Origin of the sequence: Burkholderia sp. LMU1-1-1.1, assembly GCF_040675865.1 — a bacterium.
Taxonomy (GTDB): Bacteria; Pseudomonadota; Gammaproteobacteria; order Burkholderiales; family Burkholderiaceae_D; genus Rugamonas.
This window is the reverse complement of the sequence record NZ_JBEGHG010000078.1, coordinates 226,222-339,804: the sequence shown is the minus strand read 5'-3', so window position 1 is coordinate 339,804 and position 113,583 is coordinate 226,222. Positions and strand designations below refer to the sequence as shown.

Below are 113,583 nucleotides of genomic sequence, written 5' to 3'. Positions count from 1 at the left end.
CTCGGTGTGGCCTTTCTGACGACCGAAGCCTTTGACTTCGGTCACGGTGATACCTTGCACGTTGATCGCCGACAGGGCCTCGCGGACCTCGTCGAGCTTGAACGGCTTGATAATGGCGGTAATCATTTTCATGCTAAGCCTCGCTTAGAAGGTTTTGGAAATGGTAAGCACGGCGCCGGTTTTGCCGAGGTTCTTGCCGCGACCGACATAGGCGTCCGTATCGGTGGAGATCGCGGCCACGGCCACCGTTACGACGCCGAAATCTTTGGTGACGCCGATTTTGTAGTCGTTGTAGCTGAAGGCGGAGTTGTTCTTGACGGTCTGGCGGCCCAGGTGCAGGTTCAGGATGTAGCCGTCATAGATTTCGGAGTTGAGCTGGGCATCGACGTAGCCACTGTCCTTGCTGTCGGCGGTGCCGAACAGATTGGTGGTCGAGCGGGAGTACTTGACGGAGAACGGGCCGACGCCGATTTGGGCGTACAGTTCGAAGGTGTTGGCGCTGGTGGCCAGTTTGTTCGACGGATAGTAGTAATACAGGCCGCCGACGTCGTAGGTGACGCTAGGGGCGATCTCGCCGCGCTTGCCGCCGTAGACATCGATTTCCACATCGGCGTCGCCGCCACCGTCCTTGACCCACTTGATGGTGGACGCCCAGGTGCCGACATACAGGCCGGTCGGATTGTTGACGTAATCCACGCCGCCTTGCAGCGCCGGATTGAGACGGGTTTGCGAGATGCCGCGATAACGGTAGTCGCTGACCACACCAACGTTGTAGCTGATTTGGTTGTCCGGTGCCGGTTCGGCAGCGGCCGGAGCCGCAGGCGCGGGTTGCGCGTCCTGGGCCTGCGCCGAGGCGCTCATGGTGGCGAATGCGAAGGTCAATGCTGCGATCAGAGTCAGGTTCGTGCTTTTCATAATTTTGTCCTTGTAGTTATCGAACTTAGTCACAGATAGAGAGTACGGTTACGGGTAAAATCCTTATGAGGCAAAGCAGTGAGCGGCATTCATTGACTTCTTTAGCAGAATGCGTGCCAGCTAATGTTGCTCGCTGGATAGCTGCCGTAGCATCCGCGACAACGGACGTACTCTGACGAAAGTGATAATTTGAAAGCGTCGAACGCGACAGTCTTTGGTTTTGCACCACGATGACGCATGAATGCACTTTTATAGTGCATACACAACCCCACCAGATCAAGGAATATTATGGATATGAACACTTTTTTTAACGACTTGCAAAACAAGATCAGCCAAGCCGTTCAAAACTCACCAGCAAAGGACATTGAGAAGAACGTCAAGTCCATGATGACGCAGGGCTTCTCCAAACTGGACCTGGTGACGCGCGAGGAATTTGATGTTCAAACGCAAGTTTTAGCGAAAACCCGCGCGAAACTGGAGACGCTCGAAACGCGTCTGGCGGAACTGGAAGCGAAGGCGGCGGCGCCTAAGAGCGATATCATCATTTAAGATGACCACCGACGCCGCCAAGTAAGCCATTAGCCCCGATGACGGGGCGAGGCGGCGAATGACAATGCCGGGTTACGAAGCCTGCGCAGTAGGACTGGCTCGCCATCCCGTCGGCGTTTCCCAGGCGTCCCGCCCCATCGCGCGCGGCGCCGCGTTCCGGCGGTTCAGAACTTCACGTCAAGTTTGACGCTGAAGTAGCGGAACACATCGCGCGGCGGCACCCAGCTGTCGACCGTGATCAAGGGCGACGTGGCCGTCGGCCCGGCGCGGTAAGTCGGCCCGCTGGCGTTAGCGTTCGGAATGTAGAAGCGATCGAACAAATTATTGATACGGAAGCTGAGTTTGTACCGATCGCTCGGCGCCCGTACGCCAAAACCGAGATCGGCAATGGTGTAGCCGGCGTTGATCGCGCGCGGATCATTGTTGATGTTGTTACTGTACTCGCTCTGGTATCGCACATTACCGTCGACGAAACCGCCCCACGTCATGCCCGGAAGCTTGAAGTCCGCGTTGGCGCCGATATTGACCTTTAGCTTGGAAGTACCCGGGAACACACCGCCGCTCAGATCCTGGATGCCGGTGGTCGAGCCGGGCTTGATCGGGAAGCAGGCGCTGTTGCGGCCGGGGATAGATCCGTTCGCTCCCGGTCCGCCCGGGGTGACGGCGACGTTGGTCGCATCGTTGTAGCAGGGGCCGTTCTTCCAGTCCTCGATGGTCGGACGGGTGTAGGCCAGCGAGGCGTTCACGGTAAAGCCTGGACGTACCAGCATATGGGTGTCGAGTTCAATGCCACGGGTCTGGATCAGCGGAATCGAATTGAGCTGCGTGTAGATGGTCGGGTCGTCAGGCAGCACGAACGACACATTCTGCTGGTAGCCGCGGAACCGGGTCCTGAACACGGTGGCCGCGACCGACATGCGATTGTCGAACAGGTTGGCCTTCGCTCCGAGCTCGATGGTGCGGCTCTTTTCCGGAGCGACCGGGAACGCGGCCGACGCCGTCAGGCCGCTGGTGACATCGTAGGCGCGGCCCTTGTGGCCGGTGGCCGTCATCACATAGGCCATGAGGTCGGGCGTGATCTGCTTCTGGATACTGAGCTTGCCCGTGGTCGCGTAATCCTTGTTGCCGGTGCTGGCGAACTGGTCCACGCCAACCGGGCCGGGAACGAAGGTCGAGCGGTCCAGCTGGTCCGTGTAGAAGCTTCGGCTGTAGTGGAAGCCCGATTCCTCCATGTTGCGCCGTGCGCCCGCGACCAGCGTCCAGGTCGGCACAAATTCCCATGTCGCCTGGCCGAACGCGGCCTTGTTGACGTTGTAAATATCGGTATAGTAATTGGTCGGGCTTGACGGTGAGTTGGCCGCGCAGTTGCTCGGCGCCACGCAGAAGCCCCGGATGAAATGGCGGTCGATCTCGTTGCGCGCCCACCACAAGCCGGCCACGTAGCGCACCGTGCCACTGTCGGGCGACACCAGGCGCAGTTCCTGCGTTTTGGAACGGATGTCGTAGGTGCCGAACTGGTTGTTGCCTACAGTAAGGCCGGGGACGCCTGGGCGCGCCAGGGTCGGCACGTCGACGAAGTCCTGGTCGCGCGAGTCGTTGGCCTTGTACTTGCTGTACGAGGAGATCGACATCAATTGGGCGTCGTTGGGCAGCGTGTAGGCCAGCTTCAGGCCCAGACCGTTGGTCTTGGACGCGATGCCGGTCGGGAAGTCGCGCCGCACGTTGCGGTTATTGCGGTCGGTCGGATCGATGCCGGCCATCGTGGTCGTGGCGGGCAGCAACGGATTGCCGTTCAAGTAGGCGGTCGATATGTCGGCCGGCGTGCGCACCTGGTTGCCGGCCGTGCCCGTTGTCCGGTAAAAGCCGTTGACGGCGGTGACGCCGCGCGTGTTCTGCTGCTTGTTATAGCTCGGCATCAGGTCGACGTCGAGCGAACTGGTCGGACGCCAACTGAACTTGGCCATCAGGGTCGTGCCGCCCGAGCCGTTGACATCGTCGCCGGTCGTCAGGTTGGTGAAATTGCCCGGCATGCGGCTGCGGTTGGCGGCCACGCGCACGCCAAAGGTATCCGAGACCATGCCGCCGGCCGACAGACCCAGGCGCCATTCGCCGTCATTGGTGTACAGGGAGCTGCCACGATAGACCATCGGTCCACTGATGGGCTTGGTGACGATGTTGATCGCGCCGGCGACGGCGGATTTGCCGAACAGCGTGCTTTGCGGTCCCTTCAGCACTTCGATGCGGGCCACGTCCGCCAAGTCGCGGAAGGCCTGGAATTGCGTGGCGATCGGAATGTCGTCGATGATGACCGAAACGTCCGATTCGACGCCGATGCCCACCGAGACGGTGCCGATGCCGCGCATAAAGATGGCGTTGTTGGCCGCCGTCGTGCCCGAGGCCATCGTCAGCGAAGGCGTCAGTGCCACCACGTCCTCGATTTCGCGAATGTTGGTGCGGGCGATCTCCGCCTCGGTCAGCACCGAGATGGCCATCGGCACCGACTCCAGTTTTTCCACACGCTTGTTGGCGGTGACGACCACGGTCTCGAGCCGGGTGCCGTCGTTCGGCCCTTCCTGGGCGATGGCGCCGTTCGCCATGCCCAGCACCGCCGCGCCGACCAGCGCCGCCAGTGGTTTCATGCGGATGCGGCCGTGTTGATTTTCGCTATAGTTATTCAATGCCACGATTGTCTCCCCTCTTATAATCACACACCAAAAACCTGCGGCCCGTTAAGGCGATTTCGTCGGACGGGCATGCCCCTTGAAGCGCAGCAGCGCTTCAAGAAAGTAGTAGTCGCCATAGTTGAGCGGGACGTCGATTTCCTTGCCGGCGGGCTTGTGGCCGGTGGCATGCTTGAGCAGGAAACCGCCGTTCTCGCCCGGCGCCGCCAGGTAGGCCGGCGACGACAGGCTGCGCAGCTGCTGTTCGGCCAGCGCGAGATAGCGTTGCGCCAGCGGCGGCTCGACGAAACCGGAGAGTTCCAGCAAGGCCGACGCCATGATGGCGGCCGCCGACGAGTCGCGCGGCGCGTGCGGAATCGCCGGATCGTCGAAGTCCCAGTACGGCACCTTGTCGGCCGGCAGGTGCGGATGGTTCATCATGAACGAGGCGATTTTGCTGGCCTGGGCCAGATACTCGGGCTTGCGGGTCTCGCGGTACATCATCGTGTAGCCGTACAGGCCCCAGGCCTGCCCGCGCGCCCAGGCCGAGCCGTCGGCGTTGCCCTGCTGCGTGACGCGCGCACGGACTTTGCCGTTGGCCGGATCGTAGTCGACCAGATGGTAGCTCGAGCCGTCGGGCCGGAAATGCTCGCGCAACGTGGTATCCGCATGGGCGACCGCGACGTCGCGGTAGTAGTTGTCGCCCGAGGCGCGCGCAGCCCACATCAACAGCTCCAGGTTCATCATGTTGTCGACGATGACGGGAAACTTCCAGTCCTGATCGGGACGCAGGTTCCAGGACTGGATGCTGCCGACCGTCGGGTTGAACCTCGTCACCAGCGTCGTGGCGCCGGCCAGCAGCGCGTCCCGGTACCCAGTCCCGCCAGCGCCGCCCTCGCCCAGCCGCAGACCGTTGCCATACCCGCAGTTCAGGATGAAGCCGACGTCATGCTGGGATTTGTCGAATTTGGCGGAGGCGGTGGCGGCCGTGTAGCGCGCCGCCGCCGCGCGCCATTTGGCGTCGCCGGTCGCCTCGGCCAGATACCACAAAGCGCCGGGGAAAAAGCCGCTGGTCCAGTCGCGCGTGGGGATCATTTTGACTTCGCCGTTCTCCACCGTGCGCGGGAAGCCGGGCTTGCCGGCGATCTTGTCAAGCATGGCGCCGTACTGACGCGCCGCCACCGCGATGTCGCGCGCGATGAGGTCATCCATCGTTTCGGCCGCGCGCAGCGGACTCGCGGCCATTGAAATACCCAGCCCGAGGCCGAGCAGCCATCGTTTGATTTTCATTCAGTCTCCGTATCGGCGCGTGGCCGCGACAATCGGTCAAGCGCCGATTTCAGAGCAAATATACACGCAAAAACTGCTTAGTAAAACGTTTTTCTTCGTGATTGAAAAAGTCCCTGCCTTTAGGGATAAGCTGTGGTTTTTTAGTGCCGGGGCGGCGCAAATACACGGAAAACATCGCCGTGGGGCGCCAGCAGAAAAATCGATTACCCCTGCGGCAGAGCGCTGCCGTAACGGGCTCAGCCGCCGTGCGGGGTCCGCCGCATGATGGACGAGCGGAGGATGAGCTGCGGCTCGAGAAGGGTCAGGTCGATGCTGGCGTCGTCGCCTATGGTGGAAAGCAAGGTGTTCATGCCCACCACGCCCATCTCCTCGCTGCGCAGGTCGACCGTGGTCAGCGCTGGCGACGCGTAGCGGCCGAACTGGATATTGTCGAAGCCCGCGACGGAAATATCCTCCGGCACCTGGAAGCCGAGCGCTTGGGTGGCCTTCATGAAACCGAGCGCCATCAGATCGTTGTAGCAGACGATAGCGTCCGGCCGCTGCTCGCCCAACATGATGGCCGAACTCCGGCGTTCGCCCTCGGGCGCGGTGGGGGCGGCGCCGCTGAACACCTGCAATGGCAGGCCGTGTTTTTCCAGGCAGCCGCGCACACCGGCCATGCGGTCCTGGTCGCGGTGCGACTTCGGGAATCCCAGGTAGGCGATGCGCTTGTGCCCCATCGTCACCAGGTGCTGCGCGATCATGTAGCCGCCTCGCCGGTCGTCGCTGGTGACGGTGGGCAGCGTCATGCGGGACAGGCGGCCAAAGAATACCAGCGGCTTGTCGAGCCGGGCCATCCAGTCCATGTCCTCCTCGGCCAGCCGCGAGTACACCAGCAAGCCATCGACCCGGCGGCTCAGCGACTCCAGCAACATGCGCTCGCGGCCGGGGTTCTCGTCGATGTCGACCAGCAGCATGGTGTAGCCATGTTCGGCGGCCACCCGGTTGGCGCCCTTGACGATGCTGGTGAAATGGGGGTTGCTCACATCCAGCACCGACAGGCCGATGGTGTTGGTGCGCCCGGTGATCATCGATTGCGCCAGCGGATTGGAGCGGTAGCCGAGTTCCTCGATCACCGCCTTGATGGTGGCCTCGACCGCCGGCGAAAACCGCTGCGCCTGGTTCACATACTTCGAGACGGTGGTCGTCGACACGCCGGCGGCGTTGGCGACATCGCGGATAGTGGGTACCTTGATTTTCATTATGTGTGGCGGGAACGGCTGTCCGGAAAGCGCAGATGATCGCACAGTTTATCGCCGCCCCGGCCCGGCCATTTTCCTTTTCAAGAAGCTGTTGACGTCCAAAACGATTAATATATACTCAGGTTAAACGTTTTACAAGCACCTCCTCCAACCGCCCCACTCCTTGGACGACATCATGAACGACAGCGCCACCGAAAAACCCTTTGATCGACTATTGCTGACCGGCGCCGCCGGCGGGCTAGGCCAGGTTTTACGGGACAGGATCAAACCATGGGCACGCATCGTGCGCCTGAGCGACCGCGCCGACTTGGGCGAGGCGGCCGAGGGCGAGGAGATCGTCCGTTGCGATCTCGCCGACAAGCCGGCGGTCCTGGCGCTGGCCGAGGGGGTCGACGCGGTGCTGCATTTCGGCGGCATTTCGGTCGAGGACCGCTTCGAGCCCATCATGCAAGCGAACATCCTCGGCCTGTACAACCTGTACGAGGCGGTGCACAAGGCCGGCGTCAAGCGGGTGGTCTACGCCAGCTCAAACCACGTCACCGGCTTCTACCGCAACACCGAAATCGTCGACGCCGACATGCCACCGCGCCCGGACGGCTTCTACGGCCTGAGCAAGTGCTTCGGCGAATCGCTGTCGCGTTACTACTACGACCGACTTGGGATCGAAACCGTTTGCCTGCGCATCGGTTCGTCGTTCGCGCAACCGAAGAACGCCCGCATGATGACCACCTATCTCAGCTACGATGACCTGGTGGAACTACTGCGCTGCGCGCTGTTCACCCCGCGCGTCGGGCACACCATCGTCTTCGGCACATCCAGCAACGATACCAGTTGGTGGGACAACCGCAAGGCCAGCCACCTCGGCTTCCGCCCGAAGGACAGTTCGCGCCGGTTCAAGCACCTTTTTCCGGATACGGCCCAGCGCCCCGGCGACGATCCGGCCACCATCTTCCAGGGTGGCCCGTTTGTGACGGCAGGTCCGTTGTACTGACGGCGCCAGACACCGATATCAACCATCAGAGAACACGAACGGAGACAGACGTATGCGCAGCGCGATAAAACCAACACCGGAGCCGACGCCAAAATCGATCAACGCCCGCCTGCTCGCCGCCGCGCTGGCCGGCGCGCTTTCGGTGAACGCCGACGCCGCCGACAAGCCGCCACCGCCGCCATCGTCGAGCTACCAGCCGCCGCTGGCGGCCGTCCCGATGAACCAGATCATCCAGCGACGGTTGTACCCGCAACTGGAGTATCTGTTCGACAAAATGGTGGCCGAGAAGGACCACTTCACCCTCGACGGCGTCGCGGCGCTGAAAAGCAACGACAAATTCTTGCAGGGCAAAATCGCCGTCGGCCTGGCCCATGTGGTGCTGAACATGCGCACGGACGACCCCCGCCTGCCCGAGCGCCTGCGCCAGTTCCGCGCCATCGCCGACATGACGATCGGCATGGACAACCAGACCTGGGGCATCCACTACTACCTGACCGCCCTGTACCAACTCAAGCAGGCCGGCTTGCTGGAACGGGCGGTCTCTCCGGCCACGCTGGCGGCGCTGCGCGCCAAGCTCGACTGGCGCCACTTCGTGACCCAGCCCGACTTCCAGCTGATACGCCTGCCCACCAATTACTACGGCGTGGCCTTTAGCGTGGCCCGCCTGCGCATGCTGCTAGGCTGGGAGGATGACAGCGCCGGCAAGATCCTCCTCGACAAGATGCTCGAGCATTACAACACTTACTCGGGCAAGTTCGGCTTTTCCGACGAGACCGCCGGCGAAGGCCGTTTCGACCGCTACAGCATCCTGCTGATCGCCGAAATCTGCGAGCGCTTCATCGAGACCGGCCTGACGGTGACGCCGGAACTCAAGGCGCTGCTGCGCAAGGCGGCCGATGTGGCCCTAAACATCGCCAACACATCGGGCGACGGCTTCACCTTCGGCCGCAGCCTGGGTCCCTATGGCGAGACGGCGGCGCTGGAGATCCTGTCGGTGTCGGCCTACCTCGGCGTGCTCACGCCCGAGGAAAAAAAGTACGCCTACGCCTACTCGAACCGCATCGTCGCCAGGTACGTGGACTTCTGGTACAACCCGGCGATGCGCTCGGTCGACATGTGGGGCCAGGGCCGGCGCACGGACGCCTACCGCGCCAAGCACCGCATCCTCGGCGAGAACTTTTCGCTGGCACACCAGTTGATCTTCACCACCGCGTTCTGGAACAAGGCCGGGATGGAGGGCGCCGAACCCAGCGCCGATTTGCAGGCATGGCTGGACCGGACCCGGCCCCGCTCCAGCCTGGTGCGCTTCGCGCAGGGCCAGTACGACCGCGCGCTCGCCATTTACCGCGACCGGCGCCACATCTTCAGTCTGCTGATGGTCAACGGCGGCGGCGGCCAGTACGACAACAGCCCCTACTATCCGTTGCCGTTCGCCACCGGCATCGTCGCCGGCACGCCGGACAGTGGCGCCGAGCATCCGCAACTGCTACCCAAGTTCAGGCTGGCCGACGGCACCGAGCTGATTGGCACCAGCTACATCAAGGATATCCGCGCCACCAGCGAAGGCGACCAGGCCAGCGTCAGCTACCGGCAGGACGAACTGGCCAGGCTCGGCGGCAAAGCGCCGACGCCCGACGGCCGCATCCGGCTCGAAACCACGTACACGATGACGCCTGGCGTCATCGTGCGCACCGACACTTACACGCCGACGGCCCCGATCGAGGTTACGCGCGCCAGCCTGGAGTTCGCCTCGTTCTCCGACGGCGCCACGGCGCTAGGCAAAAAGGTCAGCTTTGCGCAAGGCGACGCCACCTCATTCGAAGTCGAAGGGCTAGACGCCTGCACGGTCGCGCCGACCAACGGCGCCGAACCGTTCCGCTCGCCGGCCGGCGCGATGCGTTCGCACGTGAGCTGCGCGACCACCAACTTCACCTTCGCCAGGCCACTGACGATCCGGTGGACTTTGAAGTACCGTTAGCCGGACGACGCACCGACACGGGTCACAGCGATGCCTGCCAGACCGCATTGCCCTATCTGAACGTGACGCCTTCGACGAACTTGCCGATGTCGAGCACGTTCGCCTCGGCGCCCTTGATCTTGCGGCCGCCGACCGTCACGTTGTCGATCATGATGTTCTTGACCTTGCGCGTCTCGTCGTAGCCGTAGATCGCCGACGCGCTGGGCGAGCCGTTGCCTGAAAAATGGATGTTGCGCAACGTGATATTCTCGATGCCCCGTCCCGGGCTGGTATTGTATTTCGGCGTGAAGGCGATGTGCAGGTTGAACAGCTTTCCCTCCTCGATGCGCTCCACCCGGATATCTTCAAACAGCACATCCCGCACCAGATTGTCGTCGGCCGCCATGATGCCGATCGCGCCCTCGTACTCGGGGTCGTCTTCGTCGTGGTCCAAGATGTCGATGTTGCTGAAGCGGATGCGTTCCAGCACCTCCGGCTCCGGATGCGCCGGCGACGGTGTGTTGCCGTGGATGCCGATCATGACCGCGTGCGCGATGTCGGCCCACAAGGTCGAGTCCTTGACGACGATGTCGCGCGTGTTGCCCCAGATATCCCAGCGGTGGTTATATAAGGTGATGCAATCGTCGGACGTGCGGATGAAGCTGTCGGTCACCGTCACGCGCTCGCAGGCGAAGTGCCCCAGCCCGTCCGACCACTTGCCGCCGCCAATGGTGCGGATGTTGCGCTCCTCGATATCCTGCGATGTGATGCAGCGCATCGTCCCGTGGACCTGGTTGAAGAAGATCGGTCCGTCGATCACCACGTTCTTGGAATCCTTGATCGTCAGCATATCGACGCTGTCGAACAGGCCGTCGCTGATGACCTTGACGTTTTGCACGCCGTTGATGATCAGCGGGCGCTTCAACATGGCCGAGCCGTCGATGTACACAGTGGTGTTGGAGCGCAGATTGAATTCGCCGTCGTGCACGCCGGGGCCGAAATACACCACCGGCTGGGTGAAGTCCGGCGTCTCGCCCTTGCCGATCGCCTCGTTGGGCTTGCGGGCTGGCGGCTTGGGCATGTCCTTGCGGATCGCGTGCGTGAACAGATGCAGGTTGTGCAGTCGGTCGTCGTCGAATTCGATGCTGAGGTTGGCGGGGCGGTTCAGCGTGAAGAAGGCGGTCTGGCCTTTGATGACGGGTTTGATGCCCTTCGCATCCGGACGGATCGCTACGCTTGAAAAGCGGCCATTGTTCTTTTGTACCGCTACTTCGACCGGGCCGTCGAAGTTAAAGTAGACCATCGAGGCTGTGCTTTGCGTATCGAGGTCGACTTTGACTTTGTATTCATACAGGTCCTGCCAGACGCCGCCAGGGGTGCGCACGCGGACCGTGAAGTCGTCGCTGTGGTGCGAGTACCTGATCTGCTCCGGGAATGGGAATACCTGCACCTGCGCCGAGGACGAGGCGCACCACAGCAAGGCTGCCGCCGTTAGAATCTTTTTGAACACGCTGGTCTCCTGATTTTATTTTTCATGTTATCGATAACTTTATTACTCCCATGGTATCACGCAGGGCGGATTAGCGCAGCGTAATCGGCCATGTATGCGTCGCGGGGACTCATGCATGGCCGATTACGGCGTTCCGCCTAATCCGCCCTACGTGGAACACGGGTCTCACCTGTGACACGGAAATAATCGACGTCGACGTACGATGGCGTCGTCGATTTTTTGCCCTCTTTCGCGCGACGCGTGCTGACCAGGCCAACCTGCGCGCCCACCCACCTTCCCACGGTCGCCTGGAACGGCTGGCCCGCCGGCGTATACTCCTTACCGTCCAGGCTATACGAAAACTTCACCATCGCCCCGTCGCCAACTTCCGCGCGCAAATACACCGGCTCGCGGCCCACGGTGCGCAACGGTTCGATCTGCTCCTTGCACGTCAACGCCGGCTCTTCGCAGGTGGACAGCACCAGCCGCGTCACGCCATCGCTCTGGCGCAAGCCCAGCCACGCATACCGGATCCCCAGCACCAGCAGCCCTGCCCGTTGAAGATCGGACCCGCGCGCCTCGATCTTGGTATCGACCGTGAAGACAGGCGCCGGAAACTTCTGCGTCAGCACCGACGGCACTTCGCGCGCGCTGCCCTCCTCCGGCGCGGCCTGGGCCGGCAGACGCAGGAAACCCGGGCGCGCCTTCAGCGAATACCAGTCGGCAGCATTCGGCCCCGGATTGGCATTCCACTGCCACTGCAGGCCAAGCGCCCCGCCCCCAAATTCATCCCCCGTCGGCGGCACGAGAATGCCGCGATCCTTGCCGGCCGGCTTGGCATAGGTCAGCACCGGCTCGCCGACACCGGTGTTGTCCTTGTCCACACCGATCACCGGCCAGCCATCGCGCCACTGCATCGGCTGCAAATGGACAACCCGCCCGTACGCTCCCTTGTCCTGGAAATGAAAGAACCAGTCGCGCCGGTCCACGCCATCCACCCACGCGCCCTGGTGCGGCCCGTTGATCGTGGACGTCCCCTGCGCCATGACGATCCTGTCCTCGTACGGCCCCTCGATATTGCGGGACCTGAACACCGACTGCCAGCCGTGCTCGACACCTCCGGCCGGCGCGAAGATGTAATAGTAGCCGTCCTTCTTGTACAGCTTCGGACCTTCAACCGTGTGATAGCCCGGCAACTTGTCGCCATTGATAATGTCCCTGACACGCTCGTCAAGCAGCTTGCGAGCGTCCGCGTCCATGCTGCGCAAGGTCAGGATGTTGTTGATGCCGGAGCGGCTCTTGGCCCAGCCGTGCACCAGCCAGGCCTTGCCGTCGTCGTCCCACAGCGGCGCCGGATCGATGATGCCTTTGCCCGCCAACAGCAGATGCGGCACGCTCCACGGACCGGCGAAGTTTTTCGCCGTCATCACATAGACGCCGAAATCCGGGTCCGGATAGAAAATCCAGAATTTGCCGGCGTGGTGGCGCAGCGCCGGGGCCCAGACGCCCTTGCCCGGCTGCGGCTTGGCGAACACCTCCGCCGGCACCAGCTTCGGCAGCGCGTGGCCGACCAGCTCCCAGTTGACCATGTCGGACGATTGCAGCAACGGCAGCCCGGGCGCGTTGCTGAAGCTGGAGGACGTCATATAAAACATCTGCCCGACCCGGATCGCGTCCGGATCGGAATAGTCCGCGTGCAGGATCGGATTCTGATACTGGCCATTGCCCAGGTCGGCGACCCACGGTTGGCTGGACGGCGGCTGCGCGGCGGCCGAGGCGGCGCACAGCGCAAAAAACAGGGCGACAGCGGTTTTCAACGGGACCACTCCTAGCGAATCACTCTTCAAGTTGATCAGGCCGGATCTCAAAAAACCACGATCCCCGGCATCCTGTGCGTTGCTTTTGAAACGAGTATGCCATTATACTTGTTATCGATAACAAATATCAGTAGAATTCATTTTCAGGAGACTTCGATGTACGAAAAAATATTTCATGCCACTCATCCGGACATGATGACGCAAGTTAGTAATGAACAGCTACGCGAGCGCTATTTAATCAGCAACCTGTTCGTCAGCGACCGGATCAAGCTCAACTACTGCCATCACGAGCGTTTCGTGATCGGCGGCGCCGCGCCTGTCGCCGGGGCGATCAAGCTGCCGACGCACACGGAGCCGGTCTCCGCGCTCGGCCAGCCCTTCCTGTCGCGCCGCGAGCTGGGCGTGATCAACGTCGCCGACGGCGCGGGCCGGATCACCGTCGACGGCCAGGTGTTCGACATGGCGCCGCTCGACGGCCTGTACATCCCGATGGGCAGCAACGATGTCGGCTTCGAATCGGTCGACCCGGCCAATCCGGCGCGCTTCTACCTGGCCTCGACGCCGGCCCACGCCCGCCACGAACTGACCAAGATCACCCACGCGCAGGCCGTTCCGCTGGAGCGCGGCAGCGCCGAGACGTCGAACGCCCGCACCATTTACCAGTACGTGATTCCCGGCGTGTGCAAGTCGGCGCAGCTGCTGCTCGGCCTGACGATACTGAAGACGGGCAGCGTCTGGAACACGATGCCGCCGCACCTGCACGACCGCCGCTCCGAAGTCTATTTCTACTTCAACCTCGACGAACAGCAGCGCATCTTCCACTTCATGGGAGAGCCGGATTCGGCGCGCCACATCATCGTCGCCAATGAAGAGGCGGTCGTGTCGCCGCCGTGGTCGATCCACATGGGTTCGGGCACGGCCAATTATGCCTTCATCTGGGCAATGGGCGGCGAAAACCTCGACTACACCGACATGAACGTGCTCGATATCTGTCAGCTGAAATAAGGAGCATCGATGTCCGAACTGTTTAACCTGGCTGGCCGCACGGCGCTCGTCACCGGCGCCAATACCGGATTGGGCCGGGCGATCGCGATCGCGCTGGCGGGCGCCGGAGCCGATATCGTCGCCGCCGGCCGCAGCTCCGCCGACGACACCGCCGCGCAAGTCCAGGCGCTGGGCCGCCGCTGTCTGTTCGTGCGGGCCGATTTCGGCTCCACCGAACCGGTGCAACGCGTGGTCGACGCGGCGATCGCCTTCAACGGGCAGCTGGATATCCTGGTCAACAACGCCGGCACCATCCACCGCGCCGACAGCCTCGACGTCACCGAGGAAAACTGGGACGCCGTCATGAACACCAATCTGCGCTCCGTCTTCTTCCTGTCGCAGGCGGTGGCCAGGCACATGGCGGCCCGCCATGAGGGCAAGATCATCAACGTCGCCTCGCTGCTGTCCTTCCAGGGCGGCATCCGCGTGCCGGCCTACGCCGCCAGCAAGAGCGCGCTGGCCGGTCTGACGCGCGCGCTGGCCAACGAATGGGCGGCCAAGGGCATCAACGTCAACGCGTTGGCGCCTGGCTACTTCGACACCAACAACACCACCGCGCTGCGCGAGGATGCCCAGCGTTCCGAGGCGATACTGGCACGCATCCCGGCAGGACGCTGGGGCAAGCCGGACGACCTGGCCGGCGCGGCGGTGTTCCTCGCCAGCCGCGCCAGCGACTACGTGCACGGCATCACCCTGCCGGTGGACGGAGGATGGCTCGCGCGATGAACGATACGAACCGCATGACTGAACGGGCTGAAAAGGAAACGCGCCGCGCATGGCAGCTGGCGTGGGACTTCGGCAGCGCCGAGGTGCAGGCCTTGGGCGGCATGCTCGGTCCGGTGAGCTTGCGGCTCGACGACGAGCGGGAACTCGACATCATGCACGTGGCGCCATGGGCCAGCACCACCGGCGCGTCCGCCCTGCCCGGCCTGCTGCGGCGCATGCGTGGCGAATGGCCGTGCGTGCCGTTCGGCCGCACCGACGATCCCGGCGCCCTGCCGGCCGGCTGGCGGCGCATCGTTGGCAATGACGAGGCCAGCGGCGATGACTGGATGCATGGCTACGCCGCCAACCACCACTGGCGCTGCATTGAGGCCACGCCGCACCGCGTGCACCTGGTGATCGACTACCCGGAAAGCAGCGCCATCGCCCGCGTCGAACGGGTGATCGAGGTCGATCCGCGCGCCGCCGCGCTCGATATCAGCCTGGGCATCTGGTCGCGCCGCCCGTCGCGCATGCCGGTCGGCCTGCATCCGACCTTCCGCATTCCGTCCACACCTGGACGGGTGAAGGTGGCGCTCGGCGAGCACGCCGGCATCCACAGCTATCCGACCGCCGCGCCCGGCGCCGTGTCGCGCCTGGTGCCCGACGCGCGCTCCGCTTCGCTGTCGGCCATGGCCGGTGTCGACGGCGCGCTCGATCTGGCGCAATTGCCGCTGACGATGCCGACCGAGGAGCTGATGCAGGTGAGTACCTTGGCGGGCACCGGCGACGCGCCGCCGTTCGCGCTGCACTACCTCGATTACGACGCCTGCGTCGGCATGTGGTGGGACACCACGCAACTGCCGGACCTGATGCTGTGGATCAGCAATGGCGGCCGCATCAATTACCCATGGATGAGCCGGCACCTGGCGATCGGCGCCGAACCGGTCAACAGCCTGTTCGACCTGGGCCGAGTCGCCCGCGCGCCGGCCGGCCATCCGCTGGAAGACAGGCTCGGCGTCGCGCTGCGGCCGGAAGAACCGTGGCACACGCGCTACCGCATCGCCGCCTGGCCCAACGCCACGCCCCCCACCCGCTAAGGAGAACCGGACCATGCATCCCGACTTTCGCTCGCGCGACATGCTGCTGTCGCACATCGCGCACACCATGCGGTTCTACCACCCGCGCTGCATCGACCCGAGCGGTGGATTCTTCCACTTCTTCCTCGACGACGGCACCGTCTACGACCACCACACGCGGCACCTGGTCAGCAGCACGCGTTTCGTCTTCAACTACGCCAAAGCCTACCGCCAGTTCCGCGACCCGGCCTATCTGGAAGCGCTGCACCATGGCGTCGCCTTCCTGCGCAACGCGCACCGCAACGCGCGCACCGGCGGCTACGCGTGGCAGCTGTCGTGGCGCGACGGCAAGAAGCAGGTCATCGACGGCGATAACCATTGCTACGGCCTGGCGTTCGTGCTGCTGGCCTATTCGCAGGCGCTGGCGGCCGGCATCACGGAGGCGCGCGTCCATATGAAGGAGACGTTCGATCTGATGGAGAAGCGTTTCTGGCAGCCCGAACACGGGCTGTACGCCGACCAGGCCAGTGCCGACTGGCGCGTGCTCGATCCGTATCGCGGGCAGAACGCCAACATGCACACCTGCGAGGCGTTGATCGCCGCCTTCGAGGCGTCGGGCGAGACGCATTACCTGCAGCGCGCCGTCACCCTGGCGCGCAACATCACGATGCGCCAGGCCGGACTGGCCGGCGGCATGATTTGGGAACACTACCAGGCCGACTGGTCGGTGGACTGGCACTACAACCGCCACGACAAGAGCAACATCTTCCGTCCGTGGGGCTACCAGCCGGGGCATCTGACCGAATGGGCCAAGCTGCTGTTGCAGCTGGAGCGGCATCCCGTCGCGCTCGACGGCGAGACCGAGTGGATGGCGCCGCGTGCCACGCAATTGTTCGACATCGCGCTGGGCAAGGCGTGGGATGGCGAGCACGGGGGGATATTCTACGGCTTCGGCCCGGCGGACGAGATTTGCGACGGCGATAAGTATTTCTGGGTGCAGGCCGAGAGTTTCGCGGCGGCGGCCATGCTGGCCGAGCGGACCGGCGATCCGAGGTATTGGGATTGGTACGAAAGGATCTGGGCCTATAGCTGGGAGCATTTCGTCGACCACGAGCACGGCGCGTGGTACCGGGTGCTGAGTCCATCGAACGCCAAGCTCAGTAATCAGAAGAGTCCGGCCGGCAAGGTGGATTATCACACGATGGGCGCGTGCTATGAGGTGCTCAATCTGATCGCAAGCGAGCCGTGACGGTCTACAATCGATCCATAAGACAACTATAAACGAGACAAGAATGAATATACTGGCCCACATAAGCCACGCGTTACCACGGATACACGTAGGGCGGATTAGGCGGAACGCCGTAATCGGCCATCTACGAGCCGTCGGCGGCGCATGCATTGGCGGATTACGCTGCGCTAATCCGCCCTACGTGTCTCCGCACATGATCATGATTCTGCTGCTTGCGGTTGCCGCGCAAAGCCACGCCGCGGAGCAACAGCATCTGGCCACCGTCCAGTCGCCCGATAAGAACCTGCAATACATCTTCTATCAAACCACGGCGGCCACCGGCGAACGGCAGTTGTACTATCGCGTCAACTACAAACACAAGCCGGTCATCCTCGATTCCCTGCTGGACCTGCAACTGGATAACCACCTGTCCGAAAGCTCGATGGCGCTGAAAATCGATCGCCACAAAAAGTGGTTCGACAACCTGGCCGTCACCGGCAACACCACCACCAGCCACAACGCCACTTGGAAACCACTGCACGGCGAACAAGCCGAAATCCCGGACAATTACAACCAGTTGACCGTGAACATGGTCAAGGACGACAACCCGGACTACACCATGAAGCTGGAAGTGCGCGCCTACAACGAAGGCGTCGCCTTCCGCTACGTGTTCCCGGAAAATCCAAAAGGCAGCTACTACCGCGTCACGCAGGAAAACACCGAGTTCACCCTGCCGGTGGAAACCAAAGCCTGGTTCGCCGGCTGGGCGCAGGCGCCCTACAAGAAACTGGAACTGGCCAACTGGCCCGATGAAGCCGAACGCCCACTGACGCTTGAACTGCTGGGCGGCATCCACGTCGCCCTGCTCGAAGCGCAAATGGTCGACTACTCGCGCACCAAGTTCAAGCTGAGCAAGACCAAGCCGAACACCATCGTCACCGCGATGCACGACCCGGCCGACCTGATCTCGCCGTTCGCCACGCCCTGGCGCGGCATCATGATCGCCGAATCGGCCGGCGCGCTGGCCGACAACAACCATTTCATCCTCAACCTCAATCCGCCGCCGAAGATCGCCAAACCTGACTGGATCAAGCCCGGCAAGATCATGCGCGTGATGACGCAGACCACCGCCGCCGCCAAGGCCAACATCGATTTCGCCGTCAAGCACAAGCTGCAATACGTGCTGTTCGACTGGAAATGGTACGGCCCCGCCTTCTCCTTCGATTCCGACGCGACCAAGGTGGCGATTCCGGACTTCGACCTGCACGCGATCATCCAGTACGGCAAGGACCGGGGCGTCGGCATCTGGCTCTACGTCAACCAGCAAGCGTTGCTGACGCAGTCCGATACGCTGTTCAAGACCTACAAGGACTGGGGCGTCAAAGGCGTGAAGTTCGGCTTCGTCCAGGTCGGTTCGCACCGCTGGTCTACCTGGATCAACAAGGCCATCCAGCAGGCCGCGGACGCGCAGATCATGGTCAACATCCACGACGACTGGCGCCCGACCGGCGAGCAGCGCACCTGGCCCAACCTGCTGACCTCCGAAGGCGTGCGCGGCAACGAAGAGATGCCCGACGCGACGCATAACACCGTGCTGCCGTTCACCCGCTACCTGGCCGGCGCGGCCGACTACACGATCTGCTACTTCGATCCGCGCATCAAGACGACGCACGCGCATCAACTGGCGCTGGCGGCGATCTACTACAGCCCCTTGCAGACCTTGTACTGGTACGACCGGCCGGAGAAGGAGCACAACGAACCGGAGCTGGAGTTCTGGGACAGGATTCCGGTGAGCTGGGACCAAAGCAAGGTCGTCTCGGGCAAGCCGGGGGAATCCGTCACCGTCGCGCGCCGCAGCGGCGCCGACTGGTTCATCGGCGCCATCACCAACAACGACGCGCGCACCGTCAGCATCCCGCTGAGCTTCCTGGAAAAGGGCAAGAAGTATCAGGCCACCCTGTATGCCGACGACGCGGCCGCGCCAACGGCCACCCGCGTCGGCATCGAGCGGCGCGCGGTCGACGCCTCCAGCGTCATCGAAGCCAAGCTGTCGGCCTCGGGTGGCGTGGCCATCCGGATCACTCCGGCCCAGCCATAACAGGAACCAGCCATGACCCCAACCCAATCGCATTTCCGGTTCCTGAGCGTCTTCGTCTTCGTGTACTTCTTCGCGCAGGCGATGAGCATTTCGCTGCTGACCCTGTGGCTGCGCAACACGCTGCACCTGTCCGGCACCGAGGCCGGCGTGGTGTTCGCCGCCAACTTCATCGCCGCGATGTGCTCGCAACCGATCTACGGCTTCATCTCCGACAAGGTCGGCATGCGCAAGCACATCCTGTGGACCGTCAGCGCGCTGTGCACCATGTGCGGGCTGTTCTTCATGTTCGTCTACGCGCCGCTGCTCAAGGCCAACCTGCTGCTGGGCGCCGCCATCGGTGGTCTGTACCTGGGCGTGACCTTCATCGCCGGCAGCTACGCGATCGAATCGTATGTCGACCGCATCGGCCGCCGCTACGGCTTCGAGTACAGCCGTGTGCGTCTGTGCGGCTCGCTCGGCTTCGCCAGCGCGGCGATGATGACCGGCCACCTGTTCAACATCAATCCCGGCATCAACTTCTTCATCGCCTCCGGCGCCGGGCTGCTGATGATCGTCATGCTGCTGGTATGGCGCACCGAGACCGACACCGGCACCGTCACCGAGGCCAACAAGGTCAAGCTGGGCGACGCGCTCGGCCTGCTGCGCGATCCCAAGTTCTGGCGCTTCATGGTGTTCATCCTGGGTGTGACGAATCTGTATCTGGTGTTCGACCAGCAATTCCCCAGCTATTTCGCCTCGCTGTTCCCGACGCCGCAGATGGGCGCGGCCATGTTCGGCTACCTGAACTCGGCGCAGATCTTCATCGAGGCCGGCGGGCTGTTCCTGTCGCCGATACTGGTCAAGCGCATCGGCGCCAAGAACGGGCTGATGCTGGCCGGCGCCATCATGATGCTGCGCATCGGCGGCTCCAGCTTCGCGGTCGGGCCGGTGTCGATCTCGGTGCTCAAGATGCTGCACTCGGTCGAGCTGCCGATACTGGTCGTGTCGGTGTTCCGCTACATCGCCCACCACTTCGACACGCGGCTGGCCTCCACCCTGTACATGGTCGGCGTCAGCTTCGGCCACTCGCTGGGGCTGGCGATCCTGTCGCCGATGGTCGGCAAGAGCTACGACCTGATCGGCTTCCCCGCGACCTATCTGGTGCTGGCGGGACTGGGGCTGGTCTTCCTGGTGCTGTCGGCCTTCGCGCTGGAGCCTACGCCCGCCGAAACGCCGCGCAGCAGCGCCAGCAAGCCCGATGCCGACGCCGCCGAACCGCTGCAAAAAACCCTGTGATCATCAAGGAAACCCCATGTCCGCATCCCTGAACGCCGCCGTCATCGAACCGTTGAAAGGCGCCACGCCGCCCGACCAGCAAAACCGGCAAATGCTGACGCGCGCGCTCGACCAGGCGCTGGCGTCGATCGACCGCAACCTGGACCACTTCGGCGACGACTTCCCGGCGCCATCGAGCACGGCCGGCGTCTACCCGGCCATCGGCAATATCGAATGGACCAACGGCTTCTGGACCGGCATGCTGTGGCTGGCCTACGAAGCGACCGGCGCCCAGCGCTACCGCGACGCCGCCGAGCGCCACGTGCTCGGCTTCCACCGGCGGCAGGCGGAAAAGATCAACGTCAACCACCACGACCTGGGGTTCCTGTACAGTCTGTCATGCGTGGCCGCGCACAAGCTCACCGGCAGCGCCATCGCGGCCGAAGCGGCCATCGGCGCGGCCCATCTGCTGCTGGAGCGCTACCAGCCGCGCGCCGGCATCATCCAGGCCTGGGGCGACTTGAACGATCCCGAGCAAAGCGGCCGCATGATCATCGACTGCAACCTGAACCTGCCCCTGCTGTACTGGGCCAGCGAGCACAGCGGCGACCTGCGCTTCCGACAGGCCGCCGACCGGCATATCGAAGCGGCGGCACGCCACATCGTGCGGCCGGACGGCTCGACCTTCCACACCTTCTTCTTCGACACCGCGACCGGCTTGCCGCGCCACGGCAAAACGCACCAGGGCCACGCCGACGACTCGTGCTGGGCGCGCGGGCAGGCCTGGGGCATCTCCGGCTTCCCGCTGGTGTTCCGCCATAACGGCGACACGCGTCTGCTCGACTTGTCCAAGGTGCTTGCCAACTACTATCTGAACCGCCTGCCGGAAGACGGCATCTGCTACTGGGATCTGATCTTCACCTCGGGCGGCGAGGAGCGCGACAGCTCGGCCGCCGCCATCGCCGCCTGCGGCCTGCTGGAGCTGGCCAAAAACCTGCCGCTGCTCGACCCATTGCGCGCCGACTACGAGGCCGCCGCGCTGCGCACCGTGCGGCAGCTGTCCGAGCACTACGCCGACACGGACGGCGTAGCCGGCGGCGGGCTGCTGCGACATGCCGTCTATCACAAGCCGCACCGCATCGGCATCGACGAGAGCTGCATCTGGGGCGATTACTTCTATTTCGAATCCCTGGTGCGGCTGAGCCGCACGTGGGAACCCTACTGGTAACGAGGAAACGACCGCATGACACTGACACACAAACTGCTCGCCATCGACGAGGGCCGCCAGCGTATTTCGCTGATCGACACCACCCGCCCGGGCGCGCAATGGTCGCGCGATCTGGCCGACTTCCCGCTGGCGCGCGACATGCAGCGCCTTGACGACGACCGCGTGCTGATCGGCTTCGAGCGTGGCTTCTTCGAGCTGCGGATCAGCACCGGCGAGGTATTGTCGTCCTGCGACCGGTGGAGCGATGTTACTTCCGCGTGCCGGCTGGACGATGGCGCGACCCTGGTGACTGGCTATAACCTGGATGGCACCGGCGGCATCAACGTCCTGACGCTGGACCGCGATTTGAATCTGACGCACACGGCCCGCCGCGACGGCGACTACGTCCGGTTGATGCGGCGTACGGCCGGGGGCGGCTACCTGCTGTGCATGAACGATCACATCCTGGAGACCGACAGCGCGCTCAACGCCGTGCGCGAGTTGCGGGCGCCGGGCTTCTTTCATGCGTGGAAGGCGGAGCAATGCGCGGACGGCACGACCTTGGTCTCGGCCGGCTATGGCGGCTTCATGGCGCGCTTCGACGCGCAAGGCCAGTTGCTTGCAACGTTTGGTGGCGAAGCCGACGTGCCGCCGGAAGTCGCGCCATTTTTCTACGCCACCTTCCAGCAGTTGGACGATGGGCGGCTCATCGTCGCCAACTGGCAAGGCCACGGTCCCGACAACGGCGGCAAAGGACGGCAATTGCTTGAATTTGACGGCGCGGGCCGCCTGCTCGGCAGTTGGTCCGATGCGGAAAACATCTCGTCGCTGCAGGGAATTTTGATAGTGGGGCCTGGGACGTCGGCAAAATTCTGAATTACGCAAAACCCCAAGGTTTTTTGGTTTGGGGGTTATTTCCAGTTATTCCACGCCGTGAGCACGGCGTTCGGATATTGCGGTCGTCCACGGCTGCCGTTATACCGGCCCAGCGCGAGGTAGAGGTTGCCGCCCTCCATGTCGATGTACATCCGCAAAATCGCGCAGCCGTAGCGTAAATTGGTCTGCATGTTGAACAGCGCGCTGCGGTCGCGGTCGCCGATCACATTGGTCCAGAACGGCATCACCTGCATATACCCGCGCGCGCCCACCAGCGATACCGCGTACTTGCGATAAGCAGACTCCACCTGGATCAGCCCGAGCACCATGCCCGGCTCCAGCCCGGCGCGGCGCGATTCGTACCACACGGTGGCAAGAAACTCATGGCGGGTTTGCTCGTCGGGCAGTTTGCGCTTGAGGCGCGCCGACATCTGTGCCAGCCAGCCGTCGTAACGCAGCCGCTCGGCGTCGTTGCGGAACGTGATGCGCGGGGGCGTCGCATCCTTGATGCTATTGGCGAGGGCGACGCGGACCGAATCGGCCAGCGCCTCCTCCTTCTGATTGCCGGCGTGCGCGGCCGGCGCCATCGTTACCGACAGCGCCAGCAACACGCCGGCTAGACCGCTTCTGTTCACTGCGACATTTTGCCCTGGATGAAGCCGATCACATCGGCCACCGGCACAGCGGTCGCCTCGGTGTCGCGGCGGCCCTGGTATTCCAGGTTGCCTTCCTTCAGGCCACGGTCGCCGATCACCACGCGGTGCGGCACGCCGATCAGCTCCCAGTCGGCGAACATGCCGCCCGGACGCAGGCCACGGTCGTCGAGGATGACGTCGATGCCGGCCGCCTGCGCGTCCGCGTACAGCTTCTCGGCCGCTTCCTTGACCGCTTCGCTGCGGTCCATGCCCATCGGGCACAGCACCAGTTCGAACGGCGCCAGCGACGTCGGCCAGATGATGCCCTTGTCGTCGAAGTTCTGCTCGATCGCCGCGCCCAGGATGCGGGTGATGCCGATGCCGTAGCAACCCATCTGCAGCGGCGCCGGTTTGCCGTTCTCGTCGAGGAAGGTGGCCTTCATCGCTTCCGAGTACGCGGTGCCCAGCTGGAACACGTGGCCCACTTCGATGCCACGCTCGATCGCCAGCACGCCCTTGCCGTCCGGCGAGGCGTCGCCTTCGACGACGTTGCGCAGGTCGGCCACGATGGCCGGCTCGGCCGCGTCGCGGCCCCAGTTGGCGCCGGTGTAGTGGAAGCCGGCGTCGTTGGCGCCACAAACGAAGTCGGCCATGTTGGCGACGGTGCGGTCGGCCACCACGGTGACCGGAGCCTTGGTGCCGATCGGACCCAGGTAGCCCGGCACGCAGCCGTAAACTTCCAGGATTTCCGCCTCGGTCGAGAAGCGGTGACCGGCCAGGCCGGCCACTTTGCCCATCTTGACTTCGTTGAGCTCATGGTCGCCGCGCAGCAGCAGCATGAAATACTGTTTAGCTACTTTGCCGTCTTTTTCGGTCTCGACGGTCAGCGCCAGGGTCTTGACGGTCTGCGCCAGCGGCAGCTTGAGCTGCTCGGCGACCAGCTCGCACTTGGTGGCGTCCGGCGTGGCGACCTTGGTCAGCGCCTGGGCGGCGGCCGGACGGGTGGCGTTCAGCGGCAAGGCTTCGGCCGCTTCCATGTTGGCCGCATAGTCGGAGGTCGGGCAATAGACAACGGCGTCCTCGCCGGTGCTGGCGATGACGTGAAATTCATGCGAACCGGTGCCGCCGATGGCGCCGTTGTCGGCCGCCACCGCGCGGAACTTCAGGCCGAAGCGGTTGAAGATGCGCACATAGGCGTCATACATGATCTTGTACGAGGCTTGCATGCCGGCCAGGTCGCGGTCGAACGAGTAGGAGTCCTTCATCGTGAACTCGCGGCCGCGCATCAGGCCGAAGCGCGGACGGCGCTCGTCGCGGAACTTGGTCTGAATGTGGTAAAAATTCAACGGAAGTTGACGGTACGATTTAATTTCCGAACGAACAACATCAGTGATGACTTCCTCGGCGGTCGGCTGGAAGGCGAATTCGCGGCCGTGGCGATCCTTGATGCGCAGCAACTCGGCGCCCATCTTGTCCCAACGGCCGGTCTCCTGCCACAGCTCGGCCGGCTGGATCAGCGGCATCAGCAGCTCAATGGCGGCGGACTTGTTCATCTCTTCGCGTACGATGGCTTCGACCTTGCGGATGACGCGCAGGCCCATCGGCATGTACGTGTAGATGCCCGAACCCAGGCGCTTGATCATGCCGGCGCGCATCATTAACTGGTGACTGACGATCTCGGCGTCGGAAGGCGCTTCTTTAAGCGTGGAAATAAAAAAACGTGAGGCGCGCATACGGTGAATTCTTTTTAAAAAGAGAGAGTTATAATCAACCTAATTTTAAAGGATTAGCTGGCTGATGCGTCCATACTTTATACAAATGCGTTCAATAGATGGCCCTTCGACCGTTTTCGTACCCCGAAAACCCAGCCGAAGAGTCTTTTTATGGGCAAAAATATAAGCAGGGAGCACAGTCGCAGAAAGTTTGAGGTGCAATATGCTCGATCGGGAGGGGTTTCGGCCCAACGTCGGCATCATCCTGCTCAACGCGCAGAACGAGGTGTGGTGGGGCAAGCGGGTGCGCGAGCACTCGTGGCAGTTTCCGCAAGGCGGCATCAAATATGGAGAAACGCCTGAGCAGGCGATGTACCGGGAGTTGGAGGAAGAGATCGGCCTGCGGGCCGAGCACGTAAAAATCGTCGGCCGCACCCGCGACTGGCTGCGCTATGAGGTGCCGGATCATTTCATCAAGCGGGAGATCCGCGGCCATTACCGTGGCCAAAAGCAGATTTGGTTCCTGCTGCGCATGTGCGCGCGCGACAACGACGTCAACCTGCGCCTGACGGACCATCCGGAATTCGACGCCTGGCGCTGGCACGAGTACTGGGTGCCGCTCGACGTGGTGATCGAATTCAAGCGCGACGTCTACCAGCGCGCGCTGCAGGAGCTGTCGCGCTTCCTGACGTGGCCGGCCAACGGCCACGATCGACGCCAGCACGGCTCGCGCTACCTGCGCCAGCCCCACGCGCCGCGTCCGAACCCGGAACCACCGGGATCGCCCTGCGCACCGGCCGAGGCCACGACGACGGCCACCGCAGCCGTCGCGTCGGGGCCGGCCGAGCCGGTCAAAAGCGACAGCTGAGCGGTTAGCAAGACGGCAACAACCCAGGCGGGACAGGCACACTGTCCCGCTTTTTTTTCGCCGGAGGTACAATGGCGGCATGTTCAATCCATCATCCGACGACGTCCGCCGCTTCTTCTGCGAGGCCTACCGCAAGCAGCGGGCCAACGAAATCCTCACCCCGCTCGAAGCGATGGCGGCCGACTGGGCGCGCCACCACCCCGAATACCACGACGTGCTGGCCGACGTCGACACGGCGCTGTCGCGCGACTACTCGGTGGAGGGCGCGCAAGCCAATCCGTTTTTACATTTGTCGATGCACCTGTCGATCGACGAACAGATCTCGATCGACCAGCCGCGGGGCATCCGCGACGCCGCCACCGCCCTCACGCTAAAATTTGACTCCGCACACGAAGCGCAGCACGAGATCATGGAATGCCTGGGCGAGATGATCTGGAACGCCCAGCGCACCGGCACGCCGCCGGACGGCGACGCCTACATCGAAGCCATCAAGCGCCGCATCAAATAACAAAAACCCGGATGAAAAAAAGCCACGCGGTTGCGTGGCTTTTGTCTTTGCGGCGGTCTGCCTTATTTGGCGGCGGTCTCTGCCGGGGCGGCGGCAACGGCCGGCTCTTCCAAGGTGAACGCCTTCAGGCCCAGGATGTCGCTGCTGTAGTGGCGGATCTTGTTCGCCAGTACCGGATCGCTGTTCAGCTTGTGACCGTAGGACGGCACCATGGCCTTCATTTTCGCGTCCCATTCCGGCGTGGCCAGCTTGGCCTTGAACGCGGTTTGCAGCACTTTGATCATGATCGGCGGCGCGGTCGAGGCGCCAGGCGAGGCGCCCAGCAAGGCGACGATGCTGCCGTCGGCCGAACCGACCACTTCGGTGCCGAACTGCAGCAGGCCGCCTTTTTCAGGGTCGTCCTTGACGATCTGCACGCGCTGGCCGGCGTTTTGCAGCGTCCAGTCTTCCAGCTTGGCGGTCGGCAGGTATTCTTTCAGCGCGGCCAGACGGTCTTCAGGCGAATTCATCACTTGGCCGATCAGATACTTGGTCAGCGGGATGTTGTCATAGCCGGCTTGCAGCATCGGGCGGACGTTGCCGCTGTCGATCGAGGCCGGCAGGTCGATCCACGAACCGTTTTTCAGGAACTTGGTCGAGAACGTGGCGAACGGGCCGAACAGCAGCGCTTTCTTGCCGTCGATGATGCGGGTGTCCAGGTGCGGCACCGACATCGGCGGCGAGCCGACCGAGGCCTTGCCGTACACCTTGGCCGCGTGCTGGTCGATCAACGCCTGGTTGGTGGTGACCAGCCATTGGCCGCCGACCGGTACGCCGCCGTAGCCCTTGGCTTCAGGAATGCCCGATTTTTCCAGCAGTGGCAGCGAACCGCCGCCGGCGCCGATGAAGACGAACTTGGCGCGCACGGTCTTGACCGTGTCGTCGGCCAGGTTCTTGACGGTGACGTTCCAGTTGCCGTCGGTGCCGCGCTTGATGTCTTCGACCTGGTGGCGCAGGTTCAAGGTGGTGCCGTGGGTGTCGGTGAGGTGCTTGACCAGCGCGCGCGTGAGGTTGCCGAAATTAACGTCGGTGCCGATTTCCATGCGGGTGGCGGCCACTTTCTGGCCCTTGTCGCGACCGGTCATGATCAGCGGCGCCCATTGCTGGATGACGGCCGGATCTTCCGAGTACAGCATGCCTTTGAACAGGTTTTCCTTCTGCAACGCGGCGTAGCGCTTGCGCAGGAAGTTGATGTTGTCGTCGCCCCAGACAAAGGCCATGTGCGGCACATTGTTGATGAAGGTTTGCGGCGCGCCGATGTACTTGTTCTTGACCTGGTAGGCCCAGAATTGCTTGGAAATCTCGAACTGTTCGTTGATTTCGACCGCTTTCTTGGTCTCGATGTGGCCGTCGGCCGCTTCCGGCGTGTAATTCAGCTCGGCGAACGCGGAGTGGCCGGTGCCGGCGTTGTTCATGGCGTCGGAGCTCTCGGCGGCGACCGAATCCATGCGCTCGTAGATGGCCATGGTCAGGCTCGGGTCCATTTCCTTGAGCATGGTGCCCAAGGTGGCGCTCATGGTGCCGGCGCCGATCAGCAGCACGTCGACCGGTTTATCGGCCGAGGGCGCCGGCGATTTGCTACATGCCGCCAGGATCAGGCACGACATTAAAATTACAAGTGACTTACGCATACGTAACTCCATTCATAGGTACCGACTGTATTCGGGACTGGCGTGCCGGCCATCCCGCACGCCGAGGGCGCCGGGAAGTGGCATTCGAAGGTGGCTGGTCGGCCGTGGCGGTGACTGCGCGCGGACGAAGAGGGTGACGGCTGCCGATGCTTGCGCAATGCTTATTGGCGGCGAAAACCGACTATAGAATTGCGCGAGTGTCCATAGATATTATCAAGAAAGAGGATTTTAGCAGCGCAAGGTTGGCGCCAGATGAGGGATAACACTTAAGGAAAGCGGAAGAAACTACGTAGACGGATTCAAAAAAATCGGGAAAAAGATGCAAAAAAGCCACGCAATGCGTGGCTTTTCGGGGCTGGACGGGGGCGTCGCCGTGGCTCGGCTACTCAGCGGTGCACCACCAGGCTGCCCGGCAGGCTGTGGAAATACGCCGCCAGGTCCTTGATTTCCTGGTTGGTCAGCGGCTTGACCTGGCCGGTCATGATGGCATTGTTGCGTCCGTTGGCGCCATCGCCGCGCTTATAGCCGGTCAACGCGTGTTCCAGGTAGTCCTTGTGCTGGCCGGCCAGCTTCGGATAGCTGGGGTCGATCGGGGAGTTGTAATCCTTGCCATGGCAGGTGAAGCAGCTGTATTTGTCGGCCACGGCCTTGCCGGCGGCGACATTGCCGCCAGCAACGGCGGAGAACGACAGGACGGAGCAGAACAGTGCGGCGATCAGTTTTTTCATAGTGGCGGTCCTCATTTCGCTGCGGTACGTGTCTGCTGCGAGTAAAACGCGGCGACATCGGCGATATCCTGGTCCGACAGGCTGGCCGCGATGCCCTTCATGGATGGGTGCTTGCGATCGCCCTTTTTATAGGCCTGCAGCGCGTTTTCAATATACTTGGCCGACTGGCCGCCGATCATCGGCACCTGAAACACTTCCGGGAAAGTGGCTTTGTAGCCAGGAATTCCATGACAACCGATACACATTTCAACCTTTGCCTTGGCGTTCTGGGCGTTGCCCACGATTTCCGCCGCGGCGGCGACCTGGACGGTCTGGGCGAGGCCTGCGAGCACGAGAAGTGCGGTGATTTTTTTCATGGTGTTTGCAAGGTAAGTAATCGGATACTACCGCGGATGCAAAACTTGACTTTTGCACTATTAGCCTGCGATTCTAACTCAAGAAATTTTTCTAAGCTACACAGAATCATTGCCGGAACAACACAGTGCCGGGGCCGGCTATCGGGGTGATACCGGCCCACAACATCGGCCATTCTCCCCTATACTCGACAAATCCCTTTTTCACCGAGACATAACGCATGCAAGCCACCCCACGCTTTGAGGGTTCCGACCAGTACGTCGCGACCAATGACCTGAAACTGGCCGTGAATGCGGCCCTGACGCTGCAACGCCCGCTGCTGATCAAGGGCGAGCCGGGCACCGGCAAGACCATGCTGGCCGAGGAGGTGGCGGCCGCGCTGAACATGCCGCTGATGCAGTGGCACATCAAGTCCACCACCAAGGCGCAACAAGGCTTGTACGAATACGACGCGGTGTCGCGTTTGCGCGACTCCCAGCTCGGCGACGAGCGCGTGCGCGACATCCAGAACTACATCGTCAAGGGCGTGCTGTGGCAGGCCTTCACGGCGCCGGAGCCGGTGGTGCTGCTGATCGACGAAATCGACAAGGCCGACATCGAGTTCCCCAACGACCTGCTGCGCGAGCTCGATCGCATGGAGTTCTACGTCTACGAGACGCGCGAAATGGTGCGCGCGGTGCACCGGCCGCTGGTGATCATCACCTCCAACAACGAGAAGGAGCTGCCGGACGCCTTCCTGCGCCGCTGCTTCTTCCACTATATTAAATTCCCCGACCGCGACACGATGGAGCAAATCGTCGCCGTGCACTACCCGCATTTGAAGAAGGATCTGCTGGCGCAGGCGCTGCAAAGCTTCTACGAGGTGCGCGACGTGCCGGGCCTGAAGAAAAAGCCGTCGACGTCGGAATTCCTCGACTGGCTCAAGCTCCTGATGGCCGAGGACATCCCCGCCGAGGCGCTGCGCAGCCAGGACGCCAAGGCCATCGTGCCGCCGCTGCACGGCGCGCTGCTCAAGAACGAGCAGGACGTGCACCTGTTCGAGCGCCTGGTGTTCATGTCGAGGACCAACCGCTGATGAAAGCCCCCACCCCTCTCACACTGGAATTGAACGGCGTGCGGCTCGAGCCGCTCGGGCCTCAGCACGCCGAAGGCCTGCTGGCCGCCGCGCGGGACGGCGAACTGTGGACCCTGCGCGTCACCTCCGTGCCGGCGCCGAACGAAGTGGACGCCTACATCGACAAGGCGCTGGAGATGCGCCCCACCCGGCTGGCGTTCGCCGTCGTCGACGCGGCCAGCGGCGCCGTCATCGGCTCGACCAGCTACCACGACATCCTCCCGGAGGTCGGCCGTATCGAGATCGGCTACACCTGGTACGCCAAGAGCCGCCAGCGCAGCCATGTCAACTCCACCTGCAAGCTGCTGCTGATGACGCACGCGTTCGAGAAACTGGGCGCGGCGCTGGTCGGACTGCGCACCGATAACTTCAACCACGCCTCGCAGGCGGCCATCGAGCGCCTGGGCGCGCGCAAGGACGGCGTGCTGCGCCACCACGCGCTGCGCCGCGACGGCACCGTGCGCGACACGGTCATGTATAGCATCACCGCCGGCGAGTGGCCGGAGATCAAGGCGCAGCTGCGCTACCGGCTGGAACGGCACGGGAAGGCCTGAAATGCTGATCGATTTCTTCTTCACCCTCAAGGACGCCAAGATCCCGGTCACGATCAAGGAGTTCCTGACCCTGCTCGAAGCGATGCAAAAGAACGTCATCGACGCCTCGCTCGACGACTTCTATTACCTGTCGCGCCTCACCTTGGTGAAGGACGAGGCGCACTTCGACAAATTCGACCGCGCCTTCGGCATGTACTTCAAGGGCGTCAACGACGTCTTCGAGACCAACAGCGCGATTCCTCTCGACTGGCTGCTGCAACGCATGAAGCGTGAGCTCAGCGACGAGCAAAGGGCCGAACTGGAGAAATTCGGCTACGACAAGCTGATGGACCGCCTGCAGGAACTGCTCAAGGAGCAGAAGGAACGCCACGAGGGCGGCAGCAAATGGATAGGCACGGGCGGCACCTCGCCCTTCGGCAATGGCGGCACCAATCCGGAGGGTGTGCGCATCGGCGGCAAGGGCGGCAACCGCACGGCGGTCAAGGTGTGGGAGGCGCGCGCCTACAAGGACTACGACGGCGACAAGGAGATCGGCACGCGCAACATCAAGGTCGCGCTGCGGCGGCTGCGCAAGTTCGCGCGCCAGGGCGCCGAGGAGGAGTTGGCGCTCGACGCCACCATCCGCGCCACGGCCAGCAACGCCGGCTACCTGGATATCAAGATGCAGCCAGAGCGCAAGAACAATATCAAGGTGTTGATGCTGTTCGACGTCGGCGGGACGATGGACGACCATATCGAGCGCACCGAGGAGCTGTTCTCGGCGTCGAAGACGGAGTTCAAGAACATGGAGTTCTTCTACTTCCACAACTGCGTGTATGACTATATGTGGAAGAACAACCGGCGCAGGCATTCGGAGCGGTTTCCGACGTGGGACATCCTGCGCAAGTACCCGGCGGATACCAAGGTGATTTTCGTCGGCGATGCGACCATGAGTCCCTATGAGGTGCTGCAGCCGGGGGGATCGGTGGAGTATAACAATGCGGAAGCGGGCAGCGAGTGGCTGGCGCGCTTCACGAATGCGTTTCCGAAATTCGTCTGGCTCAATCCGGAGCCGGAGGGGATCTGGCAGTACCGGCAATCGGTGAGCATCATCCGCCAGTTGATGAACAACCGGATGTTCCCACTGACGATGGATGGGCTGGAGCGAGCCATGCGGACGCTGAGCAAGTGAACACGATGGCCAAAATCCTCTAAATCGTCTAAATGTATAAATCTTCTAAAACACGTAGGGCGGATTAGGCGGAACGCCGTAATCCGCCATGTACGCGCCGCCGACGGAGCCTGGCGGATTACGCGCTGCGCGCTAATCCGCCCTACGTGTTTCAGAAATACTCGCCAGCCGCTTGCCGCCGGCGGCCGTCAACGTCAGCTCCCGCGAATCCCGTTCGCGGCGCAGCCATCCTTGCGCTATCCACGCCTCCAGCATCGCCACCGCCAACGGACCGGCGAAATGATCGCGCCGCTCCGACCAGTCGACGCAGCCGTACAACTGCCGCCGTCCCGCCCGCGCTTCCAGCGCCTCCGCCGGCACGCCCATTTGCGCCAACCCGTCGCGCCCCGCCGCCGTCAACGCATAATCGCGACCGCCCTCCTCCACGACCCAGCCCCGCGCCAGCATCGCCTCGCACAACCGTACACCAAGCTCCCCCGCCAAATGCCCATAACAGCTGCGCGCATGACGCAACCCGCGCATCGCCGCGCCCCGCCAGCGCGTGGTCTCCGGCAGCGCGCCGTCGGCCACCCGCAGCAGCGCCTCCAACGCGTGCGCGACATCGGCATCGGCCAACATGAAATACCGGTGCCGCCCCTGCGCGCGCACCTGCGCCAGCCCCTCGTCCACCAGCAGCTTGAGGTGCTGCGAAGCGGTGGACGCGGCCACGCCGGCATGTTCGGCCAGCTCGGTGGCGGTGTAGCATCGGCCATCGAGCAACCGGGACAACATCAACGCCCGCGTGGGATCGCCGATGGCGGCGGCCACGCGCGCGAAACGCGGCTGCACCGGCGCCATCATGACTGTAATTGGAGGCGGTAGCCGACGGCGGTTTCGGTCAGCAGATGGCGCGGCTGGGTCGGATCGGCTTCCAGCTTGTGCCGCAGGTGGCCCATATAGATACGCAGATAGTGGCCGTTCTCCGCCTGCGACGGGCCCCAAACGGCGCGCAGCAGTTGGGGATTGGTCATCACGCGGCCGGCGTTGGCCACCAGGACGGCCAGCAGGCGGTACTCGGTCGGCGTCAGGTGGACGTTTTCGCCGGCGCGCGTGACGCGGCGGTTTTTCAGGTCCACCGCGACGTCGCCGAACTGAATCAGGCCGTCATTGTCGACCGCCGGCTGGCGCTGGCGCCGCAAGGTGGCGCGCACCCGCGCCAGCAGCTCGCCGACGCCGAACGGCTTGGTCAGATAGTCGTCGGCCCCGGCATCAAGCGCGCGGATCTTGTCCGCCTCGTTGACCCGCGCCGACAGCACGATCACCGGCACCGTCGACCATTTGCGCAGATCGGCGACAAAATCGATGCCGTCGCCATCGGGTAGGCCCAGATCGAGCACGATCAGGTCCGGCTTGCGGGTGCCGGCGTCGATCAGGCCACGCTGCATGGTCGCCGCCTCGTGCACCTGCCAGCCCTCCTCCTCCAGCGCGGTGCGCACAAAGCGGCGGATTTGCGGCTCGTCCTCGACCAGCAAGGCAATGGGGGCGGTCGCTACGTCATTCATTTGCGTCATTCATATCAGCTATCCTGTTCCAACTCGTGCATCTCCGGCATTTCCGGCGGCGTGCCAAGCGGCAGCGAGATCGCGAAGCCCGCTCCGCCCAGGGGCGACGGCGCCGCCGCGATGCGCCCGCCGTGTGCCTCGACGATGGCGCGGCAGATCGCCAGCCCCAGACCGACACCCGACTTGGCCGATTCCCGTTCGCCGCGCGTGAACTTCTCGAAGAGGGCTTCTTCTCGCCCGGGCGGCAAACCCGGACCGTCATCATAGACCAGGATATTAATCCAGGCGCCATGCAGCTCGGCGGCGATGACGATCTGCGATCCCGGCGGCGTATATTTGCCGGCGTTTTCCATAAGATTGCACAGCACCCGCTCGATCAGCACGGCGTCGTAACGCACCAGCGGCAGGTCGGACGGCAACCGCGTGCGCACCACATGGCCTTTCAGCAGGGAGGTGCTGGCGCGCAGCGCGCTGCCCACCACCTCCTCCAGCGGCTGCCATTGCAGGTTGAATTTCACTTCCCCGCTCTGGATGCGCGCCATATCGAGCAGATTGGAGACCAGGGCGCTCATGCGCAGCGCCTCGTCGTGCAGCGCGGCCGCCATGTCCAGCTGCGAGGGCGCCAGCGCCGGTTTCGAGCCGGCCAGCGATTCGGACAGGCCGACCAGGGACGTCAGCGGCGTGCGCAGGTCGTGCGACAACGCCGCCAGCAGCGAGTTGCGCAGCCGCTCGGACTCCATGTTGACCAGCGCGTTCTGCGCCACTTCGATGTAGTGCACCCGTTCCAGCGCGATGGCGGCCAGCGCGGCGAACGTATCGAGCTGCTGCCGCTGCTCGGGGATCAGTATCCAGCGCGCGTTCGCCGGTTCGATCGCCAGCACGCCGCGCGTGCGCATCGGCGCCTCCAGCGGCAGGTAGAAAATCCGGCTGGCCGGCAAGGTGCCGGTGCCCAGACCCGCGCTTTCGGCGTGGTCGAACGACCACTGGGCGATGCCGATGTCGAGCGCGGAGCGGTGCTCGATGTAGGCGGCATCGACGGCGGAGGCGCCAGCGCCGCCACCGGCGCCGGGCGGCGGCGTCCGCAGCCGGCCCTCCTCATCCGGCACCATCAAGGTGGAGCGGGCGCGGAAGGCGCGCTGTATCGCCGCCTGCGTGGTGTCGAAGATTTGCTCGGTTTGCAGCGCGCCCGACAACTCGCGCGCGAACTCGTACAGCGCGCGCGAACGCTTTTCGCGCTGCGAGGCGATGCGTGCCTCGAAGCGCAGGCCGGCGGTCAGGTGGCCGGTGATCAGGCCTACCGCCAGCATGACGACAAAGGTGATCACATACTGGAAATCCGTCACGGCGAACGTGAAACGCGGCGGGACGAAGAAGAAGTCGAAGCAGGCCACGCTGACGCAAGTGCCCAGCACCGACGGTCCGCGACCATAGCGCACCGCCACCAGCACCACCATCAGCAAAAACAGCATCGCGATATTGGCCAGATCGAGCCAAGCCGCCAGCGGCGTGGCCACCAGCGCGGTGGCCACGCTGGCAGTCGCCGCGATCAGGTAGCCGGCGGCGCGGCTGCGCAGCCATGGCACTTTGACGCCAGTATCATCGGCGTCGCCGGCCACGGTGTCGGCGTCGCGGCCAACGGGAACCGGCGATGCCGCCTCCGGCTCCTTGCTCGCCCGGCCGATTTCGATCAGGTCCAGATCCGGCGCGTAGAGCGCGAGGCGCTTGATGTGCGGCGGGCGCCACGGCCATGTCGGATGGGCGCGGCCGACCACGATCTTCGACAGATTGTGGCCGCGCGCGTACTCCACGGCCGCCAGCGCGATGTCGCGCCCGGAAATGACCGCCGTGGTCGCGCCCAGGCTCTCGGCCAGCTTGAGGGTTTTGAGTATCTGCTCGCGCCGCGCGGCCGGCAACCGGTGCAGCGAGGGCGTTTCGACATAGATCGCGTGCCAGCCGGTGCCGAGCTGGCCGGCCAGCCGCGCCGTGCTGCGCACCGTGTGCTCGCCGCCGGGGCGCGGACCGACGCAAGCCAGCAGCGCGGCGCCAGTCTTCCAGATGTCGGCGATCGATTGCTCGACGCGGTAGGCCCGCACGTCGTCCTCGACCCGGTCGGCGGTGCGGCGCAGCGCCAGCTCGCGCAGCGCGATCAGATTCCCTTTGCGGAAGAAGTTCTTCGACGCGCGCTCGGCCTGCTGCTCCTGATAGACCTTGCCGCTCTTGAGGCGCGCCAGCAGCTCGTCGGCCGGGATATCGACCAGCACCACTTCGTCGGCCTGGTCGAACACCGTGTCGGGCACCGTCTCGCCGACGCGGATGCCGGTGATGCCGCCGACGACATCGTTGAGGCTTTCAAGGTGCTGCACATTGACGGTGGTGAGCACGTCGATGCCGGCGTCGAGCAGTTCCTCGATGTCCTGCCAGCGCTTGGGGTGGCGCGAGCCGGGCGCGTTGGAGTGCGCCAGTTCGTCCATGAGGATCAGCGGCGGCCGCCGTTCCAGCGCGCCATCGAGATCGAATTCGGCCAGGGTCTTGCCGCGGTACTCGATCCGCTTGGGCGGCAGCACGTCCAGGTCCCCCAGCATGGCGGCCGTCTCGCCGCGCCCGTGGGTTTCGACCACGCCGACCAGCACCTCCTGCCCTTCGGCCCGCAGCTTGCGGGCGGCGGCCAGCATCGCATAGGTCTTGCCGACGCCGGCCGAGGCGCCGAAGTAGATGCGCAGCTTGCCGCGAGCAGCTTTGCGCTCCTGCGCCTGCACCTGCGCCAGCAGCGCATCGGGGTCGGGTCGTTGGCTCTCGTTGGGGAACATGGACATGCGTTGATTTTACCGCTTGTCGGGGCTCGCCGCGCCGTCGAGCGCCAGATTCATCGCCAAAACGTTAACCCTTGGCTCGCCGAAGAAACCAAACACCTGGGCGATCTGATGGCGGTCGATCAGCGCCAGCACCTCCTTGGCCGGCAGCTTGCGGGCGGCGGCGATGCGGCCGGCCTGATAGCGCGCGGCGGCCACGCTAATCTCGGGATCGAGCCCGCTGGCGGACGCCGTCACCAGATCGACCGGTATGGCGGCGGTGTTGGAGGGATCCGCCGCCTTGAGCGCGTCGATACGGCCTTTGACCGCGTCCAGCAGCGCCGGGTTGTTCGGTCCCTGGTTGGAACCGCTGGAACCGGCCGCGTTGTTGGGCATCGGCCCGGTGGCCGACGGACGGCCCCAGAAATACTTCGGCGACGAGAAAGACTGGCCGATCAGCGTCGAGCCGACCTCCTTGCCGCCGACTTCCACCAGGCTGCCGGCGGCCTTGGCGGAGAACGCGGCGGCGCCGATGCCGGTGACGGCGAGCGGGTAGACCACACCACAGATCAGGGTCAGGGCGCTGAAAACGACGACTGCGGGACGAATTGCGGAAAACGACATGATGAACTCCTTAAACCAGGTTAAGCGCAGACAGCAGCAGGTCGATGGCCTTGATGCCGACGAACGGCAGAATGATGCCGCCTACGCCGTACAGCAGCAGGTTGCGGCGCAACAGCGCGACGGCGCCGATGGCGCGGTAACGCACGCCTTTGAGCGCCAGCGGAATCAGCGCGACGATGATCAGCGCATTGAAAATCACCGCCGACATGATGGCCGACGACGGGCTGGCCAGGTGCATGATGTCGAGCGCCTTCAATTGCGGATAGGTGCCGACGAAGGCCGCCGGGATGATGGCGAAGTACTTGGCGATGTCGTTCGAGATCGAGAACGTCGTCAGCGAGCCGCGCGTCATCAGCATCTGCTTGCCGATTTCGACGATCTCCAGCAGCTTGGTCGGATTCGAATCCAGGTCGACCATGTTGCCGGCCTCCTTGGCCGCCTGCGTGCCCGAGTTCATCGCCACGGCGACGTCGGCCTGCGCCAGCGCCGGCGCGTCGTTGGTGCCGTCGCCGGTCATCGCCACCAGCCGGCCCTCGGACTGGTAGCTGCGTATCAGTTTGAGCTTGTCCTCCGGCGTCGCCTCGGCCAGGAAGTCGTCCACGCCCGCCTCCGCGGCGATGGCGGCGGCGGTCAGCTTGTTGTCGCCGGTGATCATGACGGTCTTGATGCCCATGCGGCGCAATTCGGCGAAACGCTCCTTGATGCCGCCCTTGACGATGTCCTTCAGCTCGACCACACCCATCACGCGGCCGCCGTCGACCACCACCAGCGGCGTGCTGCCGCGACGCGAAATGTCGTCGACGGCACGGGTCACCTCGGCCGGATACGGCAGGCCCAGGGACTCGACGTACTTGCGCACGGTGTCGGCCGCGCCCTTGCGGATCGCCCGGTCGCCGATATCGACGCCGCTCATACGTGTTTGCGCGGTGAACGGCACGAACACCGCGTTCAGCGACGCCATCTCGCGCTCGCGCAGGTTGAACTTCTGCTTCGCCAGCACCACGATGCTGCGCCCTTCCGGCGTCTCGTCGGCCAGCGAAGCCAGTTGCGCGATATCGGCCAGCTGCTGGTCGGTCACGCCGGGCGCCGGCACGAATGCCGACGCCTGACGGTTGCCGAGCGTGATGGTGCCGGTTTTATCGAGCAGCAGGACGTCGACATCGCCGGCCGCCTCCACCGCGCGGCCCGAGGTGGCGATCACGTTCGCCTGCATCATGCGGCTCATGCCGGCCACTCCGATGGCCGACAGCAGGCCGCCGATGGTGGTCGGGATCAGGCACACCAGCAACGCGATCAGCACCGTGATGGTGACCGGCGTGCCGCTGCCGCTGGCGGCCACGGAGAACAGCGAAAACGGCAGCAGTGTCACGGTAACGATCAGGAACACGATGGTCAGCGCCACCAGCAGGATCGTCAGCGCGATCTCGTTGGGGGTTTTCTGGCGCTTGGCGCCTTCGACCATCGAGATCATGCGGTCGAGGAACGTCTCGCCCGGATTGGCGGTGACTTTAACCACCAGCCAGTCCGACAGCACGCGCGTGCCACCGGTGACGGAAGAGAAGTCGCCGCCGGACTCTCGGATCACCGGCGCCGATTCGCCGGTGATGGCGCTTTCGTCGACCGATGCCACGCCTTCGATCACCTCGCCGTCGATCGGGATCACGTCGCCCGCCTCCACCAGGATGTAGTTACCCTTGCGCAGATCGAGCGCCGGCTGCGGCAGCCAGGTGGTGCCGTACTTGGGGCTGGCCAGCTTCTTGGCGACCACGGTTTGCTTCAGGCTGCGCAGCGAAGCCGCCTGCGCCTTGCTGCGCCCCTCGGCCATCGCCTCGGCGAAGTTCGCGAACAGCACCGTGAACCACAGCCAGACGGTGATCGCCAGGATGAAACCGGGACTGGTCTCGCCCTTGCCGAACAGCGCCTGCACGTACAGCAGCGTGGTGATGATGCTGCCGACATAGACCACGAACATCACGGGGCTGCGCACCTGCGTGGCGGGACTGAGCTTGCGGAACGAGTCGGCGATGGCCGGCATCAGCAGCTCGCTATCGAACATACCCTGCTTTTTGACCGGTGGATTGGTAAAGATGGTCATCTCTTTTTGTATAGTCTGCGACATGGTGATTCCTTATTTTGCAAACAGCTGCAAGTGGTCGACCACTGGGCCGAGCGCGAGCGCCGGAACGTAATTGAGCACGCCGACCAGCGCCACCACGCCGCACAGCAGGCCGATGAACATCAGGCCGTGGGTCGGCATCGTGCCGGCATTGGCCTGCAGCCTGTTTTTGCCCGCCAGCGAGCCGGCGATGGCCAGGATAGGCACGATCATCGCGAAGCGGCCGAACCACATCGCCACGGCCAGCATGCTGTTGTAGAACGGCGTGTTGGCCGACAGCCCGGCGAAGGCGCTGCCGTTGTTGTTGGCGGCGGAGCTGAACGCGTACAGGATCTCGGAGAAACCATGCGCGCCGGGATTGGCGATGCCGGCCTTGCCGACGTCCGTCATGACGGCGATGGCGGTACCGACCAGCACCAGGGTCGGCGTCACCAGGATGGCGATGGAGGTCATCTTCATTTCGTAAGCCTGGATCTTCTTGCCCAGGTATTCCGGCGTGCGGCCGATCATCAGGCCGGCGATGAAGACGGCCATGATGGCGAAGATCAGCATGCCGTACAGGCCCGAGCCGACGCCGCCGAAAATCACCTCGCCGAACTGGATCAACAGCATCGGGATCATGCCGCCGATCGGCATGAACGAATCGTGCATGGCGTTGACCGCGCCGCAGGAGGCTGCCGTCGTCACGGCTGCGAACAAGGCGGAGGCGCTGATGCCGAAGCGAGTCTCCTTGCCCTCCATATTGCCGCCCGATTGCAGCGCGCTCATGGCTTGGTCGACGTGCATCGCCTGCAGCGCGGGATGCGCCTGCTGCTCGGCGCCCAGCACCACCACCGTGGTGACGACGAACAGCAACGTCATCGCGCCCAGCACCGCCCAGCCCTGGCGCTGATCGCCGACCATGCGGCCGAAAGCGAAGCACAAGCCGGCGGGAATCAGGAAGATGGCCAGCATCTGCATGAAATTCGTCAGCGGCGTCGGGTTCTCATACGGATGCGCCGAATTGGCGTTGAAGAATCCGCCGCCGTTCGTACCCAGCATCTTGATCGCCTCCTGCGAAGCGACCGGTCCCATGGCGATGGTTTGCGTTTTGGCGGTCAGCGTCTCGGTGAGCGGCTCGCCCTTGGCGTCCTTCAGTGGCTGGCCGTCGGCGCCGACTTTGGGCTGCGTGTAAGTAACCGGATCGAGCAGGGTCACTTCCTTATAGGCGGAGAAGTTCTGGATCACGCCCTGCCCCATCAGGAACACGGCGAGGAGCAGCGACAGAGGCAGCAGCACATACAGTGTCGAACGGGTGGCGTCGACCCAGAAGTTACCGATCGATTTGGCCGAGCGCGAGCAAAAGCCGCGTATCAGCGCATAGGCGACGGCCATGCCGGTGGCGGCGGAGAAGAAGTTCTGGCCGGTCAGCGCCAGCATCTGGGTCAGGTAGCTCATGGTCTGTTCGCCGCTGTAGCCCTGCCAGTTGGTGTTGGCGACGAAGCTGACGGCGGTATTGAACGACGAGTCGGGGCTGACGTTGGCCAAGCCCTGGGGATTGAGCGGCAGGAAGGCCTGCAGGCGTTGCAGCGCGTAGACGGCCAGCGCGCCGATGCCGTTGAACGCCAGCAGGGCGACGGCGTAAGCTTTCCAGTTCTGGCCTTCGGGCTTGCCGTCCTTGCCGGCGATGCCGGCCGCGCGGTACAGCAGCGCCTCGATCTTTCCGATCCAGCCCATGCCGGGGACGGCGCCGCCGTCGCCGACGCGCGCCAGCAGGACGCCCAGCGGGTAAGCCAGCCCGATGACGGCGGCCAGGAACACCAGCAGCAAAATGGTCGATTGCAGGGTCATCACAGCTCCTCCGCTTTCAGCAGCGCCACGATCAGATATACCAGCAGTCCGGCGGCGGCGGCGGCGCCGATCACGTAGAAGAGGCTCATGGCTGGCCTCCCAGCTTGTCGCAACCGGCGGCAAAGGCCACGGTCACGGCAAAGAACACCACCATCGCCCCGATAAATACTATGTCCATCACACCCTCACAGGTCTTGTTTTGATACTGGGAAGGTTAGCGGGAAGGGTCTAAAGATTTTGTAAAGACTTGGAGAGGGGGTGTAAACAAACCGTAAAAATCGCTTTGCCGCTCCGCGCTTACACATCGTTTACAAGCTGTTTACGTCTCCTGCCCGACTCTTTAGAGAATTTTTACAAGCGTCGGCATAAGCTTTAAGCATTGCCACTACCTGAAAAGATCATGCTTACCTCCCTTCGCGGCATCTGGGTGCCGCTGGCCACGCCGCTGCACCACGGCGAAATCGATCTAACCGTTCTACAGAACCTGGCCGATGGCCTCATAGCGCAAGGCGCCCACGGCCTGGTGGTCTGCGGCACCACCGGCGAAGCGTCACAGCTGGACATCGACGAGCAGGACGCCGCGCTGGCGGCGGTGCTGGAAGTCGCGCACAAGCGCTGCCCGGTCCTGATGGGCATCGGCGGCAGCGACACCTTCGCCGCCGCCGGCAAGGCGCTGCGCTTCGACGACTCCGGGCTGGCCGGCTACCTGGTTTCCACGCCGGCCTACGTCCGGCCATCGCAGGACGGGCTGGTGCGCCACTTCGAGACCATCGCAGACGCCACGGCGCAGCCGATCGTGCTGTATAACGTGCCCGCGCGCACCGGCGTCAACCTGGAACTGGCCACGGCGCGCCGGCTGGCCGTCAACCCGCAATTCATCGGCATCAAGGAAGCCGGCGGCAGCTTGCAGCAGATGACGGAGCTGGTGCGCCGCACCCCGCTGTCGGTGCTATGCGGCGACGATGCCCTGCTGTTCGCCGCGCTGTGCGGCGGCGGCCATGGCGCCATCTCGGCCGCCGCGCATATCCGCGTCGACCTGTATGTGCGCCTGTGCGATCTGGTGCGCGCGCAGCGGCTGACGGAGGCGCGCGATCTGTTCGACCGGCTGCTGGCGGTCATTCGTTTGCTGTTCTCGGAACCGAATCCTGCTCCGCTCAAGGCCGCGCTGTCGATCCAGGGACGCATGGGCGAGGAGCTGCGCCTTCCGATGACGCCGGCCAGCACCCAATGCAAGCTAGGCATCGCGGCGGCGCTGGAGGAGCTGGACGACATTCCGGTTTATCGTTCGGAGGCTGCGTCGCGGCCGGCTGCAGGTGCCGGTATTGCCGCGGCGGAGGTTATATGATCGTTGCGCTGACCGGCATGGACGGCAATCGGGATGTCTCCGACCTGGCCGAGGAACTGGCGCTGCTGCGGGTGGCCGCCGGCAACCGCGTGCTGCTCGTCTGCCCCGATCCCGGCGCCTACGATCCGCAGCTTTACGATGATTTGGTGGTAGATGCCTCCTGGTTCGCGGATTCGGGGGCATCATCCACTTCGGCGCGCGCCAAGGCGGATGCGGCGCTGGCTCGGGCCGGTGTGATCGTGGCGCTGCTGCGGCGCAAGGAGCTCGATCGGCCCAATCACGCGGCGCTGCTTGAGCGGCTGCGCGAGGCGCAACGCGCCAATCCGGGCGTGCGCGTGCTGGTGACGGTGGCGCATGGCAGCGTGCCGCTGTCGGCGCATCAGACGGGGTGTGTGCTGGTGTTTGTGGCGCAGCTGCCGGGCGCGCGGCTGGCGGATATGCTGATCCTGGACGAGAAAGGGGCGTATCACTCGCACCACAGCGAGTTGGAGCCGGCGATGTACAAGACCGCCAACGTGCTGTGTGCGCCGGAGGTGCGGCACCTGTACCGCGAAGTATTCCGCGCGTGATCCGCCTCACGCACATGGCCGGGGCGTACACCGTCGAACCCCAAACCGTCGCAGGGTCGTACCCCATGGGTACGACCCTTGCCCGGATTTGCGGGTTGGGTACTAAGTATGATTAAAAGACTTTGCTGATCGTCAGCTGCAAAGCCGTCTTGCCGAGGAATTTGCCGTTCGCCGGCGAGGCGTAGGCCGTCTTGCCGGCATTCGTGCCGATCACCGCCAGCGCGCCGGTCACTACACCAAAGTCCTTGGTCGCGCCAAGCTTCCAGTCTGTGTAATTCGACGCCTCGTTGTGCTTCACCTTCTGGTGCCCGGCGTGCAGATTGACGGTAAAGCCATCGCCAGCGTCGAGATTCGCGCCGATATCCACATACCCGCTGTTTTTGCTGTCGACGAAGCCGAACAGGTTTGTCACCGCGTGCGAGTACTTAATATAGGCAGGTCCATAACCAAGCTGTCCGTAAATCTCGGTTGTGTCGGCGTTGACGAAACCTCGGACGTTTTTCAGGTCGTTGGACGGATACACATATGTCAACACGCCGACGTCGTACGACACGGCCTCGCCGACCTGCCCGCGCTTGCCCGCATAGATATCGACTTCGACATCGCCATCACCACCCGCATCCTTGGTCCATTTGATGGTAGACATCCAGACGCCGGCATACAGGCCGGTCGGATTGTTCACATAATCGAAGCCGCCCTGCAGCGCAGGCTTCAGGCGAGTCTGCGAAATGCCGCGATAGCGGTAGTCCGACACCACGGCGGCGTTGAAACTGGTTTCATTATCCGGCTTGGCGACAACGGCGGGCGCGGCATCCTCGGCGCGGGCATGGCCGCAGGCGAAAGCGGCGCTGATGGCGGCGACGAGTAGTAATTTGTTCATGGTGCGGTTCTTTCTTTCAGTGGTTGACGAAATTGGGCTAAAGGACCGCGACGATCATGGCGCCGGCCGTTCGACGAAGCGTCCGAATTCGGCGCCGGGCAGCGACCGCATCACCGCTTCCATCACCCGCGCCACCATAGCCGTGCCGACGCACAGCCACACTTTCATGCGCGCGCCATGCTCGCAGGCCTCGATGCGCATGAATTCCAGCGAATCACCGCACAGGCGCATGACCACCTGGCGCAGCGCCGTCACGGCGCCGGTATCGACCGTCAGCTGCATCACGCAGGACCGCGCGACGACCGGCGCGGACGTGCGCCTGCGGGCGCCGAGGGACCAGATCGAGCGGCGCGGGGCGAACCGGGTATGGAAAAAGGCGTGCATATCGAACTCCTGATTGATCGTTGCGATACGAATCAGCTTATCGAGGCGACCGTAAAAACGGTCTAAAAAGTCACGCTGCCGTTGTAAACATCGTGTATAAATTGGCCCGCAGCTATTTTTTGTCCCGTTTTAGACCTCGATCGCACCCGGTTGAGGATAGAATACGCAAACGAACGCCTAAAACTGTACATAAACCCAGTATTAAAATCACAAGCTTGAACGTATGGCCACTAAAAAACCAGTTTCCGACTACAGCGAATCATCCATCCGGGTCCTCAAGGGCCTGGAACCAGTCAAGCAACGTCCGGGCATGTACACCCGCACCGAAAATCCGCTGCACATCATCCAGGAAGTGATCGACAATGCCTCCGACGAGGCGCTGGGCGGCCATTGCAAGAACATCATCGTCACGCAAAACGCCGATGGCAGCATCACCGTCGAAGACGACGGCCGTGGCATCCCGGTCGGCCTGCACCCTGAAGAAGGCGTGCCGACGGTGGAAATCGTCTTCACCCGCCTGCACGCCGGCGGCAAGTTCGACAAGGGTTCGGGCGGCGCCTACGCCTTCTCGGGCGGCCTGCACGGCGTCGGCGTGTCGGTCACCAACGCGCTGTCCAAGCGCCTGGAGATCACCGTCTGGCGCAAGGAACCCGATGGCACCGGCCTGCACAAGCTGGCCTTCGAGCACGGCGACGTGGTCGAGCCCCTGTCCTCCGTGGTCGCGCCGCGCGACGGCAAAAAGTCCGGCACCCGCGTCACCGCCTGGCCGGATGCCAAGTATTTCGACTCGCCCGTCATCTCGCAGATTGAGCTTCAGCGCCTGCTGCGCTCCAAGGCGGTGCTGCTGCCCGGCGTGACCGTCACCTTGGCCAACGCCAAAACCGGCGAATCGCAAACCTGGCAGTACAACGACGGCCTGCGCGGCTACCTGACCGAGGCGCTGGCGCAATCGACCGACGGCGAGACCCTGATCCCGCTGTTCGAGGGCGCGCAGTTCGCCGGCCCGGACGCCGAAGGCTTCGCCGAGGGCGAAGGCGCGGCCTGGGTGGTGGCGTGGACCGAGCAAGGGGCGGTGGTGCGTGAATCCTACGTCAACCTGATTCCGACGCCGAACGGCGGTACCCACGAATCGGGCCTGCGCGACGGCTTGTACGGCGCCGTGAAGAACTTCGTCGAGATGCACTCGCTGCTGCCCAAGGGCGTCAAGCTGCTGCCGGAGGACGTGTTCGCGCGCGTTTCGTTCGTGTTGTCGGCCAAGGTGCTGGACCCGCAGTTCCAAGGCCAGATCAAGGAACGCCTCAATTCGCGCGATGCCGTGCGCCTGGTGTCGACCTACTCCAAGCCTGCGCTTGAACTGTGGCTGAACCATCATGTCGACTACGGCAAAAAGCTGGCGGAACTGGTCATCAAACAGGCGCAGTCGCGCCTGCGCTCCCTGCAAAAAGTCGAGAAGAAGAAGTCGTCCGGCGTGGCCGTTTTGCCGGGCAAGCTGACCGACTGTGAATCGACCGACGTGCATCGCACCGAATTGTTCCTGGTCGAGGGTGACTCGGCGGGCGGTTCGGCCAAGATGGGCCGCGACAAGGAATTCCAAGCCATCCTGCCGCTGCGCGGCAAGGTGCTCAACTCGTGGGAAACGGACCGCGACCGCCTGTTCGCCAACAACGAGATCCACGACATCTCGGTCGCCATCGGCGTCGACCCGCACACGGCCGACAGCACGCCCGACCTGTCCGGTCTGCGCTACGGCAAAATCTGCATCCTCTCCGATGCGGACGTCGATGGCTCGCACATCCAGGTGCTGCTGCTGACGCTCTTCTTCAAGCACTTCCCCGGCCTGATCGCCAACGGGAATATCTGCATCGCGCGTCCGCCGCTGTACCGCGTCGACGCGCCGGCGCGCGGCAAGAAGCCGATCCAGAAGCTGTACGCGCTCGATCCGGGCGAACTGGTGGCCATCGAGGACAAGCTGCGCAAGGACGGCCTGAAGGAAGGCGCCTGGGCGATCTCCCGCTTCAAAGGCCTGGGCGAGATGAACGCCGAGCAGCTGTGGGAAACGACGATGAATCCGGACACGCGCCGCCTGCTGCCTGTCTCGCTGGGCGCCTTCGCCCACGGCGAATCGGCCGCGCGCTTCAATATGCTGATGGGTAAAGGCGAAGCCGCCGCCCGCCGCGCGTGGATCGAAGAACACGGCAACGAAGCCGAGGCGGACATCTAACATGATCATCGGGATCGACCTGGGGACGACCAACAGTCTGGTCGCCGTCTGGCGCGACGGCCGGTCCCATATCGTCCCCAACGCTTTGGGTGAACACCTCACGCCGTCGTGCGTGAGCCTCGACGAAGACGGTACCCTACTAGTGGGCAAAGCTGCGCGCGACCGGCTGCAAACCCACCCGCAGATGACCGCCTCCATCTTCAAACGCTATATGGGCAGCGAACGGATGATCTCGCTGGGCCGGCGTGACTTCCGCCCGGAAGAACTGTCGTCCATGGTGCTGCGCGCGCTCAAGGAAGACGCCGAGGCCTACCTCGGCCATCCGGTCGAGGAAGCCGTCATCACCGTGCCTGCCTATTTTAGCGATGCCCAGCGCAAGGCCACGCGGGCGGCCGGACAGCTCGCCGGCCTGAAGGTGGAACGGCTGCTCAACGAACCCACCGCCGCGGCACTGGCCTACGGCATTCGCGACAAGGATCAGGAATCGAAATTCCTCGTCTTCGATCTGGGCGGCGGTACTTTCGACGTCTCGATCCTGGAGCTGTTCGACGGCGTGATGGAAGTGCGCGCCTCGGCTGGAGACAACTTCCTCGGTGGCGAGGATTTCGTCACCGCGTTGTATCAGGCTTTTCTCGAACGTAGCGGTTTGCTGGAAGCCATGCGCGGCCAGCCGCTCGATCCCCGCCAGCGCCAGCGCGTTCTGGCGGAATGCGAACGCGCCAAGCGCGCCTTGTCGGCGCAACCCAGCACCGTGATCGCTGTGCACCTGAACGACCGCGATTTCAGTTGGGAGGTGGACGAGGACATGTTCGCCGACCTGTCGGAACCGCTGATGGCGAGGCTGAGGGCCCCGGTCGAGCGGGCGTTGCGCGATGCCACCATCCGTGCCTCCGAACTGGACACGGTGGTGCTGGCCGGCGGCGCGACCCGTATGCCTATCGTACGCAAGCTGGTTTCGCGCATGTTCGGCCGCTTCCCCGCCAACCACGTCGATCCTGACGAAGCCATCGCGCTGGGCGCGGCCGTGCAGGCGGGGCTCAAGATGCGCGACGCCGCGCTCGACGAGGTGGTGATGACCGATGTCGCCCCCTACTCGATGGGCATTAACGTCGCCCGTAGCATCGGACCGACGCGGCATGAGTCCGGACACTACCTGCCCATCATCGAGCGCAATACCACGGTACCGGCATCGCGGTCACAGACGGTTGTCACCACCACCGACAATCAGAAAGAGATCGAGGTGGAAATCTACCAAGGCGAGTCGCGCATGGTGAACGGTAACGTATTCCTCGGCAAGCTCAATTTCCCGATCCCGTCCAAGAAGGCCGGCGAAGTGGCCATCGAAGTGCGCTTCACCTACGACATCAGCGGGGTGCTCGAAGCCGAAGCGACCGTCGTCGGCACTCAGCAGCGCCACCAAATCGTGATCACCGAGAACGCCGGTGTGATGACAGCCGCCGAGATAGCGCAACGCCTGGTGGAACTGGCCGCGATCAAGATTCACCCGCGTGATCAAATCGCCCATCGCACGCTGCTGGCGCAGGCCGACCGCCTGTACGAGGAATCCCTCGGGCCCGTGCGCGATTTCGTGGCGCGGCATGCGAGCGCTTTTCAGGCGGCGCTGGAGACCCAGGATCCGGACACGATCCGCGCCGCGCGCGCTGTGCTGGACGAGGCGCTCCGGCAGGTCGATGGCGAGAGCTATCTGTGATGCGTAGCCACGGCAACGTCTGGGACCTGCTCGGCATCGCGCCGACGGCCGACGAACGCGGCATCAAACGCGCCTATGCGCGTCTGATTAAAATTACACGTCCGGAAGACGATCCGGTGGCGTTCCAGGCACTCAATGACGCCTACCAGCAGGCGTTGCGTATCGCGCCACATTTATCCGCGAAAGATGCCGAACCAGATCGGAACGAGATCGCGGAAGCCGAGCCGAAACGCGACACCCCTTATGTCGACGCGTTGCCCCCGCAGCAGGTTTGTACGGCATCTGCGACCGCCGACAGAGACGATGCGTCCGAAGCCGTCATCGTCATTGACCGCGCTTCGCACGACAAACCCGACGTCCTCGCACAATTCAACGCCTGGCAGCAGGGTGACGAATTGTGGCAGGAGTTTTTGGCCGAAAGCCGCCGCGATCCGGCGGTCGCACTGGCCGCCCTGCGCGCCAGCGGAAAGCTCGATAATCTGGCCATCGCCGAGGCATTCGAATTCTCGGCGGTGCGGCACTGCGCCACCGAGGAATGCCGTCCCGACCTGCGAATCGAGCTGGCCAGCCACTTTCGCTGGAATCAGGACGCCGCGCACCTCGAACGTCTCGATGCCAATGCGGCGCAACACGCCATCGGCCGCTTGCGCGCTTATTATTCGCTAATGGAACTGCGCCAGCAGATGGGGCAGAGCGCCCCACTGCGCGCCCTGATGGCCAGGACGCCGCCGTCACGCACCATCCTCACCCGGCGCGCCGCCTTCATGCGCGAAATGCGCTCGATGTTATGGGAGATCCGCAACCGTCATCCGGAACTGTTGCGCTATGAACTAAACCACGAGGTGGTCGATTGGTGGCAGCACAAGGCCGACCACACCAGGTACTACATCAGTACCGCTGTCTATTCGCTCTTCGTGGCGTGGTTAATGTATGCTGGCGTCCAGATAGCGTTGAACGCGGCCGGTTTTCTGGCGCCGGCCCACAGCCCCGGGCGCGACACGCAAAACGCAATCTCCTTCGGTCTGAGCGCGCTGGTGTCGTTCTCGTTGTTCGCCTGGTGGGCGTTCAAAGTCACCCCGGGCGGTCTGCCGCGCGTGCGCCAATGGACCAATGCCGCGCTGGTCGGCATGTTGTATTGCCTTCGCCCCGGTATCAAGTGGCAGTTGGCCTGGCTGACGCAGGTCTTCGCGGGCACGCTGCTGCTGCTCGTTGCGCAGCCTCCGGCGCCGCTGCAATGGGCGCTCGGGATGGTGTTCGGTGTGTGCGCGATCAATGGCCTGCTGGTCCAGCCGCACGTGCTGTCCAAGAAAAACTACGTGTTCGTCGCGGTGGCCGGCCTGGTTTTTTCGTACTGGCTGCAGGAGGACCTTTATCCAGGCTATCATTTTTTGGTGATCCTGCTGGCGGTTATCAGTATCGGTGCGCAAGCGTTGCGCGGCGGCGCCGCCCTGTACCGCGCCACCGGATGGACGGCACGCGCGCTCAATCTGGCGCGCGGCACCTGGTTGGCCGCCGGCGCCGCGCTATACTATTGCATCGCCCTGCATCTGCTGCCGCTGCCGGTGACACAACTGCTGGCATGCATCATGTGCTTTACCGGCATGCTGTTGACGCGCATGAGCGCGGCCCCCGTGTTTTCCATCCCACTGTCGGTGCTGTGCGCACTTGCGCTCACCGACAGAAAACAGCTGCAATTTCAAACCCAGCCGCACGCGATTCTGCTCCAATGGAGCCTTTTCGTTGTGGCGATTTTCATCATCGTCAGCCTGGGCAAATCGCTCAGAAAGACCGAACATTATTAATTAAGCAGGCACCATGTCTACCCAAGCTAATTTATTCGACGAGACCCAAGTGGCGCCGACCCAAGCCGGCCAGCCGCCGCAGCCCCCTGTGCCTCCCGTTCCGCCACAAGGCGGCGACGGCGACGGTCCACCCGACGGCGGCGATGGCGGTGACGGCGGCGAAACGCTGACCCTGTCCACCTTCGCCGAACGCGCCTACCTCGACTACGCCATCTCGGTGGTCAAGGGCCGCGCGCTGCCGGACGTGTGCGACGGCCAGAAGCCGGTGCAGCGCCGCATCCTGTACGCGATGAACGAAATGGGCCTGAACCCGACCGCCAAGCCGCGCAAATCGGCCACCGTGGTCGGCGACGTGCTGGGTAAATTGCACCCGCACGGCGACCAGTCGGTGTACGACGCCATGGTGCGCATGGCGCAGGACTTCTCGCTGCGCTATCCGCTGGTCGACGGCCAGGGTAACTTCGGCTCGCGCGACGGCGACGGCGCGGCGGCGATGCGATACACCGAGGCGCGGCTCACGCCGATCGCCAAGGTGCTGCTCGACGAGATCAATCTCGGCACCGTGGAATTCCAGGCCAACTACGACGGTTCGACCGAGGAACCATGCCTGCTGCCGGCGCGTCTGCCGATGGTGCTGCTGAACGGCGCCTCCGGTATCGCGGTCGGCCTGGCGACGGAAATCCCGTCGCACAACCTGGGCGAGGTCACGCAGGCGGCCGTCGCCATGATCCGCAATCCTAAGATCTCGCACAGCGAGTTGATGGCGCTGGTGCCGGGCCCGGACTTCCCGGGCGGTGGCCAGATCATCACGCCGGCGGCGCAGATCAGCGAAATGTACGCCAACGGGCGTGGCAGCATGAAGGTGCGCGCGCGCTGGAAGATCGAAGAGCTGGCGCGCGGCCAGTGGCAGGCGGTGGTCACCGAACTGCCGCCGGGCACCTCGTCGCAGAAGGTGCTCGAAGAGATCGAAGAGCTGACCAATCCCAAGATCAAGATGGGCAAGAAGGCGCTGTCGCCGGAACAGCTGGCGCTCAAGTCGCTGATCCTCAACTCGCTCGACACCATTCGCGACGAATCGGGCCGGGCGGCGCCTGTGCGCCTGGTGTTCGAACCGAAGTCGAAGAACCAGGATCAGACGGAATTCATGCTGATGCTGCTGGCGCATACGTCGCTGGAATCGTCGGCGTCGATCAACCTGGTGATGATCGGCGGCGATGGCCGTCCGCGTCAAAAGGGCCTGGGCGAGATTCTGCAGGAATGGATCGACTTCCGCTTCACCACCGTCACCCGCCGCACCAAATTCAAGCTGGGCAAGGTCGACGCGCGCATCCATATCCTGGAAGGCCGCGAGACCATCCTGTTGAACATCGATGAAGTGATCCACATCATCCGCAACTCGGACGAACCGAAAGCGGCGCTGATGGAACGTTTCCGCCTGTCGGACATCCAGGCCGAAGACATCCTGGAAATCCGCCTGCGCCAACTGGCGCGGCTCGAAGCGATCAAGATCCAGCAGGAGCTGGCCGAACTGCGCAAAGAGAAGCAGCTGCTGCAGGACCTGCTCGACAATCCATCGTCGATGAAGCGCGCCATCATCAAGGAAATCGAAGCCGACACCAAGCAATACGGCGACGCCCGCCGCACCTTGATCGAAGAAGCGCAGAAGGCCGTAGTCGAACAGAAGGTGGTGGACGAACCGGTCACCGTCATCATTTCGGAAAAAGGCTGGATACGCGCGCGCACCGGCATCGGCCACGATGCCACGCAATTCACGTTCAAGGCGGGCGACACGCTGTACGGCGCGTTCGAATGCCGCACGGTCGACAACCTGCTCGCCTTCGGTAGCAACGGCAAGGTGTACTCGGTGCCCGTGGCCGCGTTGCCCAACGCGCGCGGCGACGGCGTGCCGATCACCACGCTGATCGACCTGGCTTCCGGCGCGCGCATCCAGCATTACTTCGCCGGTCCGGCCGCCACGCAACTGATGATGGCCACCAGCGCGGGCTTCGGCTTCATCGCCAAGGCCGGCGACATGGTCAGCCGCATCAAGGGCGGCAAGGCCTTTGTCACGCTGGACGAAGGCGACGTACCGCTGCCACCGGCGGTGGTGGCGGAAGGCGCCAGCGCGGTCGCGGTCTTGTCGGCCAACGCGCGGGTGCTGGTGTTCGGCATGGACGAAATGAAGGTGCTGACCAACGGCGGCCGAGGCGTCATCCTGATGGAACTGGACGACAAGGAGACTTTGATCGCGGCCAAGCCGATCAGCCAAAAAGGCGTGATCGTCTCCGGCATCGGACGTGGGGGCAAGGCGCAGGAAGAGCGCCTGTCGGCATCGGCCCTGGCGGTCCACTTCGGCAAACGCGCACGCAAAGGCAAAGCGCTGGCGACGAAGATCAAGCCAACGTCGCTGACACCTATCGTCTAACTGCAACTCCGGGGTCAGGTCCACCATTTCTACACGAACTCGGCTTTAGGCGGATGCATGCTCCGTCTACTGTCCGGCCCGTGTAGAATTGGTGGACCTGACCCCGGATTGACGGATTTCAGGATGAAAAAAAAGACGGGCAAGCCCGTCTTTTTTCTATTGCACGCTAATTAATGCTTGGCGGCGGCTTCTTTGACTTCGGCAGCCGATTTGGCTTTCACCGCGTCGGTCTTGTTGGCGGCCAGCGCTTTGTCTTCGGTGGCGTCAACGGTTGCCTTGATCGCTTTGGCGTCGGCTTTCACGGCCTTTTTATTGGCCTTTTCTTCGGCTTTAGCGATGTTCTTTTCGCCTTTTGCGGCGGCTTTGGCTTTGTCTTCCGGATCTGCCTTGGCGATTTTTTCGTTCGCTTTGGCGGCTTCCACGTTCACTTTAGCCTGGGCTTCGTCGTGGGTCTGGTTGGCTTTAGCGACGGCCTTGTTGGCCTTTTTGTCGGCTTTGGCGTCAACTTTCAGTTCTTTCTGTTCAGCCTTGGCGACGTCCTTGTTGGCTTCTTGCTGTGCCTTGGTGACTTCAGGCGTTTGTGCGAAGGCAGCGGTTGCGAACAGGCCGGCGATCAGGGTAGCGATGATTTTGCTCATGATATTTCCTCTCAAGTTTAATTTGGATGCGTTCTTATCTTATTAAAGCAAGGCCTTTGGCCTTGCCTGCGTTGCGCTCTTGTTTAGAAGCGCCAGATCACGTATCCAGAATAGCAACCCGAGCCGATGAGCTCTGTACGGTACCGTACTAAACGCGATTATTCGCTTCGGGGCCGCGAGTACAGGTCGATGATGGTGCCGATCGCGTCCGCGCACACGGAACAGAACTTGTCGCTGCGGTCGAACATGATGCACTGCATCTCGGGGCGGTAATATCCCTTGGCCTCGTAGTTCGCGCCCTCGAAGGCGCCCACCACATGGCGGTGCGGATCGCGCGAGAACAGTTCATTGGTCTGCTGAAGGTCCTTGTGGAACAAGGCGCTCATCTCCGACTCGGGACGGTTGGCCTGGCGCAGCGCGACACGCTCTTTCTGATACGCGCGCGACGCCGCCTCGTATTCGTCTTTCTTCCACGGCGTCGGCAAAGGCGTGCCGTCCTTGACGAACTTCTTCCATTTCACATTGGCCGGATCGTGCAGCGCCGTCGCATTCGGCTCCCACGGTTCCTGGCGCGTGGCGCCGCCCGTGGCGTAGGCCACCGGCGAGGTGTAGTACTCGTCCGCCAGTCCCGCGAAGTGGTGGCCGAATTCGTGCACGAACAGATAGTTGGCCCAATCGTTGTTGGCCGCCGCTGTGCTGAACTGGCCGAAGATGCCGCCACCGCCGTAGGTGTCGTTGTTGACGAGGATCTCGATGAATTCATACGGCGCGTTCTGCGCCAGTTCGCGCAGCGCGCGGTTGTCGGTCGTCAGCACATAACGCTCGCTGCCGAAAATGTCGTAGCGCGTACCCAGCGGCGAGGCGTGATGCACGCCGGTCGATGGACGCGACACGCCCGATTCCTGCGTCGGCAACGCGAGCGCCCAGACGTTGAAATCCTTGGCGCGCTCCTTGAACGGCGAGGTGTTGAACAGATGATCGGCCAGGCGGCGCGCGGTCGCTTCGAACTTCTTCATCTCGCCGGCCGTGTAGCCGTCGCCCAGGATCAGCAGGTCGACCTTGTCCTTGGACGGGCCGTTGACGCGGATGCCGATCGGCTTGGCCGGCGCGGACGCCTGTTTGCGCACCACATCCATCGCGTCGGTGTCGACGCTGGCGGTCCACACCACGGAGAAGGCGCCGCGCTCGTCGCGCTTGAGAATGCGCACCTTCACCGGCTTGTCCGGTTTGGGGAAGCGCACCGACTCCTGGAAGCCGCGATTGGTCTTGCCGGCTTCCTCGGTGCTGGCCCATTCCGCGAAGACGGTTGAAAAGCCGCGCGAGTAGAGCAGCTTGCCGGAGGTGGCGTCGACCACCTCCACCAGGTTGTTGCCGCGATTGGTATCGTCGATGGTGCGGCGCATGTCGCCTGGCCACGGCAGCGGCTCGATCACCACGCGCTCCATCGCGTACTGTTCGTTGAGGGCGTTGCCGCTGTGGATGTAGTCGAGACGAACGGTGGCCGGTTGGCTGGCCGGCGCGGGCGCCGCGGCCAATGCGGGAACAACGCCGGCGGACAGCGCCAATATCAGCGCAGAGACAAAGCGGCGGGAGTGAAAGAAGAGACTCATGGGATTCCTGGCAAACGGTTAAAGACGTGACCGCTATTTTAGGTTGTCGCCGGGCCAGTGGCCGCGAAATTTAGTATGGTTTAGCGTCGCGCACGGCAACTTTAGTAAGGAATAGCACAGGCCAGTAAAGGTTAGCGAAGATTAGCGGCAATTAGTAAAAGCCACTTTTAGCGCCCCTCCCCTCCACCTCCAGCTAGTTTTTTTGCGTCGTCAGCGACTGCCCGATGTCGAGAGGGCGAATGTCCAGCCGGACGTTGAGGATCGAGTAGCTTTGCGCCGCCGCCGACGCCGATGCGTAACCGACGCTGTCGCGCGTTTTGCTGAAGGTGAACTGGAAGCCCAGCTCCGGCAGCAGCGATTGGGGCCCGCTGGTGGCGATGCCGATCGCCTCGACGCGGCGGTTGACGATCAGGCTTTCCATCAGTTCCACCACCGCGTTGCGGCCGAGGATATCGGGCGAGAACACCGGCTGGCGCAGCACCGCGTGCTCCGCCCGCAGCCGGCCGCCGGCCTTGGCCTCGGAAGGCGTGAAGGTGTGCGAGGCCAGGTCGTAGCGGTCGCCCCGGTCCAAGTAGCTGATCACCGCGTTGGAAACGTTGAAGCCGGCGCTGGCCGCATCGGTGGTGGCGCGCGACAGGTCGATCAGCAGCGCGCCCTTGTGGCCGACGATTTCCACGTTGCGGCGGCTGTCGACCACCATCGCGGTATTCTCGTCGATGCCCAGCCCGAACTTGTAGCCCTTTTTCAGCATCGCCGGAATCATGCGCGCGAAGCGCCCGCGCACCAGCAGGTGCTGGTCGACGAAGACGTCGTCGCCGATGAAGCCCAGGCCGGGCGCGATCTCGCGGCCGTCGTTGACGCCAGCGCGCAAGGTGCCGAACACCGAATTGGGAGAGTAAAACATGGTGCTGCTCATGATGGCGGCGCCCGCGCTATCGCCGGCCACCACGCCGCCGTTGCGATAGACGTCCCACACCGCCTCCAGCACCGCGCTGCGGCTGCCGTCCTCGCGCACCAGCGCCTGCGTGATGCGGGACTGGTCGCCGCCGGAAAAAAACACGCCGCCGGCGCCGCGCACGGCCGCCGCCAGCTCGCCATCCTCGGCCACCTGGCGGAAATCGCTGCCGGCCAGGCGCACCGCCAGCGGCACCATGAAGGCCGCCGCGCCGTAGCCATTGAGACGGGCGACGATCATGTCGCCCACCCGTTGCGGATCGGCCGCCGCCGACGGCAGCACCGCGATGCGCGCGCCCTGCCCGCCGGCCAGCGCGACGATGCGCTGCCAGACGTCGGCGTTGTCGCCCCGCAGGCCGCCGCCGATGATCACCAGCGACCCCTTGGGGGCGGCCGGCGCCGCCACGGCGGCATCCAGCGGAACGGCCAGCATCAGGACGGCCCCGATCAGGTGCTTCAACATGGTGCCCGGTGTGCGCATGGTGGCCGACTCCCAAAATAAAAAGGGACGGCGCTGTTGGCGCCGTCCCTTCAAATATAACCCGATTTGCCCGCTACCGGTATCGGTAAAGCGGCTGCTGCAGCTGGATCGGCCGGATGTCCATCCTCAGTTTGAGCACCGAATACGCCTCCACCTCGGTGGAGCTGTAACCGACGCTGTTGATCGTTTTACTGAACCGGAATTCGAAGCCCAGGTCCGGCGACGAGTCGCGCGGATTGCCGAAGGCGATGCCGATGGCTTCCTGCTGGGCGTTGTCGATCAGGTTCACCATCAGGTCCAGCACCGCGTTGTTCCCCAGGATGTCGTTGGTGTAGACGGTGCCGCGCATGTCCGGCTGATTGGGATCGAGCTTGTTGTCCGCCTTGTCGGCCGACGGCGTGAATTCGCGCGACACCAGGTTGAATTTGTCGCCCCGGTCCAGATAACTGATGGTGGCGTTGCTAATATTGAAACCCTTGATGCCGCGGTCGGTGATCGCCGCCGACAGATCGAGCAGCAGCGCGCCGCTGTAGCCGATGATTTCCACGTCGCGGCGGGCGTTGACCACCATCGCGCTGTTCTCGTCGATGCCCAGGCCGATCTGATAACCTTTTTTCAACATCACCGGGATCATGCGGGCGAAGCGGCCGCGCACCAGCAAATGCTGGTCGACGAAGACGTCGTCGCCGATGAAGCCCAGGCCCGGCGCGATCTCGTTGCCGTCGGTGACACCCTGCTTGAGCATGTCCAGGGTCGCCTTGGCGTCGTAGAACATGGTCGTGCTCATGATCGCGGCGCCGGCGCTGGAACCGGCCACCACGCCGCCGTCGCGGTACACGTCCCACACCGCCTCCAGCGCCAGCGTGCGCGAGCCGTCCGGGCGCACCAGCGCCTTGGTGATGCGGGCCTGGTCGCCGCCGGTGAAATAGATGCCGGTGGCCGAGTGGATCAGCGCCACCACCTCCGGGTCCTCGGCGGCCTTGCGGTAATCGCTGTTGGGCAGGGTCACGCCGAGCGGAATGAAGAACGCCTGGGCGCCATATTGATTGAGTTTGTTGACCGTGTTCTGTGCCGATTTTTCCGGATTGATCGAGGCCGAGCCGAACACGCCGATGCGCGCGCCACGGCCGCCGGCCAGCTGCACGATGCGCTGCCAGACTTCCGCGTTGTCGGCGCGCAGGCCGCCGCCGATGATGACCAGGTTGCCCGCCGGCGGCGCCAGCACCGGCTTGGGCGGGGGCACCGCCTTGGCCGGCTTGCTGGCCTTGGTCCCCGACTGCGCCTTGGCCGACGACGTGGCGGCCGCTCCCTGGGCCGCATGCGCACTGACGCCGGCGAACACCAGCAGCCAAAGCATGCAAAGGCGCTGGAACGTAGAACCTGTAAATTTCATGTTGCCCTTCCAATGATGAAACCGGCGCCGGGGCTTGCGCGCGGCGCCGTGGTAATACAGATGATACCAATCAATTACTTAAGCATGTATTACATTGTGGGGGGCTTTCATTTGAAGGCGTAGCTGGCGCTGGCGAAGAAGCGGCGCCCGCGCGGATCCGTGTAGGTCGGATCGTAGCCGGACAGGAAGAAGTACGCCTGGTTGGAGAACGGCGGCGCCTTGTCGAACAGGTTCTGGATGCCGGCGCGCAGCTTGAACGCCTTGCTCACCTGCCAGGCGCCCGACAGGTCCCACAGCGAGTAGGAGCTGACGTCGTTGGGCGCGACCACGGTGCCGTCGTCGGTGTTGATGGCCGAGTTCTGGTCGTGGTAACCGCTCGAGAAGGTGTTCGACAGCGAGGCCGAATACGGTCCCTTGTCCCAGTCGAAGGTGATGGTGTGGCGCCAGCGCTGCACCACGCCGTCGGTGACGAAGCGGCCCAGGTTGCTCACAAACGGATCGTTGTTGTCGTTCTGGATCTTCGAGTTGAGCACGTAGGTGCCCGACAGGCGCCCGCCGAAATTGCCGGCCCAGGTGCGCACGCCGTTGTAGTCGAGGATGACGTCGATGCCCGAGGCCTTCTGCGCGCCGCGGTTTTCCTTGCGCAGTTCGATGTAGTCGATCACGCCGTCCTCGTCGCGGTGCACCAGGTTGCCATACTTGGCCAGGTTGCCGAGGATGATGTCGTCGCCGATCTCGCTGATCAAGTCGGTGCGCTTGATGTTCCAGTAATCGATCGTCATCGACGCGTTCTTGCTCGGCTGGATCACCATGCCGGTCGAGAACTGGCGGCTGCGCTCGGGCTTGAGGTTGGCGTTCGAGTAGCGGCGCGTGCTCCAGTTGTCGGCGCAATCGGCCAAGGTGGCGTCCTCGACGGCGCAGGCGAGCGGATCGGGCAAGGTGGCCGTCTGGCTATGTATCGTGGCGCGGTACAGGTCGTTCATCGACGGCGCGCGGAAGCCGCGGCCGGCCGAGGCGCGGAACAACATGGTCTTGGTCGGCGTGTAGCTGATGCCGACCTTGGGGCTGGCCGCGCCGCCGACGATCTGGTAGTGGTCGTAGCGGGCCGACAGTTGCGCCTCCCACTGCTTGGTGAACGGCAGCAGCAGCTCGCCAAACACCGCCTTGACCTTGCGGCTGTTGCTGTTGCCGCGCTCTTCCTCGGGCGCCGAATCGTTGTTGATGTTGTCGCTCAAGTACAGGTCCGACAGCGCGTAGCTGGTGCGCTCGCGGCGGTATTCGCCGCCGACGGCCAGCGCGGCGTCGCCGCCGGCCAGGGTGCCGACCGTGTGCGAGAGCTTGAAGTCGACCGAATCCATGGTGCCGCGCGCGCGCCGGGGCACGTCGTCGACCTGGATGCTGTTGAGCAAGTCGACGCCGGCCTGGCTGGACGGCCCGAACGGATTGATCAGGCCGTCGGCTATCCCCTGCAGCATCTTGTCCTTCAACAGGTAGCCGTGGGTGTCGCGGTCCTTGACCTTGTTGACGCTGTGGTTCAGGCCGACGTCGTAGTCCCAGCCGTTGGCGGTGCCGGTCAGGCCGACCACGTAGCGCTGGCTGTCGCTGGTCAACTCGGTGGCGCGGCGGCCGGCCTCGTTCATGCGCATGCGCAGGCCGACGGTGACGGGCGCGTCCGGATCGGCGTCCTCCTCGGGCGAGAGCGTGAAGCCGGCGAAGGCCGGGATCTTCTTGTAGTCGATTTCGGCGTCGTCGGCGCGCGCGCCCGAGCCGATGTACCAGGTCTTCGAGTGGCTGATGGCCACCTCGGCGTACAGCTGGGTGTTCGGGTTGATCTGCAGCACGCCGCGGGTGAGCAGGTTGGTCTTGTCCGACTTGGGGAACAGTTCGGTGTCGCGCATGTAGTCGTAGGTGCAGGCGTCGATGCCGCCGATGCCGGCCGGCAGGTACAGATTGGCCGGCGCCGCGCAGGTCGGCACGGACGGGTTGATGGTGCGGTTGGTGATCGGCTTGCCGTTGATGAGGAAGTTCTGCTCCTGCAGCTCGTCGCGCTGTGCGCTCGAGAGGCGGATGTTGGCCGGCGACGTGTAACCGGACAGCAGGTGCGGCAGGCGCTCGGGCACGCGCAGGTCGCCGATGAAGCTGCGCTGCGAGGTGCTCAGCGCGTTCGATTTCTGCACGTCGGCCACGGCGAACACGTTGAAGCCGTCCTTGGCCAGGTCGCCGAAGCCGGCCGTGATGCTGGCCTTGCGCTTGCCGGCGCCGCCCTCGTCGGTCTTGAGGCCGTAGGCGTTCAGCTCCACGCCCTGGTAGTCCTTGCGGGTGATGAAGTTGATCACGCCGCCGATGGCGTCGGTGCCGTACAGCGCCGAGGCGCCGTCGAGCAGCACTTCGACGCGCTGGATGGCGGCGGCCGGGATGTTATTGAGGTCGACGCCGGTGTCGTCGCCGGGGGAGGCGAAATTGGCCATGCGGCGGCCGTTGAGCAGGACCAGGGTCGAGGAGGTGCCGATGCCGCGCAGGTTGGCGCTGTTGAAGCCGCGCTGGTCGCCGCCGACGTTGATGCTGGCGCCGTCGGTCAGGCCGCCGACGTTGGCCGACAGGCGCGCCAGGATTTCGGAGGCGGTGGTCACGCCCACCTTGTCGATTTCCTCGCGGGTGATGACCTGCACCGGCAACGCGGTTTCCGACTCGATGCGCTTGATCGCCGAGCCGGTGATCTCCACCCGGGGCATCGGCTTGGCGGCTGCGGTGTCGGCCGCCGGCGCGTCCTGGGCCAGCGCCAGGCCGGGTTGGCCGAGCACGCCGATCACCGCGCCCAGACCGATCGCGCGGCGCACCGAGCGCGCCATCGTGGAAATTCGCATGCCGTGCAATTCAGCCATAATTCTCTCTCTGCGGGTTGTTGTGTTATATGTAAATAATTCCAATCAACTAACTGTACGCATATCGGGCGGAAAACTCAAGAAAGCGCCGTCCGATTCGGCCCGAACGATTTACTTTGTGAAAATAGTGCTACATACTCAAGCGTTAGGCGACGATCGGCGCGCGGGCCACGCCCCGGGCGCCCGCTGATCGTCACCGTCGTCGCCACCGTCAACCTTGCCTGCCAGACCATCATGCACGTACAAAAACACCCCCTCTCCGGCCCCCACAGCAGCACCGCGTTCGAACTGACCAGCCTGCATTTCGGCACCCCCGGCGCCGGCAAAAAGGCCTACATCCAGGCCTCGCTGCACGCCGACGAGGTGCCGGGCATGCTTGTGGCGCAGTTCCTGCGCAAGCGGCTGCTCGCGCTGGAGGCGGCCGGCCAGATCGCCGGCGAAATCATCCTGGTGCCGGCGGCCAACCCGATCGGGCTGGCGCAGGCGATCCACGGCGCCGCCTTCGGCCGCTTCGACCTGACCACCGGCGTCAATTTCAACCGCAATTACAAGCATGTGTTCGAGGACCTGAAAAAATCGCTCGAAGGCCTGCTGGGCCAGGACGCCGACGCCAACGTGCGCCTGATCCGCGAGCACGCGCGCGCCTCGATCGCCGACTGGCGCCCGTCGACCGACGCCGACACCTTGAAAAAAGCGCTGATGACGATGGCGGTCGACGCCGACATCGTGCTCGACCTGCACTGCGATAACGAGGCCGTGATGCACATCTACGCCGGCACGCCGCTGGCCGAGGCGATCGCGCCGCTGTCGGCCATCATGGGCGCGCACGCGCTGCTGCTGGCCTACCAGGCCGGCGGCGAACCGTTCGACGAGGCCTGCAGCCGCCTGTGGTGGGACCTGGAGCGCCACTTCGAGGGCAAATACCCGATTCCGGCGGCCTGCCTGTCGACCACCGTGGAGCTGCGCGGCGAGATGGAGGTCAGCTACGACCTGGCCGGGAAGGACGCCGCCGGCCTGCTGCGCTTCCTGGCCCTGAGCGGCGTGCTGCGCGACGACGGCAGCGGCATGGGCGCCGCCGCCATCGCCGCCGGGCCGCTGCCGGTGCCGCTGTGCGAGGCCACGCCGCTCGAAGGCGTCGAGCCGCTGTACGCGCCGCACGCCGGGGTGCTGGTCTACACCCGCGACCTGGGCGAGCGCGTCGCGCCCGGCGACGCCATCGCCGATTTGATCGACCCGGTCAGCGGCGAAACGACGGTGGTGCGCGCCGGCGTGGCCGGCGTGTTCTTCGCCCGCAGCGCCCACCGCCACGTGCTGCGCGGAATGAACGTCGGCAAAGTGGCCGGCGCCAAGGCCTACCGCGCCGGCGATCTGCTGAGCCAATAAAACAATCCCCACGACGCCGCTTCCATGACCACAAAAAAATTCAAGCTGCCGCACACCTTCGTGCTGCTGTTCATCATCCTGGCGCTGATCGCCGCCGCCACTTGGCTGGTCCCCGGCGGCAAATACGACACCCACCTGGTCGACGGCAAACAGCTGATCGTGCCGGGCAGCTTCCACTACGTGCCCAGCGCGCCGCAGGGTGTGGTGGCGCTGCTCAAGGCGCCGATCAAGGGCTTCGTCGAGGCGGCGCAGATCATCGGCTTCGTGCTGATCGTCGGCGGCGCCTTCGCGGTGCTGCAAAAGACCGAGGCGGTCGACGCGATGATCAAGGCGCTGGCGCGCGCGCACAAGGATTCGGCCTTCATCCAGAAGGCGCTGATCCCGGTGTTCGTCACGCTGTTCTCGCTGGGCGGCGCCACCTTCGGCATGAACGAGGAGGCCATACCGTTCATCCTCATTTTCGTGCCGCTGGCGCTGGCGCTAGGCTATGACACCATCACCGGCGTATCGATCCCCTTCCTCGGTTCGCAGGTGGGCTTCGGCGCCGCCTTCCTCAACCCCTTCAACGTCGGCATCGCGCAGGGCATCGCCGGCGTGCCGGTGTTCTCGGGCTGGGGTTACCGGCTGATCGCCTGGACCATCGCCACCGCCATCACGGCCGGCTTCCTGATGTGGTACGCGGCGCGCGTGAAAAAGAATCCGCAACTGAGCCCGACCTACGCGCTGGACCTGGAAAAGCGCAAGGAGCGCCCCGAAGGCCTGGGCGAACTGCACGGCATGACCGCGCGCCACAAGCGCGTGCTGTGGATCTTCGCCGGCTCGCTGGCCATCATGGTGGCCGGCGTGGTGCACTACGGCTGGTACATCGACGAAATCGCCGCGCTGTTCCTGACCATGGGCGTGGTGATCGGCCTGGTGGGCCGGCTCGACTCGGGACAGATCGTCGATGGCTTCATCCAGGGCGCGCGCGACCTGGTCGGCACGGCGCTGGTGATCGCGCTCGCGCGCGGCACGATGATCCTGGCGCGCGACGCCCAGATCATCGACACCATGCTGCACGGCCTGACGCCGCTGGTGCAATCGTCCAGCCCCATTTTCACGGCATGGAAGATGTTCGGCATCCAGACGGTGATCAACTTCTTCATCCACTCCGGCACCGGCCAGGCCGCGCTGACGATGCCGATCATGGCGCCGCTGGCCGACCTGGTGGGCGTGACGCGCCAGACCGCGATCCTGGCGTTCCAGTTCGGCGAGCTGACCACGCCGATGATCCCGACGTCGGGCATCACGGTGGGGGTGCTGGCGCTGGCGCGGGTACCATGGATCACTTGGGCCAAGTGGATGATCCCGCTGCAGCTGATCTACGCGGTGATGGCGCTGGCGCTGCTGGTGCCGCCGGTGCTGATGAACTGGCAGTAGGCCAAAGAGCCAATCTAAACACGATCTAAAACACGTAGGGCGGATTAGCCGAAGGCGTAATCCGCCATGTATGAGCCGCTGGCGGAGCGTGGCGGATTACGCTGCGCTAATCCGCCCTACGTGAACCCTCGACGACGCTAGCTGCGGTAGACATCGGGGCAATAGCGCTCCATCAAGGTCGCCGGCCGCGCCGGCGGCGTGAACCCGAACTGCGCATAGAGGCCGTGGGCGTCGAAGGTGGCCAGCGTGAAGCGCCGCAAGCCCTGCAAATCCGGATGCGCGACGATCGCCCCGACCAGGCGCTTGCTGTAACCGCGGCCCCGGTGCTCCGGCAGCACGAACACATCGACCATGTTGGCGAAGGTGGCGCAATCGGTCACCACGCGCGCGAAGCCGACCTGGCGCCCGTCCAGATAGGCCCCGAAACACAGCGAATTGGCGATGGCCCGCTCCAGCACCGCGCGCGGCATGCCGATCGCCCACGTCGATTGCTCACTGAGGAATTGGTAAATCAAGGGGACGTCAAGTTGCCCCTTGTCCGTGCTGATCTGCAGGCTAGTCATGTTTTACGTGGCCAAAATAGCAATAATGACATATTTTTGAGCAGTTGACGGTTTATAATCCGTCCTGACAATTGACACCAATACCGCGAAAACCACCCCACCACTATGACCGCACAACTTTCCAAAAAGAGCGAAGCCTGGTCGGCCCGCTTCAACGAACCTGTTTCCGACCTCGTCAAACGCTACACCGCCTCCGTCTTCTTCGACAAACGCCTGGCCAAGGCCGACATCCAGGGCTCGCTGGCGCACGCCGAGATGCTGGCCGCGCAGGGCATCATCAGCGCCGCCGACCGCGCCGAGATCGAGCGCGGCATGGCGCAAATCTCGTCCGAGATCGAGGCCGGCCAGTTCGAATGGCTGCTCGACCTGGAAGACGTCCACCTGAACATCGAAAAACGCCTGACCGAACTGGTTGGCGACGCCGGCAAGCGCCTGCACACGGGCCGCTCCCGCAACGACCAGGTGGCCACCGACATCCGCCTGTACGTGCGCGCCGCCATCGACGACGTGGTCGAACTGCTCGGCGCCCTGCGCGGCGCGCTGACCGACCTGGCCGAGAAGAACGCCGACACCATCATGCCCGGCTTCACCCACATGCAGGTGGCGCAGCCGATCACCTTCGGCCACCACATGCTGGCCTACGTCGAGATGTTCGGCCGCGACGCCGAGCGCATGCTCGATTGCCGCAAGCGCGTCAACCGCCTGCCGCTGGGCGCCGCCGCGCTGGCCGGCACCACCTTCCCGATCGACCGCGTGCGCGTGGCCACGACGCTGGGCTTCGACGATGTCTGCCACAACTCGCTCGACGCCGTGTCCGACCGCGACTTCGCGATCGAATTCACCGCCGCCGCCTCGCTGATCATGACGCACGTGTCGCGCATGTCCGAGGAGCTGGTGATCTGGATGAGCCCCCGCGTGGGCTTCATCGACATCGCCGACCGCTTCTGCACCGGCTCGTCGATCATGCCGCAAAAGAAAAACCCGGACGTGCCGGAACTGGCGCGCGGGAAAACGGGCCGCGTCTACGGCCACCTGATGGGCCTTTTGACCCTGATGAAGGGCCAGCCGCTGGCCTACAACAAGGACAACCAGGAAGACAAGGAACCGCTGTTCGACACCGTCGATACCGTCGTCGACACCTTGCGCATCTTCGCCGACATGGCCGGCGGCATCAGCGTCAAGCCGGAGGCGATGCGCGCCGCCGCGCTGCAGGGCTACGCCACCGCGACCGACCTGGCCGATTACCTGGTCAAGAAGGGCCTGCCGTTCCGCGATGCACACGAAGCCGTGGCCCACGCGGTGCGCGCCTGCGACGATTTAAAAATCGACCTGTCCGAGATGACCTTGGACCAGCTGCGCGCCTACTCGGCCCTGATCGAGGACGACGTGTTCGCCGTGCTGACGCTCGAGGGCTCGGTGGCCGCGCGCGACCACGTCGGCGGCACCGCGCCCAACCAGGTGCGCAAGGCCATCGCCCGCGTGCGCGAACAGTTGGCAAAATAAGTAGCCAAATAAGTGGCGAATTAAATAGCCCAATAAGGCTAGTGCATCACCAGCCGTGACAGCACCGAGAACGCCGCGCCGGTCTGCTCCTGCTTGAGCAGGATGGTCAGCTCGGTGTAGGTGCAGATCATGTTGACCAGATTGATCTTGTCCCACGCCAGCTGCTTGAGGATGGCGTGGTAGATGCCCGGCTCGCGGCTGGTGTCGGGATTGAGGTGCAAGGTCACGGCGTTCAGATCGTCCTGCCGCGCGAGCAGCCGCTCGCCGGCGAACACCTCCTCCACCACCGGCATCAGCACCCGGCTGCAGATCACCATCACCTCGTTGACGCCGCGCGTCACCGTCACGAAGGCGCCGCGCAGGGGCTCGGCCTTGGCCAGCAGCTCGCGGTGGCATTCGTGAATGCTGTCGGAGTGGCGGAACGTGTATTCGGTCAGCTCCGTGCGGGTGGTCAGCTCGCCGGTTTTGTGCACCAGCGAGATTCCCCGGCTAGGCTGCTCCGGCAACCGTTCGGCCACGCGCCGCAGCGCCATCACCACGGCCGCCTGCCCCACCGGCTTCCACAGATCGCTCTCGATCTGCGGCTGCAGCTGGCGCGCCAGCTCCGACAAATTGATCAATCCCCGTCTCAGTCCTTCCGTCAGAAAGGACGACTCCATAACGATGCGTTCCACTTTGGTGGCAATCGACAGCATAAAAGATCCCCCTGCCCGCGCGCCGGCGGACAAAACCTGAACAACTAGCTGGCGCTGCGCCCTGCGGCCCACCGTGATCGGCGGCCGCGGACGATGCGATACGCGCGCCGGCGTCCCGGGTAGGGACTGGCCGGCGGCCGGTATGCAGCTAACGTGACGAACTACCCGGCGGCGCTAGACGGGAGGAGGCAGTGCGGTCCGGTTGGCGCGCAGGGAGCAGGGGGCGATGCAAACGTGTCGAGGGTGTGTGGTCATTTTCTCTTTTCCTGAAGTTCCCGGGTCGCGCTTGCGGGGTCGTGCCCCTGCGCTTTTTATGCACCGGCTCGTGGCAAATCGCCGCGGCTGGAATGACCTAGTTTAATTCGCAAGATTAAAAATTTGCAACAGCCTTGCTGAAAACATGAGCATAGTGTTGCGTAGCAACCGAAACTTGGAGCGTCGATCAACTTCATGATTGATTTACGACAAAACGCGGCAATCGTGCGCGTGTTAGCGGGCCTTATGTGCTACCGCGCAGCACCTCCAAAGCCATAGGCGCCGCCGCCAAAATGTCTCATTTGAGACATTTTTTTCATCCGCGACCAATTTTCAAAGTTTTTTGACTTGGTGATCTTGAAAAGAATAGTGTCGCCTCTACTCGCCGTTTTGACGTACAAGCATCGCCGCGCAGCCATCCGCCAGCGCGGCGTCGGAGACGCCGAGTTGGCCGCCACCATGGCCAGGCAAACCTTCGCGCACACACCCACCCTGGAGAAGAGATGAACCAACGTAAGACCCTACTTACCGCATCCGTCGTCGCCGCATTGTCGATACTGGCCTCGAACGCCGCCTGCGCCGCCGGCCCCCTGATGGCGGCGCCAGTCAACCTCGCCTCTCCACAAGAGAGCGCGGGACTGGTCGCCAAACTGGCGGCGCTCGACGCGCGGCGCGGCATCGGCAGCGACAACAGCTTCCGCATCGCCAGCCAGCATCCCGGCGTCGTCGGCGAAAAGATCACCCGCGCGCAGCACACCTACAAAGGCCTGCGCGTGTTCGGCTCCGAGTCGGTGGTGGTGACCAATGGCGCCGGCGACATCGTCAGCGAATCGGTGGCGGACCGCCGCGCCGGATTGAGCGCCAACAGCACCAACGCCGGCGGCGCGGATGCGGGCCGCCAGCTCGCCGCGCCCGTGACGGACCTGACGCCGGCGCTGAGCTCGGGCGACGCCATCGACAAAGTGGTCAAGGCGGTGGCGCCGCGCGGCGTGCACCGCTGGGCGCCCAGCGCCGAACTGCTGATCTACCCGGTGATGAAATCGGTGCGCGTGCCGTCCGCCGTCAACAAGTCCGAGGCCGCGCTCAACGCGCTCGATCTGGAGGAAGTGGTCGACCGCTACGTGCTGGCCTACTATGTCCAAACCCGCATGTCGCAGGACCGCAAGCCGGTCTACTACGACACCATCGTCGACGCCAAGACCGGCGCCGTGGTCGCCCAATGGAAGGCGCTGCAAACCGTGGTCGGCACGGGCAACAGCCAGTACAACGGCGCGGTCCCGATCAACACCTCGCAGTCGGGCAGCACCTTCCAGATGCTCGACGCCACGCGCGGCACCGGCGGCAAATTCGGCGGCATGGCCATCACCAACGCCAACCACGCGTCGGCCGACAATCCGACGCCGGGCACCATCTACACCAACAGCAGCAACACCTGGGGCGATGGCCAGCAGTACATCAACGGCGGCAGCACCACCAACGCCAACGGCCAGACCGCCGCCGTCAACGCGCTGTGGGGCCTGATGAACACCTACGACACCAACAAGAACGTATTGGGTTGGCAATCGCTCGACGGTAACAACACGGCGACCTACATCGCCGCCCACGTCGATACCGCCTACGACAACGCCTTCTTCGACCCAAGCTGCAAATGCATGTACATCGGCGACGGCGGCAGCAGCTTCTACAACCTCGGTTCGATCGACGTGATCGGCCACGAGATGTCGCACGGGATCACCGACGCCACCTCGAATCTGACCTACGCCGGCGAATCGGGCGGCTTGAACGAATCGCACTCCGACATCGGCGGTGAGATGGTCGAGGCGTACGCGCGCGCCGGCGGCACCGGCACCGTGATCCCGGCCACCGGCAACGATTGGATGACGGGCAAGGAGATCGCGAGGAACGGACAGCCGCTGCGCTGGCTGTACAAACCGAGCAAGGATGGCCGCAGCCCGAACGCCTGGAGCAGCACGATCAAGAACATCGACGTCCACCTGTCGAGCGGTCCTAACAACCGCATGTTCTACTTCCTGTCGCAGGGATCGAACGCCACCACCACCAGCGACTACTACAGCCAGTACCTGGTCAAGAGCCCGGCCGCGATGACCGGCATCGGCAACGACAAGGCCTATCGCATCTGGTTCAAGGCGCTGACCACCAAGTTCACGTCGTCGACCAACTACGCCGACGCCCGCGCCAAGGTGCTGCTGGCGGCGCAGGAGCTGTATGGCACGGGTTCGAAGGAAGCCATCGCCGTGCAACGCGCCTACGCGGCCATCAACGTGGGCGCCGACGTCGATGAAGTGGCCGGCGGTTCCGGCGTCTCGATCACGACCCAGCCGGCCAGCGTTACCGTGGCCGCCGGCGCGACCGCGTCGTTCACCGTCGGCGCCAGCGGCGGTACGTCGCCGTACACCTACAAGTGGTACCGCAACGGCGCGCTGATCAGCGGCGCCACCTCGGCCACCTACTCGCTGACGGCGCAAACGGCCGACAGCGGCGCGGTGTTCAACGCCGTCGTCAGCGACTCGTCGTCGCCGGTCAAGACCGCGACCTCGGGCAATGCCACGCTGACCGTCGGCAGCACCAGCGCCACCGAGAAGATCGTCAATGGCGGCTTCGAGTCCGGCACCACCGGCTGGAGCGGCACCACCGGCGCGATCGGCACCTTCACCGGCCAGACGGCCTTCGAAGGCACGCGCTACGCCTGGTTGGGCGGGAACGGCAGAACCGCGACCGAGACGCTGACCCAGAGCGTGGCCATTCCCGCGGCCGCCTCCACCGCCACGCTGACCTTCGCGCTGCATATCGACACCGCCGAAAGCGGCACCACCGCCTACGACAAACTGGTCGTGACCGTGAAGAACAGCGCCGGCAGCGTGCTGGGAACCCTGGCCACGTACTCGAATGCGAATGCGGCCAGCGGCTACCAGACACGGACCTTCAGCCTGGCCGCCTACAAGGGCCAGACCGTGACCTTGTCGTTCGCGGTCACGGAGGACGCGTCGCTGCAAACCTCGTTCGTGGTCGATAAGGTCAGCCTGATCACGCAGTAAGGTAGACAGGGGGCGGCGCCGCGGCATGGTCGCCGCCCCGTTTTTGAAGCCACTCGGTATGCAAAGTATGCGATGCAGTTTCGATTACAAGTGCAGGGCGGGCCTGGCGGCCGGCAAACCATAGCGATCGACGCCGCCAGCGAGGCGGACGCGGTCCGGCAAGCGGCGCGCAACGGCTGGCGCGTGCTCGCCATTCATGACACCAACAGCACCGGCGACACGGGTGCGGGGGAGCGTGTACGCTCCGGCATCGGCAAGCAGCCCTTCCCGCTGCTGCAATTCAGCCAGGAGCTACTGGCGCTGCTCGAAGCGGGACTCAATCTGAGCGAAGCCACCGCCACGCTGCTCAACAAGGAAACCCGCGCCGGCGCGCGCGCGACGCTGGCGGCGATCCAACGCTCGCTCCAGCAAGGCAAAAGCTTTTCCGACACGCTGGCGGACTTCCCAACCGTGTTCCCCGAACTGTACGTCGCCACCGTGCGCGCGGCCGAGCGCTCAGGCAACCTGCCGGAAGCGCTGGCGCGCTTCGTCGGCTACCAGCTGCAATTCGACGCCATCCGCAAGAAACTCGTCTCGGCCGCGATCTATCCCGCCATGCTGCTGGTGGTCGGCAGCCTGGTCACGCTGTTCCTGCTCGGGTACGTGGTGCCCAAGTTCAGCGTGGTGTACGAGGGTTCCGGACGCGATATCCCGTGGGCGTCGCGGATGCTGCTCGGCTTCGGCCAGGCGCTGGCCGCCCATCCCTGGCTGTGCGCCGGCGCGCTGGCCGCCGTTTGCGTGGCGGCGGTGATCGGCCTGACCAACGCCGCGCTGCGACAGCGGCTGGTGCTGGCGGTGCTGCGGCTGCCGGTGTTGTCGGCCAAGGCGGCGGAATTCCGGCTGGCGCGCTTCTACCGCGCCCTCAGCCTGCTGCTGCACGCCGGCATCCCCCTGTCCAGGGCGCTGGCGATGACCAACGCCATGCTACTGCCGGCGCAGCAGCCGCAATTGGTGCAAACGCGCCGCGCGGTCGAACAGGGGCTGCCCTTCTCCACCGCGCTGGAACAGAACGCGCTCGCCACGCCGGTGGCGCAATCTCTGCTCAAGGTTGGCGAGAACACCGGCCGCCTGGGCGACATGCTGGAACGCTCGGCCAAATTCCACGACGAGGAGTTCGCCCGCTGGGTCGACTGGGCTTCGCGCCTGCTGGAACCGGTCCTGATGACGCTGATCGGCGTGGTGATCGGCGGCGTGGTGGTGTTGATGTACATGCCGATCTTCGAGTTGGCGGGGAGTTTGTCATGAATGCACGCGAACCGGCCGTCCTCGGCCCCGAAATGCTGCACAGCGCGCGCGCCGCCGCGCTGGCCCAGGGCCGCGCGCCGATGACGGTGATGGAGGAGGCGTCCGGCCTGACGCCGGAGGAGTTCACGCGCCAGCTCGCGCAGCTGTTCTGCTATCCGGCCTGGCCGATGGCCAGGCTGCAGGCGGCGATGCCGGCCTTCGACCTGCTGTCCTTCACCGACTGCGCCCAGCGCGAATGCGTGCTGTTGCGCGCCGATGGCGGCGTCCCGGTGCTGGTGATCGGCAATCCGTTCGCCGACGACACGCTGCAATGGGCCGACTACGCGATCGGCACCGGTTACTCCGTGGCGCTGGCGCACCCGGACGACCTGACCGCCTATCTGGCGCAGCAGGAGAACGTGCAACAGGCCATGCAGGACATGATGGAGGACGGCAGCCACGGCGAGCTGTCCGGCCTCGATCAAAGCATCGAGGACATCTCGCTGATACGCATCAGCGAGGATAGCAGCCCGGTCGTCAAGCTGGTCAACTCGACCATCTACGACGCCCTCAAATTCCAGGCCAGCGATATCCACCTGGAGTGCGACGCGGCCAGTCTGATCATCAAATACCGCGTCGACGGGGTGCTGGTGCAGGCGGGCCAGGTGCAGGGCTTGCAGATGGCGGAGCAGATCATCTCCCGCATCAAGGTGCTGGCGGAACTGGACATCGCCGAACGCCGCGTCCCGCAGGATGGCCGCTTCAAGGTGCGTGTGAAAGGCAGCGAAATCGACTTCCGCGTCTCGATCATGCCCAACATCTTCGGCGAGGACGCGGTGCTGCGGCTGCTGGACCGGCGCGCGCTGACCGAGGCGGCGCAGGCGCTGCGGCTGGAGAACCTGGGCCTGAACAGCGACGCCATCGTGCAGATACGGCGTCTGGCCGCCAAGCCGCACGGCATGCTGCTGGTGACCGGGCCGACCGGCTCCGGCAAGACCACCACGCTGTACGCGGCCATCACCGAAATCAATACGGGCCGCGACAAGATCGTCACCATCGAGGACCCGGTGGAGTACCGCTTGCCGCGCGTGCTGCAAATCCCCGTCAACGAAAAGAAGGGCCTGACCTTCGCGCGCGGCCTGCGCTCCATCCTGCGCCACGATCCGGACAAGATCATGATCGGCGAGATCCGCGACGACGAAACGGCGCAGATCGCGGTGCAGGCCTCGCTGACGGGCCACCTGGTCTTCACGACGGTCCACGCCAACAATGTGTTCGACGTGGTCGGCCGCTTCCTTCACATGGGCGTCGACCCCTACAGCTTTGCCGCCGCGTTGAACGGCATCGTCGCGCAACGGCTGCTGCGGCTCAACTGCGAGCACTGCGCGATCGATATCGAACCCGATCCGCAGGATTTGAAGGATAGCGGCCTGGCACTGGCGGATGTGGGCGAGTGGCGCTTCAAAGCCGGCGCGGGTTGCGGGCATTGCCGGGGCACCGGCTACAAGGGCCGCAAGGCTGTGGCCGAAGTGCTGATCCTGAACGACGCCATGCGCGAGATGATCTGCACCCGCGCGCCGGTCTCCCGCATGAAGGAGGAAGCCGCGACGATGGGATTCCGTCTGGCGCGCAGCGCCGGGCTGGATCTGGTGCGGCAGGGCGAAACCACTTTACTGGAGCTCAATCGTGTCACTTATTGAACGTCTGACGCGGCCTCTCCGGGCGGCGAGGCTACGACCACCAGCTGCGCGCAGGCTGCATATCCTGCTGGCGCCGCGGCAGCTGTCTTGCGTCGTGCGCCAGGGCCGCCGTGTCGTCGAAGGCAGCGCGCAGCAGATCGCGCTGGCCAACCCGGGCGGCCATTGGCAGGCCAGCCTCGATGCGCTGCGCGCGCTGCTGGCCGAATCGGCGACGGCATGGGCCGGTCTGCCGCTGGAGATCAGCCTCTCCGGCCGCTGGAGCCACATGGTGCTGGCGCCGTGGAGCGACGCCCTGCTGTCGGAGCCGGGCGCCGCGCACTTCCTGCAATCGCAACTGACCGCCATTTACGGCGACGCCGCGCGCGGCTGGCATATCGTCGGCGACGACGCACCATACGGCCAGGCGCGCGCCGTCTGCGGCATCGACGCCACGCTGCTGCAGGCGCTCAAGGAGCTGGCCGGCGATTGCGGCCACTCCTGCCGGATCGTCGAGCCACTGCTCTGCACCGCGCTGGGTTCCCTGTCGGCGGAGGAGTCGCGCGCCCCAGCCGCCGCCCTGGCGCTGATCGAACCCGGCCGCATCACCATGGCGGCGCTCGATCGCGGACGAATCGTGGCGATCCAGTCGCAGCCGTCCGGCGGCGCATGGCGGCAAGAACTGCCGCAAGCCTGGCAGCGCTGGACCTTGTGCCTGCCGGAATTGGCCGCCGTCGAACACGTCGCAGTGGTCGATATGGGCTCCGCCCAAGGCACCGCGCCAGGCGCCATCGTCCAACTGGTCGCGGATACGCTGCCGCCGCGCTTCCGTCTTGCGGCAAACCCTTTCGGCGTGGCCGTGGCGGAGCCACAGCCAACCAAGGCGTCATCGGGAGCCGCCGCATGACCCGCCTTGACTTTGTTCCACGCGCCGTGCCGCTGACCGGCTGGCGGCTGACGGTGCTGGCCGTTGGCGTGCTGATGCTGCTCCCGGCGGCCGTCAACTGGACGGCGCAGCGGCAAACCGTCACGCGACTGCAAGACCGGCTCGACGCGCAGTCGGCAACGCTCCAACCGCGACGCCTGACCCGCCCCGCGCTGGCGCCGGCACAGCAGCAGCAAATGGATCTTCAGGTGAAGGCTGTGGCGGAAGCGGTGCGCCAACTGAACCTGCCTGTCACACGCCTGCTCAAGACCATCGAGGCCCGCGAGGATATGCGCATCGCCCTGCTGGGACTCGATCTGAATGGCGAGCCGGCCCAGGATGGCGAAGCGGCCGCGCCATCGAGGCCCGCCGGCACCCTGAAAATCAGCGCCGAGGCGGAAACCGCGCAGGACATGATCAATTACCTCGCCTTCCTGAATCAACAGCGCATGTTCCGGTCGGTGTATCTGCTCAAGCACGAGATGACCGGGACGGCGCAAGGCGGCGGCGAGCGCCCGTATCAATTCCAGCTGGAGGCACAATGGCGGCAGTAAAACCCGGCAAAATTATCAAGCTGAGGATAAGCCCACATCTGGCGAGCCGGCTGGTTTGGGAAGCGCGGCGACACATGCGTGTTACGGGCGCCGGCGCGGTGATCGGCATCGCTTGCACCCTGCTTGCGCTGCTGGTCCAGTGGCATGCGACGCAACTGGAACAGCAACGGATCTCGCTGACCGCGCAGCTGAACACCGCCGCGCGCACGGCCGCGATACCCCGCGCCCCGGTGATAACCACCGCCAGCGGCGTGGCCGCGTTCTTCAATCACCTGCCTCCGCACGATGCGATTCCCGACCAGCTCAAGGAACTGGTCCGGTTGGCGCAGCAAAACAACATCCCCTTGGCCAAGGCGGAATACAAGCCTGAGCAGGACGGCAACGCCGGATTCCTGCGCTACCGGATCACGCTGCCCGTCAAAGCCGATTTCGCCAACGTTCAAAACTTCCTCATCACCGCGCTGCAAACGCTGCCGACGCTGACGCTGGAGTCGATCGCCTTCAAGCGCGAGCAGATCGAGGCGGGCGACGTCGAGGCCCGCATCCAGTTCGTTCTGCTGGTGCGCAGGCAGGAGGAGCGGCGATGAGGAAAATCGTACTAGGCACGGCGGCCGTGGCGACATTGCTGGCCGCGTGGTTCGCGCCGGAACAGGATGGCGGCGTGGTCGGGCCGGCGGCGGCCACCACCCGCGAGGTGTCCGTCCCCGCAGGCACTCCGCAACCGGACGCGCCCCCGCCGGCAATCGACGCCGTGGAAGGGGCGCCCGCGTCCGGCGTCGATCTGCAAATACACTCCCGCGTGGTGGACGATGAACTGGGTAACGTGTTCGCAAAACAAAGCTGGGCGCCGCAGTCCCCGCTCAAGGTGATGGTGGAACCAACGGCCCCAGCGCGCCAGGGCGCGACGCCATCGGGTCCGCCGCCGCTGCCGTTCCAGTTCATGGGACGCTTCACCGACGAAGGCAAAACCGCTTACTTCCTGCAGATCGATGGCCAGAACGTAGTCGCCCGTCCCGGCGAAAAAATCAACGACAGCTACCTGCTCGACAGCGTCAGCGGCGACACGATGAATTTCATCTATCTGCCGCTCAATCAGAAACAATCTCTCGTCGTAGGGGACACCAATTGAACAAGACCATCGCCACACGGTTCCACGTGATCGCCGCCAGTCTGCTGTTGTGCGCCTGCGCCGGCAACCAGACCTTCAAGGAAGGCAACGCGCTGTTGGACGCCGGCCAGATCGACCAGGGACTGGCCAAGCTGGAACAGGCGGCGCGGGAAGACCCGCACAACGCCGAATACCGGATCGTTCTATTGAACCGCAGGCTCAAACTGGTAAACGCCATGAACAGCCGCGCCGACGCGCTGCGCCTCAAGGGCCAGGGCGCGGAGGCGGCCAAGCTGTATGAGCAGGCGTTGACGATCGATCCGTCCAACCAGGTAGCGCGCCAGGGCCTGTCGGCGCTGACGCAGGACCAGCGCCACCAGCAGGTGATGGCGGACGCCGAAGCGCTCTACCAGCGCGGCGGAGAAGCGGACCTCGAGCAGGCGCAGGAACTGCTGCGTCCCGTGCTGGCCCAGCGTCCGGGCCAGCGCGACCTGCTACGGCTCAAGGCGCGGTTGAACGACGCGCAAACGCGCCTGCGGCCGGCAAACGGACGGCTGGCGGCCGCCTACCGCAAGCCGGTCACGCTGGAGTTCCGCGACGCGCCGGTGCGCGCGGTGTTCGATTTCATCGGCAAGGTGTCGGGCCTGAACTTTGTCTTCGACCGCGAGGTCGATCCCGCGCTGCGGGCGACGATCTCGGTGCGCGACACCAGCATCGAGGAGGCCATCGGCATGCTGCTCAGCGCAAATCAACTGGAGCAAAGCATCACCGGCGACCGTTCCATTACCATTTATCCCAACAATCCGCAGAAGGTGAAGGACTACCAGCAGCTGGTGGTGCGCAACTTCCTGCTGGCGAACGCCGACGTCAAGACCGTGGCGTTCTCGCTCAAGACGCTGCTCAAGGCCAGGGACATCGTCACCGACGAACGTATCGGCAGCATCATCATGCGCGACACACCGGCCATGATCCGCATGGCCGAACGGATCATCGCCATGCAGGACGTGGCCGATCCGGAAGTCATGCTGGAGGTGGAGGTGCTGGAGGTGAAGCGCACGCGCGGCCAGGAGCTGGGCATCCGCTGGCCCGATTCGGCCGGCCTGACCCTGCTGGGCAGCGGCGAGTTCGGCGCCTTGAATGTGGGCGATCTGCGGCACATCAACAGCGGCAAGATCGGCCTCGAACTGGGTTCGGTGAAGCTGAACGCCAACAAGACCGACACGGACAGCAATATCCTGGCCAATCCGCGTATCCGCGTGCGTAACAAGGACAAGGCCAAGGTACTGATCGGCGACCGCGTGCCGGTTATCACGGTGACGACCAACAATGGCGTCAGCGCCGACAGCGTCAATTATGTGGACGTGGGGCTGAAGCTGGATGTCGAACCGAATGTGTATCTGGACGACGAGGTGGCCATCAAGATCAACCTGGAGGTGAGCAGCGTGGTCAAGGAGATCATCAGCAAATCCGGCACGCAGGCCTACCAGATCGGCACGCGCAGCGCGGCCACGGTGCTGCGGCTGAAGGATGGCGAGACCCAGGTGCTGGCGGGGCTGATCAACGACGAGGACCGCACCACCGCCAACAAGATCCCCGGCATCGGCGATCTGCCGATGATGAGCCGCCTGTTCGGCAGCCAGAAGGACGACTCGACCCGCAGCGAGATCGTGCTGTCGATCACCCCGCGCATCCTGCGCTCGATACAGCGCCCGGAACTGCCGGCGGCGGAATTCTACTCGGGCACCGAATCCGATGTCGGTGGACGCGGTCAGTCCGGCGTCACCTTGGCCTCGGCAGGTGACATGGCGCAGGGCGTGGCACAAGACGGCGCGCCCACGCAGCCGGTGGCGGACAACCCGGCGATCGGCGGCGGTTCCGGCATGACCGGCGCCGATAGCGTGCTGATGCCGCAGGCGGCCAAGCCGGAACCCGCCGGCCAGGCGCCGTATGCGCCGAGGAAGGGCCAATAGCCATGCCTCGCAAAAGCCAGCGCGGCTTCACCTTCATCGAACTGATGATCACACTGGCCATCCTTGCGACGCTGGCGATGGTAGCCGCGCCGATGGCGCAGGTGGCGGTGCAGCGCGAGCAAGAGCGTCAACTGCGCACCGCGCTGATCGAGATCCGCGAAGCCATCGACGCCTACAAACGGGCCGCCGATAACGGCCGCATCAAACTGGCGATCGGCGACTCGGGCTATCCGAAAAAGCTGGAAGACCTGGTCAACGGCGTGCCGGACCTGCGCAGCCCGCGCAAGCAGAATATGTACTTCCTGCGCCGCCTGCCGCGCGATCCCTTCGCGCCGCCCGAGGGCAATGGCAACGGCTTCGCCAGCGCCGGTGCCGGTGGCGGCTGGGCCCTGCGCTCCTATGCGTCGCCGCCGGACAACCCGGCCGAGGGCGAGGACGTTTTCGACATCAGTTCCCGCTCCACGAAAACGGGACTGAACGGCATTCCGCTCCGCCTATGGTGACCTCATGAACAGAATAAACAAGGGATTCACGCTGGTCGAACTGCTGGTGGTGTTGGCGATCATATCGCTGCTGCTGACGATCGCCCTGCCCCGCTATTTCAGCTCGGTCGACAAATCGAGGGAGATCGCTTTGAGGGAGAACCTGCAGGTTCTGCGCAGCGGCATCGACAAATACTACGCCGACAAAGGCGAATATCCGGCCGCGCTGGCCGATCTGGTGAACCACCACTACTTCCGCAAAATCCCGCTGGACCCGGTGACGGAATCCGCATCGACCTGGCAACTGCTGCCGTCCGCCGACGCCGAGAAGCCCGGCGTGGCCGATATCCGCAGCGGCGCCAAGGGAAAGACACGCGATGGCACGCCATATCAACAGCTCTAGCCAACGCCGCCAGCGCGGCTTTGCCTACCTGTGGACGCTGATGCTGGTGGCGTTCATGGGCGTCGGCCTGACCATCGGCGCAGACCTGTACGCGACCGCCGCCCGGCGCGACAAGGAGCGTGAGCTGCTCTTCATCGGCCACGAGTTCCGTCACGCGCTGGAGCGCTACTACAACGCCGGCGCGGCGGGCCAGAACCAGTACCCACTGACGATGGAGGACTTGCTGAAGGACCCGCGCTTCGCCAATCCCAGACGCCACCTGCGCCGGCTGTACACCGATCCGGTGACCGGCAAGGCCGATTGGCATCTGGTGCTTCAGCAGGGCCGCATCGTCGGCATCCGCTCCGCGTCCACGCAACGGCCGATCAAACAGGACAACTTCGACGACGACGATGCCGGCCTAGCCAAAAAATCGCGCTATGCCGATTGGGTCTTCACGTATCCCCACGATCTTTTCACCGTCTCGCAGGGCGGCGATAAAAAGTAGTGCATGATTAATAAAATTTTTTGATCTGGGACATAACACCACAGGCGCGGACGGTCTAGCGTGACTCATCCGCTTTTGCGGACTCGGCGCCATCAATCGATGCCCGCCGGAACGGATTCGGAGGATGAGATGAACCTGCACACGCCCCTACTTATCACACGCATCGCCGCATGCATCGCCACCGCCGCCATGGCCGCGACCACCACGGCGCAAGCGGCCATCCAGCTGATGGCGGCGCCGATCACGCCCCCATCCCCGCAGGAGAGCGCGGGACTGGTATCGAAACTGACCGCGCTCGAAAGGTCGCGCGGCATCCCGGCCGACTACGGCTTCCGCATCAGCGCTCAGCATCCCGGCGTCGTCGGCCAGAAGATCACGCGCGCGCAGCACACCTTCAAGGGCCTGCGGGTGTTCGGCTCGGAGTCGGTGGTGGTCACCAACAACGCCGGAGAGATCATCAGTTCCTCGGTCTCGGACCGCCGCCCCGGCCTGGTCCCCGGCGCGGCCGCCACGCCGGTGGACATGAAACCGGCGCTGACGTCCGAACAAGCGATCGATGTCGCCGTGAGGTCGGTCTCGCCGCATGGTGTTCACCGCTGGACGCCGAGCGCCGAACTGCTGCTCTATCCGATCATGAAGACGGTGCGCGTGGCCTCGGCGGCCAACAAACCGGAAGCCGAACTCAATGCGCTCGATGTCCAGGATGTGGTCGAGCGCCACGAGCTGGCCTACTATGTGCGGACCCGCATGGCGCAGGACGGCAAGCCGTTTTACTACGACACCGTGGTCAACGCCCGGACCGGCGCGATCATCGACCAATGGAAAGCGCTGCAAACGGTCATCGGCCAGGGCAAGAGCCAGTATAACGGCGAGGTGCCGATCAGTACCTCGCAATCGGGCGGCACATTCCAGATGCTCGACCCGATGCGCGGCACCGGCGGAAAATTCGGCGGCATGGCCATCACCAACGCCAACCACAGCTCGTCCAACAATCCCAACCCCGGCAGCGTGTACACCAACAGCACCAACACCTGGGGCGACGGCCTGCAGTACAACGGCGGCAGCACCACCGACGCCAATGGACAGACCGCCGCCGTCAACGCGCTATGGGGCCTGATGAACACCTACGACACCAACAAGAACGTACTGGGATGGCAGTCGCTGGACGGGAACAATACCTCGACCTACATCGCCGTCCACGTCGACAAGAACTACGACAACGCCTTCTACGACGACAGCTGCAAGTGCATGTACATCGGCGACGGTTCCTTTTTCTATAGCCTGGGATCGATCGACGTGATCGGCCACGAGATGTCGCACGGGGTCACCGCGTCCACGGCGGACCTGATCTACTCCGGCGAGTCGGGTGGCTTGAACGAATCGAACTCCGACATCGGCGGCGACATGGTCGAAGCCTATGCGCGCGCGGGCGGCACCGGCGACGTGGTGCCGGCGACCGGCAACGATTGGATGACGGGCAAGGAGATCAGCAAGAGCGGTGAACCGCTGCGCTGGATGTACAAGCCGAGCAAGGACGGAAGCAGCCCGGATGCCTGGAGCAGCTCACTCAAGAGACTGGACGTGCACTACTCCAGCGGCCCGAACAACCGCATGTTTTACTTCCTGTCCCAGGGATCGAACGCCGATCCCGCCAGCGACCATTACAGCAAATACCTGGTCAAGCAGCCGGCGGCGATGACCGGGATCGGCAACGACAAGGCCTATCGCATCTGGTTCAAGGCGCTGACCACCAAGTTCACATCGTCGACCAACTATGGGGATGCCCGCAAAAAGGTGCTGGCGTCCGCCCAGGAACTGTACGGCGCCGACTCCAAGGAAGCCGTCGCCGTCAAACGCGCCTACGCGGCCATCAACGTCGGCGCCGATATCGACGAAGACGGCGGCGGCGACGACGCCACCGAACTTGTTGTCAATGGCGGTTTCGAAGACGGAACCTCGGGCTGGCGCGGCACCACCAGCACCATCGGCAGCCTGCCCGGCCAGACCGCGCACGAGGGCACCAGGTTCGCCTGGATGGGCGGCAAAGGCCGGAAGACCAGCCAGACATTGACCCAGGCGGTGACGATACCGGCGGAATCGACCAGCGCGGAGCTGAGCTTCGCGCTGCACATCGACAGCGCCGACACCACCAACACAGCCCACGACACGCTGGTGGTCACGGTACGCGGCAGCTTGGGCCGGGTGCTGCGCACGCTGGCCACCTACTCCAACGCCGATGCCGCCGACGGCTACAAGATCCGCACCTTCGATCTCAGTGAGTTCAGGGGCAAGCAGGTGACGCTGCACTTCGCGATGCGCGAGAACGCATCGCTGAAGACCTCCTTCGTCCTCGACACGGTCAGCCTGCTCGCCAAGTGAGGGCAGTTCCGATTACCGCAGCGTGACGAACACCGGGTTCGAATAGAACCACAGGCTGCGGTAGTTACGGTCGTTGATGTCGTTGAAGCGCTGGGTGTTGTCGGTGGTGCCGGTGCGCTGGTCCGCCAGCGGCTCGCCGCCCTGGGTCAGGCCGGCGACATCGGTGCCGAGATTGGTGCCGCGCAGGCGGTAGTACTGGTTCTTGCTGGCGGTGGTCTCGTAGCTGATGGTGAAGTAACCGTCGGCGTCGACCTTCCAGTCGGCGCTGGTGAAGCGCTTGACCACCTTGGCGCTGGCGTTGGTGGCCACGCTGTAGGCGGCGCTGCCCTGGGCTGCTTTGGGTCCGACATCGCCGACGATCAGGTCGACGTGATCGACCACCGGCTTGACGTTGGCGGCGGTGCCGCTGTCGACCGGCTTCTCGTAGTTGTTCTTCGCGGGAGTCTTGAAGCGGATCGTGACGACCACCTTCTCGCCGCTGGCGACCTTCAACTCGCCGCCCATCTCCTTGCGATCGTCCTTGCTGGCCAGGTTGAAGTCCAGCGCGTTGATCAAATCACCGTAGACCGAGAACATTTTTCCCGAACGTAGACCTTGCAGCAGGTCCTTCGTGGCCGGCACGCCCTGGGCTGCGTTGAACACATAGTTCTTCGCGTACTCGCCCGGGAAGTAGCCGCTGCTGTTGCCGTTGACGATCTTGAAGTGGGTGTCGGAATCGGTCAGGTTCCAGACGCGGCGCCCTTCGCCCAGCAGCGCGTCCCACACGCCGCCGACCTTGGCCACCACGTAATCGACGCCGCCGTAGGCGCGCAGCGGCGCGTTTTCCGGCGTGTAGGCGGCGGTGTAGCCGCCGCGATCCGGTTCCATCTGGTTGCCAACCATGCCTTCGATGGCAAACATGATGTTCGGCGCGATGTCGTTGAAGCGGCGGAAGTCATCGACCGTGTAGCTGCCCTTGTTGCGCGACGGGTGGTTGATGACCGCGTAGCTGGTGTCCGGATAGTTATCCTTCAACCAGCTGATCGCCTTGAGCGCATCGTCGGCGGTCTTATTGTAGCGGGTCTCGCCGTACTTGGCCTTCCACGCGGCGACGTCGGCGGCGTCGAACATGGCCGGGTCGCGGGTGGTGAACAGGTATTCGAATTCCTTCATGCCCTTGGTGCTGGCGGTCAGCTTGTCGGTTCCCTGGAACAGGCCGATACCGATATGGTCGTGAGTCGGCATATCCCATTCGAAGCCGCTGAAAATCAGCTTGTCGGCGTAGGTGCCGGCCGCCTGCAAGGCCTGCACATGCGGGATCTCGTAGCGCTCCGCGCCGATCGACATCGGAATCGACGTATCGAGCTTGTTGCCCTTCTCGTCGCGCGTCGATACGCGCAAGTGGTTGGACACCACCATCCAGTCCAGGCCAAAAGTGGTGAAGGCCTTGCCCAGAACCTTGTCCAGCGTCTGGCTGACATCCGCGTCGGCCGACTGCGTCGTGTGGGTGTGCAGATCGCCGGCCATCCAGCGGCCGCTCGGCAACGGCGGCACGCTGCTGTTGACCGGTTCATCGCCGCCGCCGCACGCGACGGCCGCCACCAGAATGGCGGCGGCCGTCGGAATCAACAGAAGACGGGTGGAGAAGGTTTTTTTGCGCTGCATGCTATTGTCCTGAAAGTGAGTGCGGAGAAGCCGGCACACTATCATTTGCTTGTTACGGCACGATGACCGGGCGGCAAGCGCCGTGCGCAAAACTGCTATCATCGGGGGCTGTCGCGGACCGGCTCCGCACACGTTCGAAAACTCAAACAGGGATGTTAAAAAAATGACCATTGGCGGAAAGACCATAGAGCAGGCTTTGTCGACGTTATCCGATATGACCGCGGGCGCGGTCCCGATCGGCAAGGAAGAGCATCTGCAGCGCGTCGAACGCGCCCAGGCCTTCATGCGCCAGCAGGGCATCGCGGCGATCTACGTCAACGCCGGCGCCAACATGACCTACTTCACCGGCACCAAGTGGCACGCCAGCGAACGCATGGTCGGCGCGATCATCCCCGCCAGCGGCGCGGTCGAATACATCGCCCCCGCGTTCGAGGAAAGCACGCTGAAGGACTTCATGCTGGTCGAGGGCGCGGTCAACTGCTGGCAAGAGCATGAAAGTCCCTACCAGCTGTTCATCGATACGCTCAAGCGCATGGGCATCGCGCCCGCCGCCGGTGCGGCCGCGCCGCGCGTCGGCATTTGCGAAAGCGCCGCCTTCTTCATCTTCGACGGCATCCGTCCGCTGGCCGAAGGCTACGCGCTGGAGAACGCCAGCACCGTGACGGCGCACTGCCGCACCCGCAAATCGGCCAACGAAATCGCCCTGATGCAGCGCGCCAAGGACATGACGATGGCGGTCCATGTGGCCGCCGCCAGCATTCTGCGCGAGGGGATCACCACTGTAGAAGTGGAGGAATTCATCGACCGCGCGCACCGCAAGGTCGGCGCCACGGGTTCGTATTTCGTCATCGTGCTGTTCGGCGAGGCGACCGCGTATCCGCATGGCGTGAGCTATGTGCAGACGCTCAAGCCGGGCGACACGGTGCTGATCGATACCGGCTGCAAGCTGCACAACTACATTTCCGACATCACCCGCACCTATGTGTACGGCGAGATCAGCGAGCGTCAGCGTTCGGTGTGGAACAGCGAGAAGGCGGCGCAACTGGCGGCCTTCAACGCGGCGCAACTGGGCGTGCCGTGCGAGGAAGTGGACCAGGCGGCACGACGTTCGCTGGAGGCCGACGGTTTCGGACCCGGCTACAAGCTGCCGGGCCTGCCGCACCGCACCGGTCACGGCATCGGCCTCGATATCCACGAGTGGCCGTATCTGGTGGGCGGCAACAAGACGCCGCTGGACGTGGGCATGTGCTTCTCGAACGAGCCGATGATCTGCATCCCCGGCGAATTCGGCGTGCGCCACGAAGACCATTTCTACATGACCGAAAACGGTCCGAAGTGGTTCACCGAACCGGCGCACAGCATCGACGATCCGTTCGGCCTGGCGCGCTGAGAGTGACGATGCAGACTGCGACGATACTCAGCCTGGCCGCCTCGATAACGTGTGTCGGCCTTTTCACGAAGCAGAAAAACTGGGTGCTGGCGGCGGCTTTTGCTTTTTCCTCGATCTACACGATCCTGGACAAGGCGATATACATCGCGGCGGTGCCGGCGTTTGTCATCCCGTGGTGCGCGTATATCTTTTTCGCGCTGGTAGGCTACGAGGTTTTCCGGAAGGTTGTCCTCAGCTAACCAAAGAAATGGGGTCAAGTCTGACATTCGGACACGGACTGAAGCACAATGCTGTTCAGCTCGTGTCCGAATGTCAGACTTGACCCCCGCAGGGTTCGTGTTTTAGTGGTGCGGCTAACGCTCATGCCCCGATGCGTTTGAGGGCGCGGTGGAAGCGCAGCGGGACGGTGACGGGGAATTCGTTTCCGACCGGCCGGCCGACGATGATCGGGCCGAACATCGCGCGCAGCGGCGAGGCGCTTTTGCGCACGAAGGTGCGGCCTTGCGCCGTTTCCTCCGCCGGGATGTAGCCGAATTGGGCGATCCGGCCGAGGAAGGCGGTGCTGCCCTCCGCCGACACCATGCCGCGCACCGGCAGGTGCTCGATCGCCGCCGAGGCGATGTAGCCGGCGAAGCCCAGCAAAACTATCCGTAGCACGCCAACCAGGTCCCAGCCGCGCGGCAGCTGCGTCACAACAAACAGACATAGCACCGCCACGCCGATGGTCAACCAGCTGCGCGGGTTTTCCAGCGGGTTGAGAACGATTTTGTGTTTGGTGATGCTCGCCATGAATGCCGCCTGCTTAAAAATAAAGCGCTATTGTACCGGCGGCGACCAAAAAGGAAAGCGCCCTCCCCCTACCTTCCATTACGCGCGCTTCATCACCAGCGTGAGGATGTCGTAACTGGCCACCAGTTCGTCGTTCTGGTTGGTGACCTGCACGTCCCACGCGACCACGCCCTGGCCGACGCCCTTGTCGTCGGTGCGGTTGCGGTCCACCTTGCGCTTGCACGTCAGGCGCGCGCGGATGGTGTCGCCGATGGCGACCGGCGTGATGAAGCGCAGGTTGTCCAGCCCATAGTTGGCCAGCACCGGTCCCGGAGCCGGCGAGACGAACAGCCCGGCGGCGGCCGACAGCACGAAGTAACCGTGCGCGATGCGCTTGCCGAACTGCGTGTCCTTGGCGGCGATGTCGTCGAAGTGCATGTAGAAGTAGTCGCCCGAGACGCCGCCGAAGTTGACGATGTCCGCCTCGCTCACCGTGCGGCGATGCGTGAGCAGCGAGTCGCCGATCTTCAGGTCTTCGAAGTGCCTGCGGAACGGGTGCACTTCGCTCTCCTGCACCCTGGCGCCGCGCACGTATTCTCCGGTGACGGCCGCCAACATCGTCGGCGATCCCTGCACCGCCGCGCGTTGCAGGAAGTGGCGCACCGCGCGGATGCCGCCCAGCTCCTCGCCACCGCCGGCGCGCCCCGGGCCGCCGTGCTTGAGCTGCGGCAGCGGCGAGCCGTGGCCGGTCGAGTCGACCGACGCTTCGCGCTCCAGTATCAGCACGCGGCCGTGCGAGGCGGCGGCCACCGGCACGGCGTAGGCGGCGATGGCCGGCTCCTTCGTCACCAGGGTCGAGACCAGGCTGCCCTTGCCACGCGCGGCCAGCGCCAGCGCTTCGTCGATGCCGTTGTAGCTGATGATGGTGCTGACCGGGCCGAAGGCCTCGACATCGTGCACGGCGTCGTTGACCATGCCGTCGCGGCACAACAGGAGCGTCGGCGCGAAGAAGGCGCCGTCGGCGACGCCGTCGCCCAACGGGTTAAACCCGTCTTGTTCACCGAACAGCACCTCGTTGCCGCGCGCAAGCATCGCCAGCCGCCCTGCGACGTCGCGCTGCTGGTCCCTGGACGCCAGCGCGCCCATGCGCACGCCCTCGACCGACGGATCGCCGACACTGACCTTGGCCAGGCGTTCGCGCAGCCGCGTGCCAACCGCGTCGACCATGTTCTCCGGAACGATGATGCGGCGGATCGCTGTGCATTTCTGCCCCGCCTTGCCGGTCATCTCGCGCGCGACCTCCTTCACGAACAGGTCGAATTCGGCGTCGTCCGGCGTGACGTCCGGCGCCAGGATGGCGCAGTTGAGCGAGTCCGCTTCGGCGGTGAAGGGCACTGAATTGGCGATCAGGTTGGGGGTGACGCGCAGCTTCGCGGCGGTGTCGGCGGAGCCGGTGAAGGTAACGACGTCGGCGCCGCCCAGGCGGTCCAGCAGATCGCCGGTGCCGCCGATGACCAGTTGCAGCGCGCCTTCCGGCAGCAGGCCGGATTCGTGCATCATGCGCACCACCGCCTCCGTCAGGTAGCTGGTGGCGGTGGCGGGCTTGCCGATGCACGGCATCGCCGCCAGGAAGCTGGGGGCGAACTTCTCCAGCAGGCCCCAGATCGGGAAGTTGAAGGCGTTGATGTGCACAGCCAGGCCGCCGCGCGGCACCAGGATGTGGGTGCCGGCGAAGCCGCCGTTTTTACCGAGCGCCATGGCCGGACCTTCATGCAGCACGTTCGACGACGGCAGTTCGCGCCCACCCATGCTGGCGTAGGCGAACAAGGTGCCGGTGCCGCCTTCGATGTCGACCCAGCTGTCGGCGCGGGTGGCGCCGGTCAGATGCGAGATCGCGTACAGCTCCTCCTTGCGGCCGACCAGATACAGCGCCAGCGCCTTCAGGCGCGCGGCACGCTGCTGGAAGTCCAGCTTCATCAGCGCCGGCACGCCGGTCTTGCGGGCATAGGCGACGGCTTCGCCGAAGTCGATCCGCTCGGCGTGGGTGTGATAGATCAGCGAGTTGTTCAAGGCGCTGTGCAGCGGCGTCGAGGCTTCCCGGCCGATCCAGCGGCCGCCGATCAGGCTTTGCAGGGTTGATACCGGGGTTGAAATTCGTGCCATGTTGTGTTCTCCGTGATTTATGCCGAGGCGTTCTTGTGCAGGTGCAGCGGCAGCGAGCTTTCCCACTCGATGCGCTTGCGGTCCGCTTCCACTTCGGTCAGCGCGTCGACCTCGCGCATGGTTTGCATGGACCGCACGGCCAGCTCCTGGTATTGGCCGGTGCCGGCGGTCTTCCATTGAATCTCGTCATCGCGCAGCTCGCGCACCACTTTGGCCGGCGTGCCGACCACCAGGCTGCGGGCCGGCACCTCCATGCCGGCGCGGACGAAGGTCATGGCGGCGACAATGCTGTCCGCGCCGATGACGGCGTTATCCATGATTACGCTGTTCATGCCGACCAGCGCGTTGCGTCCGATGCGGCAGCCGTGCAGCACGGCGCCATGGCCGATATGGCCGTCCTGCTCGACGACGGTGTCGGCTCCGGGGAAGCCGTGCATCACGCAGGTATCCTGCAGATTGGCGCCTTCCTCCAGTATCAGCCGCCCGAAGTCGCCCCGCAGCGCCGCCAGCGGACCGACATAGCAGCACGGGCCGACTATGACGTCGCCGATCAGTACCGCGCTGGGATGCACGTAGGCGGTCGGATGGACCACCGGAGTGACACCATTGATCTCATAGACCTTGACCATGTTTTCCTCTCAGGCGCGGTCGCGCGGCCGCTGGTCGACGACACGGCGCGCTTTGCCGGTCAGCGTGCGTTCGATGCCGTTGGCGGCCATTAGCCGCACCTTGGTGGTGACGCCGACATTGGTTTTGATGCGTTGTTCCAGCTCCCCGGCCAGCGCCTCGGTTTCGCCGGCCGGCAGGTCGCCTGCTTCGGGGCGCAGTTCGGCCAGCACATCGAGCTTGTCCAGATGGCCGTCGCGGGAAACGATCAACTGGTATTGCGGCGCCAGTTTGGGCATCTTGAGTATCAATTCTTCTATCTGCGACGGGAAGACGTTGACGCCCCGGATGATCAGCATGTCGTCCGAGCGGCCGGTGATTTTGCCGATGCGGCGCATGGAACGCGAGGTGGCTGGCAGCAGCCGTGTCAGGTCGCGCGTGCGGTAGCGGATGATCGGCAGCGCTTCCTTGCTCAGCGAGGTGAATACCAGTTCGCCCTCTTCGCCATCCGGCAGCACCTCTCCCGTGTCTGGATCGATAATCTCCGGGTAGAAGTGATCCTCCCAAATCACCGGACCGTCTTTGCTTTCGATGCACTCGCTGGCGACACCCGGCCCCATGACTTCGGACAGGCCGTAGATGTCCACCGCGTCGATGCCGGCGCGCTGTTCGATCTCGGCGCGCATGGCGTCGGTCCACGGCTCGGCGCCGAAGATCCCGACCTTGAGCGAACTGGCGACCGGGTCGAGGCCCTGGCGCTGGTACTCCTCGATGATGTTCAACATGTACGACGGCGTGACCATGATGATCGAAGGTTTGAAGTCCTCGATTAGTTGCACCTGCTTTTCGGTCTGACCGCCGGACATCGGGATGACCGTGCAGCCAAGACGTTCGGCGCCATAATGCGCGCCCAAGCCGCCCGTGAACAAGCCGTAGCCGTAGGAGATGTGCACCATGTCGCCGCGACGCCCGCCCGCGGCGCGGATCGACCGCGCGACAACGTTGGCCCAGGTGTCGATGTCGTTCTGCGTGTAGCCGACCACCGTCGGCTTGCCCGTGGTGCCGCTCGACGCGTGCACCCGCACCACCTGGTCCCGCGGCACGGCGAACATGCCGAACGGGTAGTTGTCGCGCAGTTCCTTCTTGCCGGTGAACGGGAACCTGGCGATATCGCCCAGCGTGCGAAGGTCGTCCGGATGCACGCCTGCGGCGTCGAAGGCGGCGCGGTAGTGCGGCACGTTGTCATAGGCGTGCTTCAGCGACCACCGCATGCGCTGCAGCTGCAAGGCCTGAAGCTCGTCCTTGCTGGCGCGTTCGATCGGTTCCAGATCGGACGGCTCGGGAATGCGTTGGACCATCGGTGTCTCCTCGTTGCTTTTTATATGACTTCGCCGCCGACGCGCAGCGATTTACCCCGGAACAGGGCGACCGTGCGCCCCTCCTGGTTACTGACCGTGACGTCGTAAACGCCGCTCTTGCCATTCAGCGCCAGCTCCACCGCTTCGGCGGTTAGGACGTCGTGCAGCCTGCCCGGTGCCAGGTAATCGATGGTGCAGGCCGCCCCGACCGTATTCAGGTTATAGCTGTTGCAGGCGAAGGCGAACGCACTATCGGCCAGCGTGAAGATAAAGCCGCCGTGGCAGCTCTGGTGCGCGTTGAGCATATCGGTGCGTATGGTCATGGACATGCTGGCGCGGCCGGGACCGACCGCGTTGATCGTCATGCCCAAGCCCTTTGAGGCGGGATCGCGCGAGAACATCGCGTCGGCGACTTTTTCCGCCAACGCTTGGGCATCGGCGGACGACGGGATCGAGGACGAGGAAAGCGGCTTATGCATGAAAAACCGCTCCGCTGGCGTGCTTTCGGCGCAGCAGCGGCGAGACACGATATCGGTCCTCTCCGTAGCTGGCGGCCAGGTTGGTCAGCACCGTGACGATCTGGCCGATGCCTATCGCATCCGCCCACGCCAGCGGCCCGCGCGGATAGTTGACGCCTTTTTGCATGGCGATATCCGCCGCCTCGGCGCTGCAGACGCCCTGGTTGACGGCGTCCGCCGCCTCGTTGGCGAGCATGGCGACGGTACGCATGACGGCCATGCCGGGAACGTCGTCCAGACGCGTGACGGCGAAGCCGGCCGCCTGGAACAGCCCCACCACCGACTGATACGCGGCCGGGGAGCATTGATCGGCGCAGGTGACGGCGATGCGGGTGGCGCTGGCGTAGTCCAGCGCGAGGTCGAACAACACAGTATCCGGATGCTGGTTGTCGCGCGCCCGCTCGGTGGCGCTGCGGCCGTCGGTCAGGTAGACGGCCGCGCCGTTGCAGTGGAACGCCGGCGCGCCGTCCGCACCGGCGGCGTGGCCGCGCGCCTCCGGCGACTGCCGATGGGTGACGGTGATGCCGGCCGCGCGCAGACGCCCGGCCAACGCGTCGGCCACCGAACTGCCCGCCACGCGCGGCGCGCCCGCCTTCGCGCCCTGCTCGACGGTGTAGCTGACGAATTCCGGCACCGGCTGCGCGGCCTCGGTTTGCGGTTGTGGCGAAGCGGTGGCACCTTCGCCGTAGACGTAGAATCCCCGTCCCGATTTTCTACCAAGGTATCCAGCGTTGACCATCTCCTGCTGCAGCACCGACGGCGTGAAGCGCGGATCGTTGAAGTAGGCGTTGAACACCGATTGCGTCACCGAGAAATTGACGTCATGCCCGATCAGGTCCATCAACTCGAATGGCCCCATGCGGAAGCCGCCCGCTTCGCGCATGACGGCGTCGATGGTGGCGGCATCGGCGGCCTGCTCGCCCAGCAGGCGCCAGCCCTCGGCATAAAATGGCCGCGCGACGCGGTTGACGATGAAGCCCGGCGTCGACTTGGCGTGCACGGGGTTCTTGCCCCATGCGGCGGCCGTGTCGCAAACGGTCTGCGCGACGGCCGCGTCGGTGGCCAGGCCGCTGATCACTTCGACCAGCGCCATCAACGGCACCGGATTGAAGAAATGCATGCCGACCAGGCGCTCCGGCTTGCGCAGCTTGGCCGCTATAGCGGTGACCGAGATCGACGAGGTGTTGGTGGCGAGGATGCAGTCGTCGGCGACGATCGCTTCCAGCTCGGCGAACAGGCCGCGTTTGGCGTCGAGGTTCTCGACGATGGCCTCGACAACCAGGCCCGCGCCGGCCACGTCGTCCAGCGTGACGGCGGCCCGCAGGCGGGCGATGGCGGCGGCCGCGGCGACGGCGCTCATGCGCTCCTTTGCCACAAGCTTGTTAAACACCAGTGCGATATCGGAGATGGCCTTGGCCACCGCTTCGGGACGGGTATCGTACAACTTGACGGTGTAGCCGGCGACGGCGGCCACCTGCGCGATGCCGGCGCCCATCGCGCCGCTGCCGATGACGGCGACCAGACGGTCTTTGCTCAGAGCTGCCATGCTTATTTCCCCTGGAATTGCGGTGCGCGTTTTTCCATGAAGGCGGCGACGCCTTCGCGGTAATCCTCGGTGCGACCCAGTTCGCTCATCATGCCGCATTCGAGCGTCAGTTGCTGCTGCAAGGTGTTGTGCGGGCTGGCGTACAGCGCCTGCTTGGTGAAGGCCAGGCCCTTGGTGGGCGCGGTGGCGAAGTGGCGCGCCATCGCCATGGTTTCGGCGGCGAGCTCCTCGTCCGGCACGGCCTTCCAGATCAGGCCCCATGCTTCGGCCTTCTCGGCGCTGAGTTTTTCGCCCAGCATGGTCAGGCCCATGGCACGGGCGCTGCCGATCAGGCGTGGCAGGAAGTAGGTGCCGCCGGTATCCGGGATCAGCCCCAGTTTGCAGAACACTTCGACAAACGATGCCGACTTGGCGGCGAGGACGATGTCGCACGCCAGCGCGAGGTTGGCGCCGGCGCCCGCGGCCACGCCGTTCACGGCGCAGATGACGGGCATCGGCAAGCCGCGCAGCGCCAGCACCAGCGGAGCGTAGTTCTTCTCCACCGAGTCGCCCAGGTCCACCGCCCGCGCGCCGGGTTCGACGGCGCGGTCGGACAAGTCCTGGCCGGCGCAGAAACCGCGTCCGGCGCCGGTGAGGATCAGCACACGCACGCTCTTGTCTGTGCCGACCTTGTGGACGGCGTGGCGCACCTCGTCGTGCATCGCCTGCGTGAAGCTATTGAGCTTATCGGGGCGGTTCAGCGTCAGCTGGGCGATGCCGTCGTTGATCTCAAAAAGGATGTTCTCGTAGTTCATGGCGTCTCCGTTCTTTTATTCAGCCTGGTCGAAGTCGATAACGACCTTGTCGGTGATGGGGAAGCTCTGGCAGCTAAGGACATAACCGCGCGCGATTTCGTAATCCTCCAGCGCGTAGTTGACGTCCATGTCGACTTTACCTTCGATCAGTTTGCAGCGGCAGGTGGAACACACGCCGCCTTTGCAGGAATAACGCATGTCGATGCCGGCGCGCAGGCCGGCATCGAGCAGCGATTCCTTGTCCTGGTCCATGGTGAAGCTGCTGGCGCTACCGTCCATGATGACGGTGACCTCGGTCTCGTGGCGCACCGCTGCCGGATCGAGCGCGCGCGGCTTGTGCTGGTGTTTCGGGATGCTGGCGGCGAACAGTTCGATCTTGATGTTCGACTTCGGCATGCCGGCTTCCTGCAGCGCTTCGGACACGCCCAGCATCATGTCCTCCGGGCCGCAGATGAAGGCGACGTCGATATCCTCCACGCGCACCCAGTGCCGCAGGAACTGCGCGCATTTGTCCTTGGTGATGCGGCCGTTGAACAATTCGATGTCCTGCTGCTCGCGGCTCATGACGTAGGCCAGCTTGAGGCGGTCCATGTAGGTGTCTTTCAGGTCCGACAGTTCTTCCTTGAAGATCACCGACGACGAGGCGCGGTTGCCGTAGAAGAGCGTGAAGCGGCTGTGCGGTTCGGCCGCCAGCGTGGTCTTGATGATCGACAGGATGGGCGTGATGCCGCTACCGGCGGCAAAGGCCAGGTAGTGCTTGTGGTTGGCGGCGTCCAGCGGCACGTTGAAGTGCCCCATCGGCGGCATGACGTCGAGCGTCAAGCCGGGCTTGATCGTGTCGTTGGCCCAGCTGGAGAACAGGCCGCCCTGCGTACGCTTGATGGCCACGCGCAGCGCGCCCTCCTGCACCGCCGAGCAAATGGAGTACGAGCGGCGCACGTCCTCGTCGCCGATCAAAGCGCGCAGGGTCAGGTGCTGGCCCTGCTGAAAGCGGAAGCTGTCCCGCAGCTCGGGCGGTACGGCAAAGGTGACGGCGATGGTGTCGCGCGTTTCGTTGCGCACTTGCGAGACGGTCAGCGGGTGGAATTTGCTCATGGTCGTTAGTGGCACTTGAAGTAGTCGAAAGGCTCGCGGCAGTCCAGGCATTTATACAACGCCTTGCAGGGCGTGGAGCCGAACTGGCTGGTGATCTCGGTATGGCGGGAGCCGCAGTTGGGGCAGACGATGGAAAGGCGAGGCTGGGTGCGGCGCGAAATGGCCGCCAACGCGCCGCGTGAACCACCCTTCAGGCCGCTGATGTCGATCACCTGTTCGGCGGGCGGCGCGATGCCGTAGCCCGACAGCTTGGCCTTGCCCTCTTCGCTCATCCAGTCGGTGGTCCACGCCGGCGACAGCTGGTTTTTCAGGCGCACGTCGGCGACGCCGTGAGCGTGCAGCGCTTCGGTGATCGCCTCGGCGATCACCTGCATCGCCGGGCAGCCGGAATAGGTCGGCGTGATGGTCACGATGCAGGCGCCGTCGTCCAGCCGCACGTCGCGCACGATGCCCAGGTCGACGATCGAGATGACCGGGATTTCGGGATCGGACACCTCGCCCAGCCAGGACCAGACCTGCGCTGCGGTCAAAACAGGCGTATCTAAAACGGCGGCCGTCATCGCGATCCTCCTACCACTCGGCGCCGGGATAGGCGCGCTGCAGGAACTGCATCTCGGCCAGGATGTAGCCCAGATGCTCGGTGTGGCGCCCCTGCTTGCCGCCCTTCTGCATCCAGGCGTCCGCCGGCGGCATGGTCAGCGTGGCCTCGGCGAAGATCTCGGCCACGTGCGCCAGCCAGTGCGCGCGCAGTTCGTCGGCCGGCGGCGCGATGCCCTCGTCCACCATGGCGTCGTCGATGGCGTCGTAGGCGAATACTTCGCCGCTGTACATCCACAGCTCCTCGGCGGCCGCCTGCGTGCGCGCGTGCGCCAGTTCGGTGCTATCGCCCAGCCGCACGATCAAGTCGCCGCTGCGGCGCAGGTGGTACGTGACTTCCTTGAGCGACTTCTCGGCGATGGCGGCGATGCGCGGGTCGGTGCTGCGCGTCAGGCCTTCGATCAGGAAGTAGTGCCAGGTGTCGAAGTAGAACTGCCGCATCATGGTGTCCGCGTAGTTACCGTTCGGTTGTTCGAGCAGCAGGCAGTTCTTGAAGTCGTGGGCGTCCCGGTGGTAGGCCAGCTTGTCCTCGTCGCGGCCGGCGCCTTCCAGTTCGGCGGCGTATTCGTACCACAGGCGGGTCTGGCCGAGCAGGTCGAGCGCGACGTTGGTCAGCGCCATGTCCTCTTCCAGCGCCGGGCCTTTGCCGCACAGCTGCGAAAGCTGCTGGCTGAGGATCAGCGCGTTGTCGCCCAGGCGCAGAAGGTAGTTGACTTTGTTATCCACGATGCACTCCGCTTACAGGTTCTTGACTTCGGCCGGCATCGGGAAAAAGGTCGGATGGCGATAGACCTTGCTGTTGGCCGGCTCGAACAGCGCGCCCTTGTCGCCAGGGCTGCTGGCGACGATGTCCGCCGCGCGCACCACCCAGATGCTGACGCCTTCATTGCGGCGCGTGTAGACGTCGCGCGCGTTGTTGACGGCCATCTCGGCGTCCGGCGCGTGCAGGCTGCCGACGTGCTTGTGCGCCAGGCCGTGCTGGCTGCGGATGAACACTTCCCACAGGGGCCATTCTTTGCTCATGTTGTGCTCCTCAATTTTATGCTCGTGGCGGCGCTTTTTGGCCGATTACGCTTCGCTAATCCGCCCTGCGTGGATCCGCTCAAGCGGCGGCTTTCGTGGCCTGCTTTTCCGCGTGGGCGACCAGCGCCTCGCGGAACCATGCGCCGTCCTCCCAGGCCTTGACGCGGGTGCGCAGGCGTTCGCGGTTGCACGGGCCATTGCCCTTCAAGACGTTGTGGAATTCGCTCCAGTCGATGGCGCCGAATTCGTAGTGGCCGGTGTCGGGGTTGAATTTCAGGTCCGGGTCTGGCACCGTCAGGCCGAGGAATTCGGCCTGCGGGACGGTCTGGTCGACCATGCGCTGGCGCAGTTCGTCGTTGGAGAACAGCTTGATGCGCCACTGCGCCGATTGCGCGCTGTTGACCGATTCGGCGTCCGAGGGGCCGAACATCATCAGCGACGGCCACCACCAGCGATTGAGCGCATCCTGGGCCATCGCCTTTTGCTCGGGCGTGCCGCGCGCCAGCGACATCATGATGTCGTAGCCCTGGCGCGCGTGGAACGACTCCTCCTTGCAGACGCGGATCATGGCGCGCGCATACGGACCATACGAGCAACGGCACAGCGGGATCTGGTTGATGATCGCCGAGCCGTCGACCAGCCAGCCGATGGCGCCCATGTCGGCCCACGAGAGGGTCGGGTAGTTGAAGATGCTGGAATATTTGGCTTTGCCGCTGTGCAGGGCGGCCAGCAGTTCGTCGCGCGAGACGCCCAGCGTTTCGGCGGCGCTGTACAGATACAGGCCGTGGCCCGCCTCGTCCTGGATCTTGGCCAGCAGGATGGATTTACGCTTCAACGTCGGCGCGCGCGTGACCCAGTTCCCCTCCGGCAGCTGGCCGACGATCTCCGAGTGCGCGTGCTGGGAGATCTGGCGGATCAGCGTTTTGCGGTAGGCGTCCGGCATCCAGTCCTTGGCCTCGATCTTGACGCCGTCGTCGATGCGGGCCTGGAAGGCGCGCTCGTCGGCGGCCATGTCGTCGGCCGTGCGGACTGTGCTCAGGCCGGTTTCCACCATTTGTGCGTACATAGCTGTCTCCTCATGTCACATCATATTACGATACACAATCTGATTTTGCTACGATTTTTTTGAATCATATTAGAATAGAGTATCCCAAGAGAAACGGGCGACAAATAAATGCTGCGCCGCACTCGAGGCAAAGTAAACTATTGTTTCCGTGTACAGAATCGACGTTTGCCTATGAATTATTCCGATTGGATAGCGGATTGCCTGGCCGGCGATCCGCCGCGCTCGAAGTCGCTGGTGGTGACCATCTTCGGCGACGCCATCGTGCCGCACGGCGGGATGGTGTGGCTGGGCAGTCTGATCGAGCTGCTGGCGCCGTTCGGCGTCAACGACCGGCTGTTGCGCACGTCCGTGTTCCGGCTGGCGCAGGAGGGTTGGCTGGGCGCCCAGCGTGACGGCCGGCGCAGCTCGTACGCGATCACGCCCGACGCGATGGCGCGCTTCGTCCACGCCTACCGCCGCATCTATGCGCCGCTCAACGTGCACTGGGATGGCAGCTGGACGCTGGTACTGAACGGCGACGGCGCGCTCAACGCGGCAGAACGCAGCGCCGTGCGCAAGGAGTTGCTGTGGGAAGGCTACAGCGTGATCGCGCCGGGCATCATGGGACATCCGGCGGCCGACGGTGGCGCGCTCAACGAGTTGCTCAAGCGGCTGGGCGTGGTGGGCAAGTTGTTCGTGGTGCAGGCCAAGTCGATGGAGCGCGTCGCGGGGCGGCCGTTGAGCGATCTGGTGGCCAGCGGCTGGGATGTCAGCGATGTGGCCTTGGGATACGAGGGTTTTATCGCGCGCTTCGATCCCCTGCTGGCGGCGCTACGCGGGCAAGGCGGCGACCTGAAGCTAACGCCGGAACAGGCCTTCGTGATCCGCACCTTGCTAATCCATGCCTACCGGCGCGTGCAGTTGCATGATCCGCAATTGCCGGTGGAGTTGTTGCCGACGCCGTGGCCGGGGGCGCTGGCCTACGAGCTGGCGCGCGGTATCTATCAAGCGGTGTACGCGGACGCCGAGCGGCATGTCGAGGCGGTGTTGCGGCGCGAGGATGACGCCGCGCCCGCCGCCGAGCCGGCGTTCTTCGAGCGCTTCGGCGGGCTGACGTAAGGGCTAGCGCAGCCACGTGCGCCAGATCTGCCGCATTTGCACAACATGGCCGGCGATGAATTGTTCGGCCTCGCGCAGTTGCCCGTTCGACATCCCGGTGTGCCACGCCAGCGCGACATCGGGCTCGAGCCAGAACTTGGCCGTGCCGTCCGGGTGCGACACGTGGATGTGCATGCGCTTGTCGCCCCGGGCGAAAAAATAGTAGCGGAAGTCGTCGGCCTGGAATAGCGGCGGGTTCATGGCGGGCTCCTGCGCGGCGTTGAGGTCACTTCAACTTAGCAAACCGGCCGGCGTCCGGCTTGCGCTGGCGCAGGCACACTTTGACCAGCGGCCGATCGGCGGGCGCCCGGCGCCGCCGCGAGCCTGTATGATGTCGGCACTGCGCCAAAAGTGCAAAAATACTCTTTACACTGAATCCACCAGGACTTACGCAATGTCTATCAAAATCAGCCAGCAATTCGACGCCGGCGCCATCGAAGTCGTGCGCGCCGACGATCCGGCGGCCATCGACCTGAACATCCGCAAGGATTCCCACGCCGACATCACCCAATGGTTTTACTTCCGCGTCCAGGGCGCCCAGGCCACGCCGTTGAACCTGCGTTTCCTCAACGCCGGTTCGGCCGCCTACCCGGACGGCTGGAAGGACTACCAGGCCGTCGCCAGCTACGACCGCGACAGCTGGTTCCGCGTGCCGACCACCTATGACGGCCAGGTCATGACGATCAGCCACACGCCGGAATACGACAGCGTCTACTACGCCTATTTCGAGCCGTACTCGTGGGAACGCCATCTGGCGCTGCTGGACAACGCGCAACTGTCGCCGCTGGTCAAGCAGGTCGACCTGGGCAGCACCATCGACGGCCACGACCTGAACATGCTGGTCATCGGCGATCCCGACGCGGAACAAAAGGTATGGGTCATCGCGCGCCAGCATCCGGGCGAGACGATGGCCGAGTGGTTCGTCGAAGGCATGGTCGAGGCGTTGCTGGACCCGGCCAATCCATTCGGCCGCCAGTGCCTGAAGGAAGCGGTGTTCTACGTGGTGCCGAACATGAATCCGGACGGCTCGGTGCGCGGCAACCTGCGCACCAACGCGGCCGGCGCCAACCTCAACCGCGAATGGCTCAATCCTACGATGGAGCGCAGCCCGGAAGTGTTCCTGGTCAAAAACAAGATGCTGGAGATCGGCTGCGACCTGTGCCTCGACATCCACGGCGACGAAGGCTTGCCGTACGTGTTCGTGGCCGGCAGCGAGTCCTTGCCTGAGTTCACGCCGGAGCAGGCCGAGGCGCAACAGTATTTCATCGACAACTTCCTGATCGCCAGCCCGGACTTCCAGGACGAGTACGGCTACGGCGAGACGCCGTACACGCCGGAAACGCTGACGATGGGCTCGCCGCATATCACCCACGCGTTCGGCTGCCTGTCGCTGACCCTGGAGATGCCGTTCAAGGACAACGCCAACGATCCGGACCCGGACACGGGCTGGAACGGCGCCCGCAGCGCCGAATTGGGCCGCGCGGTGTTGCAGCCGGTGTTGCAGTCGCTGCTGGCGCAGCAGTAACGCTGTAAGCCCGGGCTTCGGGCGATACCCTGCGGCGCGACAATGTGCGTGTCGCAGGGAAAAATACACTGAGCCTCATACGGCGCATCCGCGCCGCCTCGGGAGGTTCAGCATGATCACCTTGATATCGTCGACGCGCCGCGCGCTCGCGTGCGCCATATTGCCCGCACTGGCATTGTTGCTGGGCGCCTGCAGCTCCCCCTACCGCCCGCCCCGGTTTGTCGAACCCGACCCGAAATTTCCCGGCCTGATCGATCTCGCCGCGCGCGCCGACGGCCGTGTCGCCGACGTGTTGCTGGTGCACGGCATGTGCACGCACGACGCCGGCTGGGCAACGCAAGTGGTCTCGCAACTGACAGAGGCGCTCGCCGACGCCACGACGCCGCCCGATGCCCGGCCGCGCGGCGGTCCCGCCGCCGATCCGCAGATCCGTATCGTGCCGTCGACAGTCGAGACCCCGGCCGGGCGCTTGCGCTTCGATGCGCTGATCTGGTCCCCGCTGACGGTGCCGCTCAAGCGCCAGCTGTGCTACGACCAGACCGACAAGTCGCCCATCTGCGCCGGCGAGCCGCCGTATCCCTTCATCCGCGCTCGCATCAACGCCCGCGTCAAGGACGTGCTGATCGACGATTGCCTGCCCGATCCGCTGATCTATCAGGGCGTGGCGCGCGACGACATCCAGCGCCGTATGCGGGACGCGATCTTGCAGGTGCTCTCCGCCAGCGACGCGCCGGCCGGGTTGCCGCTGATGGTGGTGTCGGAGAGCCTGGGCAGCAAGATCCTGTTCGATACGCTGCTGCGCATGACGCGCGAGGAAGCCGGCTCGCGCGCGTCGCAACTGGCGCTGCGCGCCGTCGATCGTCTGCGCTTTCTGGTGATGGCGGCCAATCCGATCCCGCTGCTGTCGCTGGCCGATCAACAGATTGCGGGCGGCGGCGTGGACACGGTGCGGCAGGCGGTGCCACCGGACAGTTTGCAAGTGCTCCTGCAAGAGCGTATGGCAAGGCGGCCCCGCTCCTTGTTGAACCGGAGCCTGACCCTGGTGGCATTGACCGATCCCAACGATTTGCTGTCGTACACGCTGCCGGCGGAGCGCTACGCGAGCGAGGAGGTCACTGTGTACAACATCCTAGTGTCCAACGCGCCGACCTGGCTGGGTTTACTTGAGCGCCCCGACCGCGCCCACCTGGATTATCTGGCCAATCCCGACGTGGGCCGGCTGATCGCCTGCGGCCTGCCGTCAAGCCGGCTTTGCAAGCGGCAGTAGTAGCGACGGCTGATCGTCAGCCGCCCGCCACCACCATGTTCTCGATCAGGATGGAGCCGGTCTCCTTGGTGCCGCGCTCCAGGACATCGGCGCCGACCGCCACGATCTGCGCCAGCATGTCTTTCATATTACCGGCGATGGTGATTTCCTCGACCGGATACTGGATGATGCCGTTTTCGACCCAGAAGCCCGACGCCCCGCGCGAATAATCGCCGGTCACGTAGTTGGTCCCCTGGCCCATCAACTCGGTCACCAGCAGGCCGGTACCCATCTTCTTCAGCATCGCCACGAAGTCGTCGCTCTTTTTCGTCAAGGTCGACGTCAGCGACAGGTGATGCGAACCGCCGGCGTTACCGGTGGTCTTCATACCCAGCTTGCGGCCCGTGTACGTCGACAGGAAGTAGCCCTGCACCACGCCGTCCTTGACCACGTCGCGCTTGACGGTGCGCACGCCCTCGTCGTCGAACGGCGCCGAACCGACGCCGCCGACGATGTGCGGGTCTTCCTTGATCTGCACATGCGTGGGCAGCACCTGCTTGCCCAGCGAGTCGATCAAAAAGCTCGACTTGCGGTACAGCGCCCCGCCGGACGTCGCCTGCACGAAGGCGCCCAGCAGGCCGGCGGCGAGCGGCGCCTCGAACAGCACCGGGCAGGTGCGCGTATCGATGGTGCGCGCGTTCAGGCGCGCCAGCGCGCGCTCTGCGGCGTACCGGCCGATGGCCTCGGGCGACGACATTTTTTTAGCGTCGCGTACCGACGAATACCAGTCGTCGCGCTGCATCTTCGAACCCTTGCCGGCGATCGGCGCCACCGACAGCGTGTGGCGCGAGAACGGATAGCCGCCGATGAAGCCTCGCGAGTTGGCCGACACGAAGTGCGACTGCTGCACATGCACGTTGGCGCCCTCCGAGTTGGTCACGCGCGGATCGACGTCGAACGCCGCCGCCTCGGCGCGCTGGGCCAGCGCCACCGCGTCCTCGGTGCTCAAGTCCCACGGATAGAACAGCTTCAAGTCGCGCGGCGACAGTTCCAGCATATCCTCGTCGGCCAGGCCGGCGCAATCGTCGTCGGCGGTGAAGCGGGCGATGTTGTAGGCCGCTTCCACCGTCGCCTTCAGGGCCGCCGGCGAAAAATCGGACGTGCTGGCGTTGCCCCGGCGCTGGCCGATGAACACCGTCACGCCCATACCCTTGTCCTTGTTTTGCTCGATCGTCTCGATCTTGCTCTTGCGGACGGACACCGACAAACCACTGCCTTCGCTGATCTCGACGGCGCAATCGGTGCCGCCCTGCGCCTTGGCGAACGCCAGCACATCGCGCGCGAGCTGCTTCAACTGGTCCTGGGTGTGGGTGAAATGGGTATCGCTCATGGGCTGTTTTCTTCGGTTGGCCGCTAAAACAGTTATCATAGCAGTCGTTTACAGTTTACAGGGGCAGGTACACGCCCCACCGAAAGTTGATATTATGGTAAATCCAAATCGCGGCGCGGTCGGCTTCAGCTCCACCGAATTCGAGCAAGAATACGAACGCCCTTCCAAATCCGAGATGAAGCGCCAGTCCGACGCCCTGCAGAAAATGGGCGAAACGCTGGTCGAAGCGGCGCGTGACCGCGTCAAGCGCGTGCCGATGCCGGAGGACGTGCGCGACGCCATCCTCGAGTGCCAGCAGATCACCAACCACGAGGGCCGCCGCCGCCAGATGCAGTTCGTCGGCAAGAAGATGCGCACCCTCGACGAGACCGAAGTGGCCGAGATCCAGAAAGCCATCGACAGCTGGAAAGGCGCCTCCAAGTCGGAGACGGCCGCCATGCACGCGCTGGAACGCCGCCGCGACAAGCTGCTTGCCGATGACAAGGCGCTGACCGTGCTGCTGGAAGAGAATCCGGAACTGGACGTGCAGCAGTTGCGCACCCTGATCCGCAACGCCCGCAAGGAACAGGCCGAGAACAAGCCGCCGAAGGCCTACCGCGAGATATTCCAGATCCTCAAGCAGGTCGAGGGCAAAAAGAAGCAAGCGGCCACCGACGACGCTGACAACGCCGACGACAGCGAGCAAGATGACGAGTAATACGACTACCGCCGACGTCACCGCCGTCGATCCCGCCCAATTGCTGGTCATCGGCCTGGTGTCGGTCTCGGACCGGGCCAGCGGCGGCGTCTATCAGGACCAGGGCATCCCGGCGCTGGAGGACTGGCTGGCGCGCACGCTGACCACCCCCTATCGCCTTGAAACCCGCCTGATCGCCGACGACCGCGCGCTGATCGAAGCGACGCTGACCGACCTGGTCGACATCGACCGCTGCCACCTGGTGCTCACCACCGGCGGCACCGGACCGGCGCGGCGCGACGTCACGCCGGAGGCCACGCTGGCCGTCGGCACCAAGGAAATGCCCGGCTTCGGCGAGCAGATGCGCCAGATTAGCCTGCACTTCGTGCCGACCGCGATCCTGTCGCGGCAGACGGCGGTGATCCGCGAGACGCCCGAGCACGCCGCCCTGATCATGAACCTGCCGGGCCAGCCCAAGGCCATCGCCGAAACCCTGGGCGGGCTCAAGGACGCCGACGGCGCCACCATCGCCGGCGGCATCTTTGCCGCCGTGCCCTACTGCATCGACCTGATCGGCGGACCCTACATGGAAACCGACCCGGCCGTGTGCAAGGCGTTCCGTCCCAAATCCGCGCTGCGCCCGCAGCCGGCCGCCTGAAGCGACACCCGATGGCGGCCACGCGCGCCTCGCGCCGCCGCTGGCTGGGCGCCGCCGGCGCGTCCGGCCTGCTATATTTCGCCCAACGACTATCCGCATCCCCAAGGAGCCCCATGAGCACGCTGCTGCAAACGATCGAAAAAGAAACCGGCGCCAATCCGAGTGTCGCCATCATCTGGATGCACGGCCTGGGCGCCGACGCCAACGACTTCGCGCCGATGCCGCAGGAGCTCGACCTGCGCGGACTGCCGGCGATCCGCTTCGTCTTCCCCAACGCGGAGACGATGCCGGTCACGGTCAACGGCGGCTACGTCATGCGCTCGTGGTACGACATCGTCGCCAGCGACCTGGGACGGCAGGAGGACGAAGCGGGCCTGCGCGCCTCGCAGCTGAAGGTGGAAGCGCTGATCGCGCGCGAGAACGCGCGCGGCATCCCCACCTCGCGCATCGTCCTGGCCGGCTTCTCGCAAGGCTCGGCGATGACCCTGCAAACGGGCTTGCGTCAAAAGGAAAAGCTGGCCGGCATGATGTGCCTGTCGGGCTACCTGCCGATCGCCGCCAAGGCCGGCGCCGAGCACACCCAGGAAAGCCTGGCCACGCCGGTCTTCATGGCGCACGGCCGCATGGACCCGGTGGTGCCGCTGGCACGCGCCGAGCAATCGCGCGACGCCTTGAAGCAACTGGGCTACGACGTCGAATGGCACGAATACCCGATGCAGCACTCGCTGTGCCAGCAAGAAATCGTCGACATCAGCGCCTGGCTCAAGCGCATTCTGTAAAGCAACTCCGGGGTCAGGTCCACCATTTCTACACGGGTTCATCAGTAACGGTGGCGGATAGCGCAGCGCGCGGTTCAGCCGGCTCGTTTAGACCCGCTACCGCACAGTTCGTGTAGCAATGGTGGACCTGACCCCGGAGTTGCCATTAAGTCATGGCGGCGTCGGCCAGTTGTGTCCACTCCGGTTCCACCCGGTCGGAGTTGGAGAGCAGGATGATCGACAGGCGCTTGCCCGGCAGGCGCAGCAGCAGCGTGCGGAAGCCCCACAGTCCGCCGCCGTGGAAGACCACGTCCTGGCCGCCGCGCCGGGTCCATTCCAGACCGAAACGGTAGTCCGGCACCGTGCCGTCGTCCAGCGGCGATGGTTGCAGCATCGCCTGCAGCAGGCTGTCCGGCCGCGCCCATTGCCGGTGCCATTCACGCTCCCACAACACCACTTCCTCCGTGCTCGCATACATGCCGCCGTCGCCCACCGTGTTGGCGTTGCCCAGGTGCTGGCGGTAGCCGCCGGGACGCGCCTCGTCGATCTCGTAGCTGGCCACCCGCTGCCGCAGCACGGCGCCGCGATCTTCGTCGAAGCCCATGCGCGTGATCCCCAACGGCAGCAGCAGCGTTTCGCGCACGTGGCGCGCCGCCGTTTGCCCCGTCAGCCGCTCCACCAGCGCCGCCAGCAGGATGTAATTGCTGTTGCTGTAGCGGTGCGCGCTGCCGCTCGGGAACGCCACCGTGTCCATGCGCGCGATTAGCTCCAGGATGTCGGCGTTGCAGAAGTAGTCGTCCTCGTGCCGGCCCGGCTGGCACTGCAGAAATTGGAAATAGTCGGGAATGCCGCTGCTGTGGTTAAGTAGGCTGCGCAACGCGAACGGCTGTTCGAAGCCGGCCAGCTCCGGCAAGTGGGCGCAGACATCGTCGTCGAGACCGATCGCCCCCGCCCGCACCTGCGCCAGGATCGCCGCCGCCATGAACTGCTTGGATTCGGACGCGAGGTAGTACGCCGACCGGGCCGACAGCGGCACCTCCAGCTCCAGCGACGCCAAACCATGATGCAGCTCAAAGGCGATCTCGCCATTTTGTACTACCACGGCGCTGAAACCGGGGCCGGCGGGCGGTAAGGTGGACCGCAGGTGGGAGAAATAGGTAAATAGAGAGGATGTCATCTCGCCATTCTAGCGCTTGCGTCGGCTGCTCACACATGGCCGATTACGGCGTTCCGCCTAATCCGCCCTACGTGTCTCCCGTGTCTCCCGAGTTTAGCGGGTCTCGCTTGTCGCGCTGTCACTCCGGCAGCGCCACGGCGGCCGATGCCGGCACCTCGGTCTGGGCCGCGTTCATCACCATCGCCAGGAAAGTATAGTAGCCGTTGATCCCCATCAAATCGACCACGCCGTGCTCGCCGAACATCGCCAGCGCCGCCGCGTACGTGTCGTCGTCAATCCGTTGGCGCTGGTGCAGCATGACGCAAAAATCGTGCACCAGCGCCTCGTCCGGCGCCATGTCCTCGGGCCGCCGGCGCGCCGCGATCGCCGCGATCACACCGTCGGCGATGCCGTGGTCGCGCGCGATCGGCTCGTGGATCGCCCACTCCACCTGCTGGCTCCATTGGCGCGCCGTCACCAGGATCGCCAGCTCCGTCAGCCGCGTGCCGATGGCGCTGCGGTAGCGCAGGTACTCGCCCATGCGCTGCGCCGCCGCCATCAACTCCGGACTGCGGATCAGCGGCACGAAAGGCCCGTACAACGCGCCGCGCGGGCCGTCGATGACCGCCTGCGCCGCCACCTGCTGGCTCGCGCTCATTTGTGCGAAGGGAATCGGTCCCAGTCGATCGCTCATATCATTCTTCCTTGTGGCTTTGGGAAACTATTTACTTATGTTCAGGCATTTATCAAGGGAATACAAGCCGATCGGCGCTATCTTCTGCTGTCGGTCACACTCTTCCCCACGCCAGAAAGGACGCCATGAGCCACATCATCCACCGCAACCTGCGCCGCCCGCCGCCGATGGCCGTCAGTGCCTCCGGGCTGACCGTGCGCGACAGCGCCGGCAACAGCTATCTCGACGCCAGCGGCGGCGCCGCCGTCTCGTCGCTGGGCCACGGCCACCCCGACGTGCTGGCCGCGATGCACGCGCAAATCGACAGCAACGCGTACGCCCACACCGCCTTCTTCACCTGCGAACCGGCCGAGGAACTGGCCACCCGCCTGGCCAACGACGCCCCCGGCGACCTTAATCACGTCTACCTCGTCTCGGGCGGATCGGAGGCGATGGAGACCGCGCTCAAGCTGGCGCGCCAGTACTTCGTCGAGGCGGGCGACACCGAACGCAGCGTCTTCATCGCCCGCCGCCAGAGCTATCATGGCAATACGCTCGGCGCGCTGGCCATCGGCGGCAACGAATGGCGCCGCCGCCCCTTCGAGCCGCTGCTGATGAACGTGCCGCGCGTGTCGCCCTGCTACGAATACCGCCACCGCCCCAAGGACCAGAGCGTCGACGACTACACCGACGGCCTGCTGCGCGAACTGGAGGCGCGCATCCTCGCCGCCGGGCCGTCGCGCGTGATCGCCTTCTGCGCCGAGACGGTGGTCGGCGCCACCTCCGGCGCCGTGCCGCCCACGCCCGGTTACTTCCGCGGCGTGCGCCAGTTGTGCGACCAGTACGGCATCCTGTGGATCGCCGATGAAGTCATGTGCGGCATGGGCCGCACCGGCACCCTGTACGCGTTCGAGCAGGAGGGCGCGCTGCCCGACCTGGTGGTGCTGGGCAAGGGCCTGGGGGCCGGCTACCAGCCTATCGGCGCGGTGCTGGCGCGCGATCACATCGTCGCCCGCCTGCGCGAGGGCAGCGGTGCCTTCCAGCACGGCCACACCTACATGGGGCATCCGGTCGCCGCCGCCGCCGCGCTGGCGGTGCAAAAGGTGATCCAGCGCGACAACCTGCTGGGCGAAGTGACGGTGCGCGGCGCCAGCTTCCGCCGCATGCTGCGCGAGGCGTTCGGCGAGCATCCGCATGTGGGCGATATTCGCGGACGCGGGCTGTTTATCGGGATGGAGCTGGTCAAGGACCGCGAGAGCAAGGCGCCGTTCGATCCGGAGCTCAAGCTGCACGCGGCGATCAAGGAACAGGCGATGGCGGTGGGGTTGATGGTGTATCCGATGGGCGGCACCATCGACGGCCGGCTGGGCGACCATATCTTGCTGGCGCCGCCGTTTACCAGCACCGAGGCGGAGCTGGGGGAGATTACCGCCCGCCTCGGGGATGCCGTTAAGCGGGCGCTTGCCAGTGTGTTGTGAGGCCGGCGGCATCAACCCGCACACCGTAAGAGGGGTCGTACCCGAAAGGGTACGACCCCGCGACGGACCGTCGTACGGGTTTAGCGCGCCTGCCAGGCGATGACATCCTGCTGCTGCTCGCCCAAACCGGCGATACCCAGGCGCAGCGTGTCGCCCTTCTTCAGGAAGCGCTGCGGCTTGCGCGCCTGGCCGACGCCCGGCGGCGTGCCGGTGGCGATCACGTCGCCCGGCTCCAGCGTCATGAACTTCGACAGGTAGCTGATGATCTGCGCCACCGAAAACACCATCGTCTCGGTGCATCCGGTTTGCATGCGCTTGCCGTTCAGATCCAGGTACAGATCGAGCTTCTGCACGTCGTAGATGTCCTCCTGCGTCACCAGCCACGGGCCGATCGGGCCGAAAGTGTCGCAACCCTTGCCCTTGTCCCACTGCGTGCCCATCTCCAGCTGGAACGCGCGCTCCGAGACGTCGTTGACCACGCAATACCCGGCCACGTATTTCAGCGCGTCCTGCTCGCTGACATATTGCGCGCGGGTGCCGATCACCACGCCCAGCTCCACTTCCCAGTCGGTTTTCTTCGACCCTTGCGGCAGCATCACCGGATCGTCCGGACCATTGACGCAGGTGACGGCCTTCATGAACACCACCGGCTCCTTCGGCGGCGGCATGCCGATTTCGGCCGCGTGGTCCGAGTAATTGAGGCCGATGCCGATGAATTTGCCGACGCGCGCGACCGGCACGCCGTAGCGCGGATTGCCGCGCACCAGCGGCAGCGACGCCTGCGGGATTTTCTCCAGCTTGCGCAGCGCCTTCGGCGACAGCTGCTCGGCGCCGATGTCGGCGATCACGCCGGACAGGTCGCGCAGCTTGCCTTCGTCATCGATCAAGCCTGGTTTCTCTTTGCCGGGACGGCCATAACGCACAAGTCTCATACAGTTCCTTGGTTAAGATGTCTGCGACATTCTAACCGTAGCGTCCCTGTCTCAACCATTTGTTGGCGATGATCTTGGTGCCGCTGACCACCGGCGCGCCGCCGTGCAGCGTCTGGCGGTCCGGCTGGTGGTTGGCGTCGGTGTTGAGGAACCACAGCGCGTTGCCCTTTTTCGGGTACACCTCCAGGCCGATGCCGGGGAAGACGGTGCCGCCGCCCTGCTCCACGTCGCTCAGGTACAAAATGAACGTGGCCAGGCGCTGGCCACCGCGCTGCAGGTGGCTCTGGTGGCCGCTGCTGTCCGGGTCGAGCCAGTCGAAGTGCGGCCGGTACTCCTGCGTGCTGTTGTACTTCTGCAGCTGGAACGGCTCGCCGCACTCGGCCGGCCAGTGCGCCAGCGCCGCCAGGCGCCGTTCGATGCGCTCGGCCACCTCGGCCTCGCCGCGCTGGATGAAGGCCATCTCGCTGGTGCGGCCCTCGTGCACCACGCTGGCGCCGTCGGCCTCGCCGGTCACCGTCGAGCGGGTGTAGCGCGTGCCGCAGTGGGCGACGATGGCGTCGCACTCCTCCATGCTGAGCACATTGCCGAGCAAGATCACCTGTGGCTGTTTGAGCACGAACAGCAGCTCCACCTCGCGGTCCGGCGCGGCCACGCGATTGCGTTCGATGTCGATAAAGGGCATCTGCTGCGGCGCCACGAATACGCTCCGCTGCGCCTCGGGCTCGGCGCCGCCATCGGCCCGGGCCCGCATGCGCAGGGCTTCGTCGATGGCGGCGCTGGCCGCGGCCATGCTGTACTGGCCCGAGCGGGCCATGCTGTTCGCCATATCCAGCGGGCTGCATGCGCGCGCCAGATTCTCCTTGATCCAATCCTGCCAGCTGCGCGGCAGGGAGGTGAACGCGTTGTCCGCGCTGTTTCCGTTTTGGGCCTGTTGAAGTTTGGTCATCGCGTCATTGAGGGCTGGTCGCCGGGTTGCCGGAATGGAGATCCATTCTACCGGAAGCCGCCTGCCTTCTCCAGCGCCGCCACACGAACCATCCCAATCCGGGCAACTGCAACAACACCAGCACCGCGAAGCCGACCTGGTAGGCCTGGGCCGGATATTGCTGCATCAGATTGGGCCGCCAGCAGCCGACAACCATGCCGAAGCCGGCCTGCACCGCGAACGCGCCCAGGAATATCAGCAGGTTCAGGCAGGTGGCCGCCCGTCCCGTCAAGGTGCCGGGCAGGTTCTGCGCGACGATCGCGTACTCGATGCCGGTCACCGTGCCCACCAGCGTGAACAGCACCGACAAGGTCTGGTAGCTAGGCGACCAGTTGCATACAAAGCCCAGCTGCACCAGGATGAACAGCGCCACGCCGGCCGCCGCCACGCTGATCGGCGGCACCCCGCGCCGGCCGGCCCACTCGGTGATCATGCCCACCGCGATGGCTCCAAAGATGATAGCCGCCATGCCCAGGTACAGCAGATAACCGACCGCCTCGTCCGAAAAACGCGCCACGTCGGTCAGCCAGCGACTGATCCACAGCCCCTGCATGCCGAAGAACACCGTATGCGGGATCAGCACCAGCATGGCCGCCTCGCGGAAAGCCGGATGGCGGTACACCTCCGCCATCGCCGCCAGTACTGGTCCGCGCCGCGCGGTAGAGAGCGGCTGCGTCGGCGCCAGCATGCGGATCAGCAGGCCGGTGGTGACGGCGGCCACGGCCAGCCCGACGAACAGGCCGCGCCAGTCCGTGTAGTGCAAGGCCAGGCGCACCGGCAAGGTGGCCGACGCCGCCCCCAGGCCGCCGACGGCGATCAGGTAGCCTTGCACCGAGGGCATGCGCGATGGCGCGATCCAGGTCGAGATCGCCTTCACCGCCGACATGAAGCAGCCGCCCACGCCCAGGCCGATGAGGGCGCGCGCCACCAGCAGTTCGGCGAAGGTGTGGCCGCCGGAGAAGGCCAGCGCGCCCAGCGCCGCCACGATCAGCATCGGCAGCTGGACCTTGGCCGGGCCCCAGCGATCGAGCGCGATGCCGACCGGCAGCTGGACCAGCGCGAACGAGAAGAAGAAGGCGCTGGTGAGCAGTCCCAGTTGGCCCGGCGTCAGCGCCAGCGACGTCACCAGCTGCGGCGCCAGGGTGGCGTTGACGGTGCGCATCAGGCTCGACAGATAGTGCCCCAGCGCGAACGGCAGGAACACCAGCAGGAACACGGCGGTGCCCGACAGCTTCGGCGCCGGCGCCCCCGACCCGCAAACCGGAGCCGCGGGATCGGCACCCTTACGGGGGCCGATCCCTGTGGCCGCATTGCGGGTCGGCGGTGGTGGCATGCGCACCATGTCCTCCCGCGTCCGTTCCCCGATCAGCATGGCGTCACCTACGCGGCGTTGGGTGCGCTGCAACCGGCGGCCACCGCGGCGGCGGCGGCCTCCTGCCGCGCCGAGATCAGCGGGATCACCTTGCGGTGGCCGGGCGTCTCGATGCCGTACTCGCTGCGGCTGCCGCCCTCCTCCTCGAAGAAGAACTTCTCCTTGCCGAAGGCCGGTTTCAGATGGTCCATCCAGGTCGCGTTCGGATCGTACTTGGCGTAGAACGGCCGGCGTACCCAGTTCGGATTGCGGGCCTGCAGGAACTGCAGCGCGAACACCTTCTCGCCGCCGATGGTGGCCACGCCGTCGATCACGACCTTGCCGGGGAAGGCGCTCATCGACGGCCCGCGCACGGTGCGCGCCAGGCCCGACACCATCTGGTAGGCCTCCTGGAAGATCTCGTGCGCGCGCGCCAGCGGCAGCTCGAAATACTCGCGCGGGCCGGTGTCGCGCTCGACGAACATATAGTAGGGAATCGCGCCCAGGCGCACGCCGGTCTGCCACAGCTCGGCCCAGCTTTTCGGGTCCTCGTTGATATGGCGGATCAGCGGGCCTTGCATGCGCAGGGTGGCGCCGGTGCCGACGATGCGCTTGACGGCGCGCTGGGCGATCTCCGGGCGCAGCTCCACCGCGTGATTGTAGTGGCCCATGATGGCCATGTTCTTGCCGCTGGCGACCACGCGCTCGAACAGGCGCAGCAAATCGTCGGCGTCGCGGTCGGTCACGAAGCGCTGCGGCCAGTACGCCACCGACTTGGTGCCGATGCGGATGTTCTGGATATGCGCCAGCTCCGGCACCAGCAGCGGCTCGATGTAGGCCTCGAGCGAGCGGGTGTTCATGATCAACGGATCGCCGCCGGTGATCAGCACGTCGGTCACCTCCGGATGCAGCTTCAGGTAGGCCGCCAGCTCGTGCGACTCGCGGGCGTCGAACTTCATGTCGTCCATGCCGACGAACTGCGGCCAGCGGAAGCAGAAGGTGCAATAGGCGTGGCAGGTCTGGCCGGCGCTGGGGAAGAACAGCACCGTCTCCTTGTATTTGTGCTGCAGGCCCTTGACCGGCGCGTCGTTCACACGCGGCACGTTGTGCGTCATCTGCCCGGCCGGGTGCGGGTTCATGCGCATGCGGATCTTGCGCACCAGTTCGGCCATCGCCGGCGGGTTGGCGTGGCCCAGCACCAGCTCGCGCAGCTGGGCGTAGTCATCGGCCTGCAACATGTCCTTGTGCGGGAACACCAGACGGTAGATCGGATCGTCGGGGATGTTGTTCCAGTCGATCAGGTGGTCGAGCACATATTCGTTGGTGCGGAACGGCAGCACATGCGACACCACCTGCACCGCCTCCTGCAAATCGGGCGGTATCCATTCCCACTGGCGCGAATTGGCGATGGTCTGGCGGATGAAGGGTTTGAACTTCGGCGCCTGCGCGGCGCTGGGGGTCCCGGACGGATTCAGGTTGGTGGTCATGGCGGTTTCCTATCGCTTTGTGAGGTGGCGGAAACTGCATGCTAGGCCGCCGACGGCCCGTTGGAATTGCCGAAAATCAAGTGACGCTCGGAAATATTTAGAGACTTGGCGCAAGCAGCAATAAAACCACGGTTGGAATTGCCATACGGCCACACCTTGCGGCAGCGCAATCCCGGTCACCGTCGCCGGCGTAAACTTTATCCGAGCAATCCCCCCCACCTGACAAGGAACCGCCATGAAACTGCATTTCGCTCCGGCCGCCATCGCCGCGACCGCCCTGTTCACGCTGTGCGCCAACAACGCCGCCCACGCCGCCGAACCGACCGAGAAGGACGCCATCGCCATGGCCGAAAAAGGCGCCGCCTTCATGAAGGCCAACGGCAAGGAAGCGATGATGAAAAAGATCGGCGCCAAGGATCCCGACTACGTGCAAGGGTCGCTGTACGTCGACATGCGCGACATCAACACCGGCATCGTGCTGGCCCATCCGATCAACCCGTCCATCGTCGGCAAGGACCTGACCGACGTGCCCGACGCCAGCGGCAAGAAATACCGCCGCGAGATCATCGAGCTGGCCGCCAAGAAGGGCAGCGGCTGGGTCGACTACCAGTACAAGAATCCGACCACCGGCAAGATCGAGCCGAAGACCACCTATATCCTGCGCGTCGGCGACGTCGTGCTGGAAGCGGGCATCTACAAGAAGCAATAACGACGCGGCAACAACGCGTTCGACACGGTCGATGTGAACAGTCGACGCAACGCGCCGCTTGCGCACCAAGCCCGCACCGGAGCCGGAGAGCATGATGTTGAAGAAATTACGTATAGGTCCCAAACTGCTGCTCGCGCCCGGCCTGGTGCTGGTGCTGCTGATCGTCACCGCCGCTGCCGGCTACTACGGCATGGTGCGCCAGAACACCTCGATGGAGAACCTGGTGCGGGTGCGCGCCGAGCGCCTCGAGGCGGCCGCCGACGTCTCCGGCGAGGCGCGCTACGCGCACGCCCACATCTACCAGTTGCTGGCCTGGGTCAACGGCAGCTTCGCGCAGTCGCGGCTCGACGCGCTGGGCAAGCAGATCAAGGCGCGCCACGCCGGCGTCGAGGCCGGGCTGCGCCGGCTGGCCGCCGAGGCCGGCGTCAGCGAGGCCGAGCGCAAGCTCGTCGAACAATCGCTGCAGGCGCTGGCGGCCTACCGCAAGGCCGTGCTCGAAACGATGGACCTGGCGCAGATGGACCAGAGCATCGCCACCAACTCGATGGCCAAGGCCGAGACGCAATTCCTGCAGCTCAACGACCAGCTGGCGAAATTGTCGGCGCTGCAAAAACAGCTGAGCGAACAGGCGTACGCCCGCGCGACCGGCGACTTCGCCGCCCTCACCACCACCATGGCCGTCATCGTGCTGCTGTCGATCGCGCTGTCGCTGGGCGTGACGATGGCCGTGCGCGGCGCCATGCTGCGCGACATCCGCGGCATCGCCGACGTGGTCGTGGCGCTGGCGGCGGGCCGCCTCGGCGCCGGCCGGCGCAACGACGGCAGCGATGAAATCGCCGACACCGCGCGCATGCTCGATCAAACCATGACCAACCTGACGCAGACCTTGAGCACGATCCTGACGGCGGTGCGCTCGATCGACACCGCCGCCCACGAGATCGCCAGCGGCAACCTCGACCTGTCGACCCGCACCGAAATGCAGGCCAGCTCGCTCGAGCAGACCGCCAGCGCGATGGACAGCCTGACCCTGGCGGTGCAGCAGAACGCCGCCAACGCCCAACAGGCCTGCAAGCTGGCGGCCAGCGCCACCGACATGGCGCAGCGCGGCGGCGCCGCCGTGCAGCAGGCGGTGCAGACGATGACGTCGATCCGCGCCAGCTCGCGCCAGATCGTCGACATCATCGGCGTCATCGACGGCATCTCGTTCCAGACCAACATCCTGGCCTTGAACGCGGCCGTCGAGGCGGCGCGCGCCGGCGAGCAGGGGCGCGGCTTCGCGGTGGTGGCGTCCGAGGTGCGCACCCTGGCGCAGCGCTCGGCGGCGGCGGCCAAGGAGATCAAAACCCTGATCGCGGCCTCGGTGGCCACCATCGACAGCGGCAGCGCCTCGGTGCACCAGGCCGGCGAGCGCATGGGCGACATCGTCGACTCGGTGCGCGAGGTCAACGACATCATCGCCCGCATCAGCGACGCCAGCGCCGAGCAGGCGCTGGGCATCGCCGAGGTGAACCAGGCGGTCGGGCAGATGGACGACGTGACGCAGCAGAACGCGGCGCTGGTCGAGCAGGCCGCCGCCGCCGCCGAGAGCCTGCAGGACCAGGCGGTGCACCTGTCGCAGGCGGTGTCGGTGTTCAAGGTCGAGCCGCCGGCGGCGGCCGCCGGTCCCGTCTCAGGCGCGCATGGGTTTGCTCAGAAAGCGCGAGCCGGCCACGCCGAAGCGCCACGGCAGCTCCATCGCTTTGGAAATGCCGATGCGCGGGCCGGCTAACACGATGATCGGCTCACTCGCCGGCAACGCGTGATCGGGCGGCAGCAGCGTGAATGGCGGCGCGTCGAGCGGCAGGTTATTGTGCGCGCGCGTCACGCCCAGCGCTTGGCACAGCCGCCCCGGTCCGGCGCACAGCAGGCGCTCGTCGTCCATGCCGCGCCGCTCGCGCATCAGGTCCAGCCCCGCCACCGGTTCGAGCGCGCGGATCAGCACGCCGGCGCCGTGGCCCTCCTCGCGGCAGACGAAATTGAGGCACCAGTGCAGCCCGTGCGAGCGGTACACATAGCTGCGCCCGGGGGGGCCGAACATCGAGAAATTGCGCGGCGTCTGGCCGATGTAGCAGTGCGAGGCCGGCTCCTCGCGGTCGTAGGCCTCGGTCTCGACGATGCGCCCGCCGACGCCGTCGACCAGCACCGTCACTCCGATGAGCCGGCGCGCCACCTCGTGCGACGGCGCGGCAAAATTGATCCCTGCGATAACATTGGTCATGCCGATATTGTAAATGCCAGACTGGACCGCGCGACCACGGACGGGCTATCGAATCGTTATCAAAGCATCATTAAATTTGTGTCGCGGGCGGAAATTAGCGACAAATTTAAGGCCCGTCTAGCCCTGAAGCAACAAAATTGGGAGAAATTCGCGCAACCGGCCCGCGCTTGCGGCGATAATGTTGCATATGCATGCCATCAACATTCGCCCGCGCCGGCCCATCCCGGCCGCGCGCCGCCTTTACCCCTGAAGACCAACATGACGACAGTTGCAGCCCCAGCCATGCCAGTAGAAAACGCGGTGGAAGAAGCGCTGATGCGCTCCATCCGGATTCCTCCGAGGCCCAGCCTGCTCGTCGACCTGCAGCGCGAGCTGGCCCAGTCCGACCCGTCGCCGCGCCGCATCGCCCGCATCATCGGCAACGACGTCGGCATGTCCGGCGCGCTACTCAAGCTGGCCAACTCGCCGTTCTTCGGCGCCGCGCGCAAGGCCAAATCGGTCGAACAAGGCATCAACTTCCTCGGCGTCGACCAGTGCGCCGCGCTGCTCACCGGGCTACTCGCGCGCCAG

General features: G+C 64.6%; 99 protein-coding genes (2 of these 99 cut by a window edge). 49 read left to right on the top strand and 50 right to left on the bottom strand.

Annotation, left to right across the window (positions count from 1 at the left end; translation table 11 throughout):
* Together MRBLMU1_RS31130 and MRBLMU1_RS31125 are read right to left on the bottom strand one after the other, a co-directional pair.
* A protein-coding gene (locus tag MRBLMU1_RS31130) for a P-II family nitrogen regulator (RefSeq protein ID WP_090317127.1) crosses the window boundary here: on the bottom strand, nucleotides 1–132 show its beginning. 207 nt of this gene lie to the left of the window's left edge; 132 of the gene's 339 nt are visible here — the first part of the coding sequence; its start codon is at nucleotides 130–132; its stop codon lies beyond the left edge, outside the window.
* Nucleotides 133–144: 12 nt separating this feature from the next.
* Nucleotides 145–915: a TorF family putative porin gene (locus MRBLMU1_RS31125; RefSeq protein WP_363510187.1), complete on the bottom strand. Its 771-nt coding sequence runs from the start codon at nucleotides 913–915 to the stop codon at nucleotides 145–147.
* Nucleotides 916–1,203: 288 nt separating this feature from the next.
* Between MRBLMU1_RS31125 and MRBLMU1_RS31120 the strand changes: the two genes are divergently transcribed.
* Complete coding sequence (locus tag MRBLMU1_RS31120) at nucleotides 1,204–1,464, top strand: accessory factor UbiK family protein (RefSeq protein ID WP_315220310.1); 261 nt, start codon at nucleotides 1,204–1,206, stop codon at nucleotides 1,462–1,464.
* 164 nt (nucleotides 1,465–1,628) lie between these two features.
* On the opposite strand, the gene MRBLMU1_RS31115 is transcribed toward MRBLMU1_RS31120, so the two are convergent.
* The 3 genes from MRBLMU1_RS31115 to MRBLMU1_RS31105 all read right to left on the bottom strand — a co-directional run bounded on the left by MRBLMU1_RS31115 (nucleotide 1,629) and on the right by MRBLMU1_RS31105 (nucleotide 6,655).
* Nucleotides 1,629–4,148, bottom strand: coding sequence for a TonB-dependent receptor (locus MRBLMU1_RS31115; protein WP_363510185.1), 2,520 nt, complete (start codon nucleotides 4,146–4,148; stop codon nucleotides 1,629–1,631).
* 45 nt (nucleotides 4,149–4,193) lie between these two features.
* A complete protein-coding gene (locus MRBLMU1_RS31110; RefSeq protein ID WP_363510183.1) occupies nucleotides 4,194–5,414 on the bottom strand; it encodes a glycoside hydrolase family 88 protein in 1,221 nt (406 codons plus the stop codon).
* A 236-nt stretch (nucleotides 5,415–5,650) separates the two neighbouring features.
* A complete protein-coding gene (locus MRBLMU1_RS31105; RefSeq protein WP_363510181.1) occupies nucleotides 5,651–6,655 on the bottom strand; it encodes a LacI family DNA-binding transcriptional regulator in 1,005 nt (334 codons plus the stop codon).
* 175 nt (nucleotides 6,656–6,830) lie between these two features.
* Here MRBLMU1_RS31105 and MRBLMU1_RS31100 point away from each other — a divergent pair, with 175 nt between their 5' ends.
* On the top strand, nucleotides 6,831–7,646 hold the full coding sequence (locus tag MRBLMU1_RS31100; protein ID WP_363510179.1) for an NAD-dependent epimerase/dehydratase family protein: 816 nt from the start codon (nucleotides 6,831–6,833) through the stop codon (nucleotides 7,644–7,646).
* 52 nt (nucleotides 7,647–7,698) lie between these two features.
* Nucleotides 7,699–9,624: a hypothetical protein gene (locus MRBLMU1_RS31095; protein WP_363510178.1), complete on the top strand. Its 1,926-nt coding sequence runs from the start codon at nucleotides 7,699–7,701 to the stop codon at nucleotides 9,622–9,624.
* A gap of 52 nt (nucleotides 9,625–9,676) precedes the next feature.
* On the opposite strand, the gene MRBLMU1_RS31090 is transcribed toward MRBLMU1_RS31095, so the two are convergent.
* Nucleotides 9,677–11,113: a hypothetical protein gene (locus MRBLMU1_RS31090; protein ID WP_363510176.1), complete on the bottom strand. Its 1,437-nt coding sequence runs from the start codon at nucleotides 11,111–11,113 to the stop codon at nucleotides 9,677–9,679.
* Nucleotides 11,114–11,250: 137 nt separating this feature from the next.
* Nucleotides 11,251–12,909, bottom strand: a complete 1,659-nt coding sequence (locus tag MRBLMU1_RS31085; RefSeq protein WP_363510174.1) for a glycoside hydrolase 43 family protein — start codon at nucleotides 12,907–12,909, stop codon at nucleotides 11,251–11,253.
* Between the two features lie 156 nt (nucleotides 12,910–13,065).
* On the opposite strand from MRBLMU1_RS31085, the gene kduI reads away from it, so the two are divergent.
* The 8 genes from kduI (at nucleotide 13,066) to MRBLMU1_RS31045 (ending at nucleotide 22,397) form a co-directional block, all read left to right on the top strand.
* Nucleotides 13,066–13,914 (top strand): 5-dehydro-4-deoxy-D-glucuronate isomerase, encoded by an 849-nt coding sequence (gene kduI, locus MRBLMU1_RS31080; RefSeq protein WP_363510172.1) that lies wholly within the window; start codon nucleotides 13,066–13,068, stop codon nucleotides 13,912–13,914.
* 9 nt (nucleotides 13,915–13,923) lie between these two features.
* Nucleotides 13,924–14,679 carry a 2-dehydro-3-deoxy-D-gluconate 5-dehydrogenase KduD gene (kduD, locus tag MRBLMU1_RS31075; RefSeq protein ID WP_363510170.1) on the top strand — a complete coding sequence of 252 codons (756 nt, stop codon included), beginning with the start codon at nucleotides 13,924–13,926 and terminating at the stop codon, nucleotides 14,677–14,679.
* Nucleotides 14,676–15,755 (top strand): hypothetical protein, encoded by a 1,080-nt coding sequence (locus tag MRBLMU1_RS31070; protein ID WP_363510168.1) that lies wholly within the window; start codon nucleotides 14,676–14,678, stop codon nucleotides 15,753–15,755. The genes kduD and MRBLMU1_RS31070 overlap by 4 nt, the downstream gene beginning before the upstream one ends.
* 13 nt (nucleotides 15,756–15,768) lie before the next feature.
* Nucleotides 15,769–16,983: an AGE family epimerase/isomerase gene (locus tag MRBLMU1_RS31065; RefSeq protein ID WP_363510166.1), complete on the top strand. Its 1,215-nt coding sequence runs from the start codon at nucleotides 15,769–15,771 to the stop codon at nucleotides 16,981–16,983.
* 199 nt (nucleotides 16,984–17,182) lie between these two features.
* Complete coding sequence (locus MRBLMU1_RS31060; protein ID WP_363510165.1) at nucleotides 17,183–19,060, top strand: glycoside hydrolase family 97 protein; 1,878 nt, start codon at nucleotides 17,183–17,185, stop codon at nucleotides 19,058–19,060.
* Nucleotides 19,061–19,072: 12 nt separating this feature from the next.
* A complete protein-coding gene (locus MRBLMU1_RS31055; protein ID WP_363510163.1) occupies nucleotides 19,073–20,335 on the top strand; it encodes an oligosaccharide MFS transporter in 1,263 nt (420 codons plus the stop codon).
* A 16-nt stretch (nucleotides 20,336–20,351) separates the two neighbouring features.
* Entirely contained in the window at nucleotides 20,352–21,542 is a 1,191-nt protein-coding gene (locus tag MRBLMU1_RS31050) for a glycoside hydrolase family 88 protein (RefSeq protein WP_363510161.1), read from the top strand.
* 15 nt (nucleotides 21,543–21,557) lie between these two features.
* Complete coding sequence (locus MRBLMU1_RS31045) at nucleotides 21,558–22,397, top strand: hypothetical protein (RefSeq protein ID WP_363510160.1); 840 nt, start codon at nucleotides 21,558–21,560, stop codon at nucleotides 22,395–22,397.
* Nucleotides 22,398–22,432: 35 nt separating this feature from the next.
* Here MRBLMU1_RS31045 and MRBLMU1_RS31040 read toward each other — a convergent pair whose 3' ends face one another.
* Together MRBLMU1_RS31040 and MRBLMU1_RS31035 are read right to left on the bottom strand one after the other, a co-directional pair.
* On the bottom strand, nucleotides 22,433–22,984 hold the full coding sequence (locus MRBLMU1_RS31040) for a lytic transglycosylase domain-containing protein (RefSeq protein ID WP_363510268.1): 552 nt from the start codon (nucleotides 22,982–22,984) through the stop codon (nucleotides 22,433–22,435).
* 44 nt (nucleotides 22,985–23,028) lie between these two features.
* Complete coding sequence (locus MRBLMU1_RS31035; RefSeq protein ID WP_363510159.1) at nucleotides 23,029–24,765, bottom strand: proline--tRNA ligase; 1,737 nt, start codon at nucleotides 24,763–24,765, stop codon at nucleotides 23,029–23,031.
* A gap of 202 nt (nucleotides 24,766–24,967) precedes the next feature.
* On the opposite strand from MRBLMU1_RS31035, the gene MRBLMU1_RS31030 reads away from it, so the two are divergent.
* Nucleotides 24,968–25,612, top strand: coding sequence for an RNA pyrophosphohydrolase (locus MRBLMU1_RS31030; protein WP_363510157.1), 645 nt, complete (start codon nucleotides 24,968–24,970; stop codon nucleotides 25,610–25,612).
* 79 nt (nucleotides 25,613–25,691) lie between these two features.
* Nucleotides 25,692–26,120 (top strand): DUF1841 family protein, encoded by a 429-nt coding sequence (locus MRBLMU1_RS31025; protein WP_363510155.1) that lies wholly within the window; start codon nucleotides 25,692–25,694, stop codon nucleotides 26,118–26,120.
* Nucleotides 26,121–26,182: 62 nt separating this feature from the next.
* On the opposite strand, the gene mqo is transcribed toward MRBLMU1_RS31025, so the two are convergent.
* From mqo to MRBLMU1_RS31010, 3 genes are all read right to left on the bottom strand, one after another.
* The gene (gene mqo / locus MRBLMU1_RS31020; protein ID WP_363510153.1) at nucleotides 26,183–27,790 is read right to left on the bottom strand and encodes a malate dehydrogenase (quinone); all 1,608 of its coding nucleotides are present in this window, start codon (nucleotides 27,788–27,790) and stop codon (nucleotides 26,183–26,185) included.
* A gap of 386 nt (nucleotides 27,791–28,176) precedes the next feature.
* Nucleotides 28,177–28,518, bottom strand: a complete 342-nt coding sequence (locus MRBLMU1_RS31015; protein WP_363510151.1) for a c-type cytochrome — start codon at nucleotides 28,516–28,518, stop codon at nucleotides 28,177–28,179.
* 11 nt (nucleotides 28,519–28,529) lie between these two features.
* Nucleotides 28,530–28,874 carry a c-type cytochrome gene (locus MRBLMU1_RS31010; protein WP_363510149.1) on the bottom strand — a complete coding sequence of 115 codons (345 nt, stop codon included), beginning with the start codon at nucleotides 28,872–28,874 and terminating at the stop codon, nucleotides 28,530–28,532.
* 218 nt (nucleotides 28,875–29,092) lie between these two features.
* Between MRBLMU1_RS31010 and MRBLMU1_RS31005 the strand changes: the two genes are divergently transcribed.
* Genes MRBLMU1_RS31005 through MRBLMU1_RS30995 form a run of 3 tightly spaced genes read left to right on the top strand, consistent with a single transcriptional unit; the run spans nucleotide 29,093 to nucleotide 31,711 of the window.
* A complete protein-coding gene (locus tag MRBLMU1_RS31005) occupies nucleotides 29,093–29,947 on the top strand; it encodes an AAA family ATPase (RefSeq protein ID WP_363510147.1) in 855 nt (284 codons plus the stop codon).
* The gene (locus MRBLMU1_RS31000) at nucleotides 29,947–30,540 is read left to right on the top strand and encodes a GNAT family N-acetyltransferase (RefSeq protein WP_363510145.1); all 594 of its coding nucleotides are present in this window, start codon (nucleotides 29,947–29,949) and stop codon (nucleotides 30,538–30,540) included. The genes MRBLMU1_RS31005 and MRBLMU1_RS31000 overlap by 1 nt, the downstream gene beginning before the upstream one ends.
* Nucleotide 30,541: 1 nt before the next feature.
* Nucleotides 30,542–31,711, top strand: a complete 1,170-nt coding sequence (locus tag MRBLMU1_RS30995; RefSeq protein WP_363510143.1) for a vWA domain-containing protein — start codon at nucleotides 30,542–30,544, stop codon at nucleotides 31,709–31,711.
* Between the two features lie 132 nt (nucleotides 31,712–31,843).
* Here the strand turns inward: MRBLMU1_RS30995 and MRBLMU1_RS30990 are convergent, their stop codons facing one another.
* From MRBLMU1_RS30990 to MRBLMU1_RS30960, 7 genes are read right to left on the bottom strand one after another with little or no spacing between them, the layout of a single operon-like run.
* Nucleotides 31,844–32,551, bottom strand: a complete 708-nt coding sequence (locus MRBLMU1_RS30990) for an ArsR/SmtB family transcription factor (RefSeq protein ID WP_363510141.1) — start codon at nucleotides 32,549–32,551, stop codon at nucleotides 31,844–31,846.
* Nucleotides 32,548–33,252 (bottom strand): two-component system response regulator KdpE, encoded by a 705-nt coding sequence (gene kdpE, locus MRBLMU1_RS30985; protein WP_363510139.1) that lies wholly within the window; start codon nucleotides 33,250–33,252, stop codon nucleotides 32,548–32,550. Before kdpE ends, MRBLMU1_RS30990 begins: the two co-directional genes overlap by 4 nt.
* A 14-nt stretch (nucleotides 33,253–33,266) precedes the next feature.
* Nucleotides 33,267–36,059, bottom strand: coding sequence for a two-component system sensor histidine kinase KdpD (gene kdpD / locus MRBLMU1_RS30980; protein ID WP_363510266.1), 2,793 nt, complete (start codon nucleotides 36,057–36,059; stop codon nucleotides 33,267–33,269).
* Nucleotides 36,060–36,074: 15 nt separating this feature from the next.
* Nucleotides 36,075–36,665: a potassium-transporting ATPase subunit KdpC gene (gene kdpC / locus MRBLMU1_RS30975; protein WP_363510138.1), complete on the bottom strand. Its 591-nt coding sequence runs from the start codon at nucleotides 36,663–36,665 to the stop codon at nucleotides 36,075–36,077.
* Nucleotides 36,666–36,675: 10 nt separating this feature from the next.
* Nucleotides 36,676–38,760: a potassium-transporting ATPase subunit KdpB gene (kdpB, locus tag MRBLMU1_RS30970; protein ID WP_363510265.1), complete on the bottom strand. Its 2,085-nt coding sequence runs from the start codon at nucleotides 38,758–38,760 to the stop codon at nucleotides 36,676–36,678.
* A 33-nt stretch (nucleotides 38,761–38,793) separates the two neighbouring features.
* A complete protein-coding gene (gene kdpA / locus MRBLMU1_RS30965) occupies nucleotides 38,794–40,611 on the bottom strand; it encodes a potassium-transporting ATPase subunit KdpA (protein WP_363510136.1) in 1,818 nt (605 codons plus the stop codon).
* Nucleotides 40,611–40,700 carry a potassium-transporting ATPase subunit F gene (locus MRBLMU1_RS30960; RefSeq protein ID WP_090317198.1) on the bottom strand — a complete coding sequence of 30 codons (90 nt, stop codon included), beginning with the start codon at nucleotides 40,698–40,700 and terminating at the stop codon, nucleotides 40,611–40,613. Before MRBLMU1_RS30960 ends, kdpA begins: the two co-directional genes overlap by 1 nt.
* A gap of 311 nt (nucleotides 40,701–41,011) precedes the next feature.
* Between MRBLMU1_RS30960 and dapA the strand changes: the two genes are divergently transcribed.
* Both dapA and MRBLMU1_RS30945 read left to right on the top strand, forming a co-directional pair.
* Nucleotides 41,012–41,956, top strand: coding sequence for a 4-hydroxy-tetrahydrodipicolinate synthase (gene dapA, locus MRBLMU1_RS30950; protein WP_363510133.1), 945 nt, complete (start codon nucleotides 41,012–41,014; stop codon nucleotides 41,954–41,956).
* Nucleotides 41,953–42,525 carry a hypothetical protein gene (locus tag MRBLMU1_RS30945; protein ID WP_363510131.1) on the top strand — a complete coding sequence of 191 codons (573 nt, stop codon included), beginning with the start codon at nucleotides 41,953–41,955 and terminating at the stop codon, nucleotides 42,523–42,525. The genes dapA and MRBLMU1_RS30945 overlap by 4 nt, the downstream gene beginning before the upstream one ends.
* A gap of 112 nt (nucleotides 42,526–42,637) precedes the next feature.
* Here the strand turns inward: MRBLMU1_RS30945 and MRBLMU1_RS30940 are convergent, their stop codons facing one another.
* The gene (locus MRBLMU1_RS30940; protein ID WP_363510129.1) at nucleotides 42,638–43,405 is read right to left on the bottom strand and encodes a TorF family putative porin; all 768 of its coding nucleotides are present in this window, start codon (nucleotides 43,403–43,405) and stop codon (nucleotides 42,638–42,640) included.
* 54 nt (nucleotides 43,406–43,459) lie between these two features.
* On the bottom strand, nucleotides 43,460–43,789 hold the full coding sequence (locus tag MRBLMU1_RS30935; protein WP_363510127.1) for a hypothetical protein: 330 nt from the start codon (nucleotides 43,787–43,789) through the stop codon (nucleotides 43,460–43,462).
* A gap of 223 nt (nucleotides 43,790–44,012) precedes the next feature.
* Between MRBLMU1_RS30935 and MRBLMU1_RS30930 the strand changes: the two genes are divergently transcribed.
* The 4 genes from MRBLMU1_RS30930 to parC are packed head-to-tail and all read left to right on the top strand — an operon-like array spanning nucleotide 44,013 to nucleotide 51,948.
* Nucleotides 44,013–46,010 (top strand): DNA topoisomerase IV subunit B, encoded by a 1,998-nt coding sequence (locus tag MRBLMU1_RS30930; protein ID WP_363510125.1) that lies wholly within the window; start codon nucleotides 44,013–44,015, stop codon nucleotides 46,008–46,010.
* Between the two features lies 1 nt (nucleotide 46,011).
* Entirely contained in the window at nucleotides 46,012–47,721 is a 1,710-nt protein-coding gene (locus tag MRBLMU1_RS30925) for a molecular chaperone HscC (protein WP_363510123.1), read from the top strand.
* A complete protein-coding gene (locus MRBLMU1_RS30920; RefSeq protein ID WP_363510121.1) occupies nucleotides 47,718–49,523 on the top strand; it encodes a J domain-containing protein in 1,806 nt (601 codons plus the stop codon). Before MRBLMU1_RS30925 ends, MRBLMU1_RS30920 begins: the two co-directional genes overlap by 4 nt.
* A 13-nt stretch (nucleotides 49,524–49,536) precedes the next feature.
* Nucleotides 49,537–51,948: a DNA topoisomerase IV subunit A gene (gene parC, locus MRBLMU1_RS30915; protein WP_363510119.1), complete on the top strand. Its 2,412-nt coding sequence runs from the start codon at nucleotides 49,537–49,539 to the stop codon at nucleotides 51,946–51,948.
* A gap of 170 nt (nucleotides 51,949–52,118) precedes the next feature.
* Here the strand turns inward: parC and MRBLMU1_RS30910 are convergent, their stop codons facing one another.
* The 5 genes from MRBLMU1_RS30910 to MRBLMU1_RS30890 form a co-directional block, all read right to left on the bottom strand.
* Entirely contained in the window at nucleotides 52,119–52,586 is a 468-nt protein-coding gene (locus MRBLMU1_RS30910; protein WP_363510117.1) for a hypothetical protein, read from the bottom strand.
* Between the two features lie 158 nt (nucleotides 52,587–52,744).
* Nucleotides 52,745–54,196 (bottom strand): IgA Peptidase M64, encoded by a 1,452-nt coding sequence (locus MRBLMU1_RS30905; protein ID WP_363510116.1) that lies wholly within the window; start codon nucleotides 54,194–54,196, stop codon nucleotides 52,745–52,747.
* A 193-nt stretch (nucleotides 54,197–54,389) separates the two neighbouring features.
* Complete coding sequence (locus tag MRBLMU1_RS30900) at nucleotides 54,390–55,631, bottom strand: cyanophycinase (protein WP_363510115.1); 1,242 nt, start codon at nucleotides 55,629–55,631, stop codon at nucleotides 54,390–54,392.
* Between the two features lie 73 nt (nucleotides 55,632–55,704).
* On the bottom strand, nucleotides 55,705–57,024 hold the full coding sequence (locus MRBLMU1_RS30895) for a cyanophycinase (protein WP_363510113.1): 1,320 nt from the start codon (nucleotides 57,022–57,024) through the stop codon (nucleotides 55,705–55,707).
* A 107-nt stretch (nucleotides 57,025–57,131) separates the two neighbouring features.
* Nucleotides 57,132–59,906, bottom strand: coding sequence for a TonB-dependent receptor (locus MRBLMU1_RS30890; RefSeq protein ID WP_363510111.1), 2,775 nt, complete (start codon nucleotides 59,904–59,906; stop codon nucleotides 57,132–57,134).
* A 234-nt stretch (nucleotides 59,907–60,140) separates the two neighbouring features.
* Here MRBLMU1_RS30890 and MRBLMU1_RS30885 point away from each other — a divergent pair, with 234 nt between their 5' ends.
* Together MRBLMU1_RS30885 and MRBLMU1_RS30880 are read left to right on the top strand one after the other, a co-directional pair.
* The gene (locus tag MRBLMU1_RS30885; RefSeq protein WP_363510109.1) at nucleotides 60,141–61,289 is read left to right on the top strand and encodes a succinylglutamate desuccinylase/aspartoacylase family protein; all 1,149 of its coding nucleotides are present in this window, start codon (nucleotides 60,141–60,143) and stop codon (nucleotides 61,287–61,289) included.
* Between the two features lie 24 nt (nucleotides 61,290–61,313).
* The gene (locus MRBLMU1_RS30880; protein ID WP_363510107.1) at nucleotides 61,314–62,708 is read left to right on the top strand and encodes a YfcC family protein; all 1,395 of its coding nucleotides are present in this window, start codon (nucleotides 61,314–61,316) and stop codon (nucleotides 62,706–62,708) included.
* A 137-nt stretch (nucleotides 62,709–62,845) separates the two neighbouring features.
* Here MRBLMU1_RS30880 and MRBLMU1_RS30875 read toward each other — a convergent pair whose 3' ends face one another.
* Nucleotides 62,846–63,271: a GNAT family N-acetyltransferase gene (locus MRBLMU1_RS30875; RefSeq protein ID WP_363510105.1), complete on the bottom strand. Its 426-nt coding sequence runs from the start codon at nucleotides 63,269–63,271 to the stop codon at nucleotides 62,846–62,848.
* A 105-nt stretch (nucleotides 63,272–63,376) separates the two neighbouring features.
* Between MRBLMU1_RS30875 and argH the strand changes: the two genes are divergently transcribed.
* The gene (gene argH, locus MRBLMU1_RS30870; protein WP_363510104.1) at nucleotides 63,377–64,774 is read left to right on the top strand and encodes an argininosuccinate lyase; all 1,398 of its coding nucleotides are present in this window, start codon (nucleotides 63,377–63,379) and stop codon (nucleotides 64,772–64,774) included.
* Nucleotides 64,775–64,812: 38 nt separating this feature from the next.
* Here the strand turns inward: argH and MRBLMU1_RS30865 are convergent, their stop codons facing one another.
* On the bottom strand, nucleotides 64,813–65,394 hold the full coding sequence (locus tag MRBLMU1_RS30865; protein WP_363510102.1) for a hypothetical protein: 582 nt from the start codon (nucleotides 65,392–65,394) through the stop codon (nucleotides 64,813–64,815).
* An 833-nt stretch (nucleotides 65,395–66,227) separates the two neighbouring features.
* On the opposite strand from MRBLMU1_RS30865, the gene MRBLMU1_RS30860 reads away from it, so the two are divergent.
* The 12 genes from MRBLMU1_RS30860 (at nucleotide 66,228) to MRBLMU1_RS30805 (ending at nucleotide 80,027) form a co-directional block, all read left to right on the top strand.
* Nucleotides 66,228–68,780: a M4 family metallopeptidase gene (locus MRBLMU1_RS30860; protein WP_363510100.1), complete on the top strand. Its 2,553-nt coding sequence runs from the start codon at nucleotides 66,228–66,230 to the stop codon at nucleotides 68,778–68,780.
* A gap of 72 nt (nucleotides 68,781–68,852) precedes the next feature.
* Nucleotides 68,853–70,064 carry a type II secretion system F family protein gene (locus MRBLMU1_RS30855; protein WP_363510099.1) on the top strand — a complete coding sequence of 404 codons (1,212 nt, stop codon included), beginning with the start codon at nucleotides 68,853–68,855 and terminating at the stop codon, nucleotides 70,062–70,064.
* Nucleotides 70,061–71,743: a GspE/PulE family protein gene (locus MRBLMU1_RS30850; protein ID WP_363510097.1), complete on the top strand. Its 1,683-nt coding sequence runs from the start codon at nucleotides 70,061–70,063 to the stop codon at nucleotides 71,741–71,743. The genes MRBLMU1_RS30855 and MRBLMU1_RS30850 overlap by 4 nt, the downstream gene beginning before the upstream one ends.
* A complete protein-coding gene (locus tag MRBLMU1_RS30845; protein WP_363510095.1) occupies nucleotides 71,730–72,626 on the top strand; it encodes a hypothetical protein in 897 nt (298 codons plus the stop codon). The genes MRBLMU1_RS30850 and MRBLMU1_RS30845 overlap by 14 nt, the downstream gene beginning before the upstream one ends.
* Complete coding sequence (locus MRBLMU1_RS30840) at nucleotides 72,623–73,198, top strand: hypothetical protein (protein WP_363510093.1); 576 nt, start codon at nucleotides 72,623–72,625, stop codon at nucleotides 73,196–73,198. The genes MRBLMU1_RS30845 and MRBLMU1_RS30840 overlap by 4 nt, the downstream gene beginning before the upstream one ends.
* Nucleotides 73,199–73,272: 74 nt before the next feature.
* The gene (locus MRBLMU1_RS30835; RefSeq protein ID WP_363510091.1) at nucleotides 73,273–73,785 is read left to right on the top strand and encodes a hypothetical protein; all 513 of its coding nucleotides are present in this window, start codon (nucleotides 73,273–73,275) and stop codon (nucleotides 73,783–73,785) included.
* Complete coding sequence (locus tag MRBLMU1_RS30830) at nucleotides 73,782–74,327, top strand: hypothetical protein (protein ID WP_363510089.1); 546 nt, start codon at nucleotides 73,782–73,784, stop codon at nucleotides 74,325–74,327. The genes MRBLMU1_RS30835 and MRBLMU1_RS30830 overlap by 4 nt, the downstream gene beginning before the upstream one ends.
* Complete coding sequence (locus MRBLMU1_RS30825; RefSeq protein WP_363510087.1) at nucleotides 74,324–76,276, top strand: secretin and TonB N-terminal domain-containing protein; 1,953 nt, start codon at nucleotides 74,324–74,326, stop codon at nucleotides 76,274–76,276. The genes MRBLMU1_RS30830 and MRBLMU1_RS30825 overlap by 4 nt, the downstream gene beginning before the upstream one ends.
* 2 nt (nucleotides 76,277–76,278) lie before the next feature.
* Nucleotides 76,279–76,779: a type II secretion system protein gene (locus MRBLMU1_RS30820; RefSeq protein ID WP_363510085.1), complete on the top strand. Its 501-nt coding sequence runs from the start codon at nucleotides 76,279–76,281 to the stop codon at nucleotides 76,777–76,779.
* Nucleotides 76,780–76,783: 4 nt separating this feature from the next.
* Nucleotides 76,784–77,161 carry a type II secretion system protein gene (locus tag MRBLMU1_RS30815; protein ID WP_363510083.1) on the top strand — a complete coding sequence of 126 codons (378 nt, stop codon included), beginning with the start codon at nucleotides 76,784–76,786 and terminating at the stop codon, nucleotides 77,159–77,161.
* On the top strand, nucleotides 77,136–77,648 hold the full coding sequence (locus MRBLMU1_RS30810) for a type II secretion system protein (protein WP_363510081.1): 513 nt from the start codon (nucleotides 77,136–77,138) through the stop codon (nucleotides 77,646–77,648). The genes MRBLMU1_RS30815 and MRBLMU1_RS30810 overlap by 26 nt, the downstream gene beginning before the upstream one ends.
* 129 nt (nucleotides 77,649–77,777) lie before the next feature.
* Nucleotides 77,778–80,027, top strand: coding sequence for a M4 family metallopeptidase (locus MRBLMU1_RS30805; protein ID WP_363510080.1), 2,250 nt, complete (start codon nucleotides 77,778–77,780; stop codon nucleotides 80,025–80,027).
* A gap of 12 nt (nucleotides 80,028–80,039) precedes the next feature.
* Here the strand turns inward: MRBLMU1_RS30805 and MRBLMU1_RS30800 are convergent, their stop codons facing one another.
* Nucleotides 80,040–81,671: an S-layer protein gene (locus MRBLMU1_RS30800; RefSeq protein WP_363510078.1), complete on the bottom strand. Its 1,632-nt coding sequence runs from the start codon at nucleotides 81,669–81,671 to the stop codon at nucleotides 80,040–80,042.
* Nucleotides 81,672–81,834: 163 nt separating this feature from the next.
* Here MRBLMU1_RS30800 and MRBLMU1_RS30795 point away from each other — a divergent pair, with 163 nt between their 5' ends.
* On the top strand, nucleotides 81,835–83,061 hold the full coding sequence (locus tag MRBLMU1_RS30795; protein ID WP_363510076.1) for a M24 family metallopeptidase: 1,227 nt from the start codon (nucleotides 81,835–81,837) through the stop codon (nucleotides 83,059–83,061).
* 2 nt (nucleotides 83,062–83,063) lie between these two features.
* Complete coding sequence (locus MRBLMU1_RS30790; RefSeq protein ID WP_363510075.1) at nucleotides 83,064–83,300, top strand: hypothetical protein; 237 nt, start codon at nucleotides 83,064–83,066, stop codon at nucleotides 83,298–83,300.
* A gap of 121 nt (nucleotides 83,301–83,421) precedes the next feature.
* Here the strand turns inward: MRBLMU1_RS30790 and MRBLMU1_RS30785 are convergent, their stop codons facing one another.
* The 12 genes from MRBLMU1_RS30785 to paaA form a co-directional block, all read right to left on the bottom strand.
* The gene (locus MRBLMU1_RS30785; RefSeq protein WP_363510073.1) at nucleotides 83,422–83,850 is read right to left on the bottom strand and encodes a hypothetical protein; all 429 of its coding nucleotides are present in this window, start codon (nucleotides 83,848–83,850) and stop codon (nucleotides 83,422–83,424) included.
* 78 nt (nucleotides 83,851–83,928) lie between these two features.
* A complete protein-coding gene (paaZ, locus tag MRBLMU1_RS30780; RefSeq protein WP_363510071.1) occupies nucleotides 83,929–85,992 on the bottom strand; it encodes a phenylacetic acid degradation bifunctional protein PaaZ in 2,064 nt (687 codons plus the stop codon).
* Nucleotides 85,993–86,009: 17 nt separating this feature from the next.
* On the bottom strand, nucleotides 86,010–86,621 hold the full coding sequence (gene paaY, locus MRBLMU1_RS30775) for a phenylacetic acid degradation protein PaaY (protein ID WP_363510069.1): 612 nt from the start codon (nucleotides 86,619–86,621) through the stop codon (nucleotides 86,010–86,012).
* Between the two features lie 9 nt (nucleotides 86,622–86,630).
* Nucleotides 86,631–87,956: a phenylacetate--CoA ligase PaaK gene (gene paaK / locus MRBLMU1_RS30770; protein ID WP_363510067.1), complete on the bottom strand. Its 1,326-nt coding sequence runs from the start codon at nucleotides 87,954–87,956 to the stop codon at nucleotides 86,631–86,633.
* Between the two features lie 20 nt (nucleotides 87,957–87,976).
* Nucleotides 87,977–88,435 (bottom strand): hydroxyphenylacetyl-CoA thioesterase PaaI, encoded by a 459-nt coding sequence (gene paaI, locus MRBLMU1_RS30765; RefSeq protein WP_363510065.1) that lies wholly within the window; start codon nucleotides 88,433–88,435, stop codon nucleotides 87,977–87,979.
* Complete coding sequence (paaH, locus tag MRBLMU1_RS30760; protein WP_363510063.1) at nucleotides 88,428–90,020, bottom strand: 3-hydroxyacyl-CoA dehydrogenase PaaH; 1,593 nt, start codon at nucleotides 90,018–90,020, stop codon at nucleotides 88,428–88,430. Before paaH ends, paaI begins: the two co-directional genes overlap by 8 nt.
* Before the next feature lie 2 nt (nucleotides 90,021–90,022).
* Nucleotides 90,023–90,814, bottom strand: a complete 792-nt coding sequence (gene paaG / locus MRBLMU1_RS30755) for a 2-(1,2-epoxy-1,2-dihydrophenyl)acetyl-CoA isomerase PaaG (RefSeq protein WP_363510061.1) — start codon at nucleotides 90,812–90,814, stop codon at nucleotides 90,023–90,025.
* A gap of 15 nt (nucleotides 90,815–90,829) precedes the next feature.
* A complete protein-coding gene (paaE, locus tag MRBLMU1_RS30750; protein WP_363510059.1) occupies nucleotides 90,830–91,909 on the bottom strand; it encodes a 1,2-phenylacetyl-CoA epoxidase subunit PaaE in 1,080 nt (359 codons plus the stop codon).
* 5 nt (nucleotides 91,910–91,914) lie between these two features.
* A complete protein-coding gene (paaD, locus tag MRBLMU1_RS30745) occupies nucleotides 91,915–92,469 on the bottom strand; it encodes a 1,2-phenylacetyl-CoA epoxidase subunit PaaD (RefSeq protein WP_363510057.1) in 555 nt (184 codons plus the stop codon).
* 10 nt (nucleotides 92,470–92,479) lie between these two features.
* Nucleotides 92,480–93,232 (bottom strand): 1,2-phenylacetyl-CoA epoxidase subunit PaaC, encoded by a 753-nt coding sequence (gene paaC / locus MRBLMU1_RS30740; RefSeq protein WP_363510055.1) that lies wholly within the window; start codon nucleotides 93,230–93,232, stop codon nucleotides 92,480–92,482.
* Between the two features lie 12 nt (nucleotides 93,233–93,244).
* Nucleotides 93,245–93,529 (bottom strand): 1,2-phenylacetyl-CoA epoxidase subunit PaaB, encoded by a 285-nt coding sequence (gene paaB / locus MRBLMU1_RS30735; protein ID WP_090317313.1) that lies wholly within the window; start codon nucleotides 93,527–93,529, stop codon nucleotides 93,245–93,247.
* A 79-nt stretch (nucleotides 93,530–93,608) separates the two neighbouring features.
* The gene (gene paaA, locus MRBLMU1_RS30730) at nucleotides 93,609–94,595 is read right to left on the bottom strand and encodes a 1,2-phenylacetyl-CoA epoxidase subunit PaaA (protein ID WP_363510052.1); all 987 of its coding nucleotides are present in this window, start codon (nucleotides 94,593–94,595) and stop codon (nucleotides 93,609–93,611) included.
* A 171-nt stretch (nucleotides 94,596–94,766) separates the two neighbouring features.
* Between paaA and paaX the strand changes: the two genes are divergently transcribed.
* Nucleotides 94,767–95,693: a phenylacetic acid degradation operon negative regulatory protein PaaX gene (paaX, locus tag MRBLMU1_RS30725; protein WP_363510050.1), complete on the top strand. Its 927-nt coding sequence runs from the start codon at nucleotides 94,767–94,769 to the stop codon at nucleotides 95,691–95,693.
* A gap of 3 nt (nucleotides 95,694–95,696) precedes the next feature.
* Here paaX and MRBLMU1_RS30720 read toward each other — a convergent pair whose 3' ends face one another.
* Nucleotides 95,697–95,933, bottom strand: coding sequence for a DUF4160 domain-containing protein (locus MRBLMU1_RS30720; RefSeq protein ID WP_363510048.1), 237 nt, complete (start codon nucleotides 95,931–95,933; stop codon nucleotides 95,697–95,699).
* Nucleotides 95,934–96,126: 193 nt separating this feature from the next.
* Here MRBLMU1_RS30720 and MRBLMU1_RS30715 point away from each other — a divergent pair, with 193 nt between their 5' ends.
* Together MRBLMU1_RS30715 and MRBLMU1_RS30710 are read left to right on the top strand one after the other, a co-directional pair.
* Nucleotides 96,127–97,257 carry a M14 family metallopeptidase gene (locus MRBLMU1_RS30715; RefSeq protein WP_363510046.1) on the top strand — a complete coding sequence of 377 codons (1,131 nt, stop codon included), beginning with the start codon at nucleotides 96,127–96,129 and terminating at the stop codon, nucleotides 97,255–97,257.
* Nucleotides 97,258–97,369: 112 nt separating this feature from the next.
* Complete coding sequence (locus MRBLMU1_RS30710; protein WP_363510044.1) at nucleotides 97,370–98,524, top strand: hypothetical protein; 1,155 nt, start codon at nucleotides 97,370–97,372, stop codon at nucleotides 98,522–98,524.
* A 16-nt stretch (nucleotides 98,525–98,540) separates the two neighbouring features.
* Here MRBLMU1_RS30710 and pmbA read toward each other — a convergent pair whose 3' ends face one another.
* On the bottom strand, nucleotides 98,541–99,893 hold the full coding sequence (pmbA, locus tag MRBLMU1_RS30705) for a metalloprotease PmbA (RefSeq protein WP_363510042.1): 1,353 nt from the start codon (nucleotides 99,891–99,893) through the stop codon (nucleotides 98,541–98,543).
* Between the two features lie 94 nt (nucleotides 99,894–99,987).
* Between pmbA and yjgA the strand changes: the two genes are divergently transcribed.
* The 3 genes from yjgA (at nucleotide 99,988) to MRBLMU1_RS30690 (ending at nucleotide 102,006) form a co-directional block, all read left to right on the top strand.
* Nucleotides 99,988–100,590, top strand: a complete 603-nt coding sequence (gene yjgA / locus MRBLMU1_RS30700) for a ribosome biogenesis factor YjgA (protein WP_363510040.1) — start codon at nucleotides 99,988–99,990, stop codon at nucleotides 100,588–100,590.
* Complete coding sequence (gene mog / locus MRBLMU1_RS30695; protein ID WP_363510038.1) at nucleotides 100,580–101,227, top strand: molybdopterin adenylyltransferase; 648 nt, start codon at nucleotides 100,580–100,582, stop codon at nucleotides 101,225–101,227. Before yjgA ends, mog begins: the two co-directional genes overlap by 11 nt.
* A 113-nt stretch (nucleotides 101,228–101,340) precedes the next feature.
* Nucleotides 101,341–102,006 (top strand): alpha/beta hydrolase, encoded by a 666-nt coding sequence (locus MRBLMU1_RS30690; RefSeq protein ID WP_363510036.1) that lies wholly within the window; start codon nucleotides 101,341–101,343, stop codon nucleotides 102,004–102,006.
* Between the two features lie 145 nt (nucleotides 102,007–102,151).
* Here MRBLMU1_RS30690 and MRBLMU1_RS30685 read toward each other — a convergent pair whose 3' ends face one another.
* Together MRBLMU1_RS30685 and MRBLMU1_RS30680 are read right to left on the bottom strand one after the other, a co-directional pair.
* Nucleotides 102,152–103,162, bottom strand: a complete 1,011-nt coding sequence (locus tag MRBLMU1_RS30685) for a serine hydrolase domain-containing protein (protein WP_363510034.1) — start codon at nucleotides 103,160–103,162, stop codon at nucleotides 102,152–102,154.
* A gap of 118 nt (nucleotides 103,163–103,280) precedes the next feature.
* Nucleotides 103,281–103,835 (bottom strand): carboxymuconolactone decarboxylase family protein, encoded by a 555-nt coding sequence (locus tag MRBLMU1_RS30680; RefSeq protein WP_363510032.1) that lies wholly within the window; start codon nucleotides 103,833–103,835, stop codon nucleotides 103,281–103,283.
* A gap of 125 nt (nucleotides 103,836–103,960) precedes the next feature.
* Here MRBLMU1_RS30680 and MRBLMU1_RS30675 point away from each other — a divergent pair, with 125 nt between their 5' ends.
* On the top strand, nucleotides 103,961–105,292 hold the full coding sequence (locus MRBLMU1_RS30675; protein WP_363510030.1) for an aspartate aminotransferase family protein: 1,332 nt from the start codon (nucleotides 103,961–103,963) through the stop codon (nucleotides 105,290–105,292).
* An 80-nt stretch (nucleotides 105,293–105,372) separates the two neighbouring features.
* Here MRBLMU1_RS30675 and MRBLMU1_RS30670 read toward each other — a convergent pair whose 3' ends face one another.
* Genes MRBLMU1_RS30670 through MRBLMU1_RS30655 form a run of 4 tightly spaced genes read right to left on the bottom strand, consistent with a single transcriptional unit; the run spans nucleotide 105,373 to nucleotide 110,047 of the window.
* Nucleotides 105,373–106,224, bottom strand: a complete 852-nt coding sequence (locus tag MRBLMU1_RS30670) for a fumarylacetoacetate hydrolase family protein (protein WP_315220794.1) — start codon at nucleotides 106,222–106,224, stop codon at nucleotides 105,373–105,375.
* Between the two features lie 31 nt (nucleotides 106,225–106,255).
* Entirely contained in the window at nucleotides 106,256–107,170 is a 915-nt protein-coding gene (locus MRBLMU1_RS30665; RefSeq protein ID WP_363510027.1) for a 2OG-Fe(II) oxygenase, read from the bottom strand.
* Nucleotides 107,171–107,174: 4 nt separating this feature from the next.
* Nucleotides 107,175–108,581, bottom strand: a complete 1,407-nt coding sequence (locus MRBLMU1_RS30660; protein ID WP_363510025.1) for an MFS transporter — start codon at nucleotides 108,579–108,581, stop codon at nucleotides 107,175–107,177.
* Nucleotides 108,582–108,589: 8 nt separating this feature from the next.
* Nucleotides 108,590–110,047 carry a KamA family radical SAM protein gene (locus tag MRBLMU1_RS30655; RefSeq protein WP_363510023.1) on the bottom strand — a complete coding sequence of 486 codons (1,458 nt, stop codon included), beginning with the start codon at nucleotides 110,045–110,047 and terminating at the stop codon, nucleotides 108,590–108,592.
* Between the two features lie 235 nt (nucleotides 110,048–110,282).
* On the opposite strand from MRBLMU1_RS30655, the gene MRBLMU1_RS30650 reads away from it, so the two are divergent.
* Both MRBLMU1_RS30650 and MRBLMU1_RS30645 read left to right on the top strand, forming a co-directional pair.
* A complete protein-coding gene (locus MRBLMU1_RS30650) occupies nucleotides 110,283–110,756 on the top strand; it encodes a cache domain-containing protein (RefSeq protein ID WP_363510021.1) in 474 nt (157 codons plus the stop codon).
* Nucleotides 110,757–110,850: 94 nt separating this feature from the next.
* The gene (locus MRBLMU1_RS30645) at nucleotides 110,851–112,524 is read left to right on the top strand and encodes a methyl-accepting chemotaxis protein (RefSeq protein WP_363510263.1); all 1,674 of its coding nucleotides are present in this window, start codon (nucleotides 110,851–110,853) and stop codon (nucleotides 112,522–112,524) included.
* Here MRBLMU1_RS30645 and MRBLMU1_RS30640 read toward each other — a convergent pair.
* Complete coding sequence (locus tag MRBLMU1_RS30640; RefSeq protein ID WP_363510019.1) at nucleotides 112,426–113,013, bottom strand: DNA-3-methyladenine glycosylase; 588 nt, start codon at nucleotides 113,011–113,013, stop codon at nucleotides 112,426–112,428. The two genes, MRBLMU1_RS30645 and MRBLMU1_RS30640, sit on opposite strands and share 99 nt — an antisense overlap.
* Nucleotides 113,014–113,271: 258 nt before the next feature.
* Between MRBLMU1_RS30640 and MRBLMU1_RS30635 the strand changes: the two genes are divergently transcribed.
* Nucleotides 113,272–113,583, top strand: partial view of an HDOD domain-containing protein gene (locus MRBLMU1_RS30635; protein WP_363510017.1) — the 5' end (the start) only. It continues 555 nt past the right edge of the window; 312 of the gene's 867 nt are visible here — the first part of the coding sequence; it begins with the start codon at nucleotides 113,272–113,274; its stop codon lies off the right edge, out of view.

Excerpts from the sequence above, each read along its gene's own strand:
- MRBLMU1_RS31125 (WP_363510187.1), bottom strand. The coding sequence starts at position 915 with ATGAAAAGCACGAACCTGACTCTGATCGCAGCATTGACCTTCGCATTC.
- MRBLMU1_RS31120 (WP_315220310.1), top strand. The coding sequence starts at position 1,204 with ATGGATATGAACACTTTTTTTAACGACTTGCAAAACAAGATCAGCCAA.
- MRBLMU1_RS31110 (WP_363510183.1), bottom strand. The coding sequence starts at position 5,414 with ATGAAAATCAAACGATGGCTGCTCGGCCTCGGGCTGGGTATTTCAATG.
- MRBLMU1_RS31105 (WP_363510181.1), bottom strand. The coding sequence starts at position 6,655 with ATGAAAATCAAGGTACCCACTATCCGCGATGTCGCCAACGCCGCCGGC.
- MRBLMU1_RS31100 (WP_363510179.1), top strand. The coding sequence starts at position 6,831 with ATGAACGACAGCGCCACCGAAAAACCCTTTGATCGACTATTGCTGACC.
- MRBLMU1_RS31095 (WP_363510178.1), top strand. The coding sequence starts at position 7,699 with ATGCGCAGCGCGATAAAACCAACACCGGAGCCGACGCCAAAATCGATC.
- kduI (WP_363510172.1), top strand. The coding sequence starts at position 13,066 with ATGTACGAAAAAATATTTCATGCCACTCATCCGGACATGATGACGCAA.
- kduD (WP_363510170.1), top strand. The coding sequence starts at position 13,924 with ATGTCCGAACTGTTTAACCTGGCTGGCCGCACGGCGCTCGTCACCGGC.
- MRBLMU1_RS31070 (WP_363510168.1), top strand. The coding sequence starts at position 14,676 with ATGAACGATACGAACCGCATGACTGAACGGGCTGAAAAGGAAACGCGC.
- MRBLMU1_RS31065 (WP_363510166.1), top strand. The coding sequence starts at position 15,769 with ATGCATCCCGACTTTCGCTCGCGCGACATGCTGCTGTCGCACATCGCG.
- MRBLMU1_RS31060 (WP_363510165.1), top strand. The coding sequence starts at position 17,183 with ATGATTCTGCTGCTTGCGGTTGCCGCGCAAAGCCACGCCGCGGAGCAA.
- MRBLMU1_RS31055 (WP_363510163.1), top strand. The coding sequence starts at position 19,073 with ATGACCCCAACCCAATCGCATTTCCGGTTCCTGAGCGTCTTCGTCTTC.
- MRBLMU1_RS31050 (WP_363510161.1), top strand. The coding sequence starts at position 20,352 with ATGTCCGCATCCCTGAACGCCGCCGTCATCGAACCGTTGAAAGGCGCC.
- MRBLMU1_RS31045 (WP_363510160.1), top strand. The coding sequence starts at position 21,558 with ATGACACTGACACACAAACTGCTCGCCATCGACGAGGGCCGCCAGCGT.
- MRBLMU1_RS31040 (WP_363510268.1), bottom strand. The coding sequence starts at position 22,984 with ATGGCGCCGGCCGCGCACGCCGGCAATCAGAAGGAGGAGGCGCTGGCC.
- MRBLMU1_RS31035 (WP_363510159.1), bottom strand. The coding sequence starts at position 24,765 with ATGCGCGCCTCACGTTTTTTTATTTCCACGCTTAAAGAAGCGCCTTCC.
- MRBLMU1_RS31030 (WP_363510157.1), top strand. The coding sequence starts at position 24,968 with ATGCTCGATCGGGAGGGGTTTCGGCCCAACGTCGGCATCATCCTGCTC.
- MRBLMU1_RS31025 (WP_363510155.1), top strand. The coding sequence starts at position 25,692 with ATGTTCAATCCATCATCCGACGACGTCCGCCGCTTCTTCTGCGAGGCC.
- mqo (WP_363510153.1), bottom strand. The coding sequence starts at position 27,790 with ATGCGTAAGTCACTTGTAATTTTAATGTCGTGCCTGATCCTGGCGGCA.
- MRBLMU1_RS31015 (WP_363510151.1), bottom strand. The coding sequence starts at position 28,518 with ATGAAAAAACTGATCGCCGCACTGTTCTGCTCCGTCCTGTCGTTCTCC.
- MRBLMU1_RS31010 (WP_363510149.1), bottom strand. The coding sequence starts at position 28,874 with ATGAAAAAAATCACCGCACTTCTCGTGCTCGCAGGCCTCGCCCAGACC.
- MRBLMU1_RS31005 (WP_363510147.1), top strand. The coding sequence starts at position 29,093 with ATGCAAGCCACCCCACGCTTTGAGGGTTCCGACCAGTACGTCGCGACC.
- MRBLMU1_RS31000 (WP_363510145.1), top strand. The coding sequence starts at position 29,947 with ATGAAAGCCCCCACCCCTCTCACACTGGAATTGAACGGCGTGCGGCTC.
- MRBLMU1_RS30995 (WP_363510143.1), top strand. The coding sequence starts at position 30,542 with ATGCTGATCGATTTCTTCTTCACCCTCAAGGACGCCAAGATCCCGGTC.
- MRBLMU1_RS30990 (WP_363510141.1), bottom strand. The coding sequence starts at position 32,551 with ATGATGGCGCCGGTGCAGCCGCGTTTCGCGCGCGTGGCCGCCGCCATC.
- kdpE (WP_363510139.1), bottom strand. The coding sequence starts at position 33,252 with ATGAATGACGTAGCGACCGCCCCCATTGCCTTGCTGGTCGAGGACGAG.
- kdpD (WP_363510266.1), bottom strand. The coding sequence starts at position 36,059 with ATGTTCCCCAACGAGAGCCAACGACCCGACCCCGATGCGCTGCTGGCG.
- kdpC (WP_363510138.1), bottom strand. The coding sequence starts at position 36,665 with ATGTCGTTTTCCGCAATTCGTCCCGCAGTCGTCGTTTTCAGCGCCCTG.
- kdpB (WP_363510265.1), bottom strand. The coding sequence starts at position 38,760 with ATGACCATCTTTACCAATCCACCGGTCAAAAAGCAGGGTATGTTCGAT.
- kdpA (WP_363510136.1), bottom strand. The coding sequence starts at position 40,611 with ATGACCCTGCAATCGACCATTTTGCTGCTGGTGTTCCTGGCCGCCGTC.
- MRBLMU1_RS30960 (WP_090317198.1), bottom strand. The coding sequence starts at position 40,700 with ATGAGCCTCTTCTACGTGATCGGCGCCGCCGCCGCCGCCGGACTGCTG.
- dapA (WP_363510133.1), top strand. The coding sequence starts at position 41,012 with ATGCTTACCTCCCTTCGCGGCATCTGGGTGCCGCTGGCCACGCCGCTG.
- MRBLMU1_RS30945 (WP_363510131.1), top strand. The coding sequence starts at position 41,953 with ATGATCGTTGCGCTGACCGGCATGGACGGCAATCGGGATGTCTCCGAC.
- MRBLMU1_RS30940 (WP_363510129.1), bottom strand. The coding sequence starts at position 43,405 with ATGAACAAATTACTACTCGTCGCCGCCATCAGCGCCGCTTTCGCCTGC.
- MRBLMU1_RS30935 (WP_363510127.1), bottom strand. The coding sequence starts at position 43,789 with ATGCACGCCTTTTTCCATACCCGGTTCGCCCCGCGCCGCTCGATCTGG.
- MRBLMU1_RS30930 (WP_363510125.1), top strand. The coding sequence starts at position 44,013 with ATGGCCACTAAAAAACCAGTTTCCGACTACAGCGAATCATCCATCCGG.
- MRBLMU1_RS30925 (WP_363510123.1), top strand. The coding sequence starts at position 46,012 with ATGATCATCGGGATCGACCTGGGGACGACCAACAGTCTGGTCGCCGTC.
- parC (WP_363510119.1), top strand. The coding sequence starts at position 49,537 with ATGTCTACCCAAGCTAATTTATTCGACGAGACCCAAGTGGCGCCGACC.
- MRBLMU1_RS30910 (WP_363510117.1), bottom strand. The coding sequence starts at position 52,586 with ATGAGCAAAATCATCGCTACCCTGATCGCCGGCCTGTTCGCAACCGCT.
- MRBLMU1_RS30905 (WP_363510116.1), bottom strand. The coding sequence starts at position 54,196 with ATGAGTCTCTTCTTTCACTCCCGCCGCTTTGTCTCTGCGCTGATATTG.
- MRBLMU1_RS30900 (WP_363510115.1), bottom strand. The coding sequence starts at position 55,631 with ATGCGCACACCGGGCACCATGTTGAAGCACCTGATCGGGGCCGTCCTG.
- MRBLMU1_RS30895 (WP_363510113.1), bottom strand. The coding sequence starts at position 57,024 with ATGAAATTTACAGGTTCTACGTTCCAGCGCCTTTGCATGCTTTGGCTG.
- MRBLMU1_RS30890 (WP_363510111.1), bottom strand. The coding sequence starts at position 59,906 with ATGGCTGAATTGCACGGCATGCGAATTTCCACGATGGCGCGCTCGGTG.
- MRBLMU1_RS30885 (WP_363510109.1), top strand. The coding sequence starts at position 60,141 with ATGCACGTACAAAAACACCCCCTCTCCGGCCCCCACAGCAGCACCGCG.
- MRBLMU1_RS30880 (WP_363510107.1), top strand. The coding sequence starts at position 61,314 with ATGACCACAAAAAAATTCAAGCTGCCGCACACCTTCGTGCTGCTGTTC.
- MRBLMU1_RS30875 (WP_363510105.1), bottom strand. The coding sequence starts at position 63,271 with ATGACTAGCCTGCAGATCAGCACGGACAAGGGGCAACTTGACGTCCCC.
- argH (WP_363510104.1), top strand. The coding sequence starts at position 63,377 with ATGACCGCACAACTTTCCAAAAAGAGCGAAGCCTGGTCGGCCCGCTTC.
- MRBLMU1_RS30860 (WP_363510100.1), top strand. The coding sequence starts at position 66,228 with ATGAACCAACGTAAGACCCTACTTACCGCATCCGTCGTCGCCGCATTG.
- MRBLMU1_RS30855 (WP_363510099.1), top strand. The coding sequence starts at position 68,853 with ATGCAGTTTCGATTACAAGTGCAGGGCGGGCCTGGCGGCCGGCAAACC.
- MRBLMU1_RS30850 (WP_363510097.1), top strand. The coding sequence starts at position 70,061 with ATGAATGCACGCGAACCGGCCGTCCTCGGCCCCGAAATGCTGCACAGC.
- MRBLMU1_RS30840 (WP_363510093.1), top strand. The coding sequence starts at position 72,623 with ATGACCCGCCTTGACTTTGTTCCACGCGCCGTGCCGCTGACCGGCTGG.
- MRBLMU1_RS30835 (WP_363510091.1), top strand. The coding sequence starts at position 73,273 with ATGCGTGTTACGGGCGCCGGCGCGGTGATCGGCATCGCTTGCACCCTG.
- MRBLMU1_RS30830 (WP_363510089.1), top strand. The coding sequence starts at position 73,782 with ATGAGGAAAATCGTACTAGGCACGGCGGCCGTGGCGACATTGCTGGCC.
- MRBLMU1_RS30820 (WP_363510085.1), top strand. The coding sequence starts at position 76,279 with ATGCCTCGCAAAAGCCAGCGCGGCTTCACCTTCATCGAACTGATGATC.
- MRBLMU1_RS30815 (WP_363510083.1), top strand. The coding sequence starts at position 76,784 with ATGAACAGAATAAACAAGGGATTCACGCTGGTCGAACTGCTGGTGGTG.
- MRBLMU1_RS30810 (WP_363510081.1), top strand. The coding sequence starts at position 77,136 with ATGGCACGCCATATCAACAGCTCTAGCCAACGCCGCCAGCGCGGCTTT.
- MRBLMU1_RS30805 (WP_363510080.1), top strand. The coding sequence starts at position 77,778 with ATGAACCTGCACACGCCCCTACTTATCACACGCATCGCCGCATGCATC.
- MRBLMU1_RS30800 (WP_363510078.1), bottom strand. The coding sequence starts at position 81,671 with ATGCAGCGCAAAAAAACCTTCTCCACCCGTCTTCTGTTGATTCCGACG.
- MRBLMU1_RS30795 (WP_363510076.1), top strand. The coding sequence starts at position 81,835 with ATGACCATTGGCGGAAAGACCATAGAGCAGGCTTTGTCGACGTTATCC.
- MRBLMU1_RS30785 (WP_363510073.1), bottom strand. The coding sequence starts at position 83,850 with ATGGCGAGCATCACCAAACACAAAATCGTTCTCAACCCGCTGGAAAAC.
- paaZ (WP_363510071.1), bottom strand. The coding sequence starts at position 85,992 with ATGGCACGAATTTCAACCCCGGTATCAACCCTGCAAAGCCTGATCGGC.
- paaY (WP_363510069.1), bottom strand. The coding sequence starts at position 86,621 with ATGGTCAAGGTCTATGAGATCAATGGTGTCACTCCGGTGGTCCATCCG.
- paaK (WP_363510067.1), bottom strand. The coding sequence starts at position 87,956 with ATGGTCCAACGCATTCCCGAGCCGTCCGATCTGGAACCGATCGAACGC.
- paaI (WP_363510065.1), bottom strand. The coding sequence starts at position 88,435 with ATGCATAAGCCGCTTTCCTCGTCCTCGATCCCGTCGTCCGCCGATGCC.
- paaH (WP_363510063.1), bottom strand. The coding sequence starts at position 90,020 with ATGGCAGCTCTGAGCAAAGACCGTCTGGTCGCCGTCATCGGCAGCGGC.
- paaG (WP_363510061.1), bottom strand. The coding sequence starts at position 90,814 with ATGAACTACGAGAACATCCTTTTTGAGATCAACGACGGCATCGCCCAG.
- paaE (WP_363510059.1), bottom strand. The coding sequence starts at position 91,909 with ATGAGCAAATTCCACCCGCTGACCGTCTCGCAAGTGCGCAACGAAACG.
- paaD (WP_363510057.1), bottom strand. The coding sequence starts at position 92,469 with ATGACGGCCGCCGTTTTAGATACGCCTGTTTTGACCGCAGCGCAGGTC.
- paaB (WP_090317313.1), bottom strand. The coding sequence starts at position 93,529 with ATGAGCAAAGAATGGCCCCTGTGGGAAGTGTTCATCCGCAGCCAGCAC.
- paaA (WP_363510052.1), bottom strand. The coding sequence starts at position 94,595 with ATGTACGCACAAATGGTGGAAACCGGCCTGAGCACAGTCCGCACGGCC.
- paaX (WP_363510050.1), top strand. The coding sequence starts at position 94,767 with ATGAATTATTCCGATTGGATAGCGGATTGCCTGGCCGGCGATCCGCCG.
- MRBLMU1_RS30720 (WP_363510048.1), bottom strand. The coding sequence starts at position 95,933 with ATGAACCCGCCGCTATTCCAGGCCGACGACTTCCGCTACTATTTTTTC.
- MRBLMU1_RS30715 (WP_363510046.1), top strand. The coding sequence starts at position 96,127 with ATGTCTATCAAAATCAGCCAGCAATTCGACGCCGGCGCCATCGAAGTC.
- MRBLMU1_RS30710 (WP_363510044.1), top strand. The coding sequence starts at position 97,370 with ATGATCACCTTGATATCGTCGACGCGCCGCGCGCTCGCGTGCGCCATA.
- pmbA (WP_363510042.1), bottom strand. The coding sequence starts at position 99,893 with ATGAGCGATACCCATTTCACCCACACCCAGGACCAGTTGAAGCAGCTC.
- yjgA (WP_363510040.1), top strand. The coding sequence starts at position 99,988 with ATGGTAAATCCAAATCGCGGCGCGGTCGGCTTCAGCTCCACCGAATTC.
- mog (WP_363510038.1), top strand. The coding sequence starts at position 100,580 with ATGACGAGTAATACGACTACCGCCGACGTCACCGCCGTCGATCCCGCC.
- MRBLMU1_RS30690 (WP_363510036.1), top strand. The coding sequence starts at position 101,341 with ATGAGCACGCTGCTGCAAACGATCGAAAAAGAAACCGGCGCCAATCCG.
- MRBLMU1_RS30685 (WP_363510034.1), bottom strand. The coding sequence starts at position 103,162 with ATGACATCCTCTCTATTTACCTATTTCTCCCACCTGCGGTCCACCTTA.
- MRBLMU1_RS30680 (WP_363510032.1), bottom strand. The coding sequence starts at position 103,835 with ATGAGCGATCGACTGGGACCGATTCCCTTCGCACAAATGAGCGCGAGC.
- MRBLMU1_RS30675 (WP_363510030.1), top strand. The coding sequence starts at position 103,961 with ATGAGCCACATCATCCACCGCAACCTGCGCCGCCCGCCGCCGATGGCC.
- MRBLMU1_RS30670 (WP_315220794.1), bottom strand. The coding sequence starts at position 106,224 with ATGAGACTTGTGCGTTATGGCCGTCCCGGCAAAGAGAAACCAGGCTTG.
- MRBLMU1_RS30665 (WP_363510027.1), bottom strand. The coding sequence starts at position 107,170 with ATGACCAAACTTCAACAGGCCCAAAACGGAAACAGCGCGGACAACGCG.
- MRBLMU1_RS30660 (WP_363510025.1), bottom strand. The coding sequence starts at position 108,581 with ATGCTGATCGGGGAACGGACGCGGGAGGACATGGTGCGCATGCCACCA.
- MRBLMU1_RS30655 (WP_363510023.1), bottom strand. The coding sequence starts at position 110,047 with ATGACCACCAACCTGAATCCGTCCGGGACCCCCAGCGCCGCGCAGGCG.
- MRBLMU1_RS30650 (WP_363510021.1), top strand. The coding sequence starts at position 110,283 with ATGAAACTGCATTTCGCTCCGGCCGCCATCGCCGCGACCGCCCTGTTC.
- MRBLMU1_RS30645 (WP_363510263.1), top strand. The coding sequence starts at position 110,851 with ATGTTGAAGAAATTACGTATAGGTCCCAAACTGCTGCTCGCGCCCGGC.
- MRBLMU1_RS30640 (WP_363510019.1), bottom strand. The coding sequence starts at position 113,013 with ATGACCAATGTTATCGCAGGGATCAATTTTGCCGCGCCGTCGCACGAG.